Raw genomic sequence first — 104,356 nt, forward strand, 5'->3', positions numbered from 1 at the left:
TTATTGTCGATGACCGATTCACAAAAATGGCTGGTGCTGGCATTGATCGCATTCGGCGGTTGGCTGGTCTATTTATTGTCGCCCGTGTTAATGCCGTTTGTGTTTTCCGCCATTCTTGCCTATTTAGGCGATCCGCTTACCGACAGGCTAGAACAGCGCCGCTTATCCAGGACTCAATCGGTACTGGTGGTATTTTCGGTCATGTCACTGGTATTTGCGCTGGTGTTATTCCTGTTGATACCACAACTTGAAGTCCAGATTACCAACTTCCTGGGCAATTTGCCTGCTTATGCCGAAAAAATAAATGGTGTTGTCTTACCTTGGCTGGAACAGCGTTTTGGCATCACACTCAAGCCTGTCGATATAAACGAACTCATCACTCTCGTTAAAAATCATTGGCAAAAAGCCGGTGGTATCGCCGCTACCACGATGAGTTCGCTTTCGCATTCCGGTGGCATCATCGTTGGTTTTTTGATGAACTTGGTGTTAATTCCCGTCGTTACCTTCTATTTGCTAAGGGATTGGGACATTCTGGTTGCCAAGATTTACGGTCTGTTGCCAAGAAGGATTACGCCCACCACGGTTAAACTTGCTGGCGAAGTTGATACCGTGTTATCGGCATTCCTGCGTGGGCAGTTCTACGTTATGTTAGCGTTAGGCTGCATTTACAGCCTGGGGCTTTGGATAGTCGGACTAGATTTAGCCTTATTAATCGGAATGCTGGCAGGACTGGTCAGCTTCGTACCTTACCTGGGAGCTATCGTTGGCATAGTAGTTGCTTGTACTGCTGCGCTGGTGCAGTTTCACGAATTAACCCAGTTGATGCCTGTCGCCGTGGTATTTTTGATTGGTCAATCGTTGGAAGGCACAGTACTAACACCAAAACTGGTCGGTGACAAAATCGGTTTACATCCTGTTGCGGTGATTTTTTCCGTGATGGCGGGTGGTCAATTATTTGGATTTTTGGGGATTTTGCTCGCCCTGCCTATTGCCTCTATCATTATGGTATTCTTGCGACATGTGCATGATATTTATCGAGATAGTGCATTTTATGGAAAGGGGTGATTGCAATATAACGCAGTAGCCTTCGCTTACGCAGACATATTCACGCTCAACACTGACTTATCGAATCTAAAGAAGTGGATCAAAATCACCCGTTATTCCCTTAAAAAGCACTGATACTTTAGTCTTTTTTACGGTCGTGACTGCTGCCAATTGTTTGTGCGGAATCAACAAACGTTGTCCCAAAGAGATTGTTTGCCGACGTTTAAGCTTATTAATTTCGCGTAAGGCTTCTTCACTCACTCCGTGATTTTCTGCAACCGCTTTTAGCGACTCGCCTTTATCAAGATAATGCACGGGCAGGTAATCTTCCCCTGTCGTTTTGGCTATTTTTGCCTCATTAGCTGTTGATTTTGGCTTAATGCTAATCTCTGCTAATTGCCTCGCTGGGGAAAACCATTGTTGATCTGCATTCGGATTAATCGCCAAAAATGGCATCTGGGTTTTTGACCAAGTAGGCTCAGAAAATAGTGCCAACTCCTCGAAAAAGTGTAATGCGGATTTTTCCTCATCTTTATGCGATTGCGCCATAAAAGCCAAACTCTGGTGTAGCACATTAGCATTGCTGATCGGCATCAACAAACTAAATGATTTGAACTCCGGCAGAGTCGCTTTAAGGTAGGCCGAGTTCAATGTACTAAACTGATCTGGATTAAAATCAGCGAGCTTGGCAACTGTCCGTAAACCCTTGTTTTCTAAATGCTTAATATCGGTTTCATGGTCGATATGCACTTTAATAAAATACGTTTCATTGACGACAGGTCTTAACTTCAAACCGTAAGTACTCGGATTTGAAAATATTCGTGCCAGTGCTAATAATCTTGGTACGTAATCTTGCGTTTCCGCAGGTAAGTCTAGCGACCAATAGTCACCCCCCAAGCCTGCCGCGACATTGCGACTGATTGCCGCATCCACTGTCCCTGGTCCAGCATTGTATGCGGCTAACGCCAATAGCCAATCACCCCGATAATGATCCCGCAAGCCAGACAAAAACCTAACGGCGGCGTGAGTTTCTGCCACCACATCCAATCTGGCATCGTATTCTTCCGTCTGCTGTAGACCGAATTCTCTGCCGGTACTTGGAATAAACTGCCAAATACCCGCCGCCTGAGCGGATGACAGTGCGGTAGGTTGATATGCGCTTTCAACGATAGGTAACAACGCCAAATCCATTGGCAGATTGTACTTGCTCAAGGAATCGACTACGTGAAACAAAAATGGTCTGGCACGTTCAGCAACACGCTGTAAATAATCCCGACCATAGCCATTAACCTGCCTGTCAATTCTGGCATAAGCTGCATTTTGCCGGATGCGACATTCCTCAGCCAACTGCATATAACGGGCTGACAAAAACCGTTTTCTAACCAAAATTATCACCGTACTTTTGTTAAAATCAGCACAACCTTTGATGACTAATTGGGAGTTTTCTGTGTTGACATTGTTTTTACCTATTGATGTTCCTGACATTTGATCGGTTATAACCAATTCTTTATTATCAGGATTTTTATACAACTCAGGATGTAATCCCAAGCGAGTACGGATGCGCTGCACCGATGCCGACTTAAAAAGTCCACTTTTTTTAGCGGAATCTGTTTGGGCAATATTGTTATCAGTATTCTTAAGTTTTCGTCTTAACAGCGAATTTTGGGGTTCTTTAGATGTCAGTTTCAAGCGACCTAATGGGGTGTAATGGCTATCGGGATCAGTGCTACCTGCTAGCTCACCCTTACTATTTTTACGAGGCATCAACACTTGCCTCATCCTGGATTTTTCAGATGAAATGGGTTCACCATTATTACTCGGTTTTTTAGGAATAATAACCGAAGTCAAACGCCCCGTTTTCTCATTGCTTGCGCTATTACCTGATTGTTCTGTGGTAGTTTGATTGATCCGGTTAAGCGCAGCACTTTGTGGTAATTGTGCTAATTGCTCTGAACCATAAGGCTAAGGTTCAGGAATGGGAATTTTTAAACCGTAGCGGATTCTATCCCAAACATCGCCGGAAGCCGCTTTGGACTTGGCTTTTTTTCCTTTGCTTCGACCATGAGACTTATGCCCTTGACGTGAACCGCTTTTGCTGGATTTTGTTCCCGATGAAGCCGCAATCGAATCGTGGCAATTAAATGAAACGGTAAGACCAATAAGTACAATGAGGGTTATCTGTAATAAGCGCATGATTTCCTTTTTTATTCAGCCTTAAGGAAAAGGCTGATTTTAACCACAACATATTAGATTCATCGAAAAATAAGCGATTTGCGTAAAAACCCCAAATAAAATCGACAACTACAACCCAGCAAAATCAAATCGGCTTATCCAAACCGTTTTTTATCCCTTTCTAGCCAATAGTCTGTTGCTAATTTTTGTGCTTGCTCCTGGCTATCCGCTTTACCCAGCAATTTCAGGGCGACCGCCGCCGTACCAATTATCGATGCCTCAGCAAATTCATCCTGGCTTTTGCCTTGCCAAACCAAAGCCAATAGTTGCGGCTCTAAACTCTCTGCTCTGACATGCCGATGCGAAAAAAGTGCCGGCCAAGTTTCATCAATTAATTCACCGTTGTGGACGCTTTGCACCAAGCACTCCATATCGGGATTACGTTCAGTCTCGCCGCCCTCGCCTTTTAGTGCAGCAGCGTGAGGTTGTTGTAACAAGGCGGCAGCTTGTTGATGTACTGATCGGTACGAAGGGTGAAAAATTCCCTGAATGCTATATTGGGCATTGAACGGATTTAACAATTTTACCAAGGTATGCACGGGCGAACGCAAACCTAAAATGGGTCGTAATTCGATTATCTCATGTAGCTTAGGACAGATTTGCTCCAGAGATAAATAACTGAAATATTGCTCTGCAAGCTGTGTTTTGGCTTGTTCAACAGTTGTTGCAACTCCCAATCCGAGATAAGCCAACACATTTTGTGTATATAAGCGACTGCTTGATGGCCCTTGCGAACCGTGCATAAACACTTTGATGCCATTTGCGGCCAATAACAACGCAGAAAGCAAAAACCACGGCAAATGCCGTCTTTTACCTGCATACGTAGCCCAATCCAGATCGACCAACGCGCTATCGCCAGCCAAATGACAAGATTCTCTTGCCGCCAACACAAAACCCGCCAGTTCTTCTGGCGTTTCTTCCTTAACGCGCATTAACATCAAGAAGGCACCCAATTGCACAGGTAACACCTCGTCAGCCAGAATCATCTTCATGGCGTTATAGGCTTCATCCTGTGTCAGCGCTCTTGAACCCTTTTTGCCTTTGCCCAGTATCCTTATCGTTTCTGCAAAAGGATGCTCAGGATGGGGCGTTTGCAGATGGTGTGAGAAGGTCATAAGGTCAGTCGGACATAATGGTCGATTAACAGCGCAGCGAACAGAAGCGTTATATAAATGATCGAAAACCAAAATGTTTTCATAGCAGTTTTAGCATCTTTATTCCGCATCATCAACACGGCAAAGTAGATAAATCCGAACCCTAACAGCAATGCAGAAACCAAATAAATCAGTCCGCTCATCCCCGTCAAATACGGCAATAAGGTGACAACGAGCAACAACACGGCGTAAAGCAATATCTGCAAACGGGTAAATTCCGCTCCATGGGTAACAGGTAGCATGGGAATATTAACCAACGCATATTTTTCTTGCCGTGCAATAGCCAACGGCCAAAAATGCGGTGGTGTCCACACGAAGATAATCAATACCAGCAGCAAAGCATAGGGATGGACTTCGCCGGAAATTGCACACCAACCCAGCAGGGGCGGCGTTGCGCCAAAAGCGCCACCAATGACGATGTTTTGGGGGGTAGCCCGTTTAAGCCAAAGCGTGTAAATAATCGCATAACCGAATAAGGACACAAAAGTGAGGACGGCGGTTAGCATATTGACCTTCAACATCAACACCAGCATCGAAGTCACACCCAATACCGCAGCAAAAGCAATGACATCTGATGATTTCAGATAATGCTGGGGCAAAGGCCGATGAGGATTGAGGATGCCGTCTATTTTTTGGTCGATTAGGTGATTAATTGCCGCCGCCGAAGCCGCCGCCAAGGCAATCCCGACGATGCCGTAAACAACCTTATCCAACGGCGGCATCCCAGGAACCGCCAACAACATGCCCACCACCGCCGTAAACAGCATTTCCGCCACTACGTTGGGTTTGCAGAGTTCTAGGTAGCTTTTCCAGGATGAGGGGATGGTTGTGGTTTGGGTTGTCATTAAACTGGCGTATTGTATCGAGAGTTTTACTGGATAGATACCTTTTCAATAGGAACAAACCAGCTACAAAGTTGAAACAACCTTTTCTTTTTGGCCTTAGAAAAGTTACCCCAAACTTCACCGTGGTAAGGATTATCTTGAAGGTTGGGTTGATTTAAAATGGGATCGTATCCGACTTTGAAGCCTTCTTCTCGAAGTTGGCAGGCAATAAATCGAATTGAGCCTATAAAAGGTGGGTTCGTTACAAAATCTGTAGCAATAAGACCAGCTTCTTCTATTTGGCTCTGTAAATCTACAGATAATCCACCATTGTGTCCCGACGAAGGCTCAAACAGTGAAGAAGAAAGACGATTGCCCTCAATTTTCGGATCAAAAATAACGTGCTGCTTTGATGCCCTTCGAATTATTCCGTCGTTTGGCAGAATTCCTTCATGGTCATGGGGAATGACAACCCCATTCGCATCACGCGGCGGCGGATTCAGCGGCAACTGGCGACTCCGTAATCGCTTTTACCCATTCGGCAACTTTGGAAAAATCATTTTTTAATTGTAATTCTTCACCTTCCGAGTCGTCCTTAACGTGCCAAAACCAAGCATTAACCTTATTTGGCTTTTCAACATGCAACTCTAAATCACCATTTAATGTATGCCACTCGACCTGAAGGTCACCCGAATAACCTGGAACGATTTGCGGGGCTTCAGTGTTCCATTTACATATTTTTTCAAGCATATTTAGAGTAAATAGAACATTTTCTAAGCTTACTGCTATACCTTGATAGCCATCCCATCCGATTTCTAGCCGAATAAGTTCCTCAAGACGCTTAATGGTTTTTTCTTGCCATACGTTATTTTTTTCTGACAGTGTAATTCTTGGGCTTGGCTCAATTTTCTTTGAAGCCTTACTTGGAAATTGGATCGTGTTGGAAGCAATCATTTTAACCTACCCCATTTTTCATGCGCTTTTTCTGTAGTTAGCTCAGAAAATCGACAAACAATTAAATCACGTCCTTTTTTTATGAATTCAATTGCTGAATTAATAGTGTTGCTTTCGGGCGCACCTCGAACTGTAAATGTACACAATATCATACAGTTAGATTCTTTTGTAATTCCTAACGATGTCTCACAAACTAATCGACCAATTGGCTTATTATCATTATTGTTTATAACTTCACTAAAGCGTAAATTGAAATCATCTAACATCATTTTCTCATCGCTAATGAAATTCAGCCAATCTGAAAAGTTTGTAATTCCATTAATACCTACGATATGGTTTATATAGCTTATTTCACATTGGTTAATCTGGAGTTCTTGAGTTTCTAAACTATTAACATAGTTTTGAAATTTATTTAGTTCCCCTTCGAATCGTTGAATCATTGACTCAAACCGAGGATATTGATTAGCTTGGTCGCCGATCTTACGCCAATTGTGCAAAAGCCTATTTTGCTGGAATTGGATTAATTCATCACCATTCTTGTTCAAAAACCAATATCGGCTATGCAATAAACTTCCAACGCCAAAATTTAGGTGATTAATAATTGTACCTTGCGAAGGCAATCCAAAGACTTCGAAAGTTGGTTGAAGCGGCATCTGTTCTTGAACAAGCGGATAGTCCTCACGAAACAGATCCCACACCTTACCAGCCAAAATTTGTTGATAACCGTTGGGTTGACTAAACTGAACGCCTAAAACAACCTCATTTAACGGAGGATTATTGAAGTCTGGTAAATAATCTGGTCTATTTAAGGTATCAGGCACAAGCTATTTCTAGTTAAGAAAAACACAGTAGACAACATTTTACATAAATAGTTGACTTAATTATAGAACTAAACATGTAATTGCTTGATTAAGCAGGGTATACAGTTTCAACAATTCGGTTATGCTATAGCATACAGTGAACCAATGATTATTCAAACAGTCCGAAGCGCTAACATCAATAACAACGAGGGAGTTATGAACGCAAGATTACTTTGTGCGGCAATGTTATGTTTGCCAATATTGTCTGCTAATGCTGAACCTAAAGTCTCTGAACACGTATTAGCTAATGGTTTGAAGGTGCTGGTCAAAGAAGACCACCGCTCACCTGTTGTGGTATCTCAAGTCTGGTATAAAGTCGGCTCAAGCTATGAGCCAGGCGGAATCACTGGCATTTCGCACATGCTGGAACACATGATGTTCAAAGGTACGGATAAACATGCGGTCGGTGAATTCTCGCGAATTATTGCCGAGAACGGCGGTGATGAAAATGCGTTCACAGGCCAGGATTACACCGCTTATTTCCAAACGATGGCAGCCGACAAGTTGGAAGTCAGTATGGAATTGGAAGCGGACCGGATGCGTAACCTGCATTTATTGCCTGAGGAATTGAAAAAAGAACTCCAGGTCGTCACCGAAGAACGCCGTATGCGGACTGAGGATAATCCCCAGGGCAAAATGCAGGAACATTTCAATGCGATGGCGTACAGCAACAGCCCTTACAAGCACCCCGTCATCGGCTGGCCTGCCGATATTGCCAACTATACCGTTCCCGACTTGCAGGAATGGTATCAACGCTGGTACGCACCAAACAATGCCACCTTAGTAGTTGTCGGTGATGTCAAGGCTGAGGATGTTTTTGCGCTGTCGGAAAAATATTTTGCTCCACTCAAGACCAGCGATATCAAGCCACTTAAACCACAAAACGAAATCGAGCAACTCGGCTTACGTAGGATGACGGTGAAAGTCCCGGCTAAACTGCCCTCCATTGTCATGGGTTATAAAGTCCCTGTATTGAAATCGGCTGAACATGAATGGGAAGCCTACGCGCTGGAAGTGTTGGCTGGTGTACTCGACGGAGGTAGCAGCGCTCGCCTAAGTTCAGATTTGGTGCGCGGCAAGCAGATTGCCGTAGCCGCTGGAGCAGGTTATGGACTGACTTCACGCTTGCCGGATTTGTTTGAACTGGAAGCAACACCCGCAGAAGGTAAAACCTTGATGCAAATGGAAACCGCATTAAAGGCGGAAATCACCAAACTACAAAAAACCCTAGTGAGCGATGAAGAACTGCAACGCATTAAAGCGCAAGTTTTAGCCAGTGCGGTTTACGAGCGGGATTCTAACTTCTATCAAGCCATGCAGCTAGGTATGCTAGAAACCGTTGGATTAGGCTGGCAAAAAGCAGATGAATATGTCGCTAAAGTCAATCAGGTGACTGCTGCACAAGTGCAAGAAGTCGCTATTAAATATCTGATAGAAGATCATCTGAATATCGCTTATCTGGAGCCGCAAGCCATCAATAAGACGACTACCGCCAAAAAAGGAGGGGCATAATGAATTTTAAATTAATCGGTTTTATATTACTTATTGTTAGTCAAGCTAGCTTTGCCACCGCAAAAATTGAGCATTGGCAAACATCACAAGGCAGCCGCGTTTACTTCGTCCAAGCTGATGCGTTACCGATGGCCGATATACAAGTTGTTTTCGATGCCGGAAGCGCACGGGATGGTCAGCAATTTGGCTTGTCCGCACTGACTTCCGGCTTACTGGATACTGGCGCGGGACAGTGGAACGCTGACCAAATTGCCCTGCGTTTTGAAAGTGTTGGTGCCAATTTTGGCACAGGTGTTTCCAGCGATACGGCCTCCCTGTCCTTGCGTACACTGACAGAACCTGCTTTATTCGACAAAGCACTAGAGACCATGCATGTCATCCTGACTAAGCCTTTGTTTAAAAAAGCCGATTTTTTACGGGAAAAAAACCGCACCCTAGCCGCAATCAAACAACGGGAAGAATCTCCCGCCGAAGTTGCCAGCTTGGCTTTTTCTGACAAACTATATGGCACTCATCCCTATGCACACCCCGATTCTGGCGTGATGGCAACAGTCAACAATCTTAAAGTATCTGACCTCGCCCAGTTCTACAAAAAATATTATGTGACTAGCAATGCCATCGTCGTTATTGTCGGCAATTTATCCAAACAACAAGCAGAACAAACGGCTGAAAGGCTCCTAACTGGCTTACCCACTGGACAAAAACCAGAACCGCTACCCGATGTGGCAATGCCCACACAAGCCAGCCAGCAGCACATTGAATTTCCTTCAACGCAAACCCATGTCCTTGTTGGTCTTCCTGGCAGCTACCGTAAAGACCCCGACTACTACAACCTATACGTAGGCAATCACATCCTGGGTGGTAGCGGCTTGGTATCCAAGCTGTTTAGTGAAGTGCGCGAAAAACGAGGCTTGGCTTACAGTGCCTCCAGCTCCTTTGCGCCCATGTTAAAACCGGGGCCTTTTACGGTCAGCCTGCAAACCCGCAACGACCAAACCAAACAAGCGGTCGAAGTACTTAACGCAACCTTGAAGGACTTTATCAGCAAAGGTCCCACCCAAACAGAACTGGATGCCGCTAAAAAGAATATCATCGGCGGCTTCCCCATGCGGTTTGATACCAACAAGAAACTCGCCACTTATGTCGCTATGATCGGTTTTTATGATTTGCCCCTGGATTATCTGGACACCTTCAGGCAAAAAGTGGAAGGAATCACTGTGGCTTCCATCACAGATGCCTTCAAACGCCGCGTAAATACCGAGCTATTGCAAACCGTTACCGTAGGCAACTCAGCCACTGCCGTTGCAAAATAAGCTCAGGATAATTGGCGGCGAATGGCGCAGTCGCCAGATCGACTTTTACGATGCCCACGGACTCAGGCCCACCCCAGCCAGGGTTCGGGAAACCCTGTTCAACTGGTTGCAATACGACATCCCCAGTAGCCGTTGCCTGGACTTATACGCTGGAAGCGGCGCGTTAGGGTTTGAAGCCGCCTCACGCGGTGCAAAATCTGTTGTCCAAGTCGAAACCAACCCCGAAGCCTGTCGCGCCTTAAAAGAAAATGCCGTCAAGCTGGCTGCAACACAAATAAAAATCATCCAAAGCGATGTCTTCCGCTATCTTGCAACCGATGCCGAACCCTTCGATATTGTTTTCCTCGATCCGCCTTTTGGAATGGATTTGGCAATACAAACCTGCCACTGGCTAGAAGATAAAGGCTGGTTAAGCCAACAGGCGAAGATTTATGTGGAAGTAGAGAGTAAGCTGAAATTTCTTGATGAATTGCCGGAAAATTGGCAGTTGTTAAAAAGTAAGATGGCAGGGGAAGTGGGCTATCATTTGTTAGAACGAATTGAACCCAATTAATTTGCTAAATTGACTTACACAAAAAAACTGGACAGGGACAAAGCCCCTATCCAGTTTTTCATAATTTAGTTTTTAACAAACTTCAATGCATCATTTTCAACAGTCACCTTGATGACATCCCCTGCCAAAAAATTACCCGCCAGGATTTCTTGTGCCAACGGGTTTTCCAGTTGTTGCTGTATTGCGCGTTTCATCGGCCTTGCCCCGTAGACTGGATCAAAACCTGCCTCACCGAGTAAATCCAAGGCTTCATCGGAAATATCGAAACCTATTTCGCGGTCTTGCAAACGTTTGTGTAAATGTTCGATCTGAATCTTGGAAATCGTCCGAATCTGCGCCCTACCCAGGGGATGAAACACGACCGCCTCATCTATCCGGTTAATAAACTCAGGGCGAAAACGCGTGCCAACGATTTCCATTACCGCTGTTTTCATAGCCTGATAATTGGCTTCAGCCGCTTCTGGTGTCATGCCTCCCTTCACACTCGCACGTTCTTGTGCTTCGCCTGCCAACTCCTGAATCACGTCAGAACCCAGGTTTGAAGTCATGACAATGACGGTATTCCTGAAATCAACAGTCCGGCCTTGACCATCGGTCAATCGCCCATCATCCAGCACCTGCAACAATATGTTGAATACATCAGGATGCGCTTTTTCGATCTCGTCCATCAGGATGACGGAATAAGGCTTGCGCCGAACCAGTTCGGTCAAGTAGCCGCCTTCTTCGTAACCGACGTAGCCGGGAGGTGCGCCAATCAAACGGGCGACCGAATGCTTTTCCATAAATTCTGACATGTCGATACGCACCATAGCGTCGGGCGTATCGAATAGGAACTCCGCCAGCGTTTTACATAATTCGGTTTTACCGACACCAGTTGGCCCCAGGAACAGGAACGAACCATTGGGGCGATTAGGGTCTGATAAGCCTGCCCTTGAGCGGCGGATGGCGTTACTGACCGCTTTCAATGCTTCTTCCTGGCCGACGACCCGTTTACTGAGCGCTGCTTCCATGTGCAACAGTTTTTCCCGCTCACCTTCCAGCATTTTGCTTACGGGGATGCCTGTCCATTTTGAAACGACCTCGGCAATTTCTTCTTCCGTAACCTTATTCCGCAATAAGGTCATCTTTTGGTGTTCGGCAGGCACAGCCGTTTGTAACTGCTTTTCCAGGGCGGGAATAATACCGTACTGCAATTCTGACATACGCGCCAAGTCATTCGCACGACTGGCGGCTTCCAGTTCAGTCCTGGCGTGTTCAAGTTTTTCCTTGATGGATGCCGAACCCTGCAAGGACGCTTTTTCTGCTTTCCAGATTTCTTCCAGGTCAGAATATTCCTTTTCCAGGTCGCTAATGTCTTCTTCCAGCATAACCAAGCGTTTTTTGGAGGCGGCATCGGATTCTTTTTTCAGCGCGACCTGTTCGATCTTCAACTGAATCAAACGCCGATAGAACTTATCCATTTCCTCCGGTTTGGAATCCATTTCCATACGAATACGGCTGGCTGCTTCGTCGATCAAATCAATCGCTTTGTCAGGCAATTGTCGGTCGGCTATATAACGGTAGGATAAAGTTGCTGCCGCCACAATCGCAGGGTCGGTAATATCCACGCCATGATGCACTTCGTATTTTTCTTTCAAGCCACGTAAGATGGCGATGGTGTCTTCTACCGAGGGTTGATCGACCAAGACCTTCTGGAAACGGCGTTCCAAAGCGGCATCTTTTTCGACGTATTTGCGGTATTCATCCAGCGTTGTCGCGCCTACGCAGTGCAGTTCTCCCCGCGCTAGAGCCGGTTTCAACATATTGCCTGCATCCATCGCGCCTTCGGCTTTACCCGCGCCGACCATGGTATGCAGCTCATCAATAAATAAGATGACTTGGCCTTCTTGTTTGGCTAAATCATTTAGCACCGCTTTCAGGCGTTCTTCAAATTCGCCACGAAATTTCGCGCCCGCAATCAATGCCGCCATATCCAACGCCAACACTTGTTTATGCTTCATGCCTTCTGGCACTTCGCCGTTAACAATGCGTTGCGCGAGGCCTTCAACAATCGCGGTTTTACCCACGCCCGGTTCGCCGATTAACACCGGATTATTTTTGGTACGGCGTTGTAAGACTTGAATAGTACGGCGAATTTCGTCATCTCTGCCGATAACGGGATCAAGCTTACCTTGTTCTGCACGCTCGGTAAGATCAACGGTGTATTTTTTTAACGCTTGACGTTGGTCTTCGGCATTAGGGTCATCCACTGCTTGACCGCCACGCATTGCATCAATGACTTGCTCCACGGTTTGTTTAGTGATGCCATGTTTTTTGAATAAATCTTGCAGCGAACCTTTCTCTTCCAGTGCAGCCAACAGGAACAATTCGCTGGAAATGAACTGGTCATTGCGCTTTTGTGCCAGCTTATCGGTCAGGTTAAGCAATCTCCCCAGCCCATTGGAAATCTGCACATCACCGCCCGAACCTGCTACCGTAGCAATCCGCGCCAGTTCCTTAGTCAACTCGCTACGAAATACTGGGACATTAATGCCAATTTGCGACAGCAGTGGCTTGATACTGCCACCTTCTTGATCTAGCAATGCCAACATCAGATGCACAGGTTCGATAAATTGGTGGTCTTTACCCAATGCCAGACTTTGGGCATCGGCTAACGCCGCCTGAAATTTACTGGTCAATTTGTCCATTCGCATGGCTTACCTCTCAAAGAGTAGTTTTGTACTACTACTGACATGGGGGGGATTGGCTGGTTTTCAAGCAGATAGCGTCTGATGTCAGTTATTAGCGATTCTGAAATACGGATTACCCAGCAGGAAAACCAAGTGAAAGGTATTTTTATACACAGCAAAGAGGTAATAGTTAACTTCTTAAGTTGTTCATTTTTATTAATCTATGTCACGACACGATAATTCGGTCAAACTTAATTAATATTACAAACTTGGAGAAAAAAATGAACATGAAAAAATCACTATCCGCGTTTTTTGGATTATTCCTCTTTGCCGCGTTAAGCCAGTCTGCTTTCGCGCTTCAACCCAGCAACACCACTAATTTAGTAGGAACTTGGACTAATGTTAACTCAGCTACCGGTGGCATCGTTAAAGTTGTTGTCACCAATAATGTCCTCACTGGCTTCAGGATCAACACCTTTGGTGCTTGCAGCCCAACACCTTGTAATCATGGTAATATTCTTGCTTCACGGTTTAGCAAGAGTGTATCTTCCACGGTAGCTCAAGGACTGAGTGGTCAATACGATTTCGGTTTCTCTACCATGTTAGTCACTGCCCAACGCGTTTACGACCTAGATGGCGGAACTTTCCTTGAAGTTGAAACCCGCACCAAGTTTGCCGCTGGCGATACACGCAACGACTATACACGAACAGAGTTATTCAGAAAATAATGAGTTAAGTCTATCGCATCACCCGCTTGCGGGTGGTGCTTTCGCTTATTAGGATAAACGGGTATCTATAATGACAAAAAAAAGCTTTTTTATCTGCTTTGTGGCACTAGGATTATCTAGTGCATATTTCATGCTTGATAATGACCAGCCTGATCCAACCGCCCAACACAAAGCTCAGTATCTAACTGATGCTAAAGACTCACAGCTAGATCAACAAAATCCACCTAATACGTTAAAACAAGAACCTTTCACGCACTCACCCTCTAATAATTCGACCAATGACAATCAGCTTTCAATGGCATCGAATGACACCATTAATACCAACGCTATCGTTGAGACCTTAAACCATCTGCTCACCTCAAATGACCTGAATGAATTTTCAGAATCGCAGGCAAAAGCAGTTGAAAGTATCTGTCAAGATCCTAAGCAACTGCTTTCTGATCTGGCCTGCCAAGCTTTGCAACACCGGATTGAACTTGTTAAACAACAAGATGACACAAACAATCGACTTGAACCAGACTGGGTAGCAGTTGAACAAAGCGGCGGTGGTGTTGAACTCGAAGAGCATACGGAAGTGACGACTCTGTCAGAAAGACAGCAAATTACGGGTGAATCGGGGCAACTGGGCGATGATCTGGAAGCATCCCTACAAACCTTGCAAGATAGGGCATTGCTAGATCATTCTGCCAAGGTACGTTTCAAAGCTATTCAGGCAGCCATATTTATGAAGAGCGAAGCACTGGCACCGCTTTTGCGGGATGCCCGTAACGATGAAAGCCCTGTCAATAGAAAACTTGCTGAGGAAGGATTACGGCAATTACGGGAAAGCGCCATAATCGAACCAGATGAGTTCAATAATCAAATGGCGGAGAATGCACTGCCCAATCTTGCACATACTTCGATGGCAGACCAATCAGCACGGTAAAGCGAAATGCATCAGTGTATTTCGCCGAGCGCAACCCAAGCAAAATGGCACTTACGAATTACGCCTTTCTGCGTTATACCAATCCCAAAAAGTTGTTATAGAAACTCCCTCATCCTGACCTTTTCCTTTGGAGAAGGTAACAATCAGAACTTATTGGGATTATTATTAGATTTGGCTTTTACCTAACCAAACTTAAACCCAACAAAAAACCCACCGACAGCACTCACACCTTTGCTGGTAATACGGGTAAGGCGGTCAACCAAAAAACCGCCCGAATCTTTAGCACCTTGGGCTACGGTTTCAGCGGCACTTTGTAGCTGGACATCGCTGATATTGATGACATGGTAGTATTCACCGACGAACATCAGCACAATGGCTGCACCGCCGATAAACAAGGCGACTTTTAGCATCTTTTTGGCAAAGTAGCCGACTGCCGCGCCAATAATAAAAGGCGCACCGACATTTCCTAACAGAAAATCTGAGGACAAGAGGTCTGTCTCTGGTGTTGTTTGAACTGGGGTTTCAGGCATTCTTGATGTTCTCCATTGTTTTGTGGTGCTATCCACTTGCGGGATGGTATCACATCAAGGCTGGTGTGCAATAACATTAGTTCTGCTATATATCAGCAGCTTAACAAGAAATTTAGGTGGCAGTAGATAAAAAAAACGGGCGATTATCGCCCGTTTTTCTAAAAATATACGGCTATTTATTAGCGGCTTTTAGATGTTCCAGGGCGGTTTCAGCGTATTTAGTTGCAACACCTGCATGATCATCCCCTTCTTTGGCGTGTTTAATTGCTTCTTCCAAATCAGTCATGGCATAGTCCATGTGCGATTTTGCTGCACCCTTAGCGACTACTGCACCCGCCATAGCATGTTCCAGAGCGGGTCTGGCATGTTCCAATACCACCGAAGCATGACCAGCCTTACCATGCTCAATTGCTGCGTTGGTATGTTCAATAGCTTGATCCAAATGCGGTTCTGCAAAAGCACTTAAACTCAATAACAACAAAACACTTGCGGATACAATTGTTAACTTTTTCATAATTATCCCCTTTTAGTTGATGAATATCCGCGTTAATACCTGTTTTTTTGCAGCGGCTCTCGTTGACATATCGAGAACCCCAAAAGCTGCATTGGCATCAATACGGTGGTAAAGGTTTTCATGAACATTAAAACAGCAATACGCACAACTAATCTCATTTGGTATTGCTACCGGATTCGACTTGCGAAACGCTATTTTGTTCCTAACCGAACCTACTTCAATTTAACTTATTTTTCAAACGGGACTAATTTTTTTACTACTTAGGTTACAAGAACCCGCCTACGGCTCATCTCCGCCCCATCAAAGAACCCATAATGCCGCGTATTATCTGCCGCCCTACCGTTGTACCGATACTGCGAGCAGCGTTCTTGATTAATGCTTCTGTTACGGTTTGACGTTGGCGGTCACCGCCTGATGCGGCTTTTTTCTCTTTTTTGGCTTCTTGTTCTTCCAGTTTTTCTTGATTTTGCTGCTCGGTCTTCTGTTTGAGCATTTCATAAGCCGATTCTCGATCAATTTCCTCCTCATAACGACCATGAAAAGGCGATCTTTTCATTATTTCTGCCCGTAATTCTTCGCTTATCGGACCGATTTGGGATTCGGGTGGACGAATCAAGATTCGTTCGACTTGAGCAGGGCTGCCATCTTTATTTAGCACGGAAACCAGAGCTTCCCCAGTTTTTAATTCCTGGATCGCAGATTCGGTATCAATAGTGGGATTAGCGCGGAATGTTCCAGCAACACTTTTAACAACTTGCTGATCTTTCGGGGTATAAGCGCGTAAGGCATGTTGTATTTTTAGCCCCAATTGCCCCAATACATCTTCGGGAACATCCAAAGGACTTTGGCTGATAAAGTAAACGCCTACGCCTTTGGAACGAATTAGCCTAACGATTTGCTCGATTTTATTGAGCAGCGATTTAGGTGCTTGGTCGAATAGCAAATGGGCTTCATCAAAAAACAGGACTAATTTGGGGCGATCAGCATCGCCAACTTCAGGCAGGTTTTCAAACAATTCTGCCAGTAGCCATAACAAAAACGTGGCATACAAGCGCGGCGATTTGCTGACCAGATCAGTTGCATCTAATACACTGATAACGCCATTACCAGAAAAATCAGTTTTGAAAAGATCATCAAGCTGTAACGCGGGTTCACCAAAAAAATGTTCTGCGCCTTGTTCCTCCAGTACCAGCAATTGGCGCTGGATTGCGCCCAGGCTGGCGGCAGCTATATTGCCATATTCGGTTTGTAACGCTTTGTCCTGACTACCTACCCAGGTCAATAAGGCGCGTAGGTCTTTTAAATCCAATAACAACAGACCGTTGTCGTCCGCTAACTTAAAACAACTGTACAGTACTCCAGTCTGAGTATCGTTTAATTCCAGCAAATTACTCAGCAGTAGCGGCCCCATATCAGAAATTGTGGCACGTACCGGATGTCCGGTTTTAGCAAAAATATCCCAAAACACCGTAGGTTTGCCGTGTTGCTCGTAATCGCTAATGCCAATCTGCTTGATGCGTTCGGTGATTTTTTCGTGCGATTTTCCTGCGGCTGTAATCCCAGATAAATCACCCTTAATATCAGCAAGGAAAACGGGAACACCAATTTTTGAAAAACCTTCTGCCAGAATTTGCAAAGTAATGGTTTTGCCCGTACCGGTAGCACCAGAAATCATACCGTGCCGGTTACCCATTGCGGCATCCATAAAAACCTTGATACCATTCTGTCCACCAATCAATATTTCCTGCATGGTTGTGTACGCTCGCTTCAATTTTAAACAGGTCAGCATCGTAGCACAGCAAACTCTTGCAAGAAAGCAGCACATCCTCTATAACTATTAGCGACGAAATCATAAATGCGCTTTGAAAGACGGGCATGGCTAGTTGGGGCGAGGTAATGGCAAACCACCATTAACTTCCAGATAACATAGTTAAACTAAATAGGGCTTTCTATTTATGCCACCCCCTAAAGCCTGTTTAAAAACAATGAGGTAATTATCATGACAACCATAGCAGACCCCATCATTGGCACTTGGTACAAGGATGTAGAAAACAATCTGAAGTTTAAGGTCCTTAACATTGAGGAGGAAAATGACTCAATTGAAGTGCAGTACCTGAATGGTGACATCGGCGAATACGATATGGAAAGTTGGTACGGCTCAACTTTCGATTACATCGAAGACCCGGAAGACTGGAGCGCACCTTTCGATGAAATTGAAAGTGACGACCTTGGCTATACCGATACCGATGTACACCGACCCAATCTTGATGATGTTGATATTGAAGACTATCTCGATTAATTAAGGACATATCATGCGTATGAGTGCCAGGGACTTTCTGGATTGGCCGTCCAAGCGGATAACCTTGCTGGCGATGTCTGGCGCGGGCAAGACCACGCTGGCAAACAAGCTGCCCAAGTCGAAATGGTTTCATTATTCCGGTGATTACCGCATTGGCACCAAATACATGGATGAGCCTATCCTCGACAACATCAAGCGTGAGGCGATGCAAGTGCCATTTCTGCGTAACTTGCTATTGAGCGATTCTATTCATATCAGCAATAAGCTTACGGTGGACAACCTTGCTCCAGTGTCCAGCTTCCTCGGCAAACTGGGCAATCCCGACCAGAATGGTTTGTCCTTGCAAGAATTCAAACGTCGTCAAAAACTGCATCACCAAGCCGAAGTCGCAGCGATGAAAGATGTACCCGAATTTATCGAAAAAGCCGAAGACATCTACGGTTACAAACACTTTATCAACGACGCTGGCGGCAGTGTGTGCGAACTGGACGACCAGGAAGCATTAGAGACCCTTGCCCAGCACACGCTTATCATCTACATCAAAATACCGCTTACGTTAGAACAAACCATCATCGAACGTGCCAAAACCGATCCTAAACCGCTGTATTACCGCGAAGATTTTCTTGAAGAAAAATTAGCAGCGTTTATGGCGTTGAAAAAATATTCTTCCTCAGCCAGTATTCCACCCGATGAATTTGTGACCTGGGTGTTTCCTGAACTATTCAAATCAAGAATACCTCGATACCAGGCTATCGCCGATCAATACGGTTACACCGTAGATGCTAATGATGCGGCGCATGTGAAAAATGAAGCTGATTTTATTCATCTTGTTGCTCAGGCATTAAGCAACTAAGTCCTGTCGATCATGCCTTTAGTCGCCCACACAGACTTACCAACCTTCCGTCGTTTACAGGAAGAGGGTGAGGAGATATTGGATCCAATCCGTGCCGCTAACCAGGACATTCGGGAAATGCACATTGGTTTGCTCAACATGATGCCGGATGCGGCTTTGGAAGCGACGGAAAGGCAGTTTCTTAGATTGTTGGGTGCGTGTAACCAGATTGTGCAATTCCACGTTCACCTTTTCACGATAGAAGGCTTGACCAGAAGCACAGAAGCGCAAGCCCATATCGACAAATATTACGAATCGTTCGAGCAAATCAAGCAGGATGGGCTGGATGGTTTGATTATCAGCGGTGCTAACGTCGTCGGAACAAAACTAGCTGAGGAAGATTTTTGGCAACCGCTAACCGAAGTGTTTTCTTGGGCTACGCAAAATGTTACCTCGGTAATTTGCTCCTGCCTTGCTACCCATGCCTTGATCCAGTATAGCTATGGCATAAAACGCACTCCTATCGGCAAGAAGCGTTGGGGCGTATTCGCACATAAAACCTTCAACCGTACGCATCCTTTGGTGGCCGAAATCAACACGCGCTTTGATGTGCCGCATTCTCGTTTTAACGAAATCTTTCAAAACGATATGGAGGCGCACGGCCTTAAAGTGTTGGTCGCCAGCAAAGAGGCAGGGGTACACCTTGCTGTCAGCCCCGATGGTTTCCGTACCGTGTTCTTCCAAGGTCATCCAGAATACGATGACATTAGCCTGCTAAAAGAATACAAACGCGAAGTGCTGCGGTTTTATCACGGTGAATTGGAGGATTACCCGCCTTTTCCAGAAAACTATTTTAACGCCACTGTCCAGCCAGCACTCTTGGCTTATGAACAACACGTCAAACAAGCTAAACAAAACGGCAGCGAACTTGAACCGTTCCCTGAACATCTGATTTTGGAGCATCTCGACAACACTTGGCGCGATACCGCCAAAGCCGTGTTCAATAACTGGCTAGGAAAAATCTACCAACTCACCAATCAAGACCGACGTTTACCGTTTATGGACGGTGTTGATCCCAATAACCCATTGGGTTTATAGAGCAAATATAAATGCACGAAACCTTTTTGCGTCAAGCTCTGCAATTGGCAGCGGATAATGTCGATAGCGGCGAAGGGGGACCTTATGGCGCAGTCATCGTCAAAGACAACCGCATCATTGCCGCTAGTGCCAATAAAGTCACCAGCACCATTGACCCTACTGCACATGCAGAGGTCATGGCGATTAGAGCCGCTTGCAAGCACCTTAATGATTTCCGGCTGACGGGTTGTGTGTTGTACAGCAGTTGCGAACCTTGCCCCATGTGCTTAGGTGCAATCTACTGGGCAAGATTGGATGCTGTGTACTATGCGTGTAATCGTTTTGATGCCGCCGCTGCCAAATTTGATGACAGCTTTATCTACGATGAAATTAATCTACTGCCGCAACATCGACGCATTGCTATGCACCACATTAATCTGCAAGACGCACGGAAACCTTTTGATGTTTGGAATCAGAAGATGGACAAAATACCGTACTGAGATGCAAAACATTCAAACCGTAATTCCCTATAGAAAATAAGATCATGATAAATTCCTTTGAAACGCTCATCTCAACCTTATCAGGCTGGGTCTGGGGACCACCGATGCTGACTTTGCTAGTCGGTACGGGCTTGTATTTGACTATCTTGTTGAAAGGCTTGCAATTTCGTGTTTTGCCCTTGGCGTTCCGAATAATTTTCCATAAAGACCACGGTGAAGACGGCGACATCAGCCATTTTGCGGCTTTGATGACCGCATTGGCGGCCACGGTAGGCATTGGCAATATTGTCGGAGTGGCGACGGCGATCTCGCTCGGCGGCCCTGGGGCGGTGTTCTGGATGTGGATGACCGGCCTGGTGGGAATGGTGACGAAATATTCCGAAGCCGTCCTTGCGGTCAAATACCGCGAAAAAGGCGAACATGGGATGCGTGGTGGTCCTATGTATTACATCAGCAAAGGTGCCGGATTGCCGTGGTTGGGTTGGTTGTTCGCCGTGTTCACTGCCCTGGCAACCTTTGGTATTGGCAATATGACACAAGCCAATGCCACCGCTAAAATTTTCGAGTCCACTTTCCATATCCAGCCCTGGGGCACGGGCGTGGTGTTGATGGTGTTGACGGCATTGGTTATCCTGGGTGGCATTCGTTCCATCGGCAAGTTCACCTCGTTCCTGGTGCCGCTCATGATTGTGGGTTACGTAGGTGCAGCCTTAGTCGTGCTTGCGTTGAATGTATCGGAAATCCCTGAGGCGTTCGCACTTATTTTTCAACATGCCTTTGCACCGATGGCGGCAACAGGTGGTTTTGCTGGTGCCACGATTGCTACCGCCATGCGTTTTGGGATTGCCCGTGGCGTGTTTTCCAACGAATCCGGGTTGGGTTCTGCACCCATTGCAGCGGCAGCGGCACGTACTTATGATCCGGTCAGGCAAGCACTGGTTAGCATGACCCAAACTTTCATAGACACGTTGGTAGTCTGCACCATGACCGCACTCGTCATTTTGACCGCAACACCGTGGACGCAAGGCATTAGCCCAGGACAACTGACCAGTGCCAGTTTCGCAGAAACATTAGGTGTCACAGGCGAAATTATTGTGGCGGTATCCACCTCACTATTTGCTTATTCAACCTTAATCGGCTGGAATTATTACGGCGAAAAAGCCATTGAATACTTGTTAGGATCGCGCTGTATCTTTATTTACCGTATTGCTTTTATTGCGGCTGTGGTTGTCGGGGCAATGATGAATCTGGAATTGGTGTGGAATATTTCCGACCTGATGAACGGGATGATGGCCTTGCCAAATCTCATTGGTCTGTTATTGCTATCTAAAGTCGTTAAAGCGGAAACTGATCGCTATTTTAAATCCTGATTTTTGAATACAGAAATCTAATCAAATTATCGTTCGTCCTAAGTTTATCGAAGGAATAACAGCGCAAAAACAATGCTGTTCCAGTTATTAACAACCGGAACAGCCTTGCTTAGCTCCTATTATCTGCGTGGGAGAGATTTTAAATTATGATTTAGAATGGCAAGCGGGGCAAGGCAATGTCATCTATTTTTCGTTGAGAACAACTTCCAAACCCGACCATTTTCACTACATCGGCAAAATGATCTGAACCCTTGAAACTCGCGTTTTCACGAGATTTTTTGGCTTTTCATCCGCATTTTTTATAGTTATCCCACTTGGAATAACCTAAAATGTCTTGCAGTTCCCACACATCTGCTTTTTTAGGTCTCTGTAGCAAGCTTATGAACGAGTTCTTCAATTAATTGCTTTTCAACGTACCATCCTAAATCTACCATAAAGGAAACCCATGCCACAAATCACCATAGAACATAACCCTAGCGAAGAACGATTGAAAGTATTGGGCGTAGCCAATTGGTCTATATGGGAGAAGGAAGTCTCCGAGTTCCCTATCGACTTTGACGAAACTGAAACTGCTTATATCTTGGAAGGCGAAATTCTTGTGACACCCGAAGGTGGTGAACCTGTAAGAATCTTACCTGGGGATTTAGTTGTTTTTCCCGAAGGTCTAAACAGCCATTGGAAAGTCGTCAAGGCATTGCGTAAGCATTATAGCTACGACTAAGTGGCTTAGTGACAAATCAGTGAAATCCACGCAAAATCAGTGACATGAGTACTCCCAACAAAGTATATTACGCGCCATATTGTTGGGTGTTGCTCTCACCCCTGTACGTTGGTCTTTAACCCCGAGAATATCATGAAAAACACCATCCTGATGATTGCCTGCTGTAGCTTATTTGCCTGCAACCAAGGCTCAACCTCTACTTCCACATCTGAGACGCTCTCGTTATCAAAGTATTCGCGTGAGGATTTATGTTGCTCAGTTACCTTGAACCAGTTAGATGCCACCCGCTGGGAGGCATCAGGTTGTGGCAAGCGCGGGGTTTATAAGCAGCATCGGGATAGCTGGCAGCGGGTAGGCAAGATATTTCCTGGACCCGGTTCGGCAGCAGATAAACTGCCCATTTGTGTCCAGTAACCCAAAAGACTTGCAGGGCTTGGCTTAAATTAATAAGGACTATCGTCTTTGTGCGTTAAAGACCACGCTCCGTTTGCCAATTGTGTCGCTTTCAAATCGTCCTGAGGATATTCCACCGCATCACCTACCGTGCGATCACCCGCTTCAAGGTAAGTAATTAGCTGATTAGTACGATTGATGAGTTGATGGGCAACATCCGATCCTGCCTTAAAACCCATACAATCGCCTGGTTTTAGCACATGCTCATCATTGCCTAACAAAAGCGTTGGCGACCCTTCAAGAATATAGATAAATTCATCCTGCTTGGAATGATGGTGCAATAACGCCGAAATAGCACCCGGTGCGAGTTGGGTTAGATTGACACCAAAATTGGTCAAGCCAAAATGCTCGCCAAGTTTTCGCTTTGCCCGACCTTGCACCAATGCAGCAAACGACTGAGGGTAAATGGTTTTTTGCGCCGGTAATGGAATGGATAGCGCAGGGACAGGGTTTTGTTTCAAGGTTGACTCCTCATCGCATTCTCATGGAATGGCTTTACGTCTCGTTGGGGTTCGTACCTCACCGCCAACCTACAATTGCCCAACATACGGGATGTAAAGGAAGCCTTGGATAAGCTATTCGACGGTCAACGGCTGTGCTTGTGGTACCAGCACAGCCCGCCTAGCTCTGATTGGCAAGCGTAATCGTTGGGATAAAAACATCAAACAGTGCGATTACGCTTTGCTAATCGTGCCTGCGGCCTTACAGACCAAGCTTTTCTCGAATTCCATCTAGTAACATTTGCCTTCCACTCGTATTCCAATCAGTAATATCCTGCTCAATAAATAACCACTTAGCTACTTTCAAAGCTCTTTCTATACGCCACTCTAATTCTGTATCGCCCACTTGATTACATAATTCAGGTGAAACGTTAGCTACATTTTCACAATTAAAAACATTAAGAATTGAACCCCATATCTCGCCTTTAAATTGAGGAATACTATTTGATATAAATAAAAGCTCTTGAGTTAAATCTCTATGCCTTGGGTTTTTATATCTTTTACCATCATCTCTAGGTAACTGTGGTTCACAGTTAACCACAAAATCACAACCTTTATTCTTAAAAGCAGGTCTATGCAAATAGATAACACCACTTTCCGAAAATGTTTCTACGTTATAACGATACCTCTGATAAGAATTGGCACTACCTGATGATTCATCACTCCACTTCATTAGCACTGCTGTACGCTGAGTTTCTCTTGAAGACTCGTCCATTCGCCAATCAATAGTTATTCTTTCTACAGCCATAGTTAACCACCCTTCTTTAAATTACGTCAAGAATGCCTTGCTCAAGCATAGCTAAATTAAAAATATAATCATTGTGATTAAATGTTTCTCGCAATGGTTTAGCAGTTGTAAACCAACCTGCGCCATCTGTAATCCATACAAATTTGAATTGATTATCTAGTTTGTCAAATAAGCTTCTATATTCTCCAGCAGTAGCTTTAAGTTTTGATCCACCACCACCATAAAAATTAGTTTCAAAAATAACCAACTCTTTGCCATTATTCATTATGAAATCATATCTTCTAGATGACTTATCAACGGGGACATTGATTTGCCATTTTTCATAAATCTTAGTAGCGTTAGCTTCTTTTAAGTATTCGTAACCATTTTTATTGCAATGATCTTTAATAAACCAATCAATAATTGCTTCCATTGATTGACCACCACGGTTTTTTCTTCCATTGCTATCAAGACCAGCTTCTACCCCAATCATGTAATCAACAAGATTTTTAATCTTTTGCGAAGTAATCAACGCCTTTAAACCCGACTCTTTGACAAAGGTTAGGTATGTTTCGATATCAGCTTCTGTAGGGATTGAAATTGAAAAGTCATAATCTTCATACACAAATTTTTTATTGGTGTAATCAATCAGTATCTTGAATTTAGTGCTGCTGCTGCCATCTCTAACAACAAGCGAAGGAATAACTTTTGCTAATTTTGGATTTTCTTTAAGTAGATATTTAAACTCATTATCAAAATCCTCTTTGCCAATAAGGTAGTTTAAATTGTTAAGAGCAACTTCAATTTTTTTTGTATTTTGAAATACTTTGTCCCAATTAACAAAGTAATTCCACAATAAAATACTTGGTTTTAGATTTTTAATGAAGTACTCAAAAACCTCATCAGCATTATGACAATTCAGTGTTTGATTATAAAAATCCAGATATCTCATGAAAGTTTAACTTTTAAAATTTGTTATTTAGTTCTTTTATTCTTGGTATTGCTAATTTATCAAGATATTCTATGTTTGAATCAATACCTATAAACCTTAGTCCATTTTTTAATGCAGCTATTCCTGTAGTTGCTGAACCACAAAAAGGATCTAGTATTAAGTCATCTTTTTTTGTTGAAGCGCGAATAATTCTATCCAACAACTCAACTGGTTTTTGAGTAGGATGCTTGCCATGTAATTTTTCATTTCTTGTAGGTGGTTTAATAACCCATACTGATTTCATTTGCTTGCCTTCATTTTCATTACACATTAGATCGTAATTAAAAATATGTTTGGACTTTTCATTTTTTGCAGCCCACAAAATAGTCTCTGTTGAATGAGTAAAATAACGGCAGGATAAATTAGGCGGGGGATTAGGTTTCAGCCATGTAATTTCATTCAACATTTTCATGCCTAGTTGTTGCATCGCAAACCCAATAGAATGAATCACATGATAAGTGCCACTTACCCAAATTGTCCCATCTTTTTTAAGCAATACCTGGCATCTTCTTAACCACTCCAAGTTAAACTGATGATTTAACTCGATCCCCTGAGATTTATCCCAATCACCTTTATTCACAGAAACCATTTTTCCGTTCTTACAGGTGATGCCACCGTTTGATAAAAAATAAGGTGGGTCAGCAAATATCATATCAAAGCAACCTTTAGGGTATTTTTTGATAATGGCATCCATCAACTCTAAACAGTTAGCGTGGTAAAGGTAGACACAATTTTGAGTATCGGTATAGATAAGTCTATTGAATGAAGTTTGGGAGGGGCTGGCAATAATTGATTGAAATAAATCAAACTCATGAGTGTGGATTTTCTCCTCTACTAATGAATACTCAAGCATCGGATTTATGCAAAAACTGCTAAAAGCTCACTGACAGCATTCCTATTCTTGGTATCACTAGAAATGAACCGCTGTACATTGAAGGTTATGATTTTTGCTGGATGATAGACTTCATTGGTGAAAGCTGTGTCATGATTTGATATAACAACAGTAATACCACCTTTTTGTAGTTTCTTTGCGGTATCAGCCAAGGCATTTTGATCATCTAAACTAAAACCACCTTTTGTATAATTTGTAAAACTAGAAGTGGCAGATAAGGGGACATACGGCGGATCGCAATATACAACGTCGCCATACTTAGCTTTTTCCATTGTTGTTAGATAATCCGCCACCTCGAAAACAGCATGTTTTGATATTTCATGGAAATAAAACATTTCTTTTTCTGGTAGTGTTGGTTTTGTATACCTACCAAACGGCACATTAAATTCGCCTTTTGAGTTATATCTACACAAACCATTGAAGCAGTGTCGATTCAAATATACAAACAAAGATGCTTTTCTTCGCAAGTCATTTGTAGCGTTAAATTCTCCCCTTAGCTCGTAAAAAACTGATTCAGTATTATTCTCTGCAACAAACAATCTTTGGCAATAATTTATGAAGCCATTACCTTCTTTTTGAAGGATCTGAAATAAGTTGATTAAATCAGGATTTGAATCTGCAAGCAGATTAGCAGAGTAATCTGTATTTAAAAATACTGCACCTGACCCAACAAATGGCTCAATTAAACGATTACCTTTAGGCAGTGTTGATTTGATTAGCTCAACTAATCGATACTTACCGCCAGCCCATTTTAAAAAAGGTTTCATATCCGCATTCTACACCTTGGCATGTCAAACATCCAAATTCGTGGCATCTAAGGCGTGTTTGACGATGAAGTCACGTCTAGGTTCTACAACATCTCCCATCAGCGTGGTGAATATTTCATCGGCGGCAATGGCATCTTCGATTCTTACTTGCAACAAGCGGCGGTTGTTAGCATCTAGCGTGGTTGCCCAAAGTTGTTCAGGGTTCATTTCTCCTAACCCTTTATATCTTTGAATATATTGACCTTTTTTTGTTTCTTTCATCATCCATTCGAAAGCTTGTTTAAAACTGCCGACTGGGTGCTGTCTTTCGCCCATTTTTAAATACGCGGTCTCGGTAAACAGGTCTGCGGTGTCTTCGGCAAATTTAGACAGTTTTTGGTAATCCTTGCTGTGGAAGAAAGATGCCGTAACGACGAAGACTTTGGTGATGCCATGTTGCTTTTTACTGACCACAATCGTGAAATCGTCGCTGGTTTTATAGTCTAGGGTTATCTCGTATTCGACTTTGTTGTCGTTTTCCGTCAGGCGTTTTTGCAAGCTGGCGACCCATACGGTGAGTCGCTGCTGATCTTGTTTGTGCGCTTCACTTAGGGGTTCTAAATAAGTCAGTTGTTCGATAAATACATCGTCATAACGCCTTGATAAGCGGTTGATGATGCTGACTGCCTGGGTATACGCCAACGCCAATTTTTCCAAGCCTTGCCCTTGTATGGGTGGCGTGGTTTCATCGGTGAACAACTGGGTTTTCTCCAATGCTAGCTGGATAAGATATTCGTTTAACTGGGCATCGTCTTTGACATAATGCTCTTGTTTGCCTTTTTTCACTTTGTACAACGGCGGCTGTGCGATGTAGATGTAGCCTTTTTCAACAATCTCGGGCAACTGACGATAAAAGAAGGTAAGCAACAAAGTCCTGATGTGTGATCCATCAACGTCCGCATCGGTCATGATGATGATGCGGTGATAACGGAGCTTTTCGATATTGTACTCATCCTTGCCAATACCGCAGCCTAGTGCAGTAATTAATGTGCCGACTTCTTCTGAGGATATCATTTTGTCAAAACGGGCTTTTTCGACATTCAGGATTTTACCTTTCAATGGCAAAATAGCCTGGGTACGGCGATCCCGTCCCTGCTTTGCTGAACCTCCTGCTGAATCCCCTTCGACCAGGAACAGTTCTGATAAGGCGGGGTCTTTTTCTTGGCAGTCTGCGAGTTTTCCTGGCAAGCCTGCTATGTCTAATGTGGTTTTTCGGCGCGTCATTTCCCGTGCTTTACGGGCGGCTTCCCGTGCGCGCGCAGCATCTATGATCTTACCTACGATGAGTTTTGCTATCTGTGGCTTTTCCAGCAAGAAATCCTGGAGTTTCTCGTTCATAGTAGATTCAACCAAGGGTTTGACTTCGGAGGAAACTAGCTTATCTTTCGTTTGCGACGAGAACTTTGGGTCTGGCACCTTTACTGAAAGCACGGCGGTCAGTCCTTCCCGTGCATCGTCACCCGTTGTGCTTACCTTTTCTTTCTTTGCTAATCCACTGGATTCTATGTATTGATTGACAGTTCTCGTTAATGCGCCTCTAAAACCAGCTAAATGACTGCCACCATCCCGTTGCGGAATATTGTTGGTGTAACAAAAAACATTTTCCTGGTAGGAATCATTCCACTGCATAGCGACTTCAACAGTTACGCCTTCTTTCTCTGCAATAAAGTAAAAGACATCGGGAAATAATGGGGTTTTGTTTTTATTTAAGTGGCTAACGAAAGCACTGATTCCACCCTCAAATTCAAACACGTCGCGTCTATCCGTATTTTCATCTTCGAGGATGATACGTACACCGGAATTCAGGAAGGAGAGTTCTCGTAAACGTTTGGCGAGAATATCGTAATGAAATTCGATGTTGTTAAATGTTTCCGCACTTGGGGTGAAGTTTATTAATGTGCCTGAGCCTTGTGCTGGACCTACTGCGGCTAAGGGCGCGACAGGATTGCCCATACGGTAGGTTTGCTTGTAAAGCTGGCCGTCTTTGCGAATTTCTAACAGTAGCTCTTCAGATAAAGCATTCACTACTGAAATACCAACACCATGTAGACCGCCTGATACCTTGTAGGCGTTATCATCAAACTTTCCGCCTGCATGCAATACCGTCATAATGACTTCAGCAGCGGACTTCCCCCCTTCTTCGTGCATAATATCCACAGGAATGCCACGACCATCATCAGCAACTGTGACCGACCCGTTTGCATGGAGTATAACTTTGACTTCTTTACAATAACCCGCCAAGGCTTCGTCAATAGAGTTATCGACGACCTCGAACACCATGTGATGCAAGCCTGAACCATCATCGGTATCACCAATGTACATGCCTGGTCGTTTTCGTACGGCATCCAGGCCTTTTAGGACTTGAATATTAGTACTATCGTATTGATCGTTGTCACTCATTTTATTCGTTTCCTCATATTACAAAGATGTTCCATGTGGAACATTAATCGTTCGTATATTTCCGTGTTCCACGTGAAACATTTTATAGTTTTCTATATTACTTAAATCACCAAAATCATCGACTTCCGTAGCTGTAATAAACACCTGACACTGAATCTCACACAGATACTGAATTACTTTTGTTCGGTTATCTTTATCCAGTTCCGCCGCAAAATCATCTATTAAGATGCAGCCAAAGCTATCACGCTCCCTAAACATCAATTCAACCTGAGCCAACTTGAGGCAAATAACCAGCAGCTTTAACTGCCCTCTTGAGACCACATCTTTTGCTAGTGAATTATTGACCAACAAATGAAAATCTCCTCGGTGTGGACCACTATGGGTAAAGCCGTAACGAAGATCTTTTTCTATATCTTCTTTTAGAAGCTGTTCCAGTTGTTTGGTGGCATCCCAACCCGATATTAATCGAATATCAATACCCTTTAAGGTGACGAATCTAGCGATGGTCTTGCTAAGTATCGGCTTTAGGATTTCCAGGTACTGCTGCCTATATTCATTGACTATTGTACCGTAATTACCCAACTCCTTATTCCAAACATAAAGTTGCTTGATTTCTCTCGTTTTAAGTAAGGCGTTTCGTTGTGCCAAGGCTTTTTTATACTTTCGCCACGCGGGTAAAAAGTTCTCTTCATGGTTGAAGATTCCCCAATCCAAAAACTCACGTCGTATTTGTGAGCCTGCATCTAACAATTCAAAACTTTTAGGATGAATGATTTGCAACGGCAATGCGTAGGCTAAATCTGAACGCTTTTGGCTAGGCTGTTGGTTTATGCGAATCTCAATATTTTTTCCATCCATTTGAATGCCCAACTGAAGACTGCCGCTTTTACCCTGTAAAACGTGAGCCGATACAATCAAGTTATCTTGTTCAAAACGAATAACTGATTTTATAGATGAGGAACGAAATGACTTTGCGCGACCTAATAGAAAAATAGCTTCGATCAGTGCGCTTTTACCGCTGGCATTGTTACCGTAAATAAAATTAAGGTCAGGCGACGGGGTAATCGACTGTTCGCTGATATTTCTTACATTATAAATATCCAGCTTTTGCAGACTCATACAAAGCGTTTAGAGTCGCATAGGCATAACGATGAATTTATATTCACATTGGCTAGGTTCATCGATAAAACAACTGCTGGCATTACTTGCGATTGTCAGCACGGCGGTATCGGAATCCAGGTTTGAAACCGCATCCAGCAAATACTGGGCATTAAACGCAATGGATAATTCCTCACCTTGATAATCTATACTGATTTCTTCCTCAGCTTCATCATGTTCTGGATTATGGGTGCTTATTTTCATACTGTTGGAGGTAATATCAAACGTCACACCTTTAAATTTTTCATTAGCCAACACTGCAACACGGGTTAAGGTATCTTTTAACACCAGTTTTGGTATGGCTATAGGCTCGTAAAAAGCTTGTTGAAAAACTTTGCCAAAATCAGGATATTTAGCATCGACCAGCTTGGCTGTAAAAATCAAATGACCAATCGTGATTTTTATATTGTTATTTGAAAACATTACTGTCAGTTCTGTTTCTAAATTATCTAACAAGCGGTAAAGCTCTAAAACACCTTTTCTAGGCAGAATAATCCTCGCCTCGTAACCGGTTTCATGTTCCAGCGTATCTTCAAAAATTGACAAACGATGTCCATCTGAAGCAACTAATTTCATTTTGTTATTGGAAATATTCAGCATAAGTCCGTTTAGGTAATAACGGACATCCTGGTTTGCCATACAAAAAATGGTTTTTTCCAAGGCTTTTTTAAATTTTCCTGCATTAATAGTGAATTGTTTATCCATTTCGGATTCGGCAAATTCGGGATAATGCTCGGCGGGTAAACAGCTTAAGGAAAACTTACTTCGACTCGATACTAACTTAACTTTATCATTTTGCTGATCTAGTTGAATGTCAGCCCCGCTCGGTAGTAAACGGCAAAGATCCAATAATTTTCTGGCAGGCACGGTTATAGATCCCGCTCTAGCATCTGAAATACTGACTTTAGCAACAATCTGGATTTCTAAATCCGTTCCTGTCAAGGTTAAGAAATCATCAGACACAGCCATAAGGACATTTGCCAAGACAGGCATGGTTTGCCGTTTTTCAATAACACCCACGATTTGCTGTAAAGGTGTTAATAAGTTTTCTCTATTAATAATAAATTTCATAATGTTTTATTTTTTAAATTACTACTATTATTAGCGAAGGTTAAAACTGTTGATAAGCAGTTTTAATTATTAAATATCAATAAGTTGACTTGTTAAACAAGCTGTTATTAAAGCCCATTACTTGCTGTGTGCTAATAGGGGATAACCGATGCTGACAAAAATACCTTACTGTTATCCACAACTTATACCTGCTTAGTGTGACAGGGTTCTCAACAGGTTAAAATAGTCTTCAGCAATTTTGCTATCTGCTTCCTTGAGATCATTAACTCGGTTACAGGCATTTATCACCGTAGTATGGTCTCGTCCACCAAAAGAATCACCAATATCTGGAAAACTAAGCGAGGTCAATTCCCTGGCTAACGACATCGCAATTTGTCTCGGTCGGGTAACAGACTGTCTGCGACTTTTGGAAGATAAATCGGCAATACGGATTTTATAATATTCAGCAACGGTTTTTTGAATGTTGTTGATGTCAACGAGCTTATCGCGCATTGAGATCAAATCGTGCAACGCTTCCTTGGTGAAGTCGATTGTGATTTCACGACCCGTGAATTGGGCATTGGCAATAACACGTCTTAACGCACCTTCTAAGTCACGAACGTTAGAGGGAATGCGTTTAGCGATAAATAAAGCCACATCTTGATGCAGATTAACATTCACCATAGCTGCTTTTTTCATCAAGATAGCGGCACGGGTTTCCATATCAGGCGGCTCAATAGTTATCGGCAAACCGCTGCTAAAGCGCGATTTTAACCGCTCGGCAAGATTAGCGATTTCCTTGGGATATTTGTCGGAAGTTAATACAACCTGAAACTTTTTTTCGAGTAAGGTATTGAAAGTATGGAAAAACTCTTCTTGAGAACGTTCTTTTCCAGCAAAAAACTGAATATCGTCAATCAATAAAACATCCAGGTTTCGGTAATAGTCTTTAAAAACGTTGATTGAGTTTTGTTGTAAAGCTTTGACCATGTCTTGCACAAATTTTTCAGAATGCACATACACAATATTTAACGAAGGTTTTCGGAGTAAAACCGCATTGCCTATTGCGTGCATCAAGTGGGTTTTACCCAACCCCGAACTGCCATAAATAAGCAGTGGGTTATATGCTCTGCCGATATTCTCGGAGACTTGAAACGAAGCAGCTTTTGCTAATTGGTTGGATTTGCCTTCAACAAAGTTATCAAAGGTAAAAGCTTTATTGAGATTACTTGGATCGTTTTTTTTTGCATCAGTACGTTTAACTGTTTTTTTTGTAGCAGGTAATGCAGAGACTTTCGAGCCGATTTCCAAAACCAGGTCTAATGATTCATTGGAAAATTCGTTGACAAATTCTTCAATTTTTGAAAAAAACCTTTCCTTGACCCAATCCATCACAAAACGATTTGGAGCCAGTAATTTCAGTTGACCATTGATTTCTACAGCCTGAAGTGGCCTAATCCAGGTATTAAATTCCGAACTGGAAATTTCAATTTCCAGCTTGCTCAAGCAGTTATTCCAAATGGAACTCATTGAAGTCGTTAACTTATTGATTTTATATGTTTGACAGATTCAGCTCGTCGGTTACTATACAGGATAAACGTGCAAGCTCACAGAATTGACATAACCAGGCTTATATCTTATCATCCGTAGGCTTTTTTATCTGTTTTTATTGACCCTTATTTGATCAGGCTTTTGTAATATGAAAAGAACATACCAACCCAGCAAAATTAAACGAGCTAGAACCCATGGTTTTAGAGAAAGAATGGCATCAGTCGGTGGTCGTAGAGTAATAAACGCAAGGCGGGCGAAGGGAAGATCCAGACTGACTGCTGTGTGACGGAGCTAAACTACGGTTTCCCTCCAGGATTAAGATTAAAAAAAGCCGCTGAATTTAAAAATGTTTTTTCCAATCCGGTCAAATCAACAGATCGGTATTTTACGCTTTTAGCCATACAGAGCGATTTTGATAATCCCAGAGTCGGCTTGGCAATTGCCAAAAAAATTATTAGAAAGGCAGTCCACAGAAATGTGATTAAAAGAACTGTCAGGGAAAGCTTTAGGATTCAACAGCATATAATGACTGGCATTGATATTGTCGTCTTGGCACGAAAAGAAGCACTGGGCGTACCACCGGATGTATTAAGACAGTCATTGGAAAAACATTGGCTTAAATTGGTATCGAAATGCGCTTCACGCTCATAGCGATTATAAGATTTTATAAGACCTTTATTAGTCCTGTGCTTGGCAATAATTGTCGGTTTTATCCCAGTTGCTCAACGTATTCCATAGAAGCATTTGAATTGCATGGTGTGCTTAAAGGTTTATACCTGACAGCCAGAAGATTATTGAAATGCCATCCTTTTCATGAAGGTGGCATTGATCCCGTTCCTGAAAAATTTGGTAATAAGAAGTAATATTAAGAATGGAAAATATACGATTTATACTCGTCATCGCTTTTGCAATGATTGTGTTGTTGCTATGGCAAGCCTGGCAAATGGATTACGGCCCCAAGCCAGCTATCGCACAAGTCGAAAGCCCTGCGGTTGCAGATGTTAAAGAAGATCTGCCTGCAACAAGCAATACCACTACTGCACAGGTACAAACCGACGGGCAACCAGTCGCTACTGCACCGTTGGCGGCTGTTTCTGCCACTGATATTATTACAGTAAAGACCGATGTTATTGCCCTTGAAATTGATATGCAAGGTGGCACCATACAAAATCTGGATTTACTGAGTTACCCAGTAGAAAAAGATAATACGGTTGTCAACGCGATGAGGAAACTCGTCGGTTTAGAGGCCGCTGAAAAAAATCGCCAGCCAGTAAGATTGTTTAATAGCAGCCCAGAAAAAATGTTTATCGCGCAAAGCGGCTTGATTGCAGCCAGCGGAAATGCAGCAGCACCCGATCATCACACCATTTACGCTCATCAAGCGAGTAGCTATGCCCTTGCTGACGGACAAGACAGCCTTACCGTTCCACTAACATGGACGGATAACAATGGGTTGGCAATGACCAAAACCTTTGTTTTCAAACGTGGCAGTTACGAAATCACACTCAATCAAAACATCAAAAACAACACCGGAAAAGACTGGTCAGGCAGGCAATACAGTCAATTATTACGGACACCCTTCAATGAAAACACTGGCAACATGCTGACTGCGGGTATGCGGGCCTATGATGGTGGCGTTGTTTATACCGAAAAGGACAAGTACAAAAAGATTAACTTTGACGATATGGTTGATGATAATTTGGATGTCGCCAGCCAAGGCGGATGGGCAGCCATGATTCAGCATTATTTTGCCTCGGCGTGGATTCCACCCGCAGAATCAGAAAATCACTTTTACACCAAACATTTAAAAGATGAACGCTACGTCATCGGCTCGTATTCGCCGCCAGTGACCGTCGCCAACAACACAGAAGCACAGTTCGTATCACGCTTATTTTCAGGACCGAAAATTCAACCTGTTATGGAAAAAGTAGCACCAGGGCTTGAGCTGACCGTCGATTACAGTGTGTTGACCTTCATCGGCAAGCCGATCTACTGGCTGCTCAATAAGATTCATAGTTTTACCAATAACTGGGGATTTGCAATTATTGGCGTGACCATGTGCATTAAATTGTTGATGTTCCCGTTGACCCAAGCCAGCTTCATCTCAATGGCAAGGATGCGAAAAATCCAGCCGCGTCTAAAAGAATTGCAGGAGCGTTTTGCCGACGACAGACCACGGTTTAACAAAGAAATGATGGATATGTACAAAAAGGAAAAGGTCAATCCTTTAGGTGGTTGTTTACCTATCCTGTTTCAAATTCCCGTGTTCATGTCCTTATATTGGGTATTAAGCGAAACCGTTGAATTCCGGCAAGCACCGTTCTTATTGTGGATTCAAGATTTATCCGCAATGGATCCATTTTTGGTGCTGCCAGTAGTCATGGGTATTTCCATGAAAATCCAGCAAGGCCTAAACCCGCCGCCGATTGATCCAGTGCAGGCAAAGATATTAAAAATGTTCCCGCTTGTTTTCACCATATTCTTCCTATTTTTCCCCGCCGGTTTGGTGCTGTACTGGGTGGTTAACAACACCTTATCCATTCTCCAGCAGACCTACATCACCAAAAAAATCAATGCACAAGCCTAGCGCGACTATTGGACATTGAACACATAGACACCATTGCAGCCATAGCGACACCCTCCGGTAACGGAGGTGTCGGTATCATCCGAATTTCAGGTGGATTAGTTACTGAAATCGCAACCAAACTAACAAAAAAAGCCTTAACGCCTAGAACGGCGCAATTCTCAAGCTTTCTCGATCAAGACAATGCCGTTATTGATTCCGGCATAGCCCTCTACTTTCCAGCCCCCGCTTCTTATACTGGCGAAGATGTACTTGAACTCCAGGGTCATGGCGGCTCGGTAGTCCTCAACATGCTACTACGGCATGTATTAGCATTGGGCGCAAGATTAGCCAGGCCAGGGGAATTCACCGAACGCGCTTTCCTCAACAACAAGCTCGATTTGGCTCAAGCCGAAGCCATAGCCGATTTGATAACAAGCAGCACCGAGCAATCCGTACGCTCCGCGCAACGCTCCATGCAAGGCGTGTTTTCCGAGCAGATCAATCTGCTGATTACCGAGCTCACCGAACTTAGAATCTACATTGAAGCGGCGATTGATTTTGTCGATGAAGAAATCGATTTTTTAACCGATGGAGTGGTCGAAAATCGGCTAGTAAGTCTGGTAAAAAGATTAGAAGAAATCCAACAAACCGCCAAACAAGGGCGGTTATTGCGTGATGGCATGACCGTTGTATTGGCGGGAAAACCGAATGCCGGAAAATCCAGCCTACTCAATGCGCTCGCAGGACACGATGCCGCCATCGTTACCGACATAGCCGGCACCACGCGGGACGTGTTGCGCGAACGCATCCAACTCGACGGAATGCCGCTGCACATCATTGACACGGCGGGTTTGAGAGAAAGCTCAAATGCCATAGAGCAAGAAGGTATTCGTCGCGCTCAGGAAGAAATCCGCAAAGCCGACAAAGTACTGTTGCTTATCGACATCAGAGAGACAGAACCCCAAACATTACTGGACGCTATCCCCGAAGACCTGGACATTACAACCGTCTACAACAAAATAGATTTAGTAAATTCCGAGCCGGAAATACAAAACACAGAATCAGGCACACAAATCTACCTATCCATTAAAACTGGCGTAGGCATGGATTTACTCATCCAACACCTGAAACAAAGCGTCGGCTACAACGATACCGCAGAAGACATCTTCATAGCCAGAACCCGCCACCTTGAAGCCCTAAAAAACGGCTACGAACTCATCCAAAACGCCCTGCACCAACTACAAACCACCCAAGCCAGCGAACTCGTAGCAGAAGATTTACGGCAAGCCCAACAGGCTCTTGCTGAAATCACAGGAGAATTTACGTCAGATGACCTTTTGGGGAAAATATTTTCCAGTTTCTGCATTGGTAAATAACCAAGTTAGAAAATATCAAATAACATGGCTATATACAATGCACAGGTTAGGACAAACAGTCTTTATTTCTTTCAAGGTGTTAGCTCATGTAGATTCAGCACTACCTGTGACTTGTACATAGTCATGTCAAATAATTACAAACTTATTTACACCTACGCAGTACTTTGCAAATTATAGGTATGGTGTGAGAAATCCATGAAAAACACAATAAAAAACGCATCAGCAAAAATTGATAAACAGAACGTAGGGTTGATTTACTTACACGGTATTGTTGGCAACCCTTAATGGCACCCAAACGCGGTATTGAATTTCATTATCCAATTCACTAAAGCCGAGGTAGACGACCCAATGGTCGTGGATCGGTTGGGTTCTATTGGGTTATTGATGTTTTAAGTTTAACCACCACTTCACAGTAAAGAGCTATGATAAAATTATGAGATAAATCTACAGTTAGACCATCGAAAAACTTCTTTCAACTTTTGCGACACATCCAAGAATAATGCTTTTGAATAACAAAACTGCCGCCATTTTTCGCAACGAAGTCTTGGCAATGTCCGCTTATAAGGTTGCAGATGCGAGCGGTTTGATTAAGCTGGATGCGATGGAAAACCCTTATAGCTGGCCGGATGACCTTACTCAAAGATGGCTGGAAACATTGAAAACCTGCGAACTAAACCGTTATCCAGATCCAGAGGCAAAGCAACTCACGCAAACGATTAGGGAACAAAATAACATTCCGTCAGTGCTTGATGTGTTGTTGGGCAATGGTTCTGATGAGCTTATCCAGATTCTGCTGATGGCCTTGCCACCTAATGCCAGTGTGTTGTCTGCACAACCCAGCTTCGTGATGTACCAGCAAATCAGCCATTCGCTAGGCTTGAGTTTTATCAATACGCCTTTACTGCCCGATAGCTTCGAGCTAGATTTGCCGTCCATGCTGGCTGCGATTGTGGCACATCAACCCAGCCTTATATTTTTGGCCTATCCCAATAATCCTACTGGCAATCTGTTTAGTGCTGAAGCTATAAATAAAATCATTGCCGCTGCAAATGGTTTGGTCATTGTGGACGAAGCCTACGCGCCTTTCGCCGATGCCAGTTTTATCAATGAACTGACACAGCACGAAAACCTGTTGGTGATGCGAACCGTTTCCAAACTGGGCTTGGCAGGATTACGTCTGGGCTACCTCGTCGGTGCGTCAAGTGTTATTGAACAACTCAATAAAATCCGACTTCCCTACAACATTAATATTCTCACTCAAGCTACCGCCCACTTTGCACTGACTCATCATGCGCTGTTTGACGAGCAAACCCAAAAAATTTGCACAGAACGTACACATGTCTACGACCAACTCAGCAACCTGGATGGCATTACCGTTTATCCCAGTGCCGCAAATTTTATCCTGTTCAAGACACCTAAAGATATGGCAACTGACATTTTCACAGCCATTAAACAACAGGGCGTTTTAATCAAAAATATGAGTCATCAAGGCGGATTATTGGCAGACTGCTTACGTGTCACCATCGGCAAGCCCGAAGAAAATCAGGCTTTTTTGGCTGCCTTAAAAGTCAGCTTGGAAAACTTGGGCAATCCAAATATTCCTGAGAAAACTTAAATTGAGAAGGAGCGCTATCACTTTTATCGGAAAGTGTTAACGCCCCTATATTTGCGTTTATATCTTTATGCTGATGCAGCTTGCTTGCGACGAGCAAATGAACTCAGTCCAGCTATAGCTGATCCGAATAGCCAAAGGGCAGCAGGAACAGGCACCACGGTACCAACATTAATATCAGACAGCCTAGCATAGTCAAAGCCATAGAAATCGTTACTTAGGTTGCGGTTAATATTCACAATAAGCGCACCCGTGCTGTTGATCGAATCAAGAACTGCTTGTTCAAGATTAAATGTACGTAAAGCCGTATTAGGAAATCCGTCATTGAACGCCCAGTTCTGCACAATGCCATTGAAATCCACAGCGACCGCGCCAAAGGTTGAGGCTTGGAAATCAGCCATATCGAACTCCAGATGTCCTGCTGTCCAGCCACTACCTAAGCCCGAAAAGTTGAAGGTAGCTACAGTTCCAGCTTGGGGCCCAAAACCTGGATGAGTAGTGCTATAAGTGTCAGTGAATTGTGCACCGTTGGTTGCAGCCATTTCGGCTGCACTACGACCATCATAGTTTGCGCTAAAGCCATTGAAAGGGTGTGTGGCGTTATTGGCAATACCGATACCGTAACCATCATCGTCTCCAATGGTGAATACCGCCGCTTGAGCATGATTTGAAACTGAGAGAACCACAGTTGCAAAGAATAACAAGGGTAAGATTTTTTTCATTTTATTTCTCCAAGTATAATATTTAATAATCTAAAAAAAGTATTTTGCAACTCAGCCATCTTGGATTATTTCAAAGATCTGTAGCTTTCCGACCCTATTTCGCAACAGGTGTAGCATGGCAGCATTGCTTTGTGCACAAAGTCAATTGCCTTTTATGTAAAATCCCATCAAAAATAATTTTTTACTTCCAACGGATTTTTACATTGGGGGAAAATACCAAAGTATTCAAAACAAATATATACGTACAATTACCTACTATGTTTGGCATAGAAAATGCTGTTAGTTCCCCATTAGCAAACGGTTTCGAATTACATCAACCATATCGAACATACAGTAAGCACTGACAACACCCAATAAAAACAGTTAAAATAGCACCTACGAAGTACCAACAGACAAAACTGGTTAATAACACCACATGCAAACATCCTATAAAACTGACGACCTGAGAATTTGTGAGACCAAAGAAGTCATTGCGCCTGTCCAGGTTCATGATGAAATGCCGCTCAGTGACATTGCCGCGCTAACAACGCTTAAAGCAAGGCATGATATACATAACATTCTAAATGGCAGAGATGACCGCTTGCTGGTTGTGGTAGGGCCGTGTTCAATTCACGACACCCAAGCCGCAAAAGAATATGGCAGTCTGCTAAAAGCAGTTAAAGATGAATTAAAAAAAGATCTGTTGATTGTCATGCGGGTTTATTTTGAGAAGCCACGCACCACGGTGGGTTGGAAAGGACTGATAAACGATCCCGATATAAATTCCAGCTTCAATATCAATAAAGGCTTGCGCGTTGCCAGACAGTTATTGCTGGATTTGAATAATATGGGTATGCCGGCCGCGACGGAATACCTGGATTTAATCACGCCGCAGTACATTTCTGACTTGATTGCCTGGGGCGCGATTGGTGCTAGAACCACAGAAAGCCAAGGACACCGAGAACTGGCTTCGGGCGTATCTTGCCCAATCGGTTTTAAAAATTCCACCGACGGCACCATAAAAATCGCTATTGATGCAATAGGTGCAGCGATGAGTCCGCATCATTTCTTGTCGATGACCAAGGCGGGACATTCGGCGATTTTTTCCACAACGGGTAATGACGATGTACATATCATTTTAAGAGGCGGCAATGGTCAGCCCAATTATGATGCAGTCAGTGTTGAGCAAGTGGCAAAAGGGCTAATAAAAGCCGATCTAAAATCAAATATTATGATCGACTTCAGCCATGCTAACAGTTTAAAGCAATGTCATAGACAACTTATCGTCGGCGAAGATGTCGCTGGGCAAATAGCCGGTGGGGATCGCAGGATTATGGGTACGATGATAGAAAGCCACCTTAAAGCAGGTCGGCAAGAGGTGATTGACGACCAACCCTTAACCTATGGACAAAGCATTACCGATGCCTGCTTGAGCTGGGATGACACCGTGCCACTCCTAAAAAACTTGGCTAAAGCTGTGCAAAAACGCCGGAATTCAAAATTATGATCGTTTATGTCAATGGTGAAAGCCACGAGCTTTCTGGCGATAAGAAAGTAGCCGATATTATCGAAAACATGGGGTTGGCTGGCAAACGGATTGCTGTTGAATTGAATAAAGAAATCTTGCCTTTCGATCAGTACCAAAACCAGTTGCTTCACAATGGCGATCATCTCGAAATTGTCCATGCGATTGGTGGTGGGCAAGACGACACGTTTACCATTGCAGGTATTGCTTACCGTTCACGCTTATTGGTTGGCACGGGCAAATACAAAGATATGGAAGAAACGCGGTTAGCTATAGCAGCCAGTGGCGCAGAAATTGTCACCGTTGCGATACGCCGCAGCAATATCGGGCAAAATCCTGGCGAGCCTAATTTGCTGGATGTTATTCCACCGGATAAATACACCATTTTACCCAACACTGCCGGTTGTTATACTGCTGAAGATGCGGTAAGGACTTGCCGCTTGGCGCGGGAACTGCTCGGCGGACACAAGCTAGTCAAGTTGGAAGTGTTGGCCGACCAGAAGACCCTGTTCCCCGATGTCGCGCAAACCTTTGTTGCCGCCGAATTGCTGGTCAAAGAAGGCTTCGATGTCATGGTGTACACCAACGACGACCCCATTGCCGCCAAACGGCTGGAAGACATCGGCTGTGTTGCAGTAATGCCGCTGGCAGCACCGATTGGCTCCGGCTTAGGCATCCGTAATCCCTACAACATCCTGACCATCGTGGAAAATGCTAATGTTCCAATATTAGTTGATGCTGGCGTTGGTACGGCATCCGATGCGGCTATCGCAATGGAGCTAGGTTGTGCGGGCGTTTTAATGAACACCGCCATTGCCGAAGCCAAAAATCCTATTCTTATGGCTTCTGCTATGAAGAAAGGCATAGAAGCGGGGCGGGAAGCTTTCCTGGCTGGGCGTATGCCACGTAAGCGTTTCGCTTCGGCTTCATCGCCGATTGATGGATTGTTTTTTTAAGTCCGCAATATTTCGTGGATGCGGTTCGTTCCTCACCGCACGAGTTGCCTTAAATTAAGAAATACGGAGTCAAAAAACATGTTTTTTGATTCCTGATAAACAGCGAATGTTGGAGTACAAACTTAGTCGAGTAGGGTGCATTCTATACACCTAAACTAAGGTTAGGTGACATAGCCGATTGAGTAATTATAATATCGCCAATCAAAATTAAGATCTCATGGTGCATAAAATGCACCCTACTTTATGTACTTAATGTCCGAACAATCCCCAACCCGGAAAATCCGCAGCTTTATCCGTCGCCAAGGTCGCATCACCCAAGGACAGGAATTCGCCTTGGAAAATCATTGGGACAACTACTGCCTTGCCCCATATAAGGCATTGGATGTGCGCCAAGTGTTTGGTCGCCACGCGCCGTTGTGTGTTGAAATCGGTTTTGGTAATGGCGAATGTCTGGCTAAGTTAGCCGCCGCAAATCCCGATAAGGACTATATCGGTATTGAGGTACACCGCCCTGGTGTCGGCCATTTGATGATGCAGTTGGAACAGCAAGGTCTGCAAAACGTCAGGGTTTATTGCCACGATGCGATAGAAATATTGACGAATAACCTGCCCGATAACAGTTTATCTGCGGTCCATTTATTTTTTCCCGATCCTTGGCACAAAAGAAAACACCATAAACGCCGTATCGTGCAAGCCAGCTTTTTAAACTTATTGGCAAGTAAATTGCCGCCCGGCGGCTATTTCCATGCCGCAACCGATTGGGAACATTACGCCAAAGCAATGCTGGAAGTATTGTCGGCAGATAACCGATTTACTAATACGAGTCTTACCGACACCTATTGCGAAAGGCCAGCACACCGACCTTTAACAAAATTTGAGCAACGCGGTCTGCGCTTGGGTCACGGTGTTTGGGACTTGATCTTTATACGCAGCTAAGTGTGAGATCAGCCAATAATGAAAAATTATCTACGGTTTTTAGCCGTAGATTAAAGTACGAAGTCCAAACTCACAATTCCTTATGACTGCCATCGCAATACGGCGGGTTTTTGGTTTGTTTGCATTGGCAGATGGCGACCGTTTTGGTTTCGGTCATTTCAAATTTTAGCGGCGTAAAGGCTGTGGTTTTATGCGAACCGTCACAAAAACTGCCGTTTGCGCTGTGTCCACAAGCGCACCAATAATGTGTTCCTAATGCTAATTCGCTAACGTTAGGGTGATTAGCTGCAACTTTGGGTTTGTCCATGGATTTGTCCTCTAAAACTGTTTGCTATAGATTGCTCGGTCATAAATAAATCCGAGCAATAAGGCTTGCATTGTTGCAAGCCTTATCATTATGACGATTTTCTTATGCTGATTTATTAGCAAACAAGCTAGTAAGACCAGCCAAACCGGCTTCCAGTAATTTGTTGTCGCCAGGAACTTCGCCATCTGGGGTCAATTTATCAATGATTTGCGGCAGCAAACTGGTCAAACTGCCAGCTACATCAGCGGTGTTGATGCCAAATTTTTCAGCAAGACCTTGTACAAAGGACGAACCTAGCACAGCTTGGAGTTGTTCTGCGGAAATAGGCAGGTTTTCTCCTTTTCCTACCCAAGAAGCAACCTGGTCAGCTAGTCCGCCTGCGGCAATTTTTTCTACTAAGCCCGATAAGCCACCTGATTGGGGATCACTAAGCATACCTATAACCGATTCAAGTAGGTTATGGTCTGTACCACCGGCTGCTGCTGGAGCGGCACTGCCGGCGACTTGGCTTTTAATTACACCTAAAACTGCGTCTAAAATACCCATGTTGATGTCCTTTTGTTAAGTAGTTGATGGATGTGGTGAGACTGTGTTTTTTCTTACTTCTTAGCACAAAGCATCATACTGCTTTCAGCAATTGCGGTCAAAATTTAGCTGTTCTCCGCTATTGACTATTGCATTATGAAATGCTGCGTAGCATTTTTACTGATTGGGTAGGAAGCTTGACGATGGATTTATCAGCAATTCCTTAAGCAAAAACCAGCCAAATAGGATCACTACAAACTCAGTCCCACTCCAGTATTTTCCACATATTGACTCGGCTACCTTTATCCATATCATTGCCACGGACATCCATTTTGCCGTCGCCATCAGAGTCAATAAAGTAGTAGGGCGGGCCTACATCAGGGATGATTTTAACCATGTAGAGCTTGCCGCCCTGCCGATATTCTTGGATGGTTTTTTTGCCTTTGCGAATAATGGTGATGTCCGGCTCCATTTCTTCCCCGCTTTGCACAGGCAAAGGCGGTTCAGGCACTTCGGGTACGGGATCAAGCGTGGGTGGTTGTTCATCCACCGCGTAAGCAGGTAGTGCAAAAAGGCATAACAATAAAAGACGACGCATGACAGGCTCGATTAAAATAACAACGAAGGCTATCTTATTACATTCTCGTTGATTTATTCGATTAAAAACTAAAGGGAAATTCTAAATAAGCCATCCTTGGCGAATACAGAATTAGAATTTATAGGCGAATAGCACATCATTCCATTACAAAACATAAGCTTATTGTCCATAAGCTTTAACGCCACTGAAGATTGCTTTGCTTAAAATCTTTCTGGGACTGCTGCCGAAATGCCTGATTAAAATTGGATAACATGAATTTACAATAATTAACCACTGCCTCCCAGCCGAAATGGATGCGGCGATGATTATTTCCATACACCGCATTCAAAATATCCTTTTTTGCTTCCAGCCAATCGCGCATTTCATAACCGGGATAAAAATTGCGTTTTTCGGCTTTATAAAAAGCGGCCTCGGCGATCATCACGTTCAAGTTTGCGGACTGAGTGTGAGCCGCCGGAGTTTCTATACCAAAACCAAATTTTATCAGGTTGAATAAATCCATTGGTGAGCTGACTTTTATACCTATCGCTTTAGGTTCGATTTCTGACAGGGTTCCAAACAGCCTATCCCAGATCGAAAATACCGCCCCATAGTTGCTGTCGTGTTCGCACCGCTCAGTCGAGTGATGCACCCTGTGCAGAAAAGGTACAATCATGAAACGTCCCCAAAACCGTTCGTATTTAAAGCTGGTGTTGGTGTGATGGAACATGATGCACAAGGTAACAAGGGTTTCAATCGCCAACACCAGCACTTTGTCGATGCCCAGAATAACAATCAACAAAGCCTTAAGGATGTTAGTGACAAGTATCTCCACAAAATGCAGCCGGAATGCCGTCGATACATTCAAATAAGGATCGTTATGATGCACGCGGTGGAACAGCCATAAAGCATCCACCCGATGACAGGCTTGATGCCAAACATACAACAACAAGTCAACGGCCAAAAAAGCCAAAAGTGCCTTTAATGCAGGGTTAGTCACATAGTTAAGCAGCCCATAGCTTGAATAGCGTTCGGCAATGATGAACAGCGTTGAAACCGAACACACCGACATCAAGATGCTGTTAAAAACAAATAGGCTGATATTGGTTTGATATGACTGGCGCGTTTGTTTTGTTGGACGGTTTATCTTAGGAAAACGTACTTCCAAGTTAGACAAGCCGACAAAGCAGATCATCAGCATGAAAGCCACCAGCTCGCCGGTCAGCTCAACAGGCCATGAAGTAGACCATGCCGAGTTCGATAAAGGCAAAAGTGTGTTTACAATTAATTCATTTAACATTTGTTTATCCTCCAAATCTAACGAGTCATCGTTGATTAAGGTTTAGCTTACCCAAGGTTAATGACATATTGATGACGGCGAGGTTACCTATTTCAAATAGGCTTGTCACCAAGCGTGGGGTATAAAAACCTGACGCTCTCTATAAATGTTGAAGCAGTTAACATGCCAATAATTTAAACGGCGCAGAATTTACAGCTAACATACTGATAATATAAGTATTTTAAGGCTTTTAAGATTGAGAGGGAATGATAATTTACGTTGTTTATTTGGTAAATTTGCTTACCAAAAACAACGCTTGCGCCACAAGGTAGTGCAAAGCTGGTGCTAATCTGCACTTTTTTATCAACAAGCCTTGGTTTCCGCCAAGCACGAACCCCGTCTAAACTTGTATAAAGCAACGGGTGAGCTTAAGATTACTTGCACAATTGCAGTGACCTTTTGATAACAACCAAATCGGAGTAAAAAGATGATTAAGCTTTACCAATTTGCCCGTACCTGGGGCATTCCCAATTTAAGTGTGTTCTGCGTCAAGGTTGAGACCTACTTGCGGATGAATAAGCTGCCCCATGAAATTGTCGAAACACTACCGCTCAAAGGACCACGAGGAAAGCTTCCGTATCTTGAAGACGAGGGAAACAAGCTCTCAGATTCTCGCTTGATTGTGAATTATCTAAAAGAAAAGTATGGTGATACTGACAAGACACTACTTACCCCAGAACAACAAGGCCTTGCCAAGGCGTATCAACGCTTACTGGAAGAGCATCTGTATTGGATAGGCATGGTCACGCGCTGGAATTACACGGAAGAAAACTGGCAAACAAATAAACAGGCGATCTTTGGTGGTTTGCCGCCGATTGCCCACGATCTGGCGGCGGCGACTTATCGCGTAAAAATTAAGTCGCAGATCAAAGGCCACGGCATAGGGCGTTTAACTCACGAGGAAATGTTTGAACTCGGTAAGGAAGATATTGATAGTCTTGCTGATTTTCTCGGCAGCAAAGCTTATTTTATGGGTAAACAGGCAACTAGCCTGGATGCCTGTGCTTATGGTGTTCTCGTCAATACGCTGGGTTGCCCGTTCCCATCGCCGCTGAGAGATCATGCTTTGAGCAAGCAAAACTTGTTGGATTATTGTAAGCGTATGCAGGCAGAGTTTTTCCCTGAGTTACCTTGGGTGGGATGATGGCTGATTGGAAAGTTTGCTCTACCTCAGCACACTAAATCTGAGCCTACTTACGTCCACACCAAACTACTAAGTGCTTATTAAGTAACCCATTATGCTACCTGAGTAACGTCAACCCGCAATATTCGATTATAATCAAAGCGTATTAACCCTTCCCCATTCAATCATCATATGTCCGCAAACTCAGAAAATCATTCCAAGCAACAACTGACCACGCTTGCTCTGGGCGCAATTGGTGTCGTTTTCGGCGATATTGGCACCAGCCCCTTATATGCACTCAAAGAAGTCTTCCACGGTGGTTTGCCGATTGATGAAAACCATGTTTTGGGCGTGTTATCGCTGATTTTTTGGTCATTGACGTTGGTAGTGACCACCAAATACGCCATTTTCATTATGCGTGCCGACAACAAAGGCGAAGGTGGCATCATGGCGTTGATGACGTTGGCGTTGCATGGCTCGCACGACAATCCCAGCAAAATGCATTTTATCGTCACCATCGGCTTGCTCGGTGCGGCGTTGTTTTACGGCGATTGTATTATTACGCCGGCAATTTCCGTACTCAGTGCGGTAGAAGGTTTGCAAGTCGTCGCCCCCCAATTGGAACATTATGTATTGCCCATTACTATTGCGGTATTGAGTGTGTTGTTCATCATCCAAGCCAGAGGGACTGGTGCTGTCGGTAAAATTTTCGCGCCCGTGATGTGCTTCTGGTTTGTTGCGCTGGCGGTCATGGGTGTGGTCAATATTATCCAAGAGCCGAGCGTGTTGATGGCCGTCAACCCTTATTATGCGGTGCATTTGCTGTGGGAACTTGGCTGGCGCGGATTTTTGATTATGGGTGCAGTGGTGCTGGCGATCACTGGCGCTGAGGCGTTGTACGCTGATATGGGGCATTTCGGCCTAATACCGATCCGTTACGCCTGGTTTGGTTTCGTATTTCCGGCACTGTTGATGAACTATTTTGGACAAGGTGCGTTGTTAATTGGGCATCCTGAAGCAATACAAAACCCCTTCTATCTGCTGGCACCAACTTGGGCACTGTATCCGTTACTGATCTTATCGACGTTGGCGACCGTCATCGCCTCGCAAGCGGTGATCTCAGGGGCGTTTTCGATTACACGACAAGCGATTCAATTGGGTTACTGCCCGCGCATGGATATTTTTCATACCTCCGGCGACGAAATGGGGCAAGTGTATGTGCCTGCCGTTAATTGGCTGCTGATGTTTTCCGTATTCGTGCTGGTGTTAAGTTTTCAATCCTCGTCCGCACTTGCTTCTGCTTACGGTATCGCTGTTACCGGCACCATGATTATCGATACCATCCTAGCCTTCATCGTCATGAACGCGCTTTGGAAATGGAAAACAACCGCTAGCGTGATTTTTTTGTCGAGCTTTTTAGTCATCGACGTGCTGTTTTTCTCTTCCAATAGCCTAAAAATTCCGACAGGTGGTTGGTTGCCACTGGCGGTTGCTACGGTGTTGTTCCTGACTATGACAACCTGGATTAAAGGCCGCCAGATGTTAACAGAACGTCAAAACGAAAAGCGCGTATTGTTCGAGGATTTTGAAACAGCATTGCAAAAAAATCCGCCAGCGACAGTACCAGGTACCGCGATTTATTTGACCCGAAGCCTACATGGCGTACCGCAAGTATTCTTACATAACTTTGAACACAACCATGTCCTGCATGAGCAGATCATTGTGCTGACCATCGTCACCAAAGACGAACCTTATGTTGACGAGGCGCATCGGGTTAAAATCCGGTCTTACGGAGAAAATAGGCAGTTTTATCGGGTAAAACTCTATTTTGGTTTTAAACAGCCTCAAGACGTGCGGCGGGCGTTGGAATTATGTATGCAGCAAGGATTGGACACCGATCCGAAAAAAGTATCGTTTTTTGTTGGCAGGGAATTTATCTCGTTCCGCCGTAGCAGCCAGATGCCTGCCTGGCGCAGGCCGTTGTCTCGTTTCTTGTTCCAGAACTCATCCAGCGCGATTGAATTTTTCAAAATTCCGGTGGATCGGGTTATTGAGCTTGGTATCCGTGTTGAATTGTAATAGCAGTGGAGACACGGCGTGGTGGTCATCTATTAGAGTTGCCGTTTGCACGGTTCACCATCGCCATCCATTTTAGTGCCTTTACAAACTCAACCGCACCCCAATCCAGCCGCCACGGGGTGCGCCTGGGGATACAAATCGTCCATCATTAAATCCTGGCAACACTTCGTTTGCTACCCCAAAAACCCCGAATGAGTTGTAGTGGGTATCAAAGATATTATCCAGCTTGCCAAATAAGGTGAAGTTCTCCGTGACCTTGTATTCCGCCGTCGCATTAAATAGCCAGTACCCAGACAATTTAGGTGTAAGATTGGCTTCATCGCCCCTGAATACCTTATTCCCGCTATAAGTGCCATTTATCCCCAGTGACAATTTTTTCCAAAGATCAACGCCGATAGAAGCCTTAAAAATATGTTCAGGAATGCCGGGAATTCTGTCGCCATTACCTACAATGGCGCGAATAGGATCACCATTGGCATCCACGGCAGTGGGATGCTGTATATCGAAGCTATCTTGAAACCGCGCATTTAAGTAGGTGTAGTTGGTCGAAAAATGCCAGTCGTCAATACTGCTCAACAACTGCGGAAAATTTGCTGTTGCACCTGTTTCGATCCCGTAACGGCGAGTTTGCCCGACATTACTAAAGAAGCCCTCGGACACACTGTCGCCACCGCGATTAAAAATAATATCGGCATGGTTGATGGTATGAAAGAACCCCAGATTCCATTTTAAATCGCCGTCATGTGGAATAAAGCGGTTTAGGTCGCCCCTAACGCCAGTCTCCCAGGTTTTGGCCACCACTTGTTGCAAAGGTGGGTCGGCAACAAATGCATTCGGCAAACGACAAGGCGCTTCAGGATCCGCGCAGCTTAATTCCATGGGTGTTGGTATGCGTGAGGATTCGCTGTAGCTGCCATAGACATTCAAATTATCCAAGGCTTGGTAAGTCAACCCTGCCGATGGATTTAACCTTTCATACGTATGCGAGCCATTTAGATTTTTTTCAGGATCGTTAATATACTGATCCTCCATATTGATATGGCTGTAGTTATAACGTCCTCCGATAGTTGCTGTGAGCTTATCGGTAATTGAAAAACTATCGGTCAAAAATACCCCTACAGTAGACGTATTGGTGTGTAAGCGAACTTTGGATTCATCCACAAAAATACCACTGCCTACCGTGCCCCTGTCATCGGTCAGCCTTGCCAGTTCGGTATCGGAGGCAAAATGCACATTGGCGTTGTCGTAACTGACACCGACGACTAAATTATTCTGATGTTTAAATAAATCCTGGTTGAAGGTCGCTTGCAAAGTGCCGCCACGGCTACGCATTTGAGTGGCGCTGGTGTTATTGGTTGCGCCTGGATCATCATTGTTAGCCAGTACCTCATCCGCCCTGACCAGTTGATTGTCAATACTGATAACATTGCCACCGTCTTCATCACACATCAGGGAATTTGGATCATTTTCATTGCACGCTTCAAAATCGCTGTCATCGCCATTGAAGGTCTTGATTCGATTTTGGCGAAAATAAGCATTACCGCTCAGTTGAATGTCATTGGTAAGATCATAATTACCTTCCAACTCGGAGAAAAACATTCGGGTCACGGTTTGGTCGGGATGGGTAAAAACTGCTTTTCGGTCTATAGCTTGCAATTGCACCGGCGCTGCGCCGTTGCCTCTTAATCGGTTGTCATTGCCGCCCAGTGTTAAATCGAAAGAACCTTTATCGCCGCGCCAGCTTAACGTGCCAAAGGCTTGGTCGGCCTTGCTGGGTGAGAAAGGTCGCCAGCCGTTTTCCTCAAAGTGATGCAAATCCAGGAAATAACCCCACGTGCCATTGTTCCAGCCCGTGGTCAGTTCCTCAGAATGCCTGTCCCAAGAACCGCCATAAGCTTCAATTTGATGGTGTGGCGCAGAAAAACCGGTTTTGGTTTTGATGGAAATGGAACCACCCAGGCTGTTCAAGCCGTAAACCGGATTGGAACCAGGATATAAAGCCATGCTGTCAATTGCGCCCTGCGGAATTAAATCCCAGTTGACACTATCCCCGAACGGTTCGTTAAATCGGACACCGTTCACGTAGGTCGATAAACCCTGTGGCAAACCCAACAAGGGCGAGGCCACAAAGCCGCGATAATAAATATCCGGCTGCAGGGGGTTGTTTTGTGCCTCGTTGACGCTCACGCTGCCCAGATAACGGTTGATATAATCGGACAGGGAAATCGTCTGCGCTTTTTTAAGTTGGTCGGCATTCACCGTTTGTACATTCGCGGGGATTTTTTCGGCAGACAAATTACTGCCCTGCAACGGCGTTACACCGATAACCTCAACCGCTTCCAACTCAATCGCAGTCTGTTCTTCCGCTAACACAATGCCGTTAAATGCAATAAGGCATAATGCAGGAAAAAATTTATTCTTGTTCGTCTTCATAACCTGTCAAAACAGCAAAATTAAAGCAGTCTAGCCAAAAGGAAAGCACATAACCAGTTATCCGGCAAAAAAGGAAAAATTCCTACATGTAACGAATGTTTGTCATCACTTTTTGATGATAGTAGGCATCAAAAATATATCTTGCTGTCTGCTTGATTAATTTTTTGACCTCTGCGCTTGGGGCTGTAGAATGCAATGTACCGTTTCGTGGAGTAGTCAATATGGCAAAATTGTCATTACAAGAGCAATTGTTAAAATCCGGATTGGTCGGTTCTGGGCAGGCAAAAGCCGTAAAATCGGAAAAACATAAGCAAGCAAAGCAACAGCAGCACAATAAGACAGCGGTTACCGATGATTTAAAACAACAGGCTCAAAAAGTACGGCTAGAACAAGCCGAAAAAGACCGCGAACTTAATCAACAGCGCAAGCAGGAAGAAGAGCGTAAACAACTTGCCGCGCAAGTTAAGCAGCTGATTGAGCAAAACCGGTTACCCAAAGATAAGGCACTTGCCGATCAGCTCGATGAAGGCTTGGCTTATCACTTTACCGATAACAACAAGGTAAAGACTTTGTACGTATCAAAAATCCAACGCGTACAGATTACCCAAGGACAATTAGCGATTGTACGATTAGGCAAGCAATATGAAATAGTCTCCGCCGAAGTCGCTGGTAAAATCAAATTACGTGATGAAACCAGTGTTATCGTATTTAATATGTTGAATCAACAGCTTGCTGAACAAGAAGACCCCTATGCAGCTTACCAAGTACCTGATGATTTGACTTGGTAGTTTTGCAAACAGCTACTCTTTTCCCACATCATTAGCGAACGGAAACCGGATTTCAGGTAATGTTGAAGGTGAGTGGATTCCTATAACAACTTTTGGGGACTGGTATTATTTCCCGCTGCTTTCTTTTTTAATAAGCTCATTCATTACATCAGTCATTTTTTCTTGAGATCCCGCCAAAGTTCCATTGGTTCTGTATTTGCCGTTAACGATTATTGCCGGAACGCCAGTTATACCGTACTTTGCAGCAAGAGCTGGTGCTTGGCGCATTTTTGAATCAATGATGAAAGAGTTATAAGTCTCACGGAAATCCGCATCTTTAACGCCGTGGGCGGCAAAGAATTTGGCTAATTCATCTTCTGTTTCAAGGGTTTGCTTTTTCTCTTGGATGGCATCAAAAAAATCGGCATGGACTGCATCAACAACGCCTAAAGCTTCAGCAACAAAATAAGCTTTAGCATGTTTGCCCCATTGCTCATTAAATACCGCAGGTATACGGATGAAATCGACATTTTTCGGCTTTGTTTTTAACCATGCCGCTAATGAAGGCTCAAAACTGTAGCAATGCGGACAGCCGTACCAGAAAAATTCTATAACCTCAATTTTGTCTGGATTGGAGGTCGGTTGTGCAGGAGATATGGTTTCGTAGGTTAATTTTTCTTCTGCACTTAGCAGTGCTGAGAAGGAACAGAAAAACACTAATACTGCAATTCCAGCAAATTTCTTCATCATCGGTTTTGTCTCCAAATGGTCAATTTATATGTCACAGTATAAGTTCAACTTAATGAATAGGAAATGAACCTGCTCATAATTCAGCTTAAATACTAACGCTTATTTCATGGTCGAAATGTGATAGGAAACAGCCTTGATTTCCTCATCACTCATTTTCTTTGCAATCATCACCATCATGTTATCAGGATTATTGCTACGCGCACCGGTCTTAAAATCGGTTAGGGTTTTTATCAAATAATCGGAATGTTGTGACCGTAATGCGGGGAATGCAGCGGGTTTATTACCTTCGCCAGCAGGACCGTGACAGGCGATACAAGCCGATACTTCGCTGGTAAGATTGCCGTTTCGGTACAGATTACTTCCGACAACCAACAAGTTTTTCAGGGTTTCTTTAGCTTTATTTTCATCGACTACTTCGTCAGCATTATCATCTGGCGGTAACGTAGGCGCAGGATTTACTGAAATACTTTGTGCTGAATAATAAGCCGCAATATCAAGCATATCCGCATCGCTTAAAGCCATTGCCATGGGTGCCATCACGGGGTCGTTACGGTTTCCGTCCTTAAATGCGTGTAATTGGTTGAGCAAGTAGGATGAATGCTGCTGTGCAAGTTTAGGGAACGTAGGTATCGCACTATTGCCATTTTCGCCATGACAACCGCCGCAAGAACTTGCTTTACTCTTTCCTGCCGCACTATTACCTGCGGCAACTGTATCTTCAGCATGTAAAATAGGTGCGGTGCAGGATAATGCCAGTGCAAATGTCGGTGTCAATAAAAGTGCCAACCAGTTTTTCTTCATCAGGTTCCCCTTCGGAATCGTGTTATGTGTGTGGTAGCCTTAATGCGCGAGGCCGTTAACCAACTTAAATTTTACCTTATTTACCACAGCGAAGCGAGACAGCGATGAATCCAGTTTATCATCAAGCAAAATTTATGAATAGTTCGCCCAGTCTCAAAGATACTCCGCCGGATGTGGGTAAGGAAATCGCTTTTGCTGGGCGCTCAAATGCTGGTAAATCCAGCGCAATAAACACCTTAACGCGACAAAATTCCCTGGCACGGACGAGCAAAACCCCAGGCCGGACGCAAATGCTGAATTTTTTTGAAATCAATGAAAATCAGCGCTTTGTTGATCTACCTGGTTACGGTTATGCCAAAGTACCCGTCGATGTGAAACAAAAATGGCATCAGCTAATGGAAATATATCTCACTAAGCGCAAATCCTTGTGTGCCATTATTTTGGTGATGGATGTGCGGCATCCCTTAACCGAATTCGATTGGCAAATGATCGAATGGTGTCAACATACCGGCTTGGCGTTACACATTTTGCTGACCAAGGCGGATAAATTGACTTTTGGTGCGGCTAAAAACACCTTGTTGCAAGTTCAACGCGAGCTTAAAGACATTAACATCCCGTTAACAGCGCAGTTATTTTCCGCTTTGAAAAAAACCGGGATTGATGAGGTGCATCAGGCGTTGGATGAGTTGTTTAGTATCAATTATATAGCTAATTCTGAAGATTAGAAAAACGGTAATAAAAACAGTCATTGACCCCACGTTTCGTAGGGAAATATCGCCAAATACGCTTTGTGTTTCGCCTCGTCGGAATGGTATGAAATTCGTTCTCACGCTGGAGCGTGGAAACAATGAAAAGGTATTGACAGATTGGAGAATGGGGTCTACAAGTCGTCGAAACAGAATCTATAGCGCACTGAACGATAGTTTACTGCTGGCTCTACAAACTTCATAACAGAGGTGATGACAATGATGAAATTAGTGATGGAGGCAGTAATGCTGATCGTAATAGTTTCAGGGATGGTGTTTATGACGAAGGTGAGCGCAAATGAGAATAGTTCTGATGACACTTTACCTGACAAATCCGACGATGACCTAGATAGCGATGATTCTTAGCGCAGATTAGGATCTGATGCGATAAAAACTTGTAGCAACTCAATATCAGCCTCGATTGACCGCAACAGACATTCCCAGCTATACAGATGGATAAGCCCTACTCCCAAGCCTGCGAAAACAATAAAGCAGCTATTTTGGCGGTCATTCGGGAGATATTTAGTGAACCAACAACTGTTTGGGAAATTGGCAGCGGTACGGGGCAACATGCGTGTTATTTTGCCAGCGAACTATCGCATCTTATTTGGCAACCAACAGATGTGATCGCAAATCTCCCAGGCATTAACGCATGGCGAGATGAGGCGCAATTAGCTAACCTTAGCGAGCCGTTAGCTCTTGATGTTACCCGTCCAATTTGGCCTTGCGACGGCGTGGATGCAGTTTTTACCGCGAATACCTTGCACATCATGAATTGGCAAAATGTTGAAATCCTATTTGAACGATTTCAAACTTATCTAAACCCATCTGCAACGGTTTGCATTTATGGGCCATTTAACTACAACGGCAAATACACCAGCGACAGCAATGCCAATTTCGACCAGTGGTTGAAAAGCCGTGATCCTTTGAGTGGCATCCGAGATTTTGAAGCGGTGATGGCTTTAGCTGAACACACTGGGCTTAGGTTATTGAAAGATAATGCTATGCCAGCGAATAATCGGCTGCTGGTTTTGCAAAAGTCAGCCAACACATTCGCATGAACAATTTTTGTAACTATCCAGGCCTGTAGGGTGCGTTGCACGCACCAGGTGCATGAAATGCACCCTACTTCTGCTGAACATTAAATATCGCCGCTTTCCAACATCGGCATCACCCAATACTGTAACCCCGCACCAGCAAAATCTTCCTGTAACCGCTTAAGCAAAAGCCTAGCCCCATCTTCATCGACATGGATCTGAAAACAAATTTGTTTCTGGCGACCACTGACTTGTTCAGCCAGCGATAGCCCTTTGTTTTCATGATGATGCACGTTGACGGGAAAGCTGTTGAAGCCGTGTTCGGATTCCAATGTCAACAGGCAATCGACCAGCATTTCCTCTAGGCTTGAAGGCGCGTTGATTATAACCAAACAGTCTTTGTTCATTATGCAACCACCTTGGCTAGGCCAAACCGTTTAAACAGGATAGGCAATAAAAATAAGGTAAGAAAAGTAGAAGACACTAATCCGCCAATGACTACGATTGCCAAAGGCCGTTGAATTTCCGAGCCTGGGCCGGTGGCAAATAGCAAGGGGATTAAGCCGAATGCGGCGATACTGGCAGTCATCATGACCGGGCGTAATCGCCTTGTAGAACCCAGGACAACCACTTTAGCAATGTCCATACCTGTTACCAAAAGCTGGTTGAAATAGCTGACCATCATCACGCCATTCAACACGGCAATCCCTAACAGCGCGATAAAACCAACCGAGGCAGGTACGGACAGGTATTCGCCCGACAACCACAAGGCAAAAACACCACCGACCATCGCTAAAGGAATGTTGGAAAGCACCAATAGCGCTTGTCGCATCGAACCAAAAGTTGAAAACAACAACAGAAAAATCAACCCCAGTGCAACCGGAATAACCAACGACAACGTAGCTGCCGCACGTTGCTGGTTTTCGAATTGACCACCGAATGCAACGGTATAACCCGTGGGCAGTTTGACTTTTTCGGCGACGGCTTGCTTGGCTTCTTCCACAAAACCGACCAAATCCCGTCCTTCGACATTGCTGCGAATGACGGTAAACCGCTGTCCATGTTCCCGCCCTATGGAAACCACACCTTCCACCTTTTTCAAATGGGCGATTGCAGTGATAGGCACATGGCTGCCATTAGGCAAGGTGATTTGCAGGTTATCAAAACTGGCTATGGTGCTGTTGCCACGTACGATTAGGGGCGTACGCTTAATGCCTTCCTGCACTACGCCCAGTTGCAGCCCTTCAATTTGCGCCCGTAACAGGTTTTCGATGCTATCACCATCCAAGCCAAGACGACCTGCCGCTGACCTATCTATAGTCACTTGCAGGAATTGCATACCGCTGTTTTGTTTGACGAATACGTCACTTGAGCCTTGGATATGCTTCAATATCTCGACGATTTCATTGGCTTTCTCTTCCAGTACGGCAAGATCAGCGCCGAATAATTTAACCGCTAAATCGCCCCTTGTACCCGTCAACATCTCGGAAACCCGCATTTCTATAGGCTGGGTAAAGCCGAAGGAAATTCCTGGCATTTGTTCCATGACAGCGCGAATTTTTTCAATTAACGCTTCTTTTGAAGAAACTTGCCATTCGGCTTTGGGTTTAAGCACCAAAAATGTGTCGGTTTCATTAAGCCCCATCGGGTCCAACCCCAACTCATCAGAACCTACCCGTGCAACAACCGTGGTGATTTCTGGAATTTCCCTTAGCAGCATTTTTTGTATCTGCCCATCCAAAGCAACCGATTGTTCCAAGGTAATCGACGGTAATTTTTCGACCTGAACAATGATATCGCCTTCGTCCATCGTTGGCATAAAGGTGCTACCGATCTGGGTAAAGACTAAAGCGGTCACAACCAACAATCCACCTGCAATGAAGTAGAGCTTTTTGCTGTTCTCAAGACACCAAAGTAGGGCAGGTTGGTAAAGACCCAGTAACTTACGCGGCAACCACGGTTCCTCGTGTGTGACTTCCTTGAGCAAAAACGAAGCCAGCACGGGAATCACGCTTAACGATAAAATTAGGGATCCGCCCAGCGCATACACAATCGTTAACGCTACAGGGGTAAACAACTTACCTTCCAAGCCTTGCAAGGTCAGCAAAGGCAGAAACACGATGATGATAATCAAAATACCTGAAGTCACCGGCACCGCCACTTCCCGCGTGGCGCGGTAGATGACATGCAAACGCGGCAAGCGCTCGGCTTTTTCCTTATGTGCCAAATGGGTAATAATATTTTCGACCACGACCACCGCCGCATCGACCAGCATACCAATCGCTATCGCCAAGCCACCGAGGCTCATCAAGTTTGCTGACATGCCGGTAAACTTCATCAGTATAAATGTCACCATCGCCGCCATCGGTAATGCTAAGGCGACGGTAAGAGCAGCCCGCAGGTTACCCAAAAACAAGATCAGCAGGATAACCACCAGCACGATGGCTTCCATGAGTGCATGGAATACGGTATCGACCGCCTTATCCACGAGGTCGCCACGATTATAAAAAACCTTGACCTTTACGCCTTCAGGAAAACCTGGGGTGATTTCTGCCAATTTTTCCTCGATACCGACGATAGTCTGCCGAGCATTTGCGCCACGAAGACTCAACACCAAACCTGTGACCGCTTCACCTTTGCCGTCTTTACTGACCGCACCGTAACGGGTCAAAGCACCGATGGAAACATCGGCCACATCGCCGACGGTAATCGACATGCCCTGATTGCTATCGACCACGATGGCTTTGACATCTTCCAAGGTTTTAATGCGGCCTTCGGCGCGGACGATCAACGCTTCTTCGCCCTCGGTCATGCGCCCTGCGCCATCATTACGGTTATTGGTTTGTAACGCACTAATTAACTTGTCCATGTTAATCCCACGCGCTGCCAAACGTGCATTATCTGGCATCACGACAAAGCTTCTGACCGTACCACCCAATGAATTCACATCGGCAACACCTGGAACAGTCCTAAGAGCAGGTCGGATAACCCAGTCCAACAAATCACGCTTTTCCATGAGGCTTAAACCAGCACCTTCAATGGAAAACATGAACATTTCCCCCAACGGCGTGGTCATCGGTGCAATACCACCGCTCACGCCAGACGGTAAATCGCCCCATAAGGTATTCAAGCGTTCGGCAATCTGCTGACGCGCCCAAAAAATATCGGTGCCTTCTTCAAAATCAACGGTGATGTCAGTCAACGCATATTTGGCGATAGAACGCAGCATGGTTTGGTGCGAAATGCCCAGCAAATCAACTTCGATCGGCGCAGTAATCCTGGCCTCAACCTCTTCCGGCGTCATGCCGGGTGCTTTGACGATAATTTTTACCTGTGTGGGCGAAACTTCAGGGAACGCGTCGATAGGGATATTTTTGAACGCATAATAACCTCCTCCTGCCAGTAGAAATACAGCTAACAGGATGAGTATGCGCTGACTGAGCGCAAAACGTATTAGCCCCGCCATTATTCACCACTCCCTAAACCCAACCAATTTGCTTTGAGCGCAACCGCGTTATTCATGGCGATTTCCTCGTTTCCAGAAAAATTGCCAGTAACGACCGAACCGTCTGATTGTTTACCCAATATGGTGACCGGACTAATCTTGAAACCGCCTTTATCCCTGATGAAAACGTAAGTTTTGCCGTCATTGTGGGCAATAGCAGCATCGGGTAGCAGATAGGTTTCAGCGTCGCTGGTTTGGAGATGTTGGATTGTTACTTTTTGTCCGATACGGACTGATGACGGGTTATCCCTGATGACAGCCCTGGACAGGATCGTTTGGTTTTCTGGATTGACACTTTGTCCCAACACCTTAATTTCGGCCTCAACCAACGTGTTTTCCACCTGCACTTTATCGCCGATTTTTATGTCGTCGATGTAATCTTGAGGAATGTTGATTTCCAGCCAAAGCTCATCAAGGTTGGCTACGCGATACAGCGGTGACATGGGATCTACATGCGTACCGGAAACCGCCATGCGTTCAATCACCCTGCCAGTTATCGGTGATCTTATACTGATCTGGCTGACCAAACGACCTGTGCTATCTAGCTGTTTGACATCAGCAGCCGTCAATCCGGCAAGTTGCAGCAATTGTTTTGCCTCATTTGCTTCTATCATCGCCGCGTTATACAAGCTAAACGCTTCTTGTTCGCTCCTCCCAGAAATGACACCTTCTTTAAGTAATTTTTTATCCCGGTTATAGGTAGCGGAAGCCAGTTTCAAAGCGCCAACGGTTTTCAGATAATTTCCTTGCAAAGTCAGCAAATCAGGGCTGTTAATTAGCCCTAAAACCTCGCCTTTTTCGACCTTATCGCCTACCGAAGCATTCATTTTGATGACTAATCCTGCTTGCGAAGTGCTGACAATAAATTCATGGGCAGGAGGAACGACTACTTTCGCCGGCGCTGTGAATAACGGAATATGACTGGCAGGTGCTAACTTGCTAAGTTTTATGCCAATATTATCAAACTGTTGCTGTGTTAGCTGGATGAAATTACCCTCTGCCCAGGAAATAGGGCTAATGCCAAACAACCCTAATGTTGTAAGCAACAGCAAACTTTTAAACTTATTCATGGCAACACTCCTACTGCCTGGTTATAGAGCGCAATATCGCGTTCCAACATGATTGCCCGTTCTTTTGCACTCAAAACCGCTTGTTGCGTCCTGGATTGTGTTTTCAACAGATCCATCAAATTAATCTCTCCGACGGAAAAACTCAGCTGCATCATGCCCAAATGTTCTTCAGCAACCCGCTTCAGTTCATTGGCAATTTCAAGCTCTGCCTCATTGACTTCCAGATTGTGTTCCGCCTCATGGTGGGCAAGTTCCAAATCCCTGTAAAACTGTTCGCGGTCGGCTATTAATCGGTTAAGCTCGACATTAAGTGCTGCAATTTGCGGCTGTAGGTGTTCTGAACCGCCAAAAGGAATGTTTACGCCTATGTTGAAGCTCTCGGTGTCATTGGTGCGTGGATCCTTGTTACTGCCTCGATCACTATTGACCCCGACTGTTAGATTGGTTTGTCCTGAACCCACCAATTTGAGCGCCTTTATTTCTGATTGTTTACGTTCGATCTGGCTGTTGATAGCCACGAAGGCCGGGTGGCTAAACTCAATTTTCTTTAAATTAACCAGCTTTTCCTGGTACGCAGCTGGAACTTTGGTGAGCTGGGTAATACTTGCATACCGTTTGCGGGCGTGCATAAGTTCGGCTTCAGCTTGCGTGAGAATTGAGAGTTTCTGCAAAAGTTCGGATTGTGCGAGCAAAACATCAGCCCTGGGAAGATCGCCCAATTCAACCCGTCGTTCCACTTTGGACAACAACTGCTCAAAGACATTTATTTCCGCACGGGCTTGCTCGTAGCGGACTTGTTGTAATTCCATATCCCAGAGCGCACCCCTTACCAATCCAGCAATACGTAACTTAGTTGCCACAGATTGCAAGTCGGCGCTGTTTTCAGCCTTGATGCCGCGTTCTCTCTCAGCATCGCGCTGACCCAAATTCCATAATGGCACTTGCACCGTCGCGTCGATATAGTGCAACGTTCCGCTGGTCGCTTCTTGAAAGCGTAGACCTGCTTGGGATGCACCTGCCGTCCAGCTTTCCCCGCGTTGCTTAATAGCCGTCGCCTCTTCTTCCAGGGATTTCAACCAGGCCATATCAGGAAATTTTTCCATAGTCAGTTCAACAACTTTGGCTAAGGTCAGCGAGTTATCGACTTCTATGGGGTCATTATGGGCAACAGTGGGCTTAGGTTGTTCTGCAACTGCAACAGTTGCGAACAGCAAAAACACGACCAAAGCCCTTGTACAAAGTTTTATAGCAAACATAGGCAAGCTCAATGCGGGAAACCGCTTATTTTTAAACGAAAAGCAAAATGTCCTATTCAGGACTAAATAAAGCGTAGCTTATTGAGGGGGAGGTGCGCGTGGGGATAGTGTGGAAAGGTGTCTTCGGAAACTGAATGACTGCCGTTGCGGCGAAAAGTTGTTGTCGCTTTCGGGCAACGCGGCTATCTGGAATTGATGGGATGGCAGCAAGGCAAAGAAATGATCTGCGCTCTCGACGAAAAGATCCTGCGGATTTTTGATTCCTGCATCAACTACAATCAGCAAGCCCTCGGAATCCCAAGCGACATTGACATTCTGAATAACAGGGGCATCTTGGTTTGTACGGTATGACTCAAGGCCTGGTATATGGAAACCCTGATTGAAATTTTTATCGCCCGTATGTGCATGAACCAATGGCGCAAACAATTGCAGCATTGCCAACATGATAATAAGGGATTTACGGAGAACGAGTACCATGGATAAATGGTATTCTATATATTGATAATTAACAACTTGAAACTTTTACCCATCTCCCCCATCTTAGTGTTGCTCGATTTAACTTTGAGGAAATTATGAAAATCCAAACTGGCATACTCTTTAGCGCGTTACTTTCACTGTTTTTGGTTTTTGCTGGCTTAAACGACGCAGAAGCCAGACGTTTCGGAGGCGGCAGCTCGTTCGGTGGCAGGTCATCCTACAGCGCACCTTACCAACGCTCGGCAGCCCCAACGCGGTCAGCCACTCAACAACAAGCAGGCAAACAATCGCCAGCAGCGGCGCGTCCAAGCTGGGCTAATCGTGGGCTGATGGGCATGTTGGGCGGTTTGGCTATCGGCGGTTTATTAGGCTCGATGTTTATGGGCGGCGGCTTTCATGGCCTTAACTTTATGGATATGCTGGTTTTTGGCGGCATTGCGTTTTTCCTCTACAGAATGTTTGCGGCACGTAAGGCATCTGCACAACAACCTATCTTTGGTCAAACTAGCGGCAGAAGCACTCATGATAGTTATCAAGATAAGTCTTCCAGCTACCAACAACACCCTGACCCATCGGCACAAAACAGCTCGACAGGCTTTAATACTGACATATTGTTTGATAAAAACAAAAAATCGGCTGAATTGTCAGACCAAAGCGTTCAACAAGATGCAGGTTTCAACACTTACGTCATACCCGCAGGTTTTGATGAACAAGGTTTCCTGGCTGGCGCAAAAATCGCTTACAAAAACTTGCAGAAAGCCTGGGATGAGCGCGATTTGGCTGAAATCAGAGGTTTAACCACCGATAAAGTTTTCGCCGAAATACAAGACCAAATCAACGCATCAACCGAAGAAAACCACACTGACATCCTGAAATTAGAAGCCGAAATACTGGAAGTGCGCGAAATCGGCAACGAAATCGAAGCCGTCGTCCTATTCGACACCGTCATGCGCGAAGACCGCGAAGCCCAAGCCGGACAAGTGCGGGAAGTTTGGCATTTTGTTAAGCCCAATAATCCTAAGCAAACCAAGTGGTTGCTGGATGGGATACAGCAGTTGGCGGATTAAACGGTCACTCTTGAAAAGTAAACCAGACGGGCAACAAGCCGTCTGACCTAGGAGAACGATAAAGTTGAGAAGTACGGAGTCAAAAAACCTGTTTTTTGATTCCAAACAGCGAATGGCGAAGTGCAAACCTAGGTTTGTACTCCAGGTGAAAGGGATCTCAACGCTTATAACGGCAGTGACGTTGCGGCGTGGGAATGACCGCTAGGGACAGTGTTCATTCCCACGCCAGTGGGAACTATAAAGCCTGGCTTTAGGGCAAAAAAGCTCCAATTAAGGGTTTTTTTTCGTTAAATTTATTACTTCACCCTATGCAATGTACCAGTAAATACAGAATCGTGGCTACAATAGAAACGAAGATCTGTACTACAAATATTGTCGGAAAATACTACCGTTTGGTAATTGTATCTCACTTCCATGCTCATTTTATCAGCGGATAATACACCAAATACTTTTACAAGTACGTCACCACAAGTTCCCCTAGTATTGTCATTTTGAGGTTTACAACCTAGTGCGCTCATCTATTGCAAGTTGCATCAGGATATATATTCCAATCATTGCAATCTATTTCCTGAGTAGTACCGATCCCTCTAGTAGTGATTTGGTGTGTTATATATAATCCAATGGCACACAACTGGACAATAACCTTAATGCACAACTATCAAAAAGAATTTATTGCATACGCACTGGACTGCGGCGTACTGAAATTCGGTGAATTTCAGTTAAAATCAGGTCGAATTAGCCCGTATTTTTTCAACACAGGACTGTTTAACACCGGTGCAAAATTGAACAAGTTGGGCGAGTTCTATGCCCAGGCACTCATACAGTCGGATGTAAAGCCCGATATTATGTACGGGCCAGCCTATAAAGGCATTCCATTGGTGACTGCAACTGCTATTGCCTACTCACAAATAACAGCTTGCGACATTCCTTTTGCATTTAATCGCAAAGAAGCAAAAGATCACGGTGAAGGCGGTGATTTAGTGGGTTCCAGCTTACAAGGCAGAGTGTTAATAGTTGATGATGTCATAACTGCCGGTACCTCAGTTAGAGAATCCGTCGATATTATTTTACGGGCGGGTGCTGTGCCAGCAGGTGTTTTGATCGCGTTGGACAGGCAGGAAAAGGCGCAAAACCGACTTTCTGCTATTCAGGAAGTAACGGAATGCTTTAAAATTCCTGTGCTAGCGATTATTACACTGGAAAATATTATCGACTACATTGAAACCCATGCGGGTAGCCAATTGGACGCAATACTTCAGTATCGAAAGCAGTATGGCGTTTAATGTTAAACAATTATCAAAAATAAGCTTACTAAAACTTACAGTTCCACGGATATAGTCTACAATTAGCGGGAAATAATATAGCTGATAATTTGACTATCCTTACTTATAAAACCATGTCAGAAACCAAGGGCTTGCCATGAGTAATATGGAATTTAAAGAGCAAATGCACGAGTACTCGCTATGGCGAGCAAAGTTGATACAGGGTATAGAAATGTATCATCAGTGGCGTATACGCTACGATGTGAACGATCCCCACAGTAACAACACCATTCTGAATGTGCTTAGTGGTCTGCAACAAGACCGTATCACACTAGCTTTCGTTGCAGAATTTTCGCGCGGTAAAAGCGAACTTATTAATGCTTTGTTTTTTGCTGAAACAGGTCTTAGGCTGTTGCCGTCTTCGCCTGGGCGTACGACCATGTCGCCAACTGAACTCTTTCACGATGTAGAAGGCGGTGACTATATCCGCTTGTTAGAAATTGAAAGTCGGCTTGAAGATATTTCTATGGCGGAGTTTAAAAATACGCCCGAAAGATGGAAACAAATTGATTTAGATTTTAACTCTCCCGCGCAAATGCAGGAAGCTTTCAAAGCTTTGGTAGCCACAAAAATGGTTGACCGTGATCTTGCTGATAAGCTGGGCTTATGGAATGAACGTGAGGCCGCCGAGCAGGGTATTATCAATCCAGAAAAAGTGGAGGTTCCTTGCTGGCGGCATGCCATCATCAGCTTCCCCCATCCGCTATTAAAAGAAGGCTTAACCATCCTCGATACCCCTGGTTTGAATGCCTTAGGAGCAGAACCTGAGCTGACCTTAAGTATGTTACCCAGCGCTCAAGCCATCGTGTTTGTCATTGCCGCAGATACGGGTGTTACCAAAAGTGATATGGATATGTGGCGTAACCACGTATGTCATGCCCGTGGTGGTAGCAAGCGCGGTTTGGCTGTGGTAATGAACAAAATCGATTCTATGTGGGATGATTTGTCAGGTGATACGGGTTATCAAGCATCGATCCAGTCACAAGTTAAAACCTCCGCAACCACCTTAAAAATTGAAGAAGGGGCGATTTTTCCCGTATCTGCTAAGCAAGCGTTGCTTGCCAAAGTTAAAAAAGATAAAGCCTTGCTGGAAAGAAGCAGGATTTCGTTATTAGAGACTTATCTAGCGGAGGATATCGTCAAACAACGGCGCAATATCCTGATGGAAACCGTTACCAGAGACATTGGCTTTTTGGTCAATGAATCATTAAGTTTAACGGAATCGTCACTGGCAAACGGAATCTCACAACTTGAGGAATTCAAGAAAATTGACTTCCAAAATCAGGATATGACGGGTAAGTTGATGGCGGAAACCCGTGATCGGCAAAATCTGTATATGTCCAACATTGAAAACTTCCAGGCCAGTCGCCGCGTATTTAATGTTCAGGCTAAGATGCTGATTGATTCTTTCTCCAAGGAAAGAATTGATGCTATCATCAAAAATACCAAGCATGATATGTCGAAAAGCCTGACGACTTACGGCATGAAACAAAGTATCCGCAAATTGTTTGATGATTTGCGTGATTTGCTCCAAGATTCGGTCGATATTACCAACGAAACCCGCCGTTTAGTAAAAGCGATACACAAAAAATTCCATGATGAATATGGCTTTAAAGAGATAGAGCCTCAGCTATTTTCGATTAAACAATACCAGTTTGAGCTAGAACAAGTGTTCGCGGAAGGCGAAACTTTCCGAGTCAGCGCCAAGACGACAATGACTGAGCAAAGTGTTGTAATCAACAGGCTATATAGCACCTTGATTGCAAAGGCTAGGAACATACTCAGGCAGGCACATGCTGATGCAGGGGCTTGGAGCAATGGTGTATTGACACCATTAATGCACCAAATTAAAGACCACAAGAAACAAATCGAAAATCGTTTACAAATGCTGAAGAAGATGAACGAATCTAAAGGTACGGTAGCCGAAAATATTGCCGCGCTTGAAGCAGAGATTGAGCCGCTTAAGAAGCAAAGAAGTGAATTGATGATGATGATTAAGGGAATGCAGATTAACGATAGTTAGTTGTTGGTTAATTGAAAGTGCTTAATCAAGGGTGATATAAGCGCAATTGAAAGACCTCAATTTTTTTAAAGCCGAGTTAGTTTTCGGAAAGCGGTTAAAAACTCAGCGTTGCATTCACTTGTTAGCTTATCCACCTTGATTTAGTGCGTCCTGACAGATATAATCCTCGGACTAATGTATTTGGAGGTTTTGTGGCAGCTAGAGGTTCATCTACTGTCGCTAAAATCCTGGGTTATCAAATATTGATAATCGCGGTAGTTAGCTTAGGTTTTGGTGTTGGAGGTTGGCAAAAAGCCTTCTCAGCAACCATAGGCGGGTTCACAGCCTTCGTTCCAAACCTGTATTTTGCGCTACGCGTAGCTGGATCGGCGGAGCAAGACGCGAGAAAGATTTTACGGTCTTTTTACGTGGGTGAATCAGTAAAGCTGTTGCTGACAGTGGCGCTGTTCATGTTGATTTTTCAAATCCCAAACATTGAAATTTTACCGTTGATGGCAGGTTATGTCGCTGCCTTATCGGTTTTTTGGTTTGCGCTCTTATTGCAGTGAATTTAAAGGGCTGCGTTGAGTTTAATTAAGATGCAGTGAATTTAATCAGGCTGCGCTGAATATTTTTTGAGAGGAACAATGGCTACCGAAGCTCACGCCGCAGAAGGTGCAACCGGTTATATCATCCATCACTTGACCCCACTAAGCGTGGGTGAGGGATTTTGGACATTACACCTGGACACCCTGTTTTTTTCGGCTGTATTAGGTGGGCTATTTGTTTGGTTCTTCAAGAAAGCGGCAGAAAATGCCACGACCGAAGTTCCTGGCCTTGTGCAAAATTTCGTCGAAATGATGGTCGAATTCGTTGATACCCAAGTCAAAGACAGCTTTCATGGGCATAGCAAACTGATTGCACCGCTCGCCCTGACCATTTTTTGCTGGGTTTTTCTGTTCAACTTCATGGATTTGTTCCCTATAGACCTGTTGCCAGCTATTGGTTCGGTTATGGGCATCCCATATTTGCGCGTAGTGCCAAGTACCGATTTAAACGCAACTTTCGCCTTATCCATATCAGTATTCTGCCTGATTATTTTTTACAATTTGAAAATCAAAGGCTTGTGGAATTTTTCCAAGGAATTGTTGTTTCACCCATTTAACCACTGGTTGTTGATCCCTTTTAACCTACTGCTTAACTTTGTCGAATATCTGGCGAAGCCGATTTCACTTGCACTTCGGTTATTTGGTAACCTGTATGCAGGTGAATTGATATTTATGTTGATTGCTTTATTGCCTGCGTATCTCCAGCCTGTATTGAGCTTACCTTGGGCCATATTTCATATATTAATTATCACGTTGCAGGCCTTTATCTTCATGGTATTGACGATTGTCTACCTGAGTATGGCGCACGAAGAAGCCCATTAACTATTTATAACTTACTTTTAATTACACTACGTTTGGAGTTGTCATGGAAATTGCTAAATTAATCGCCGATGTACAAGGTATGACTGCGATTGCTGTCGGTCTGGTTTTGGGTATGGGCGCGTTGGGAACCGCTATCGGCTTTGGTCTATTGGGCGGAAAATTCCTAGAAGGCGCGGCACGTCAACCAGAAATGGTACCGATGTTACAGGTCAAAATGTTCATCGTTGCTGGTCTGCTGGATGCGGTAACTATGATCGGTGTTGGTTTGGCACTGTTCTTCACCTTTGCGAACCCATTCTTGTCAGCGGTACAGGCTGCTGCTGTGGGCTAAGATTTTTTAATAACAGTCACGCGAGGAACAGTTCATGAGTATCAATATTACTCTGATTGGTCAGATCATTACGTTTGCGCTCCTTGTTTGGTTTGTAATGGAGTATGTCTGGCCGGTATTATTTACCGCTTTAGAAGAACGTAAAAAGAAGATTGCTGATGGTTTGGCAGCGGCTGAAAAAGGTCACGAAGATATGCTGTTGGCGGAACAAAAAGCCAAAGGGCTTTTAAAAACCGCTAAAGACCAATCATCTGATATTGTAAGTTTGGCACAAAGGCAAGCTAACGAGATCGTTGAAGAATCCAAAAACACTGCCAAAAAAGAAGGCGACCGCTTGATTCTTGCAGCAAAAGCGCAGATAGATCAAGAAGTACAACACAGTAAGGAAACCTTACGTAAAGAAGTTGCAGCCTTGGCCGTTGCCGCAGCAGAACAAATTTTGGTTGCGGAAATCGACAAAACCAAACACCAAGAGATTGTGAATAAAATCTCAAATAGGTTATAAGAAGGTTAAAACATGAGTGAATTGGCGACCTTAGCGAGACCCTATGCTTCTGCAGTATTTAAGCGAGCCAAGGAAACCGTCTCCGCTGCAAAGTGGTCCGAAAACTTGGCCTTTCTGTCAGCAGTTATTGGCAGCAAAGAAATATCGGTGTTGGTCAATAATCCGAAAGTCAAGAAAGACAGGCTTACCGAGCTGTTACTTGATGTTAGCAAAGGACAAATCGACAACGAAGGTGTCAATTTCCTGCAATTGTTAGTACAAAATAATAGACTGGCTTTATTGCCTGACATCGCCAAACTTTTTGAAGAACAAAAGGCCGAAGATGAAGGTTATATTGCCGTCGAAGTGTTAACCGCTTTCGATTTTACCAAAGAGTCGCAACAAAAGTTTGCTGAAACCTTGGAAAAAACATTAAGCAAAAAAGTTCACATGAATGTGACCTTGGATAAATCATTAATAGGCGGTGTCCTGGTGCGTGCTGGCGACCGTGTTATTGATGGTTCCGTTAGGGGTCAACTCCAAAATTTGCAAAAGGCTCTACTGTAAGAGTGAGAAATAGAACATGCAATTAAATCCATCTGAAATCAGTGATCTGATAAAAAAGAAGATCGAAAACTTCGATCTTAGCGCAGAATCCCACACCGAAGGCACTGTTGTCAGTGTGACCGATGGTATCGTGAGAATTCATGGTCTGTCCCAAGCCATGCAGGGCGAAATGCTGGAGTTTCCAGGCAATGCCTTCGGTATGGCGCTTAACCTGGAAAGGGATTCCGTCGGTGCGGTCGTCCTGGGTGCTTATCAGCACATTTCAGAAGGCGATACCGTCAAATGCACAGGCAAAATTTTAGAAGTTCCCATTGGACGGGCATTATTAGGTCGCGTTGTTGATGCTTTGGGTAATCCCATAGATGGTAAAGGCGCTATCGCCACCACTGAAACTGCACCTATAGAAAAAATTGCCCCTGGCGTAATTGCCCGGCAATCAGTAGACCAGCCAGTTCAGACAGGATTGAAATCAATTGATGCGATGATCCCAATTGGTAGAGGCCAGCGCGAATTGATTATCGGTGACCGCCAAACTGGAAAAACTGCTATTGCTATTGATGCCATCATTAACCAAAAAGGTACAGGCATTAAATGTATCTACGTGGCTATTGGTCAAAAACGTTCATCCATTGCAAACGTGGTACGCAAGCTAGAAGAACATGGCGCAATGGAACATACCATTGTTGTCGTGGCTTCTGCTTCCGAATCTGCTGCATTGCAGTTTATTGCGCCTTACACGGGTTGCTCAATGGGCGAATACTTCAGGGATTGCGGCGAAGACGCACTCATTATTTACGATGATTTGACCAAACAAGCCTGGGCTTATCGTCAAGTATCATTACTGCTCCGCCGTCCGCCAGGCCGTGAAGCGTATCCAGGTGACGTATTTTATTTGCACTCCCGTTTGCTGGAACGGGCTTCCCGCATCAACGCCGCAGAAGTTGAAAAACTGACGGGCGGAAAAGTGAAAGGAAAGACCGGATCGCTCACTGCTTTACCCATCATCGAAACCCAAGGTGGTGACGTGTCGGCTTTCGTACCTACCAACGTGATTTCAATTACGGACGGACAGATCTTCCTGGAAAGCAACCTGTTTAACTCAGGTATTCGTCCCGCCGTAAATGCTGGCTTATCAGTTTCCCGTGTCGGTGGTGCTGCACAAACCAAGATTATCAAAAAACTGGGCGGTGGAACGCGTCTGGATTTGGCGCAATACCGTGAGTTAGCGGCATTCGCGCAATTTGCATCTGACTTGGATGAAAGCACACGCAAACAGATTGAGCGCGGTCAACGCGTCACTGAATTGATGAAGCAAAACCAGTATTCACCTATGTCGGTTGCCCAAATGGCAGTATCACTATTTGCCGCCAACGAAGGCTTTTTGGATGCCGTGGAAGTCAACAAAGTCCTAGCCTTTGAAGCATCACTATTGTCTTACATGAAATCAGAACATGCCGCCTTGATGGACACCATCAATACGACGGGCGATTTTTCAGATGATATTAAGCAAGGCATGAAGACCGCTATTGAATCTTTCGTTAAAACGCACAGTTGGTAACAAGGGTTTCTAATGGCTGTTGGTAAAGAAATACGAAGTAAGATCGCCAGTATTAAAAATACGCAAAAAATCACGCGTGCCATGGAAATGGTTGCGGCCAGTAAAATGCGTAAAACCAAAGACAGGATGCAAGCGACGCGGCCTTATTCAAAAAGAATTGGTCAGATTATCAAGCATTTGGCACATGCCAATCCTGAATATAAGCACGGCTTTCTCGTTCAACGTGAAATTAAGCGTGTGGGAATTATCGTCGTTAGCTCGGACAGGGGTTTGTGCGGTGGGCTGAATGCAAACCTCTTCAGAAAAGCCTTGACCTACTTAATAGGGTGGGAAAAAGCTGGGATCGAAGTCGATGTCTGCACCATAGGCACAAAAGCGTCCGGTTTCTTTGGCAACTTGAAAACCCATTTGGTTGGGCAAGTCGTCAAGCTGGGTGATGCGCCGCACTTGAATGATATTGTCGGTATTATCAAGATCATGTTAGATGCTTATGCCGAAGGTCGTATCGACGAGCTATATGTCGTTAATAACGAATTCGTCAACACCATGACGCAGCAACCAACCGTCAATAGAATGTTACCTGTTGTTGCCGATGAAATCGAAGAAACCTTGGGTGGACACTGGGATTATATTTATGAACCAGATGCCAAAGAAGTCCTCGACCATTTGCTGACCAGATATATAGAATCCATCGTTTACCAAGGGTTAGTAGAAAATAATGCCTGTGAGCAAGCGGCACGAATGGTGGCGATGAAGAGTGCTTCCGATAATGCCGGAAATCTTATCAAAGAATTGCAACTGATTTACAACAAGGCACGGCAAGCCGCTATCACTCAGGAAATTTCAGAAATCGTGGCCGGTGCGGCAGCGGTTTAGAGCATTAAGCTAAGCGAATTATTATTTAAGAGGATAACTCAATGAGTTTGGGTAAAGTCGTTCAGATCATAGGTGCGGTTGTTGACGTGGAGTTTTCACGCGAAGATATGCCTAAGGTTTATGATGCGTTAAACGTAGAAGGTAAAGACTTGGTGCTGGAAGTCCAGCAACAATTAGGTGATGGTGTCGTAAGGACTATCGCTATGGGTAGTACAGACGGCTTAAGCCGTGGACTGTCCGTAAGCAACACCAAAGCGCCGATTGCCGTGCCAGTGGGTAAAGAAACCTTAGGACGTATCATGAACGTGTTGGGTCAACCGATAGACGAAAAAGGCCCGATTGGCGAAAAAGTCAAATGGGGCATACATCGGGAAGCACCGAGTTATGCTGACCAAGCGGCAGCCAATGAATTGCTGGAAACCGGAATCAAGGTTATCGACTTAGTTTGCCCTTTCACTAAAGGCGGTAAAGTCGGCTTGTTCGGTGGTGCCGGTGTAGGCAAAACCGTCAACATGATGGAGCTTATCCGTAATATAGCTATCGAACACAGCGGTTATTCCGTGTTTGCGGGTGTCGGTGAACGTACTCGTGAAGGGAATGACTTCTACCACGAAATGACCGACTCCAACGTAATCGACAAAGTATCGCTGGTTTACGGACAGATGAACGAGCCACCTGGAAACAGACTACGTGTCGCATTGACCGGTTTGACAATGGCGGAATATTTCCGTGACGAAGGCCGTGACGTGTTGTTCTTCGTGGACAATATTTACCGTTATACACTGGCAGGAACGGAAGTATCTGCGTTATTAGGCCGTATGCCTTCTGCGGTAGGTTATCAACCGACACTTGCGGAAGAAATGGGGGTGTTGCAAGAACGTATTACTTCAACCAAGACAGGATCTATCACATCAATCCAAGCGGTTTACGTACCAGCCGACGATTTGACCGACCCTTCGCCAGCAACAACATTCGCGCATTTGGATGCGACCGTGGTATTGTCCCGACAAATCGCTGAGTTAGGTATTTACCCCGCGATTGATCCTTTAGATTCTACCAGCCGTCAGTTAGATCCACTGGTCATTGGTCAAGAGCATTATGATGTTGCCCGTAAAGTGCAAGGCATTTTGCAACGGTATAAAGAGCTTCGCGATATTATTGCTATTCTTGGTATGGATGAGCTTTCCGAAGAGGATAAGTTAACTGTATCCAGGGCGCGTAAAATGCAACGATTCTTGTCGCAACCGTTCTTTGTTGCTGAAGTGTTTACCGGATCGCCAGGAAAGTATGTTTCCTTGAAAGATACCATCGCAGGATTTAAAGGTATTATTGATGGGGAATATGATGCTATTCCTGAGCAAGCGTTTTACATGGTCGGCACGATAGAAGAAGTGCTGGAAAAAGCCAAGAACATGAAATAAGCTGACGCACCACAGAGAAAATTATGGTCATGACCGTACATGTAGACATCGTTAGTGCAGAAAAGGAAATCTTTTCTGGCTTAGCGGAAATGGTATTTGCACCTGCTGAACTGGGCGAAGTCGGTATTTCGCCTCGGCACGCGCCGTTTATCACCCGTTTAAAACCCGGCGAAGTGCGCGTTAAAGTCAGCGAAACAGAAAGTTACCCTTTCTACGTTTCCGGTGGAATGCTGGAAGTGCAGCCGCATTTAGTGACTGTGTTGGCGGATACGGCAATTCGGGCAAAAGACATAGATGAAGCCGCCGCCATCGAAGCGAAAATAAGAGCAGAAGAAGCCTTGGCAGACAAGTCCGGTAAAATAGATTACGTAACCGCTCAAGCGAAATTGGCGGAGGCTATCATGCAATTAAGGACATTGGACAGACTAAGAAAGCGCGGGGGTTAAACGTTATTTCTCACCACGTCAAAATGAACATTAGCCCGTTAGTATGGAATATACTGACGGGCTTTTTTGTTTATGAAAAGCTATTATTATGGCCTCTTGCGTTCAAAAGTTTTCAACCATCAGCTTTTAGGTATTAGAAATGAAATTAACGACAATCATTCTGGCCGCTGGCAAAGGCACACGAATGTGCTCGGAAACCCCCAAAATCCTGCACAAAATAGCCGACCGCTCACTATTGGAGCATGTTTACGATATGAGTAAACAATTGCCCGACAATAAGATCAAGATTGTTTATGGTCATGGCGGTGAATTGGTCAGGGAAAGCCTAAATCAGCTAGAAGCCACTTGGATAGAGCAAAAACAACAGCTTGGTACAGGTCACGCGGTACAGCAAGTCGCCGACCAGATCGGTGATACTGATACTGTATTGATACTGTATGGAGACGTACCTTTACTAAAATTGACTACCGTACAGGCGTTATTGGCAAACGTGAGTGACGAATCGCTAGGCTTACTCACCGTCCAGCTTACTGATCCTAAAGGTTACGGCAGGATAGTGCGGAACACATCAGGGCAAGTACAAAAAATTGTCGAAGAAAAAGATACCAGCGATAACGAAAAATTAATAAAAGAAGTTAATACTGGCATTATGGCTATGAAAGGTAGCAAATTAAAATCATGGTTGAGCCAGATCAAAACTAACAATGCTCAAGGTGAGTATTACTTGACGGATATTATCGAAATGGCTGTGGGTCAAAATATTAGCGTAATTACCAATCAGCCAAGTACCGAAGATGAAGTTATGGGTGTTAATAACCGGATGCAACTTAGCCATTTGGAACGGGTTTACCAAAAAGAGCAAGCCGAAAGCTTAATGGAGCAAGGCGTAACCTTGCGTGATCCAGCACGGTTTGATTTGAGAGGTAGTCTTCAGTCATTAGGTCAAGATATAGAAATAGACATCAATGTGATATTGGAAGGAAAAAATACCCTAGGAAGCAACGTCACCATAGGTGCAAATACGCGGATCAAAAATTCCGTTATCGGTGACTATGTAGAAATTCTTGATAATTGTGTGATTGAAGATGCGGTCATCGGTGCAGGTAGCCGCATTGGACCATTCGCTCGATTGCGCCCTGAAACCGTTTTGGGTACAAACGTTCACATCGGCAACTTTGTGGAAATAAAAAAGTCAGAGGTGGCAGAAAAAAGCAAAATCAACCATTTAAGCTATATCGGTGACACCACCGTGGGCAGCAATGTCAATATTGGTGCAGGGACGATTACCTGCAACTATGACGGAGCCAACAAATTCAGGACGGTGATTGAAGACGGTGCGTTTATCGGCTCGGACACGCAATTGGTTGCACCCGTTACGGTTGGCAAAAATGCCACGATAGGCGCAGGTTCAACCATCACTAAAGACAGCCCTGAAAATCAACTGACCTTGAGCAGGTCAAAGCAGGTTTCGATTTCAGGCTGGCAACGACCTATAAAGAAGGAAAAATAATATGTGTGGAATCGTCGGCGGCATCGCGCAAAGAAACATAGTCCCTATATTACTGGAGGGGCTTAAGCGGCTCGAATATCGTGGTTATGATTCGGCAGGTTTAGCCGTTATCCATAACAACGAGATCTACCGCAAGCGGGAGCTGGGCAAAGTCAAAGGTTTGGAGGCTCTGTTGCAAGCCGAGCCAATCTCAGGACATATCGGGATTGCACACACCCGCTGGGCGACGCATGGTGTACCCAGCACCCAAAATGCTCATCCCCATATCTGCCGGAACAAGGTGATGGTCGTGCATAACGGCATCATCGAAAATCACGAACAGCTAAGAAGCCAGCAACTTGAAGACGGCTATGAGTTCACCTCGCAAACCGATACCGAAGTTATCGTCCACCAAATATTTGATGCGCTTGAGACTTCAGATGGTTTTGTCGAAGCCGTCAAACTATCCTTAGCCAAACTGGAAGGTGCGTATGCCTTGGGCATCCTATGCACAGATTATCCCGATACCTTGATAGCGTGCAGGAAAGGCAGCCCTTTGGTGATTGGTGTTGGTATCGGCGAACACTTCATTGCCTCGGATGTCGCGGCCTTATTGCCAGTCACGCAACGGTTTATTTTCCTGGAGGATGGCGATATTGCCGTCATCGGCATTAACGACCTGGTTATCTATGATAAGGCTGACAATATCGTCACCCGCCCCATCAAGGAAAGCCAACTGACTGCCGAAGCCGCCGAAAAGGGCGAATATCGGCACTATATGTTGAAAGAAATTTATGAGCAGCCCTTTGCAATATCACAAACCCTGGAAGGCCGTTTCATCAACAACCGCTTGCAGGAAAATGCCTTTGGGTTTAATGCCCCGACCATATTTGACAATACCAAAGCCATCTTGATCCTCGCTTGCGGCACCAGCTACCACGCCGGTCTAGTTGCCCGTTACTGGCTAGAAGAACTCGCTCGTGTTCCTTGCAGCATTGAAGTCGCTAGTGAATTCCGTTACCGAAATCCGGTACTCGCGCCCGATACCTTGGTGGTTACTATTTCCCAGTCGGGTGAAACCGCCGATACCCTGGCGGCATTGCAGGAAGCCAAAAAACTGGGTGCCAAGCACTCTCTCACCATCTGCAATGTGCCGGAAAGCTCGCTCATCAGGGAATCCGACCTGGTGATGATGACTCGCGCAGGTCCAGAAATCGGTGTCGCCTCAACGAAAGCCTTCACCACCCAACTCGTCACTTTAATGTTATTGGTTATAGCGATGGGGAGACGGTTTCAGTTAGGCGAAGCGATGGAAAAAAAATTGACTTCGGAATTGTTCACCTTGCCCGGAAAAATTGAAAAAGTATTGCGACTCGATGGTCAAATTAAAGTCTTATCGGAACAATTCGCGGACAAACAACATGCCTTATTTCTAGGTAGAGGTACACATTATCCGATTGCGATGGAAGGTGCCTTAAAGCTCAAGGAAATCTCCTACATACATGCCGAGGCTTATCCGGCGGGTGAACTGAAACACGGGCCATTGGCACTCATTGATGCCGACATGCCCGTCATCACCGTAGCCCCAAACAACAGCTTATTAGAAAAACTGAAATCCAATATGCAGGAAGTCAGCGCACGCGGCGGACAGCTCATCGTATTCATGGACGAAACCCTGTCTTCGTCCCCAGATAGCAATGTCCAAATCTTGAAAATTCCGCAGGTGGACAATGAAATATCGCCGATTGTTTACACCGTGCCGTTGCAGCTACTCTCCTACCACGTCGCCGTTATTAAAGGTACAGACGTAGACCAGCCCAGAAATTTAGCAAAATCGGTGACTGTAGAATAGGCGTTATGATAAAAATATCACCTGCTGTCAGCAAGTAATAAAGTTTCATACTAAGTAATAAAGTTGCATACTGAAACCACTTAAGCTAGACTGCCTTAACGCGACTAGCTGGGTGGTTTTTTATGTCTGTAAAAAACACGGTAACTTAGAACAAAGGCAAACCAAGTGGCTCAAGGAGGGCCGGGGTTCCGGTCACGGAAGTTCTTATCTTCCTTGGATCACTGTCAGGGATGTCGCATCTCTCGGGCGTTCGCACAGGGTCTTCGGTCACAAATCCCGGCGACACATCATTTATTGTCCGATCTCGAGTTAGCGATATTCCTTGTGCTGGAATGGCACAATTCCACCACGGACATCAGAGAGCAATTCCCCCTGAAACTTGATGAAACCCTGATTTTAGCCAAGCAAGCGGGGATCAAACATCCGGGCATTCATGGTATTAACCAGACCATGAGCACTGATTTTCTTGTTAATACCCAAGATTCAACAATTCCCAAGTTTGCCATCCAAGCCAAATATGCCGGTGACCTGCAAGACTCAAGAACACTCGAAAAGCTGGAACTTGAAAGACGTTATTGGAAAAGCAAGTCTATACCCTGGTTCATTCTCACCGAAATAGACATCCCAAAGGTCGTTTTTGAAAATATAAACTGGCTTTATCCCGCCCAACGTGAAGCCATTGATGAATATGTCCTGATTGATCGGTTGGATTTTTATAACAAGCAGTTCATTGGTAATCAAAATCAGACCATTATCGAGTTGACCCGAAAACTTGATACCGCCTATGAGATGGAAGCGGGAGAGTGTTTGTTAGAGCTTCGGCAATTGATGGCGCACCGTTATTTTACATTCAACATTTTCATACCCTTCAGAAAGCTAACTGCTTCGGATTTAACTGTTAACGACATTTCTTTAATCAAAGAGACAAAACGTGTTTCAAATCAATGAAGTTGTCGAGTTTGACGGCGAATTGTTAAGGATTCTGGCTGCTTATCCCGAAGAAGTTGTATGGATCCCGGTATTAAAGGATGGTGTTTTCCCTGCAATTGTTGCCAATAATGAACTTTCTGCCGCCATCGAAAACGGGTTATTAGCCAGGAAGCCTGATCCCTTTGAATACCTTGCCTATGAGGTCGCAAAAGAAGGGACAATAAATAAGAAAAAAATTGAGCAGAATTACCAATTAATTAAACCCATTATTTATGATGACCAATGTTTCTTGCCCAAAGTCCGTTCAGCACGGATTGCCAAGGTAATCGAAGAATATTCCACAACAAAACAGACTGTCTACCGATTGCTAAGGCGATATTGGCAACGTGGCCAGACGGTGAATGCCTTATTGCCCGATTACAAAAACTCAGGGGGCAAAGGAAAACCCAGGAATGCCAAAGATAAAAAATTGGGCAGGCCGAGAATCAATAAGCCCGGCATTGGGGCTGTTATTGATGCAAATATTGCCCGATTATTCAGGATAGCGATTGAAAAACACATGCTAACTGAAAAGGGAAATTCCCTGCAATATGTCCATCGCCAATTTACTGCAATCTATGAGGCTTACTATCCTCAGATTCCAGAAGAAGAAAAACCTTCATTCTGGCAATTGGAGCATTTTTATAAACGTGAGTACCATCAAGTAGCAACGATCAAAAAGCGCTCATCAAAAATTGAATATCAGAAAGATATTCGGCCATTATTCGGAACAGTGAATGCCAGTGTTCTGGAGCCTGGTTCACGGTTTGAAATCGATGCGACGATTGCAGATATTTATCTGGTATCAAACAGTGAACGCCAGAATATTGTCGGTCGCCCCGTCGTTTATATGGTAATTGACGTGTTCAGTAGAATGGTAGCCGGGGTTTATGTTGGTATGGAAAACCCTTCTTATGCCACAGCAATGCTGGCGCTAATTAACGCATTGACCGATAAAGTAAATTTTTGCAAGGCATACGGGCTGGAAATATCTTTCGAGGATTGGCCGGTAGCCGGATTGCCGGACGCTATCCTGGCTGACCGAGGTGAACTGATCGGTCACCAGATCGAGTCATTGGAACGAACATTTTCGGTACGGATAGAAAATATCCCGCCCTACCGGGGCGATGCCAAAGGGGTGGTAGAACGGTATTTTAGAACCGTTCAGGCCGTATTCAAGCCTCATGCGCCGGGTGTAGTAACTGAGACTATAATAAAAAAACGGGGGGGAAAGGATTATCGGCTTGATGCCAAATTGACGATTGATGCGTTTACGGGAATTATCTTGAATGCCGTTCTTTTCCATAACTGTCACCATACCTTAGAAGACTATGACCGTGAAATTGATATGCCGACTGATTTGCCCATGACACCACTGTCATTATGGAATTGGGGGCTACAAAACCGGACTGGGAAATTACGCTCCGCTTCAGAAGACGCAGTAACCGTGGCGTTATTGCCTCGGATCAAAGCTACGTTATTTATGTCAAAATTTATCGCACCACTGAACAGGCTTAAATGTGTTTGAAACCGTTCGGGCTGAGCTTGTCGAAGCAAATTGCCTTTCGACAAGCTCAAGGCGAACTGAATTTAAAATTTCATAAGTCTGAATCAATAAATCTGCTTGTTATAGTAAAGACGTTTACTGCGGACTATTTCCTCAATTTATTCAACTAATCAGCATGTAGCTCTTTATGCCCTCTCCAAAGGGAGAGGGTTAGGATGTACCCGCAAGGCATAAAAGGGAAGACCAAAAAAGGAAAAGGTATATTTATTCTCTCATCCTAACCTTCTTCCGGTGGCAAAAGGGACATGACACTACATGCTCAAGAACCATATTTATTTTTGCTTGGCGGCAAGAAGTGCTTACCAAGCTGGTTGCGGCAATGCTGAATTCCCCTGCTAATATGCTTTTCCACCGTGCTTTCCGAGATCCCCAAATGAGTGCCGACTTCCAGGTAACTCAATCCGTGCAGCCGATTTAGTATGAACACATCTCGCGTCCTGGGCGACAATTCCAATAAAGTTTCCTGCAACAATTTTAACCATTCGGCTTTTGACACGCCCTGTTCCGGTGATGCAGTCAGGGGGGCATCAGCATTAGGGTTATGCCGCTCCAGATGGCGTTCGATCACCTTTTGATGCCGGACGTAATCCACCGCCAGGTTCGCCGCTGTCCTGAACAAAAAGCGGCGGGGATGGTCGATCACGCTCTCCCTAGTAGCCCGAACCAAGATGGCGAACGATTCATGGGCAATGTCTTCGGCGGTGTCGGGACAATGGAGTTTACGGGTGAGAAAGCCCAACAAATCATGTTGGCAGTCGGCATATAAAACGGAAATATCGGCGTTCATGGCAAGGCATACAAATTTGCTACTAATTCAGTATAAAAAGCAAATTTCATGCCATTTTAATTGTTCAGTTAAATCATTATCTTATATTTTTATTTTTTGAAAAGTGTGTGATATGACACAGTTGGTGTGTGAAATGACCTATTTTTTGTTAACAAGCGGAAAATCCGAACCAAAATCCGATAAATTTGCCCGTCAGCAGTTTGACATCCCCAGCGGTCATTTGACCCCGAAGGTCTTTACGCTCTTTCTCAACCGCTTCATTTGCCATTTTTACAACATGAAACTTATCGATACCCACTGGGCACAACTGACAATCACAGCATGGGGTAACACAGCAGTAATGGCATTTCGGTAAGACCGCCACATGATCATAGTGACCTACTTGGCTTGTACCCTTTGGGTATTTTCTTCAACGCTTTGAATCGGTATAGGTAATTGATGACCGTTTGCTTTTTGCGGCTGCTAATCAAGTCTGCAATCGTGTTTTCGCTAATGTTGGTGAACACCAGCCGCACAACCGGTTGAGATGGACTTTATCAATCCACAGTATCTCAGGCGATTCAAACAGACATTTCTTCTCCAGCTTTTCAATGTAACTGCCAACAATCTTCCTGGCCGTGCCTTCCGTTACCCCGATCTCATTTATAACCTAAAGGTCATAAATGTCCTTGGGGTATCGGCAACACTGGTGAAAGTCCTGTCCAGCGCATTGTGTAAATTGCGGTCACCCGATTGCCAAAAATAAAATGAGCGCAGAATCTTCGAGTAGCTTGTGGTCATCAGTAACTAAAACCAAAATGCCCATCAATGTTTTTGCATTAGCCATGATGGCATGTGCAGCAGTGTTAGGGGTCAGTTCGACAAGCGTAGATAATACCTTCGCATTAAAAGCATTTACATATTCCTTACACATTTTTCTTGCCGTTTCAGGAATGTTTTTTGCAACTATTCTTTTTTGTAGAAAAGGTCTCTATCATCCTGATGATTTGGTGGTTGCAAAACGTGCCGGGGTTGATGATCTTGGCAATGATAATCCTGTCGTCGCTGCGGTTATTATTTGCTTGATAGTTTTGGCATATGGCAGTTATCAAATATATTCAGTCAACTAATGATTCATTTTGAAAGGTTCTTTGTTACCTGACGAATGTCAGCTAAGCGGAATTAAACAGAAAAGCTGAGTCTGGGTGACTGTCTTAAATGGGTCGAGATGAGTTGATCAACTACCGTAAATTCAGCTTTTTTGCAGTGTCTGGCTTATTTTAATTGTAATTATACGTCATTGACGTATAATATTGAGCATGGTCATCTTTGAAACATCAATATTTACAAAGAAAATTATTGCCCTATTGAATGACGAAGAATATCGGAGCCTTCAAAACATTTTGGTTGAAAGACCAGATTCTGGGGATATTATTCAAGGCAGCAGCGGCATACGCAAAATACGATGGGGTACCAGCGGACGCGGAAAGCGAGGCGGGGCACGGGTAATTTATTATTGGGCAACCCAGCATGACCAAATATTCATGCTTTACGCTTACGCAAAAAATGAGCGTGATGATTTAACGAAAGACCAGTTGTCAGTTCTAAGAACAGTTGTTTTCGCGGAGTTTGAAGATGAAAAATGAGCATTTCAATGAATTAATAACCAGCATTCAAGAGGCTGGAAAAATCAGGCGAGGTGAAATAGCAGCCTCCCGTACATACGATTTTCCAGCGCCTGATATTAAGGCAATCCGCGAAGGGATCGGTTTCTCTCAATCAAAGTTTGCCACACTGATAGGCGTCAATATTAGAACCCTTCAGAATTGGGAGCAAGGCCATCGCCATCCTACTGGTCCAGCTAAGGTTTTGTTAAAACTGGTGCAGGCTGATCCTAAGTCAGTTGTGAAAAATCTAAACTTGAATCACGCATAGCAATCCCCCATTTTTTTAGAAACACTTACTTGACGGTCTGCTTTGAGCAAAGATAAAAAAATCCTTCGGCGACTGTTTTGGGTCGAAAGTAACGAAAAGCCCAAAATTTAGAATGACTGCTTTTGAGTTCCATATTTTTTTACAATTTAGTATGAAACTTTAATATATGCTCATCGACACTATTCAGTGTGTTGAAATGAAAAGCTAATTTGAATTAATTTAACCCAAACATATTGACGCATGAGCAAAACCCTCTACTTTATTCGCCACGGTGAAAGTGTCTCCAATGCTGGCGGCGTGACGATGGAACACGGTTCAATCCCCTTGTCGGAAAAAGGCAGGAACCAGGCACAGATCGTGGCCGAAACGCTAGATATTACAACATCCCAGGTGTTGGTTTCTGATTTAATCCGCACCCAACAAACTGCACAGACATTTTGCGACAAGCACCGCGTCAGTTATCAGGTAAACCCGCTACTAAACGAAGTCCATGCCATTTCCCACGAACTGATTGACGGTATGACTGGCGAACAACGTCGCCCAATTGCACAGGCTTATTGGATGGAAGGCGATGTCAACAAGCGGATGGGAGAGCATGCGGACTCTTTTAAAGAGTTCCGCGAACGAGTGGATGGTTTTATCGACGAAATGGCAGAGTTACCGGACAATACCGTTGTTTTTGGCCACGGCATTTGGTTTGGGTTATTGGTGTGGCGTTTAATGGGATTTGAAGCCCACGAAAGACAAGGCATGATTGCGTTCAGGCGTTTCCAGGGCGGGTTGCCACTCTTGAACGGCATGGTTTATAGCCTACAATCCATTAATGGTGAGCAGTGGGGTGTACAAGTTCATCAAGAGCTATTGCGACGATTAACAGAAGCAGAGATTTAACGGCGGCTTAAGTATCATATAAGTGTCTGTAAATTATAGACTTATGCGCTAGCTATATAATTTAGTATGATACTATATTACTTGAATACTGAAGCCTCTACAGGCAACCCCCCATTTCAGTATGATACTTTATTATTATAATCTTGATTATAATAACGGTAGAATGAGGGTTTCGAGTCATCTCAGTATGCAACTTTATTACTCACTGACACTTTTTGTAGGCAAGTAATAAAGTTTCATACCAATCAAGTAGGCGGTGAACACAGTGAACCGCATCAATCGAGAAACACGAACGATGCGGTTCTTATCACCATCCAACCGGACTTATTAGAACTGGCTCTCGCAAGGATCGCCGTCCATTTTAGTTCCTGGACAATTATCAAGATAAAATTTTGCCTCATCATAAGATTTCATTTCAGTACACCATATTTTACCTTGGCATGTAAACGTCTCGGTATGTTCAATCGACCCCATCTCAAATGCAGGCGTTTTAACTTGGTCAATGAAACGCTTTTCTTTTGAAATCTTGTTATAAACAAAGATTACCAACCCAAAAAAAATTAGAATGGGCAATAACTTAAGGCTATTTTTAGGCTTATTGACTCTCGGATTATTATGCTTATGAGGTCTTTCTTTAAGTGTGGGTGGATGAACTTTTTTACCTTGTTTTTCGAGGGAGGATAACGCTAGAGACTGACTGACACCTTCAATAATCGCGTTAATAGCGTGCTACTTACCCTTTGGATCAATACTGGTTTCATAAAGAATTATGTCTCCAATAATAGGTTTGCGATTGCTTTTTATTGCCGAAAAATGGATAAAAAGGTCATTTTTTCCATTTTCTGGATTGATGAAACCAAAACCTTTTTCATCAATCCAGCGTACTAATTTGCCTTTCTCAATTGCCATACGCTATGGAGCTTACAGATTGCCGGTATCTTCTGGGGGCATAGGGGCAGAAATAGCAGGAAGGTCGTCGTGTTTGGTTTTTTTGACTTCTTGTAGCAATTCGCCACGGTGTTTTTCCAGGACTAATAGCTCAATATCGCGGCGGAGGTAGTTGTCGAGTTGTTGGGTGGCGGTGAAGCGTTTTTCGTGTTCTTGAATTTGCATTTCCAGCTCCATGTCTTTTAAACGTGCTTCGTGCAGCATTTTTTCCATTAGCAGGCGTTCGTGTACTATTTGTTCTTCATTCTGATTGATGTCGAGCAAGGCTAGTTTTGCGGTATTTTCCAGTTGTTTAAGGCGTTTTTCCTGGTCTATTTTTTCAATCCGTAAGCGTTCGTGGATGCCGTTCCAAGCTTCCTGATTTTTCTCAAAGTCGGCAATTTCGGCGGCAAGCTGGAGTTCCTTGAGTTGTTGCTGATGGATAAGGCGTTCTTGCTGTAGTTGTTGTTCGATTTCAAGTTGTTTGGTTTGTATTTCTAATTGTGCTTTTGCGGTGGCTTCTTGCGCCATCCGCTTCAGATTTTGTTCGTGATAAACCTGCTCTCTATGCACACGTTCTTCGATGAGGAATTGCTCATTCAATTGCCGTTCCTGCTCTTCCAAACGGCGTTTCAGGTTAAACGCGGCTTGCTCTTGTTCAATGCGGTGCAGGGATTGTTCCTGATTGTACTGATCGATCAAGCGTTGTTGGCGTTCCAGACGTTGCTGCTCAAGCATGAGTTCTTGCCGCAAGCGTTCCTTGTTTTGATGCTCTTGGGTTTCAAAGTTTTTTCGCAATATTTTCAGATAAATGTCGTCATGGGCAAAGCGACTGTCCAGCTTGCTGGGATCTTTTATCTCAGAAAAAGTCGTGAGCATTTCACATAAGGTACGACATTGGACGTTTTGCAGTGTCAATGTTTCGTTGATGTGCATTTCAATACGACGTTCTACCGTAGCCAAACCTTGTTCCACCCAATCGCCATTTGCCAGTTTATGCAGCTCCTGATCGACAGCATCCTTCACTAGCCCTTCACAGCGGGATTTGACATTTTGGTTGATATTGGGAAGGGCTTCTAAGTTGGTTTGGGCATACTTAATAGTTGCTTGAAACCGGATGGTGAGCATTGCGTCAATGACGCAAAAATCGCCGTACAGCTTGATTTGACTGTTAAATCGCCATTCATCAACGGGCAGATGGTAGGTTTTGTGGTAAAAGCGCGAGATAAAATCAGGTGGTCGCTGGTAGGTTTTTTGGAAGGAGCCGAAGCTCGAAATGACGATTTGCCGTCCACCGTCAAAGCCCGGATCCCAGGTTTGGCTGAGGGCATCGCTTTCTGCGCTGATTTCCGCTAACCATTGCTCCAAAAGCGATTTTTCTGGTGCTGACTGTGCTTTATTCATGTCTTAACCATTGCGTACATTATGTTCTGCAAGTGCTTGGGCGCGTTTGATTTTTTGCAATTTATCACCCATTTTTTCGGCGATTAAGGGATAAAGATTAGGTGCGAATTCAACGCGCCGATCATCTACCTTACGCAAAAAACCACGGCTTAACAGCAGACCGACGGCAAACATTCGCGGCCAATCGACATAATGCCGGGCGCGTTCGATGTCGGTTTTTTCGATGATGATTTCTACGGCATCATTTTCGTTAATGCGAAATTCGCTAAATTGCTTTAGGCATTCAAAGACCAGTTCTTCCTCTCGTTCAGTCAATGGCCCTGGTGCTGAGAACTCAAGTCGATAAGAAAGCAATACGGTAAAAAAGTCTACCATTCCTGCGATAATCAAGGGAAATAAGGTAAATTTTGGCAGATTGTTAACCGAAGGTTTGACCGTTTCGGTAAACTGGGAATAGGTCATCAGGATGGGCGCAGAAGGCAAATTGCTGCGGAATTTGGCGGCTAACTGGTTAAATTCCAGTTGTACTTTATGCAAACCTTGAGAAACTTCTTGATAGGCTTGCTCACTGTGATTTAGGTCACTGTCCAGCTTATTCAGGCTAATCTGGAGTGTGGCGGTGGACTGGTCAACGAGGGCGAACTGTTGCTCAAGTTGCGCTAATTGCGCCTTTTTGTCTTGATAAATCGAGTTAATATGCTTCCAAACCGGCCCTTCACCCACTTGATCGCGGTATTGGGGCGGAATTTCAGGATGAGTGCCAAAATACGCTTGAGACATTTCCTTAGACAGCTTTTCCAGCTCTTGTTTTTGTTGCGCTAAAACACTGCTTTTTACTACAACCTGTTGTTTTAAATAATCATCGACCTGATTCCCCACTTCATTGATCCGTTCGATGCGGATACTGCCGTGTTCTGATATTTCGTAGAATTTGAAGTAAGAAAACGCCATCGAAGCGACAAAAGCAATGATTAACGAAGCCAGCACGCTGCAATAACGCAGTCGGTTGGCTTTGAGGTGAATGCCCGCAAGTTCAAATGAACAAATAACGATAATGGATTGAATTGCAACGGTAATAATCAGCGCTATCCAGGGCGTAATAAAGTAGGACATACCATAAAATGTGGTAAATCCTGATGCCAGACTGAGCAGCAGCACAATGGGGATAGACCATATTCGCAGCAAACTGACAAATAGAGTTTGGATAATATTGATCAATCGGCCAATACCGCCACTTTTTAGCTGTGTGATGAGTCGATTTTCCATCGCGTGTTGTTATATTTATTATTAAGCGATCTTATAAATCAGGTAGTTGTGCAAATCTAGTTAGAATTTACGTTTAAAAACCAGACTCGAAGTTTAGGCGATACACCGATCAAATGCAAACACCTTGTCGATGTTATGCAAAGCTATTACAGAACAATAAGTTAGCTTATCTGGATTTAAAATGGGTAAAGTGCATTGGATTATGCACTGAGAATTAGCTTTTTTGATGGTTTAACTACTTTAAATCGAAGGTATTTAGGTCGTGTAAAACCGTTTTTGGGTAGGTTTTCCCCCGTTTGCATCAAAATTAAACGGGGAAAGTTTTAGCTAGTTTTTGAGCAATCCCTTTGTCTACGGTTGCTCTTGCCTTCTATTTTGCTTGCCCTTTTGTCTAGGTTGCACGGGTTGTTGCCCCATACGTTCATTCATAACGCCGAAATTTGAATTTCCTCCATTATTTTGGCGAGTTTGGGCAGGCTGTTGTGGTCGGTTATTTTGACCTTGCCGACCACCTCTGTTTGGTTGTTGATTGAAGTCATTCCCATGATTGTTAGTTATAGGCTGTTGCCTATATTGTTGATTATTTTTACCTTTCCATTCGCCTTTGTTAGGACGATCTACTCTACGTGGCTGTGGGTTTTGCCAAGTCTGATGATGGTCGGGCATAGGTCGAGCCCTATGCTGCGGCTGATTGTTGCCGTTTTGCCAGCCGCCCCCGTTATGAGGGTGGTTATCGTGATGCCTATAAGCAGGCGGTGGATAATTTCGGGGCTGAGGACGGTTGTAATTATTATTGTTTCGATAGTAACCATTATTGGCAGGAAAGCGGCTATATGGTCTGCCATAGCCACCATATCCTGATTGGGCTGGATACTGAGGGTAATTATTGTTCTGATAATTGCCATAGCCGGGAGAATAAGAGCCAGGGTAATTAGCACCAGAACTATAAGAATCATTATCTGGATAGTTGTTGTAATTATTTGGATAATTAGCACAAGCAGACAGCGACATCACTAAAGCCGCTAAAACGATTTTTTTAGTCAATGTGTTCATGGCTTGCTCCCGTGATAGAAATATTGGCTACAGGATACCAACAAGAGACTGAATGCTAGATGAATCAAAAAAGTTATTTTTTAGAAATACCGCCCGTTCAAAAGAAAATGGGTGGCTATGCTTGCGAGATAACCCAAGCCGATTGCTGGAGTCCATTTAAAATGGCTGGTAAACGTATACACACCCTTGGCTTGCCCCATTAAACCGACACCAGCTGCAGAACCCACAGCTAACATACTGCCGCCAACGCCAGTGGTCAGCGTTACTAATAACCATTGTCCTTGGGAAATATCCGGTGCCATTGTTAATACAGCCAGCATGATAGTGCCGTTATCGACAAACGCAGAAGCAAACCCGACTAAGATGTTGGCGACTGAAGGGTCAAGCCCGACATACAAAACCTCGGATGCTAAACCCAGATAACCGATAAAGCTCAATCCACCGACAGCGACCATTACGCCGTAGAAAAACAATAAAGTATCCCATTCCAAGTTAGCCACTTTATTAAACACATCAAAGGGTTGGTCAATTAGGGCATCCCTGGTTTGTGTGCGGTGCATGCTCTTCATGGGCGCGAAATAGTCGATGTAGGTTTTCTTCTCCCCTTGTGAATTCTTGGCGGCAGTGACTGCCAAATCGTAGTTTTGTTTAGCTAACAGTGTTTCTTTCTGCTGATTGTCTTCATGGGTCGCTGGGATTTTTTGTAGGTAATAGCTGAAAAACTTTAAGTAAGTCAGTCCCAGCATCATGCCTGCTGCGGGTGGCAGGCTCAGGAAATTCTCGAAACAAGCTGACGTTATAATGGTTAATGCAAATAAACCGATGATAACCCAGCCGCCTCTTTTCATGGGTTCTGACTCGAGAACCGCTTCTGGACGTTTCTTAGGAACAAAGTGATGCATAATGATAGCCGGTACGACCAGATTGACTAATGCGGGAATAAACAGCGAGAAGAAATCGACAAAGGGCACCACGCCTTTTTGCCAGACCAATAACGTCGTAATGTCGCCAAAAGGACTGAACGACCCACCCGCATTAGTGGCTACGACGACGTTAACACACGCTAGCGTGACAAAACGTGGGCTGTCCTTGCCCAGTGCCACAATAACTGAACCCATCAGCAATGCGGTCGTTAGATTGTTACAGACCGAGGATATAAAAAATGCCAGGAAGCCAGTAATCCAGAATAGTTGGCGATAGGTGAAATTTTTACTTAGCAGCCAAACCCGCAGCCTTTCAAACACGCTCCGGTCTTCCATAGCATTCAGGTAAGTCATCGACACCATGATGAACAAAAACAGTTCGGCATAGCCTATCAAGTTTGTGCGAAAGGCTATCCCCGCTTGTTCACTCATGCCGTTATTAGCATAAACGGAGGCAATGAACACCCAGATAAGGCTAGCTGCAAATACCATAGGTTTAGATTTCCGCAGGTCGGTAACTTCCTCCATCATGGCGAGAATGTAAGCAACGGTAAACAAAACTAATGCCAGATAACCCGCCCAGCTCTGGGTCAAATCCATAGGCTGCACTAAGCTTGCACTGGCTGCTTCTGCCGCGCTTGTTAACGAGGGTAAAAGTAGGGCGATTAACGCGAGTCCTGCTTTTTGGGAGAATAATATTTTTTGTAAACTGATTAACATTTAAGTGTCTTAGTTAAAGGTGGATTTTAGGCTAACTAAAGTAAAAATTTGTGATGCTTCCTTATCTTACCGAACTTATCTTATCAATTTGGCATCATTTCCCCAACATGCAATAAAATTTTTCCCAGTCAAACGATTCGCCGGGATCAGTTTTGCGACCAGGGGCGATGTCACTGTGTCCAGTAATCCATTCGGTAGATAAGCTGGGGTAAGTGTTCAGTAGAGTCTTAACGACAGCGGCAAGTTCAAGGTATTGCGCGTCGGTATAAGGCACAGTTTCAGTGCCTTCCAGTTCTATGCCGATAGAAAAATCATTGCAACGCTCGCGCCCTTCATAGCTAGATTGCCCTGCGTGCCAAGCACGTTTGTCAAAGGGTACGTATTGCAAAATCTCGCCAGTTCGTTTGATGACCAAATGCGATGAAACCGTAAGCTGATGAATTTCCTTAAAATACGGGTGGTCATCAGGATTAAGTTGATTGCAAAATAACTTATCTATGCAGGTATTGTCGAATTCACCTGGCGGAAGACTGATGCAGTGGATGACGAGCAAGGAAATATCGTCCGCGTTAGGGCGGTCATCGAAGTTGGGGGAAGGAATTTGCTTGGCTTCATTAAGCCAATGTTGGTAAATACGCATATTATATTAAGACGAAAGCTTCAAGGCGAAAGGTAAAAAGGCGGGTGCAGTTCTGCGCCTTGTGCCTAAATCATTTTACCTGCGATTGCTTACCAACTGCCCAAAAATAAAGAAAATCCGGCTTGTTTGCCAATTTCTAATGTTTCCGTTGTGTGGTAGCATTCTTTCATTGCAATTAATTCTCGCACATTACGACTTGTGAACAATATCAATCTCAACGAACGCATTATCTTTGCACTGGATGTGCCTAATCCTGATGAAGCAAAACAATGGGTTAGAAAGCTAGACGGCGACATCAAATTTTTTAAGGTTGGGCTGGAACTGTTTTTGTCCGGTTGGTGGGACATCGTCGATTTCATCATCGACCGTGGCAATCAAGTCATGCTCGATCTGAAATTTTTTGATATTCCAGAAACCGTGCATCTTGCTATTCAGCAGGTAAAAGATCGCGGTGTAAGCCTTACCACCATCCACGGCAATGATGCAATCATCAAAGCTGCACTTACTGACCGTGGCAATGTCAAAGTGCTGGCCGTAACGGTATTGACCAGCTTTGATGAGTCTGACATGCGGCAAATGGGGATGACAGGTTCGGTTGAGGATTTGGTGCTAATTCGTGCCAAAAAAGCCTTTGCGCTAGGTTGTGATGGCGTGGTGTCTTCCGCGTTAGAAGCCAAGCCGATACGTGATGGGCTGGGCAACGATTTTTTTATCGTCACGCCTGGGATACGTCCAGAATCCAGCGTGAAAGGCGAAGATGACCAAAAACGCATTGCCACCGCACGTAATGCCATTATTAATGGTGCAAACCATGTGGTTATAGGCAGGCCAATAAGGACAGCGGAAGACCCGATCAGTACGATCAAAAAGCTCCAGGATGAAATAGCAGAAGGGCTTGCTAGTCGTTAGCCGCACTCTATTTGGACAGTGACGGTTAAGAGGATCTGAAAAAAATCCCCTTCAATTTCCCAGAAGGGCATAACGGTTAAATAATTTTACAGTGGAAGGTGTTTCCGTGAAAAAATCCTTACATCAAAACCTAATCAGAGTGGCTTTGCTGACAATATTGGTCGGTTGCGCAAGCGATCCTGCCCCCGATTACAGTGCTTACCCTAATGCAAGCAACTACCCGCAGGCCACTGCCCCCAAGCCGTACACGCCAGCCAAACCTATTCAGCCGTACAATCCCTACAAACCCAAAGTGCCGTCGTATGGATCTAGTACTGATTATGGTCAATCCTATGGTGATTCTTACGGCACATCAGGTAGTTATGCCAATTCTCCATCAGTAAGAAGTTTCATTCAGCACATGGTAAATAGGCATGGGTTTTCGGAATCCTATCTGGAAGGCTTATTCGCACAAGCTAATCGGTTGGATTCGGTTGTTAAACTGGAAGGTCCTTCATCCAGCAATTCCGGTCCAGCGCGACCTGGCAGTTGGTCGCGTTATCGCGGTAAGTTCCTCACCGAGCAACACATCAGAAACGGTGCGGAATTCTGGCACAATAATGCCGATGCCATCAGCAAAGCCAGCACCACTTATGGCGTTGATCCCGAATATATCGTCGGCATTATCGGCGTAGAGACCTATTTTGGTAAAAACATTGGCAAAACCTGCGTGTTTGATGCCTTATCTACCTTGTCTTTCCATACTTATCGGCGTTCCAAATACTTTCAGTCGGAATTGGAAAACTTCCTGCTCATGACCCGCGAAGAAGGCTACAACCCGCGCCAACCTGTTGGTTCGTGGGCAGGTGCGATGGGTTTGGGGCAATTTATGCCCAGCAGTTTCCGTAGGCTTGCTGTCGATTTTGACCGTAACGGACAACGCGATTTATGGCATCCTGATGATGCCATCGGCAGCGTCGCACATTATTTTTCTAAAAGTGGCTGGGATTACAAAAGCCCAGTCACACAACCCGCCAGTGATTCCTACGGCGCGTCCGTCATCGAATTAAGCACTTACGAAGGTATGGAGTACTGGCGCGTCCACCCCAATTTCAAAGTCATCAAACGCTACAACAACAGCAACAAGTATGCGATGGCCGTGCATCAATTGGCACAGGCGATTAAAAATCGTTATCAGTATTCGCAGGTGGGGGCGAATTAAGTAGCTGCGTACGGCAGGAAATTTGGGTAGTGGGTTAAACCTGTGACTTGATAGTGGGCGGAGTGACAAACCTAGGTTTGTCACTCCAAAATACACGCGACTCACCGATATGAAGCCGATAAGTTCATCAAAAAATACAGGTTTAACACACTACCGAAATTTGTAAGGCGGGTATCGACCTGCGTGCTGATAACTGCATAGATATTTACATGATTAAGTTTCGCAACAAAAAATATAAATCAAGAGAGATTTATTTAAGTGAGTTTTATGAAGTATTGATCTCAACTACCTCATTAAACGATGCATTAATGAATGAAGTCGGTAGTAATTATGTTTCTGAAGAAGCTATGCACATTGATGAATTAATTTATTACTTTGTCGAGGAAAATCAAATTGATTTACCTGAAGATGAATTAAGAACTTTATTATTAACCGAAGTTATATGATTCGATATCAATTATTTCCTAGATCACAAGGTATAACCCCAAATATCAAGGAAGTAATTGATTGTTTTTGCGAGGTTAATCAAAAAATAGATTCCGAATTTAAAAATCTTTCAAGCAACGATGTTTTGAAGGAGCTTAAAAGTCCTCTTGTTAAAATAGGTTTTAAAGTAGAAGTAAGTAAATCAAAGATTGATAAAATAAATGTTCCTGTTCTTTTTGGATTTGATAATAAAATTGATAAAGCGTTTAATGCTGATGCTTTGAGTGGAGACGGTAAAATTGTTATTGAAGTTGAGGCGGGAAGAGCAACTGAAAACAATCAATTTTTAAAAGATATTTTTCAGGCTTGCATGATGTTTGAAGTTGAATATTTAATAATAGCCGTAAGAAATACATACAGGGGACACCCCGATTTTGAAATTGTTCATACTTTTTTGGAAACGCTTTATATCTCAAATCGACTTCATTTGCCGTTAAAAGGCATTCTATTAATTGGATACTAAATTGTATTTTGCAACTCATAAACTGGGTGTTCCTTCTTATGAATACCATGATCTCCTAACAAAAATCCATGGGGCTATAGCCCTACTTGATCCAAATGGGACGAATCAAACAATAACTCAAGCTATGTCGATTGTTTATGAGGGTTTTAAACGGCATGAAGCTAACCTTCAATTTTCAGCCAATGATTTGTTAATATTTTCGGAAGACGAATTAGAAAACTAACCAAGGGTGCATGAAATGCACCAAACAAACTGGATTTGGCAGCCGAGTAGGGTACGCATCGCGTACCTTTTTCGGAGCTTAGTTAATTCGGAACATTTTGATAATGGTACGCGATGCGTACCCTACGTAGATCTCAAATTCATAAGGAAAACTTGTGGCATCAAAATTCACCCCCCTAAAAGACCACGACACCCCTATCAAGGTATTATTTACCGGCTATTTGATTACCGTTGGCATTGGCTACATGTTCGCACTGATCCAGATATTGCTGACTCACGGTATGGCGGACGGTAAGTTCGGCTTGTCGGTGGACGATATTGTTTACAGCTATTACGGCAATCGTTCCGGTACGGTATTGGAACAGAAACTGAACGGCTCGATGAAGGACAATGCTTCGGAACAGCAGCGGTTTGACATCATCCAGTGGGACAGGGACGGGGCTGATATTGATGATTATAAAGCTGACGGCATCGAAAAGATTATTCAAGAGCGTTGTGTGATGTGCCACAACAAGGACGCTTCCGGTCTGCCTAACTTCAACGATTTTGAACAGTTGAAAAAATATACCGCCCAGGATGAAGGAGCTACACTGGCTTCGCTGACCCGTGGTTCGCACATCCACATGTTCGGCATCAGTTTTATTTTTATGTTTGTGGGCATTATTTTCAGTTTTTCGGAGACGACCAGCGTTAAATACAAATGTATTGCCGTCGGTATGCCTTATGTTTTTTTGGTCACGGATATTTTATCCTGGTGGCTGACTAAGTTTTTCCCGATGTTTGCCTGGTTGGTGATTTTTGCGGGGATGGGCATGGGCGTGTCGTTTATCTTTATGTGGGTGACTTCCATCATGGAAATGTGGTTGTTTAAGCCGGTTTATGTGGATGGTATTTGGGTGCATTATCAGCGCATAAAAAACGACATGGCTGGGGGCGGTTTCGAGCAAAAAATGGGTAAATTGATGTCGATTACGCGTCGCATGTTGCTTGAGCTAAAGCGCATAACGCTTATTTTCGTGGAAAAAATTAGCACAAAATCAGACACTAAATGACCACAGCAATCATCCTTGATATCAGTGCTTATCTTCAAGAAGACATCGGCACAGGTGATATTACCGCCGCCATCATTCCTGAAATCTTACAAGCAGAAGCCGCTGTGATGACGCGAGAGCCGATGGTGTTGTGTGGTCAGGCATGGTTTGCTGCGGTGTTTAAATATTTGAACACTGATGTTGCAATCCATTGGTTAGTGCAGGAAGGCGACATCAGCAATGCAGGTGTGAGCTTATGTACGCTCAAAGGTCCAGCCAGGGCTTTGTTGACGGGCGAGCGCACCGCACTAAATCTGCTACAAACTTTGTCTGCGACCGCAACCGTGGCAAGGCAATATGCCGATGCCGTTGCCGGAACAGGTTGCAAAGTGCTAGACACCCGCAAAACCATCCCAGGGTTACGAAACGCGCAAAAGTATGCCGTCGCCTGTGGCGGTTGTTATAACCATCGAATAGGCTTGTATGACGGTGTGTTAATCAAGGAAAATCATATTATTGCCGCAGGCTCTATCGCAAATGCTGTGTCGTTAGCACGGCAGCAATCATCGGTTCCGGTGGAAGTGGAGGTTGAATCGTTGCAGGAATTCCAACAAGCAATTGCCGCAAAACCTGACCGTATCATGCTCGATAATTTTAGCTTGGACGATATGAGGACGGCGGTCGCCATGAACACTAATGAAATTGAACTGGAAGCATCCGGCAATATCACGTTGGAAAATATCCGTACCATTGCGGAAACAGGCGTTGATTACATTTCCATCGGCGCGTTGACCAAGAATATCAAGGCGATTGACTTAAGTATGCGGGTTAATCTGGTGAATTAACATGATCGAAAATGCCAACTTATTGTTCAATAAAATAACCCACGGCGTGTACGTTATCGCTGTTGCCAATGGTAAAGAGCAAAATGCGTTCACTGCCGCGTGGGTGATGCAGGTTTCCTTCGCGCCGCCGATGCTTGCGTTCAGCATCAACCCAGAACATTATTCGTATACCTTGCTAAAGGCTAGTGGCGTGTGTACCGTCAATGTCCTGGGGCTAGACCAGCTTGCGATTGCGGCACATTTTGGGCAATCAGGCGTTAAGGAGAAAATGACCACTTATCGCTGGCAAACTGGATCAACGAATGCACCAGTATTGGCTGATAGCTTGGCGTATTTTGATTGTAAACTCAGCCATTTTTCCGATGCGGGTGACCATAAAATTGCCGTGTGTGAAGTGATAGCTACGGTGGAGCTGAATTCAGGTTGGCCGTTGCTGTATAGCCAAACGGGGAATATGGATGGGAGTAGCGAGCTTTACAAGCGTTAAATTTTCCGGTCTCAACCCATCCCATCAAACAATTGATGGTCAATCAAATCGCACAAGCAATGCGTAATCAGTACGTGGACTTCGTGGGTACGAATTGCCGAACTGGACGTAACCCGTAGTTCCAAATCCCGTTCTGTTAATAACGCTGAAATGCTATCACTTCTATCGCCGGTCAGCGCGATGATGGTGATGTCTTTGCTACGTGCCACCTTAATGGCTTTGGCAATATTGCCGGAATGGTTGCCGTCAGTATATGTCACTAACACATCGCCGTTTTGACCTAACGAACGGATAGGTTTGGCGAACACGTCCTCATAACTGTGGTCATTGGCGATAGCGGTCATCGCTGTCATGTCGGCCGTTAGTGCAATTGCAGGTAACGACGGGCGGTCGCGTTCAAACTGGTTGAGCAGGGCGGATGACAATAATTGAGTGCAAGCAGCGGAACGACCATTGCCGCAGGTTAAAATTTTCCGGTCATTCAATAACGCCGCCACCATGCGTTGTGAAGCTAATTCGATTAACTCGCACAGCTCACCTAACGCATCCTGCTTGGTTTGGATGCTGTCGGTAAATTGGTTGATGATGCGGTTTTGTAAGCTCATGAATTAGGTATGGTGGTCAAAAAGCGTTCTTTATCCAGTTAATATCGCCATTGCCGGAGATAGCAACAACATCAAAACGCAGTGGGCTATCAGCACGTAATGTCGATAAATAATGCTGCGTGGCGGCGATTATTTTGGCTTGTTTGCTGGCTGTAACGCTTTCAAGCGCACTGCCGTAAACGTTAGATTTGCGGTAGCGTACTTCAACAATGACTAATGATTGCCGGTCACGCATTATCAAATCCAACTCGCCTTGTTTGCAGCGGTAATTGCGGCAAACTGGCTGCAAGCCTTTGTTAATCAAAAAAGTATGAGCTTGGTCTTCCGCGCTTTCTCCACGCAGTAAGTGTGCCGCTTTCTGTTTTATCTTAAGTAACACGCTATTGCAAAGCTGGAGTCGTTCCCCCAGTCGGCTTGCCAGCACCGCTATAATCGACTTCAGAAGGGCTATGGGTAAAACCGATAAGCTCCGGTTGCCCCATCGCAAATTTCGCACAGACCAGATTCCTTTTGATGCGGTTATCGCTATCTAGGGATAGCTTGCCTGTCGCGCCGGAATAGGGCGTTGTGCTTAAGGTCGTTAATTTTCCGGCAAGATGGTAGGCATCAATGCCCATAGCGACTAAGCGTATGTAAGATATGGGAAATTGGTTGATAACATTGCTTAACGACATCATGCTGAGTTCGCCGCTGTACGCGCCGTTAAACAGCCAAGGCATATCGCAAAAAGTGATCCCGTTAAGTGGCGTATCGTTCATTGAATCTGGTATACCTGAGTAAATAGCGGGTAAGGCGTAAACTTGCAGGTTTCCGTTTTGGTGGATAATCGAGTTAATTGCGCGGCCTTCCTTGCTGTATGCGCTTAAAAACAGGGCAACTGTATGTTCTTCTTTTTTTGGCGTAGTTTGGGCAGTCGGGGTAGTAGCCTGTTGCACAGGTTTTAATTCATTAACTCCAATCAGGTCTTTCATAACAATTGCTAAATCTGACTTAGCTGGATCGTAAGTCTGCTTATTCATGATGATACCACCAAGACTTTGCCAATCACCAGTAATATAAGCCGAAACACGTTTACCTTGGTCGTTTTTTGGCATCAGCAACAGGGCTTTTTTGTGGCCGTCCAAGGCGGCTTTTTTGGTGATCTCGGCAGCATCATCTATCGGGCTTAATGCAAACTGATAAAGATTTTGTTTGCTCAGGTTAGGCACATGGTTGAGTGCGAGTACCGGAACAGCCAAAGTTGTTTTAGCAAGGCTTAAGATATTTTCTTTATTCAACGGGCCGATCACCAGCTTTGCGCCTTCCTTAACTGCTTTTTGGTACAGATCAGCAGTTTTGCCTTTTTCGGTGTCGTAGAAATGCAAGGCTGGTTTAGCGCCACGGCTATTATCGCGGCTATGTGCCTCTATAAAGCCAGCCTTAATTGCCTTGGCAGGATCTAAAAACGGACCGGATTCTGGTAATAGTATGGCAATCGAACTGGGGGTTTCGCCATATTCATCGGGTAAAGTTGCCAGTTCGTTCGGTAAAGTTTTTACCGATGCCAAATAAATGTTTGCGGGATGCTCTGGATTAGCAGACCGCCAGCCCACCAACGCGGAATTAAAATTAGCCGGATTCTGATTTCTTGAAGCCAGAATTTTAGCAACGGACATCCATTCAGGCAGGTTAGCTGTTTGGGCTTTCTGGTTTTGTACGACGGATTCTGGCAATAAGCCCAAAGTTTCGAGAATCACGCCTTGATTCTTTTTGCGTTCATCCGGCTTGGTCAAAAAAGTATCCAGGGCAATCCTGGCTTTGGCACTTTCCAAAAGATTTCCCGTCAAGGAATAAGCAAAGGCTTCGGATTGGTAGAGCTTGATTTTATCGTTGATGCCCAGTTGCCCAGTTGCCCAGTTTCCGTGATAGCTAGCTTGCTGATTGCCTGTTCTGCTTCGCCAAAACTGAGCAGGATTTGAGCAGATAACAGATTAAATTGCGCTTGCTGTTGCAGCGTCAGTTCAGCCGCATTGATTAAATCAGCCTGCTGCTTGGCGGCATTGCCTTTACCGCTTTGAATTAAGGACTCAATAGACCGTAAACGGGTGTTATTTTGTTCGATTGCCCAGTCCGAAGGCTGTTCTTGGTACAATCCATAGTTATCGGGCAGTTTTACGCAGCCATACAACAGCAGCACACAGAAAAGTGGAATGATTGGGCAGTAACGGCTCATAGGTCTTACCTTTGTGTGAAACATCAATTCAAATCAGGGATTAAATGTCAAACCAATACGGCAAATTATACGTGGTCGCGACACCAATAGGTAATTTAGCAGACATCAGCTTCAGGGCGATAGAAACCTTAAAACAGGTGGACTTGATTGCCGCCGAAGATACCCGCCACGTCAAATTATTGCTAAACCATTATGGCATTAGCAATAAGGTTATGTCATTCCATCAACACAATGAAGAAAAAGCAGCCGAAAGTTTGCTGGAAAAACTACGTGACGGACTGTCCATAGCCCTGGTTTCTGATGCTGGAACACCGCTGTTGAGCGATCCCGGAATGCCGTTGGTACGCAGGGTTAAAGATGTGGGCTTAGACGTTGTGCCTATTCCCGGAGCTTGTGCCTTGATTGCTGCCTTATCGGCTGCTGGCTTGCCGGTCACGCAATTCTCATTTGAAGGCTTTTTGCCGCGCACCTCATCGGCTCGTAAGGCATTTTTCACCGAAAAACTGACCGCAACGACGACCTGGGTATTCTACGAATCCTGCCACCGAATCTTGGCGGCATTACAAGACATGGCAGCCATCCTGCCACCAGACCGGCAAATCGTAATTGCCAGGGAATTGACCAAACTGCACGAAACCATCGTCAAAATCACCCTGGCTAATGCGCTGGAGCTGGTCACGCAAGACGACAATATGCGTAAAGGCGAATTTGTGGTGATTATAGAAGGTGCAGCCAAAGCCAGCAAAGAAGATAATGGCCTCAGCCCAGAACAGTTGAATATACTTGCCGTGCTAATGCGCGAATGCACCACCAAAACCGCCGTTGAAATGGCAGTAGAAATCACCGGAGCCAGAAAAAAACTGCTTTACCAGGCGGCATTGGATTTGGAGAAAGCGGGAAGCACGTAGTTTCCTGATACCAAAGTTAATAACGATGAATGAAGACAGGGGACACCAAGTATTTTTCTGTAATATGTCTTTTTCAACGCCCATCACCCCGTTACGGTATAATTTGCGCCAGAAAGAGTCGGCTGGGCAGTCGCTGTCCTATCGCAAGATAGGATGGAGGAAAGTCCGGGCTCCATTGGGCAGGGTGCCAGGTAACGCCTGGGAGGTGTGAACCTACGGAAAGTGCCACAGAAAATATACCGCCCAGCCCTTGTAAAAGGAACTGGGTAAGGGTGAAAAGGTGCGGTAAGAGCGCACCGCGCAACTGGTAACAGGGGCGGCATGGTAAACCCCACCCGGAGCAAGATCAAATAGAGGAATATACGCGTGGCCCGCGCGGTTCCTGGGTAGATTGCTTGAGCTGCAAGGTGACTTGCAGCCTAGATGAATGGCTGCTCTCGACAGAACCCGGCTTATAGGCCGACTTTTTCTACTATTATAAATCCGCAGCAAATCGACCGTATGAAGTGCAATTTAATACGGGAAATCGAAGCTATGAAAGCCTAGATTCCGCAAACTCCACCCTGATTTTTACCGAATTTCACTCAAGCTGCCTTACCAAACGAAAACCCACATCATGCGTACGGGTTGTTGGTAAAGCACTAAAACGCACGGCTGAACGCAGGTTGGTGGCTTTGCCAATATAACTGCCGCCGCGATAAACACGGTATTTGCCTGTCTCTGGCCCAGAAGGGTTATTTGCTGGGCTGCTGCTGTAATACGTGCCATCGTACCAATCTTGCACCCATTCCCACACGTTGCCGTGCATGTCGTATAAGCCCCAGTCGTTGGGCTGTTTCTGAGCCACTTCATGAGGCGTACCCTTGTAACCCAAGTTGCCAAACCAGGCATAATTCGCCAGGGAACCTGGATTGTCGCCATAGCTATAATCGTCATCGCTACCGGCTCTTGCTGCATACTCCCATTCTGCTTCAGTCGGCAACCGGAAGAATGTACCGCCGTCTTTAGCATTCAGCTTCTGGAGAAATTCCTGAATGTCGTTCCAGCTCACCCTGTCCACCGGCTTGTCTTCGACCTTGCTCTTGCTGGGGTTACTGCCCATAACATCTTGCCATTGTTTTTGCGTCACCTCAGTTTCGCCCATGTAGAAAGACTTTTCTATACACACGCGATGGCTAGGTGTTTCGCCAACAGTCCTGTCGGTTGGTGGGTCGTCATTGCCCATTTGAAAACAGCCGGATTGAATAAAAATAAACTTAATCCCCGCGAAATTCTTACTGTCTACTGCGTTTGCTGAAGATAAACAAAAAAGGCTCGCAAATAGGGTGATAAGAATAGGGCTTAGGGTTTTATGCTTAGTTTTCATAATACGTATCCTTATCGTTGAATGAATTAGGGTGATAATGGTTTTGTTATGTTAAGACAAATAACGCAGCACATCTTGTTTTTTAATGATGTAGTTAATCAAATATAAGTAATGCGACTAGTTTTAGACACGGTTAATTCTCTACCTTTTTTATTAAGATTGTCCACTTTTTGTATAATTGAGCTATTGTAAAATGGCAGGATTAAGCACTTGCTAACATCCACCATTCAAAGGGTTGACGGGTTGTGAAAAAAGACATGTTTGTCAATGTGTTAGATATTAATTTTGTGGGCGTAGCCAATAAGCTCGATCAGGTCATCAGGCAAACGTTGATAAGTTATCTAAATCCAGTCTGCGACCTTAGCTGAATAGCCCTTAAGCCAACATGTCCCAAAATAAGCCGTTTAAAATCTTTTTTAGTGCAGGCGAGTCGTCTGGCGATCAACATGCTGCCAGCATGTTTATGGAACTAAAAAAGCATCAACCCGATATTAAAGGCATTGGCATGGGTGGTGTAAAAATGGAGCAAGCAGGTATCGACATCCGTTATAACTCATCTGCTATCGCGGTAATTGGTGTGATTGAGGTTATCAAGCATTTTGGAGAAATTCTCCGCACGTTAAAAGCTATGCGAAAGCTTTTACTGGCAGAGCGCCCCGGCTTGCTGGTTTGTGTGGATTATAAGGAGTTTAACTTCAAATTGGCGCGTTTTGCCAAGCAGAATGGTATCAAAGTCTTGTTTTATGTCAGTCCACAGGTTTGGGCGTGGCGACCTGGCCGTGTAAAAAAATACGGGGCAGTCATCGACATGATGGCGGTAATCTTCCCTTTTGAAGTGCCTTATTACGAAGCTGAACGTGTGCCGGTACGTTATGTGGGACATCCTTCTGTGGATAAAGTCCATCCTCAACGCAGCAAAGATGAGGATATACAGCTATTTGGCTTGAGTACAGCAAAGATCGTTGTAGGCATTTTGCCGGGCAGTCGCAGGAATGAAATAGATCGCATGTTACCCGTGATGTTAGCCGCTGCTCATGAACTGCAAACTAAATTTCCTGGCATTCACTTTCTATTACCGCAAGCCGATTCAATCCCCGATACGCTGCTGGCCGAGCATTTAAGATCAACAAGGTTAATGATAACCACCATCAAACATAAGCCCTACGATGTCATCCAGTGCTGTGATGCCATCATGACCACATCAGGTACTGCAAGCCTGGAGATTGCGTTATTAGGTGTGCCTATGGTCATTGCCTACAAACTAGCACCGTTAACGTATTGGTTGGGGAGAGTGTTGGTAAAAATACCTTATATCGGTTTGCCGAATATTATTTTGGGTAAATTGGCAGTTAAGGAACTGATTCAGCATGAAGCCAGTGCTGAAAATCTGGTAGCAGAAATAAGTAAGATACTGACAAACAAGCCTTATGCAGAACAAATACATGAAGATCTACATCAGGTAAAGCAACGACTCGGTAAGGGCGGGGGATCTAAAATTATAGCTTTGTTGGCTTTGAAGATGCTTGCGAGTTAAGATAAATAAGCCATATAACCATTTGATTTATTATAGTTTACGATAAAAATACGCGCTTTTTACCTAGAAAGTAGACATGTTATTTAAAAGGAAAGACGGTTAAAATTTAAAAAATATTTGTTCTATACTTGTTTTGTTTTAGTTCTTGTGCTAATTTTATAACAAAACAAATAGAGATCAAAATGAAATTCACATTAACCCGCAAACAGCAAGAAGTCTTCGATTTTTTAAGTCAAAATCAAGACAGTTTCAGGCATCCGCCGACGCTAGAAGAGCTTTGTGTCAGCATTGGCGTGAAATCTCGTGGTTCATTACATGCACATATCAAAGCCTTAATAGAGGCCAAGCTGATTGAAGCACCCGAACGTAAACAACGCGGTATCCGATTAACAGAATACGCCAAACAATTAATCAGCGGGTCGGATGGTGGCTCAGATAATCTGGGCAGTTTGCCGTTTGTGGGATATATCGCAGCAGGACGACCAATAGAAGCGGTAGAAACTATCTCTTATATGGCCATCCCCGACCAGCTCAAAACTCAAAAACCTTGTTATGTCTTGAAAATCAAGGGCGATTCTATGATTGAACAGGGCATTTTCGATGGCGACTGGGTGATTATTGAGCAACGCAGCTATGCCCGTAATGGCGAAATTGTGGTGGCTTTAGTCAATAAATCCGAAGCGACATTGAAATTCATCGAGCAGTACCCGCACGAAACCTTACTCATCCCCGCCAATGCCAAAATGGAAGCCATGCGCTACTCGCCACATCAGGTGGAAATTCAAGGTGTATTGGTAGGGCAAATGCGTAGCTATTCCAATCATTAATTAGGAGCAATCTCATGTTAAATAAAAATGTACACATGCGTGACCAAGTGACTAACCGTATCGAAATGATTATGCAGGAAGGTCGATTTTCCTTGATGCACCAATTGGAAGAGTTCTCTATTGCTGTATTGTTGGTGGCGGTTTTTCTGGTTGGTGTTGGTTTTTGAATGGATTATATTCAAACTGAAAGGGAAAATCATGAAGGCTGTTTGTCTCAAGAGTACTGGTTGTATGTTTTGAGTTTAAAAGTAGATAGGGTTGCTTTATAAATAAATACTCTTATAGTGGTGCGACTTCAAACACACGAGTATTTAATGCAACATTTTCGTCTTTCTTTTTTTATTTCAGCTCTTTGTCTAGCTACTGCTTTTTGGTGGGGCGGCATGATAGGCGTGTTTATCGCCGTGATTCTTGGAGTTCTTGAGATTAGCTTATCGTTTGATAATGCGGTTGTGAATGCGTCCGTTTTAAAGCGGATGAGTGCACGATGGCAGCAGTATTTTCTAACCTGGGGTATTTTGATTGCCGTTTTCGGTATGCGCTTGGTGTTCCCGGTACTGATTGTTTCGGTTGCCACTAGCCTTGATTTTATCAGCGTTACTCAAATGGCATTAGAAGATCCAGCGACGTATTCGCAGCATCTTAATAATGTCCATGTCCAGATTTCAGCGTTCGGTGGCATGTTTTTGTTGATGGTGTTTTTCAAATTTATTCTGGATGACGCTAAAGAACTGCATTGGTTAGGTAGGATAGAGGAGCGTGTGTCTGCCTTGGGCAAGCTCAAAGCCATTGAAATCATTCTGGCATTGGGTTTGTTACTGATAATACAGAAATGGTTGCCACCAGAAATTCGCTTAGAAGCTTTAGTGGCAGGCATTTCAGGGTTAATCTTATTTGTGATCGTTGATAGTTTTGCCGCATTATTTGAAAATCAGGAGCAAGGAGATCAGGTTTCTGGTGTCGTAAAACAAGCGGGAATAATGAGTTTTATTTATCTTGAAGTGCTGGATGCCTCATTCTCATTCGACGGTGTTATTGGCGCGTTTGCGATTACGCAAGATGTCATCATCATCATGCTTGGTCTTGCAATAGGTGCCATGTTCGTCAGAAGCCTGACAGTCTACTTGGTAAACAGGGGAACCTTGGATGATTACGTATTTTTAGAACATGGCGCACACTATGCCATAGGTGTATTGGCGGGGATTATGCTGGTCAGTATGCGCTATCACATCAGTGAGGTAGTAACAGGTTTGGTAGGAGCGATCTTGATCGCGTTATCGATATTTTCCTCTATACGTTACAATAAAAAAAATGCCTGAGATAAACGGCATGTTCAATGTTGTATAGTCTTTCATCCCGCTAGATTTTGGAAATTGTGGTTATGCTAATAACTACTTTGGCTATTGCGAACGCTTTTCATGATTGATTGTTTGGATAAATCGGCATTGCAAAGCATTTCCCCCATTGACAACCCCGAATAATTCTGTAGAATAGTTGGACTAAGTGCAGCGAAAGTAAATTGTTGTACGCTCTTTAACAAGCAGACCAAAATAATGAGTGTGGGTACATGTGTTGGCATTCTGTGTCTAGAGACACAGGTTGACACAAGGTACTCCGTTAATTCAAACGACGGGATATTTCGTTGACCAAAAAAGATTAGGTGTCCTATCTTAAAAGGGACACACATGCAATTAAACTGAAGAGTTTGATCATGGCTCAGATTGAACGCTGGCGGTATGCTTAACACATGC

General features: G+C 44.4%; 107 protein-coding genes, 1 other RNA gene and 1 riboswitch. Of the genes, 62 read left to right on the forward strand and 46 right to left on the reverse strand.

Annotated elements, in window-relative coordinates; translation table 11 throughout:
- Positions 1–9: 9 nt before the first annotated feature.
- Positions 10–1,065: an AI-2E family transporter gene (locus tag AC1YY3_RS00575; RefSeq protein ID WP_481823684.1), complete on the forward strand. Its 1,056-nt coding sequence runs from the start codon at positions 10–12 to the stop codon at positions 1,063–1,065.
- Positions 1,066–1,131: 66 nt separating this feature from the next.
- On the opposite strand, the gene AC1YY3_RS00580 is transcribed toward AC1YY3_RS00575, so the two are convergent.
- The 7 genes from AC1YY3_RS00580 to AC1YY3_RS00610 all read right to left on the reverse strand — a co-directional run bounded on the left by AC1YY3_RS00580 (position 1,132) and on the right by AC1YY3_RS00610 (position 7,029).
- Positions 1,132–2,808: a lytic transglycosylase gene (locus AC1YY3_RS00580; protein WP_481823683.1), complete on the reverse strand. Its 1,677-nt coding sequence runs from the start codon at positions 2,806–2,808 to the stop codon at positions 1,132–1,134.
- 198 nt (positions 2,809–3,006) lie between these two features.
- Positions 3,007–3,237 carry a hypothetical protein gene (locus tag AC1YY3_RS00585; RefSeq protein ID WP_481823682.1) on the reverse strand — a complete coding sequence of 77 codons (231 nt, stop codon included), beginning with the start codon at positions 3,235–3,237 and terminating at the stop codon, positions 3,007–3,009.
- Positions 3,238–3,371: 134 nt separating this feature from the next.
- The gene (locus AC1YY3_RS00590; protein ID WP_481823681.1) at positions 3,372–4,391 is read right to left on the reverse strand and encodes a glycosyl transferase family protein; all 1,020 of its coding nucleotides are present in this window, start codon (positions 4,389–4,391) and stop codon (positions 3,372–3,374) included.
- Positions 4,388–5,275 (reverse strand): heme o synthase, encoded by an 888-nt coding sequence (cyoE, locus tag AC1YY3_RS00595; protein WP_481823680.1) that lies wholly within the window; start codon positions 5,273–5,275, stop codon positions 4,388–4,390. Before cyoE ends, AC1YY3_RS00590 begins: the two co-directional genes overlap by 4 nt.
- A 26-nt stretch (positions 5,276–5,301) precedes the next feature.
- Complete coding sequence (locus AC1YY3_RS00600) at positions 5,302–5,763, reverse strand: hypothetical protein (RefSeq protein ID WP_481823679.1); 462 nt, start codon at positions 5,761–5,763, stop codon at positions 5,302–5,304.
- Complete coding sequence (locus AC1YY3_RS00605) at positions 5,738–6,208, reverse strand: hypothetical protein (RefSeq protein WP_481823678.1); 471 nt, start codon at positions 6,206–6,208, stop codon at positions 5,738–5,740. Before AC1YY3_RS00605 ends, AC1YY3_RS00600 begins: the two co-directional genes overlap by 26 nt.
- Entirely contained in the window at positions 6,205–7,029 is an 825-nt protein-coding gene (locus AC1YY3_RS00610; RefSeq protein WP_481823677.1) for a TIGR04255 family protein, read from the reverse strand. Before AC1YY3_RS00610 ends, AC1YY3_RS00605 begins: the two co-directional genes overlap by 4 nt.
- Positions 7,030–7,224: 195 nt before the next feature.
- On the opposite strand from AC1YY3_RS00610, the gene AC1YY3_RS00615 reads away from it, so the two are divergent.
- Genes AC1YY3_RS00615 through rsmD form a run of 3 tightly spaced genes read left to right on the forward strand, consistent with a single transcriptional unit; the run spans position 7,225 to position 10,446 of the window.
- Positions 7,225–8,580 (forward strand): M16 family metallopeptidase, encoded by a 1,356-nt coding sequence (locus AC1YY3_RS00615; protein WP_481823676.1) that lies wholly within the window; start codon positions 7,225–7,227, stop codon positions 8,578–8,580.
- A complete protein-coding gene (locus tag AC1YY3_RS00620; protein WP_481823675.1) occupies positions 8,580–9,893 on the forward strand; it encodes a M16 family metallopeptidase in 1,314 nt (437 codons plus the stop codon). Before AC1YY3_RS00615 ends, AC1YY3_RS00620 begins: the two co-directional genes overlap by 1 nt.
- Positions 9,883–10,446 carry a 16S rRNA (guanine(966)-N(2))-methyltransferase RsmD gene (rsmD, locus tag AC1YY3_RS00625; protein ID WP_481823674.1) on the forward strand — a complete coding sequence of 188 codons (564 nt, stop codon included), beginning with the start codon at positions 9,883–9,885 and terminating at the stop codon, positions 10,444–10,446. Before AC1YY3_RS00620 ends, rsmD begins: the two co-directional genes overlap by 11 nt.
- A gap of 65 nt (positions 10,447–10,511) precedes the next feature.
- Here rsmD and clpB read toward each other — a convergent pair whose 3' ends face one another.
- Positions 10,512–13,139 (reverse strand): ATP-dependent chaperone ClpB, encoded by a 2,628-nt coding sequence (clpB, locus tag AC1YY3_RS00630; protein ID WP_481823673.1) that lies wholly within the window; start codon positions 13,137–13,139, stop codon positions 10,512–10,514.
- Positions 13,140–13,396: 257 nt separating this feature from the next.
- Here clpB and AC1YY3_RS00635 point away from each other — a divergent pair, with 257 nt between their 5' ends.
- Entirely contained in the window at positions 13,397–13,843 is a 447-nt protein-coding gene (locus tag AC1YY3_RS00635) for a hypothetical protein (RefSeq protein WP_481823672.1), read from the forward strand.
- A gap of 70 nt (positions 13,844–13,913) precedes the next feature.
- Positions 13,914–14,768 carry a HEAT repeat domain-containing protein gene (locus AC1YY3_RS00640; RefSeq protein ID WP_482194234.1) on the forward strand — a complete coding sequence of 285 codons (855 nt, stop codon included), beginning with the start codon at positions 13,914–13,916 and terminating at the stop codon, positions 14,766–14,768.
- Positions 14,769–14,950: 182 nt separating this feature from the next.
- Here the strand turns inward: AC1YY3_RS00640 and AC1YY3_RS00645 are convergent, their stop codons facing one another.
- The 3 genes from AC1YY3_RS00645 to AC1YY3_RS00655 form a co-directional block, all read right to left on the reverse strand.
- Positions 14,951–15,298 carry an FUN14 domain-containing protein gene (locus AC1YY3_RS00645; protein ID WP_481823670.1) on the reverse strand — a complete coding sequence of 116 codons (348 nt, stop codon included), beginning with the start codon at positions 15,296–15,298 and terminating at the stop codon, positions 14,951–14,953.
- A 172-nt stretch (positions 15,299–15,470) separates the two neighbouring features.
- Positions 15,471–15,812, reverse strand: coding sequence for a small metal-binding protein SmbP (gene smbP / locus AC1YY3_RS00650; protein WP_481823669.1), 342 nt, complete (start codon positions 15,810–15,812; stop codon positions 15,471–15,473).
- Positions 15,813–16,098: 286 nt separating this feature from the next.
- Positions 16,099–17,562 (reverse strand): helicase HerA-like domain-containing protein, encoded by a 1,464-nt coding sequence (locus AC1YY3_RS00655; protein WP_481823725.1) that lies wholly within the window; start codon positions 17,560–17,562, stop codon positions 16,099–16,101.
- A gap of 249 nt (positions 17,563–17,811) precedes the next feature.
- Between AC1YY3_RS00655 and AC1YY3_RS00660 the strand changes: the two genes are divergently transcribed.
- The 7 genes from AC1YY3_RS00660 (at position 17,812) to AC1YY3_RS00690 (ending at position 23,025) form a co-directional block, all read left to right on the forward strand.
- Complete coding sequence (locus AC1YY3_RS00660) at positions 17,812–18,111, forward strand: DUF6763 family protein (RefSeq protein ID WP_482194235.1); 300 nt, start codon at positions 17,812–17,814, stop codon at positions 18,109–18,111.
- 13 nt (positions 18,112–18,124) lie between these two features.
- Positions 18,125–18,964: an ATPase gene (locus tag AC1YY3_RS00665; protein WP_481823667.1), complete on the forward strand. Its 840-nt coding sequence runs from the start codon at positions 18,125–18,127 to the stop codon at positions 18,962–18,964.
- A 12-nt stretch (positions 18,965–18,976) separates the two neighbouring features.
- The gene (gene metA / locus AC1YY3_RS00670; RefSeq protein ID WP_481823666.1) at positions 18,977–20,041 is read left to right on the forward strand and encodes a homoserine O-succinyltransferase MetA; all 1,065 of its coding nucleotides are present in this window, start codon (positions 18,977–18,979) and stop codon (positions 20,039–20,041) included.
- An 11-nt stretch (positions 20,042–20,052) separates the two neighbouring features.
- The gene (locus AC1YY3_RS00675) at positions 20,053–20,520 is read left to right on the forward strand and encodes a nucleoside deaminase (protein WP_481823665.1); all 468 of its coding nucleotides are present in this window, start codon (positions 20,053–20,055) and stop codon (positions 20,518–20,520) included.
- 44 nt (positions 20,521–20,564) lie between these two features.
- The gene (locus tag AC1YY3_RS00680; RefSeq protein WP_481823664.1) at positions 20,565–21,890 is read left to right on the forward strand and encodes an alanine/glycine:cation symporter family protein; all 1,326 of its coding nucleotides are present in this window, start codon (positions 20,565–20,567) and stop codon (positions 21,888–21,890) included.
- 445 nt (positions 21,891–22,335) lie between these two features.
- Positions 22,336–22,611: a cupin domain-containing protein gene (locus AC1YY3_RS00685; protein ID WP_481823663.1), complete on the forward strand. Its 276-nt coding sequence runs from the start codon at positions 22,336–22,338 to the stop codon at positions 22,609–22,611.
- 132 nt (positions 22,612–22,743) lie between these two features.
- A complete protein-coding gene (locus tag AC1YY3_RS00690) occupies positions 22,744–23,025 on the forward strand; it encodes a hypothetical protein (protein ID WP_481823662.1) in 282 nt (93 codons plus the stop codon).
- Positions 23,026–23,054: 29 nt separating this feature from the next.
- On the opposite strand, the gene AC1YY3_RS00695 is transcribed toward AC1YY3_RS00690, so the two are convergent.
- From AC1YY3_RS00695 to dnaA, 9 genes are all read right to left on the reverse strand, one after another.
- Complete coding sequence (locus AC1YY3_RS00695; protein ID WP_481823661.1) at positions 23,055–23,525, reverse strand: cupin domain-containing protein; 471 nt, start codon at positions 23,523–23,525, stop codon at positions 23,055–23,057.
- Positions 23,526–23,766: 241 nt separating this feature from the next.
- Positions 23,767–24,312 carry a hypothetical protein gene (locus AC1YY3_RS00700; RefSeq protein ID WP_481823660.1) on the reverse strand — a complete coding sequence of 182 codons (546 nt, stop codon included), beginning with the start codon at positions 24,310–24,312 and terminating at the stop codon, positions 23,767–23,769.
- A gap of 16 nt (positions 24,313–24,328) precedes the next feature.
- The gene (locus tag AC1YY3_RS00705) at positions 24,329–25,243 is read right to left on the reverse strand and encodes a type II restriction endonuclease (RefSeq protein WP_482194236.1); all 915 of its coding nucleotides are present in this window, start codon (positions 25,241–25,243) and stop codon (positions 24,329–24,331) included.
- A 13-nt stretch (positions 25,244–25,256) separates the two neighbouring features.
- Positions 25,257–26,135, reverse strand: coding sequence for a DNA-methyltransferase (locus tag AC1YY3_RS00710; protein WP_481823658.1), 879 nt, complete (start codon positions 26,133–26,135; stop codon positions 25,257–25,259).
- Between the two features lie 5 nt (positions 26,136–26,140).
- Positions 26,141–26,941 (reverse strand): Dam family site-specific DNA-(adenine-N6)-methyltransferase, encoded by an 801-nt coding sequence (locus tag AC1YY3_RS00715; protein ID WP_481823657.1) that lies wholly within the window; start codon positions 26,939–26,941, stop codon positions 26,141–26,143.
- A gap of 24 nt (positions 26,942–26,965) precedes the next feature.
- Complete coding sequence (gene gyrB, locus AC1YY3_RS00720; RefSeq protein ID WP_482194237.1) at positions 26,966–29,380, reverse strand: DNA topoisomerase (ATP-hydrolyzing) subunit B; 2,415 nt, start codon at positions 29,378–29,380, stop codon at positions 26,966–26,968.
- An 18-nt stretch (positions 29,381–29,398) separates the two neighbouring features.
- Positions 29,399–30,499: a DNA replication/repair protein RecF gene (gene recF, locus AC1YY3_RS00725; RefSeq protein ID WP_481823791.1), complete on the reverse strand. Its 1,101-nt coding sequence runs from the start codon at positions 30,497–30,499 to the stop codon at positions 29,399–29,401.
- A gap of 9 nt (positions 30,500–30,508) precedes the next feature.
- On the reverse strand, positions 30,509–31,609 hold the full coding sequence (gene dnaN / locus AC1YY3_RS00730) for a DNA polymerase III subunit beta (RefSeq protein ID WP_481823792.1): 1,101 nt from the start codon (positions 31,607–31,609) through the stop codon (positions 30,509–30,511).
- A gap of 192 nt (positions 31,610–31,801) precedes the next feature.
- Complete coding sequence (dnaA, locus tag AC1YY3_RS00735; protein WP_481823793.1) at positions 31,802–33,118, reverse strand: chromosomal replication initiator protein DnaA; 1,317 nt, start codon at positions 33,116–33,118, stop codon at positions 31,802–31,804.
- Between the two features lie 169 nt (positions 33,119–33,287).
- Here dnaA and rpmH point away from each other — a divergent pair, with 169 nt between their 5' ends.
- From rpmH to hisC, 6 genes are all read left to right on the forward strand, one after another.
- Entirely contained in the window at positions 33,288–33,425 is a 138-nt protein-coding gene (rpmH, locus tag AC1YY3_RS00740; protein ID WP_349025623.1) for a 50S ribosomal protein L34, read from the forward strand.
- Complete coding sequence (rnpA, locus tag AC1YY3_RS00745) at positions 33,422–33,790, forward strand: ribonuclease P protein component (protein WP_481823794.1); 369 nt, start codon at positions 33,422–33,424, stop codon at positions 33,788–33,790. Before rpmH ends, rnpA begins: the two co-directional genes overlap by 4 nt.
- A gap of 35 nt (positions 33,791–33,825) precedes the next feature.
- Positions 33,826–34,002: a membrane protein insertion efficiency factor YidD gene (yidD, locus tag AC1YY3_RS00750; protein ID WP_481823795.1), complete on the forward strand. Its 177-nt coding sequence runs from the start codon at positions 33,826–33,828 to the stop codon at positions 34,000–34,002.
- Between the two features lie 8 nt (positions 34,003–34,010).
- Positions 34,011–35,726, forward strand: coding sequence for a membrane protein insertase YidC (gene yidC / locus AC1YY3_RS00755; protein WP_481823796.1), 1,716 nt, complete (start codon positions 34,011–34,013; stop codon positions 35,724–35,726).
- Between the two features lie 8 nt (positions 35,727–35,734).
- On the forward strand, positions 35,735–37,081 hold the full coding sequence (gene mnmE / locus AC1YY3_RS00760) for a tRNA uridine-5-carboxymethylaminomethyl(34) synthesis GTPase MnmE (RefSeq protein ID WP_481823797.1): 1,347 nt from the start codon (positions 35,735–35,737) through the stop codon (positions 37,079–37,081).
- Positions 37,082–37,580: 499 nt separating this feature from the next.
- Entirely contained in the window at positions 37,581–38,696 is a 1,116-nt protein-coding gene (gene hisC, locus AC1YY3_RS00765; RefSeq protein WP_481823798.1) for a histidinol-phosphate transaminase, read from the forward strand.
- Positions 38,697–38,761: 65 nt separating this feature from the next.
- Here hisC and AC1YY3_RS00770 read toward each other — a convergent pair whose 3' ends face one another.
- On the reverse strand, positions 38,762–39,415 hold the full coding sequence (locus AC1YY3_RS00770) for a VPLPA-CTERM sorting domain-containing protein (RefSeq protein ID WP_481823799.1): 654 nt from the start codon (positions 39,413–39,415) through the stop codon (positions 38,762–38,764).
- A gap of 42 nt (positions 39,416–39,457) precedes the next feature.
- Positions 39,458–39,540: riboswitch (cyclic di-GMP riboswitch) on the reverse strand.
- Between the two features lie 290 nt (positions 39,541–39,830).
- Between AC1YY3_RS00770 and AC1YY3_RS00775 the strand changes: the two genes are divergently transcribed.
- From AC1YY3_RS00775 to trmB, 3 genes are all read left to right on the forward strand, one after another.
- Complete coding sequence (locus AC1YY3_RS00775) at positions 39,831–40,901, forward strand: 3-deoxy-7-phosphoheptulonate synthase (RefSeq protein ID WP_481823800.1); 1,071 nt, start codon at positions 39,831–39,833, stop codon at positions 40,899–40,901.
- On the forward strand, positions 40,898–41,875 hold the full coding sequence (gene thiS / locus AC1YY3_RS00780; RefSeq protein WP_481823801.1) for a sulfur carrier protein ThiS: 978 nt from the start codon (positions 40,898–40,900) through the stop codon (positions 41,873–41,875). Before AC1YY3_RS00775 ends, thiS begins: the two co-directional genes overlap by 4 nt.
- A 252-nt stretch (positions 41,876–42,127) precedes the next feature.
- Positions 42,128–42,811 carry a tRNA (guanosine(46)-N7)-methyltransferase TrmB gene (gene trmB, locus AC1YY3_RS00785; protein ID WP_481823802.1) on the forward strand — a complete coding sequence of 228 codons (684 nt, stop codon included), beginning with the start codon at positions 42,128–42,130 and terminating at the stop codon, positions 42,809–42,811.
- A gap of 70 nt (positions 42,812–42,881) precedes the next feature.
- On the opposite strand, the gene AC1YY3_RS00790 is transcribed toward trmB, so the two are convergent.
- From AC1YY3_RS00790 to AC1YY3_RS00805, 4 genes are all read right to left on the reverse strand, one after another.
- The gene (locus AC1YY3_RS00790; protein WP_481823803.1) at positions 42,882–43,118 is read right to left on the reverse strand and encodes a CDGSH iron-sulfur domain-containing protein; all 237 of its coding nucleotides are present in this window, start codon (positions 43,116–43,118) and stop codon (positions 42,882–42,884) included.
- 102 nt (positions 43,119–43,220) lie between these two features.
- The gene (locus AC1YY3_RS00795) at positions 43,221–43,664 is read right to left on the reverse strand and encodes a YidB family protein (protein ID WP_481823804.1); all 444 of its coding nucleotides are present in this window, start codon (positions 43,662–43,664) and stop codon (positions 43,221–43,223) included.
- Positions 43,665–43,902: 238 nt separating this feature from the next.
- A complete protein-coding gene (locus AC1YY3_RS00800; protein WP_481823805.1) occupies positions 43,903–44,241 on the reverse strand; it encodes a DUF2782 domain-containing protein in 339 nt (112 codons plus the stop codon).
- A 175-nt stretch (positions 44,242–44,416) separates the two neighbouring features.
- Entirely contained in the window at positions 44,417–45,520 is a 1,104-nt protein-coding gene (locus AC1YY3_RS00805; RefSeq protein WP_481823806.1) for a sterol desaturase family protein, read from the reverse strand.
- A 466-nt stretch (positions 45,521–45,986) separates the two neighbouring features.
- Here AC1YY3_RS00805 and AC1YY3_RS00810 point away from each other — a divergent pair, with 466 nt between their 5' ends.
- Both AC1YY3_RS00810 and AC1YY3_RS00815 read left to right on the forward strand, forming a co-directional pair.
- A complete protein-coding gene (locus AC1YY3_RS00810) occupies positions 45,987–46,703 on the forward strand; it encodes a glutathione S-transferase family protein (protein WP_481823807.1) in 717 nt (238 codons plus the stop codon).
- Positions 46,704–46,874: 171 nt separating this feature from the next.
- Entirely contained in the window at positions 46,875–48,761 is a 1,887-nt protein-coding gene (locus AC1YY3_RS00815; RefSeq protein WP_481823808.1) for a potassium transporter Kup, read from the forward strand.
- A gap of 81 nt (positions 48,762–48,842) precedes the next feature.
- Here AC1YY3_RS00815 and AC1YY3_RS00820 read toward each other — a convergent pair whose 3' ends face one another.
- Complete coding sequence (locus AC1YY3_RS00820; RefSeq protein ID WP_481823809.1) at positions 48,843–51,194, reverse strand: TonB-dependent receptor; 2,352 nt, start codon at positions 51,192–51,194, stop codon at positions 48,843–48,845.
- A gap of 221 nt (positions 51,195–51,415) precedes the next feature.
- Between AC1YY3_RS00820 and AC1YY3_RS00825 the strand changes: the two genes are divergently transcribed.
- The gene (locus tag AC1YY3_RS00825) at positions 51,416–51,982 is read left to right on the forward strand and encodes a DUF2058 domain-containing protein (RefSeq protein ID WP_481823810.1); all 567 of its coding nucleotides are present in this window, start codon (positions 51,416–51,418) and stop codon (positions 51,980–51,982) included.
- A 105-nt stretch (positions 51,983–52,087) separates the two neighbouring features.
- Here AC1YY3_RS00825 and AC1YY3_RS00830 read toward each other — a convergent pair whose 3' ends face one another.
- On the reverse strand, positions 52,088–52,711 hold the full coding sequence (locus AC1YY3_RS00830; protein ID WP_481823811.1) for a thiol:disulfide interchange protein DsbA/DsbL: 624 nt from the start codon (positions 52,709–52,711) through the stop codon (positions 52,088–52,090).
- A 99-nt stretch (positions 52,712–52,810) separates the two neighbouring features.
- A complete protein-coding gene (locus AC1YY3_RS00835; protein ID WP_481823812.1) occupies positions 52,811–53,512 on the reverse strand; it encodes a c-type cytochrome in 702 nt (233 codons plus the stop codon).
- A gap of 104 nt (positions 53,513–53,616) precedes the next feature.
- On the opposite strand from AC1YY3_RS00835, the gene yihA reads away from it, so the two are divergent.
- The gene (gene yihA / locus AC1YY3_RS00840; RefSeq protein ID WP_481823813.1) at positions 53,617–54,237 is read left to right on the forward strand and encodes a ribosome biogenesis GTP-binding protein YihA/YsxC; all 621 of its coding nucleotides are present in this window, start codon (positions 53,617–53,619) and stop codon (positions 54,235–54,237) included.
- Between the two features lie 473 nt (positions 54,238–54,710).
- Positions 54,711–55,319: a DUF938 domain-containing protein gene (locus AC1YY3_RS00845; RefSeq protein ID WP_481823814.1), complete on the forward strand. Its 609-nt coding sequence runs from the start codon at positions 54,711–54,713 to the stop codon at positions 55,317–55,319.
- 80 nt (positions 55,320–55,399) lie between these two features.
- On the opposite strand, the gene AC1YY3_RS00850 is transcribed toward AC1YY3_RS00845, so the two are convergent.
- From AC1YY3_RS00850 to AC1YY3_RS00870, 5 genes are all read right to left on the reverse strand, one after another.
- Positions 55,400–55,702: a DUF3240 family protein gene (locus tag AC1YY3_RS00850; RefSeq protein WP_481823815.1), complete on the reverse strand. Its 303-nt coding sequence runs from the start codon at positions 55,700–55,702 to the stop codon at positions 55,400–55,402.
- Positions 55,702–58,761, reverse strand: a complete 3,060-nt coding sequence (locus AC1YY3_RS00855) for an efflux RND transporter permease subunit (protein ID WP_481823816.1) — start codon at positions 58,759–58,761, stop codon at positions 55,702–55,704. The genes AC1YY3_RS00850 and AC1YY3_RS00855 overlap by 1 nt, the downstream gene beginning before the upstream one ends.
- Positions 58,761–59,870, reverse strand: coding sequence for an efflux RND transporter periplasmic adaptor subunit (locus AC1YY3_RS00860; protein ID WP_481823817.1), 1,110 nt, complete (start codon positions 59,868–59,870; stop codon positions 58,761–58,763). The genes AC1YY3_RS00855 and AC1YY3_RS00860 overlap by 1 nt, the downstream gene beginning before the upstream one ends.
- A complete protein-coding gene (locus AC1YY3_RS00865; RefSeq protein ID WP_481823818.1) occupies positions 59,867–61,126 on the reverse strand; it encodes a TolC family protein in 1,260 nt (419 codons plus the stop codon). Before AC1YY3_RS00865 ends, AC1YY3_RS00860 begins: the two co-directional genes overlap by 4 nt.
- A gap of 78 nt (positions 61,127–61,204) precedes the next feature.
- A complete protein-coding gene (locus AC1YY3_RS00870) occupies positions 61,205–61,603 on the reverse strand; it encodes a hypothetical protein (protein ID WP_482194238.1) in 399 nt (132 codons plus the stop codon).
- Positions 61,604–61,698: 95 nt separating this feature from the next.
- On the opposite strand from AC1YY3_RS00870, the gene AC1YY3_RS00875 reads away from it, so the two are divergent.
- From AC1YY3_RS00875 to AC1YY3_RS00950, 16 genes are all read left to right on the forward strand, one after another.
- Positions 61,699–62,670: a Tim44 domain-containing protein gene (locus AC1YY3_RS00875; RefSeq protein ID WP_481823820.1), complete on the forward strand. Its 972-nt coding sequence runs from the start codon at positions 61,699–61,701 to the stop codon at positions 62,668–62,670.
- 647 nt (positions 62,671–63,317) lie between these two features.
- Positions 63,318–63,953, forward strand: coding sequence for an orotate phosphoribosyltransferase (gene pyrE, locus AC1YY3_RS00880; RefSeq protein WP_481823821.1), 636 nt, complete (start codon positions 63,318–63,320; stop codon positions 63,951–63,953).
- Between the two features lie 136 nt (positions 63,954–64,089).
- Complete coding sequence (locus tag AC1YY3_RS00885) at positions 64,090–66,015, forward strand: dynamin family protein (protein WP_481823822.1); 1,926 nt, start codon at positions 64,090–64,092, stop codon at positions 66,013–66,015.
- 191 nt (positions 66,016–66,206) lie between these two features.
- Positions 66,207–66,563, forward strand: a complete 357-nt coding sequence (locus AC1YY3_RS00890) for an ATP synthase subunit I (RefSeq protein ID WP_481823823.1) — start codon at positions 66,207–66,209, stop codon at positions 66,561–66,563.
- A 78-nt stretch (positions 66,564–66,641) separates the two neighbouring features.
- Positions 66,642–67,424, forward strand: a complete 783-nt coding sequence (atpB, locus tag AC1YY3_RS00895) for a F0F1 ATP synthase subunit A (RefSeq protein ID WP_349020005.1) — start codon at positions 66,642–66,644, stop codon at positions 67,422–67,424.
- Between the two features lie 43 nt (positions 67,425–67,467).
- The gene (gene atpE, locus AC1YY3_RS00900) at positions 67,468–67,755 is read left to right on the forward strand and encodes a F0F1 ATP synthase subunit C (protein ID WP_481823824.1); all 288 of its coding nucleotides are present in this window, start codon (positions 67,468–67,470) and stop codon (positions 67,753–67,755) included.
- 34 nt (positions 67,756–67,789) lie between these two features.
- A complete protein-coding gene (locus AC1YY3_RS00905) occupies positions 67,790–68,260 on the forward strand; it encodes a F0F1 ATP synthase subunit B (protein WP_481823825.1) in 471 nt (156 codons plus the stop codon).
- 12 nt (positions 68,261–68,272) lie between these two features.
- Entirely contained in the window at positions 68,273–68,806 is a 534-nt protein-coding gene (locus AC1YY3_RS00910; RefSeq protein WP_481823826.1) for a F0F1 ATP synthase subunit delta, read from the forward strand.
- 16 nt (positions 68,807–68,822) lie between these two features.
- A complete protein-coding gene (gene atpA / locus AC1YY3_RS00915) occupies positions 68,823–70,364 on the forward strand; it encodes a F0F1 ATP synthase subunit alpha (protein ID WP_481823827.1) in 1,542 nt (513 codons plus the stop codon).
- Between the two features lie 12 nt (positions 70,365–70,376).
- Positions 70,377–71,240: a F0F1 ATP synthase subunit gamma gene (atpG, locus tag AC1YY3_RS00920; protein ID WP_481823828.1), complete on the forward strand. Its 864-nt coding sequence runs from the start codon at positions 70,377–70,379 to the stop codon at positions 71,238–71,240.
- A gap of 41 nt (positions 71,241–71,281) precedes the next feature.
- Positions 71,282–72,661, forward strand: coding sequence for a F0F1 ATP synthase subunit beta (atpD, locus tag AC1YY3_RS00925; protein ID WP_349025195.1), 1,380 nt, complete (start codon positions 71,282–71,284; stop codon positions 72,659–72,661).
- 23 nt (positions 72,662–72,684) lie between these two features.
- Entirely contained in the window at positions 72,685–73,107 is a 423-nt protein-coding gene (locus AC1YY3_RS00930) for a F0F1 ATP synthase subunit epsilon (protein ID WP_481823829.1), read from the forward strand.
- 139 nt (positions 73,108–73,246) lie between these two features.
- A complete protein-coding gene (glmU, locus tag AC1YY3_RS00935; protein WP_481823830.1) occupies positions 73,247–74,617 on the forward strand; it encodes a bifunctional UDP-N-acetylglucosamine diphosphorylase/glucosamine-1-phosphate N-acetyltransferase GlmU in 1,371 nt (456 codons plus the stop codon).
- Position 74,618: 1 nt separating this feature from the next.
- Positions 74,619–76,448, forward strand: coding sequence for a glutamine--fructose-6-phosphate transaminase (isomerizing) (gene glmS / locus AC1YY3_RS00940; RefSeq protein WP_481823831.1), 1,830 nt, complete (start codon positions 74,619–74,621; stop codon positions 76,446–76,448).
- 165 nt (positions 76,449–76,613) lie between these two features.
- Entirely contained in the window at positions 76,614–77,396 is a 783-nt protein-coding gene (locus AC1YY3_RS00945; RefSeq protein ID WP_482194239.1) for a TnsA endonuclease N-terminal domain-containing protein, read from the forward strand.
- Complete coding sequence (locus AC1YY3_RS00950) at positions 77,380–78,945, forward strand: transposase (RefSeq protein ID WP_481823833.1); 1,566 nt, start codon at positions 77,380–77,382, stop codon at positions 78,943–78,945. The genes AC1YY3_RS00945 and AC1YY3_RS00950 overlap by 17 nt, the downstream gene beginning before the upstream one ends.
- A gap of 298 nt (positions 78,946–79,243) precedes the next feature.
- Here the strand turns inward: AC1YY3_RS00950 and AC1YY3_RS00955 are convergent, their stop codons facing one another.
- Both AC1YY3_RS00955 and AC1YY3_RS00960 read right to left on the reverse strand, forming a co-directional pair.
- Positions 79,244–79,771 carry an RNA polymerase sigma factor gene (locus AC1YY3_RS00955; protein ID WP_481823834.1) on the reverse strand — a complete coding sequence of 176 codons (528 nt, stop codon included), beginning with the start codon at positions 79,769–79,771 and terminating at the stop codon, positions 79,244–79,246.
- A 148-nt stretch (positions 79,772–79,919) separates the two neighbouring features.
- Positions 79,920–80,135, reverse strand: coding sequence for a transposase (locus tag AC1YY3_RS00960; RefSeq protein WP_481823835.1), 216 nt, complete (start codon positions 80,133–80,135; stop codon positions 79,920–79,922).
- 433 nt (positions 80,136–80,568) lie between these two features.
- Between AC1YY3_RS00960 and AC1YY3_RS00965 the strand changes: the two genes are divergently transcribed.
- From AC1YY3_RS00965 to AC1YY3_RS00980, 4 genes are all read left to right on the forward strand, one after another.
- Positions 80,569–80,880, forward strand: coding sequence for a hypothetical protein (locus AC1YY3_RS00965; protein WP_482194240.1), 312 nt, complete (start codon positions 80,569–80,571; stop codon positions 80,878–80,880).
- Between the two features lie 189 nt (positions 80,881–81,069).
- Entirely contained in the window at positions 81,070–81,396 is a 327-nt protein-coding gene (locus AC1YY3_RS00970) for a type II toxin-antitoxin system RelE/ParE family toxin (RefSeq protein ID WP_481823848.1), read from the forward strand.
- The gene (gene nadS, locus AC1YY3_RS00975; RefSeq protein WP_481823837.1) at positions 81,386–81,685 is read left to right on the forward strand and encodes a NadS family protein; all 300 of its coding nucleotides are present in this window, start codon (positions 81,386–81,388) and stop codon (positions 81,683–81,685) included. The genes AC1YY3_RS00970 and nadS overlap by 11 nt, the downstream gene beginning before the upstream one ends.
- Positions 81,686–81,925: 240 nt before the next feature.
- Positions 81,926–82,576: a histidine phosphatase family protein gene (locus AC1YY3_RS00980; RefSeq protein ID WP_481823838.1), complete on the forward strand. Its 651-nt coding sequence runs from the start codon at positions 81,926–81,928 to the stop codon at positions 82,574–82,576.
- Positions 82,577–83,305: 729 nt separating this feature from the next.
- Here AC1YY3_RS00980 and AC1YY3_RS00985 read toward each other — a convergent pair.
- From AC1YY3_RS00985 to ampD, 6 genes are all read right to left on the reverse strand, one after another.
- Positions 83,306–83,485 carry a cold shock domain-containing protein gene (locus AC1YY3_RS00985; RefSeq protein ID WP_481823839.1) on the reverse strand — a complete coding sequence of 60 codons (180 nt, stop codon included), beginning with the start codon at positions 83,483–83,485 and terminating at the stop codon, positions 83,306–83,308.
- 12 nt (positions 83,486–83,497) lie between these two features.
- Positions 83,498–84,907: a hypothetical protein gene (locus AC1YY3_RS00990; RefSeq protein WP_481823840.1), complete on the reverse strand. Its 1,410-nt coding sequence runs from the start codon at positions 84,905–84,907 to the stop codon at positions 83,498–83,500.
- 3 nt (positions 84,908–84,910) lie between these two features.
- Positions 84,911–86,173 (reverse strand): hypothetical protein, encoded by a 1,263-nt coding sequence (locus tag AC1YY3_RS00995; protein ID WP_481823841.1) that lies wholly within the window; start codon positions 86,171–86,173, stop codon positions 84,911–84,913.
- 351 nt (positions 86,174–86,524) lie between these two features.
- Positions 86,525–87,226, reverse strand: a complete 702-nt coding sequence (locus AC1YY3_RS01000; protein ID WP_481823842.1) for a hypothetical protein — start codon at positions 87,224–87,226, stop codon at positions 86,525–86,527.
- 80 nt (positions 87,227–87,306) lie between these two features.
- Positions 87,307–88,869: a sodium:proton antiporter NhaD gene (nhaD, locus tag AC1YY3_RS01005; RefSeq protein ID WP_481823843.1), complete on the reverse strand. Its 1,563-nt coding sequence runs from the start codon at positions 88,867–88,869 to the stop codon at positions 87,307–87,309.
- Between the two features lie 94 nt (positions 88,870–88,963).
- Positions 88,964–89,509: a 1,6-anhydro-N-acetylmuramyl-L-alanine amidase AmpD gene (ampD, locus tag AC1YY3_RS01010; protein ID WP_481823844.1), complete on the reverse strand. Its 546-nt coding sequence runs from the start codon at positions 89,507–89,509 to the stop codon at positions 88,964–88,966.
- Positions 89,510–89,707: 198 nt separating this feature from the next.
- Between ampD and pyrF the strand changes: the two genes are divergently transcribed.
- From pyrF to AC1YY3_RS01050, 8 genes are all read left to right on the forward strand, one after another.
- Entirely contained in the window at positions 89,708–90,418 is a 711-nt protein-coding gene (gene pyrF, locus AC1YY3_RS01015; protein ID WP_481823845.1) for an orotidine-5'-phosphate decarboxylase, read from the forward strand.
- Positions 90,419–90,524: 106 nt separating this feature from the next.
- Positions 90,525–91,619 (forward strand): lytic murein transglycosylase, encoded by a 1,095-nt coding sequence (locus AC1YY3_RS01020; RefSeq protein WP_481823846.1) that lies wholly within the window; start codon positions 90,525–90,527, stop codon positions 91,617–91,619.
- 209 nt (positions 91,620–91,828) lie between these two features.
- Positions 91,829–92,065, forward strand: coding sequence for a hypothetical protein (locus tag AC1YY3_RS01025; protein ID WP_481823847.1), 237 nt, complete (start codon positions 91,829–91,831; stop codon positions 92,063–92,065).
- On the forward strand, positions 92,062–92,568 hold the full coding sequence (locus AC1YY3_RS01030) for a hypothetical protein (RefSeq protein WP_482194241.1): 507 nt from the start codon (positions 92,062–92,064) through the stop codon (positions 92,566–92,568). Before AC1YY3_RS01025 ends, AC1YY3_RS01030 begins: the two co-directional genes overlap by 4 nt.
- Entirely contained in the window at positions 92,558–92,791 is a 234-nt protein-coding gene (locus AC1YY3_RS01035; RefSeq protein WP_481825064.1) for a hypothetical protein, read from the forward strand. Before AC1YY3_RS01030 ends, AC1YY3_RS01035 begins: the two co-directional genes overlap by 11 nt.
- A 154-nt stretch (positions 92,792–92,945) precedes the next feature.
- Entirely contained in the window at positions 92,946–93,842 is an 897-nt protein-coding gene (locus AC1YY3_RS01040; RefSeq protein ID WP_481825063.1) for a hypothetical protein, read from the forward strand.
- Positions 93,839–94,666, forward strand: coding sequence for a carboxylating nicotinate-nucleotide diphosphorylase (gene nadC, locus AC1YY3_RS01045; protein ID WP_481825062.1), 828 nt, complete (start codon positions 93,839–93,841; stop codon positions 94,664–94,666). The genes AC1YY3_RS01040 and nadC overlap by 4 nt, the downstream gene beginning before the upstream one ends.
- 1 nt (position 94,667) lies before the next feature.
- A complete protein-coding gene (locus tag AC1YY3_RS01050) occupies positions 94,668–95,153 on the forward strand; it encodes a flavin reductase family protein (protein WP_481825061.1) in 486 nt (161 codons plus the stop codon).
- 11 nt (positions 95,154–95,164) lie between these two features.
- Here the strand turns inward: AC1YY3_RS01050 and AC1YY3_RS01055 are convergent, their stop codons facing one another.
- Genes AC1YY3_RS01055 through AC1YY3_RS01070 form a run of 4 tightly spaced genes read right to left on the reverse strand, consistent with a single transcriptional unit; the run spans position 95,165 to position 97,970 of the window.
- A complete protein-coding gene (locus tag AC1YY3_RS01055) occupies positions 95,165–95,758 on the reverse strand; it encodes an SIS domain-containing protein (RefSeq protein ID WP_481825060.1) in 594 nt (197 codons plus the stop codon).
- 16 nt (positions 95,759–95,774) lie between these two features.
- Positions 95,775–96,137 (reverse strand): YraN family protein, encoded by a 363-nt coding sequence (locus tag AC1YY3_RS01060; protein ID WP_481825059.1) that lies wholly within the window; start codon positions 96,135–96,137, stop codon positions 95,775–95,777.
- A gap of 1 nt (position 96,138) precedes the next feature.
- Positions 96,139–97,584: a penicillin-binding protein activator gene (locus AC1YY3_RS01065; protein WP_482194242.1), complete on the reverse strand. Its 1,446-nt coding sequence runs from the start codon at positions 97,582–97,584 to the stop codon at positions 96,139–96,141.
- Entirely contained in the window at positions 97,581–97,970 is a 390-nt protein-coding gene (locus tag AC1YY3_RS01070; RefSeq protein WP_481825058.1) for a hypothetical protein, read from the reverse strand. The genes AC1YY3_RS01065 and AC1YY3_RS01070 overlap by 4 nt, the downstream gene beginning before the upstream one ends.
- Positions 97,971–98,014: 44 nt before the next feature.
- Between AC1YY3_RS01070 and rsmI the strand changes: the two genes are divergently transcribed.
- Both rsmI and rnpB read left to right on the forward strand, forming a co-directional pair.
- The gene (gene rsmI / locus AC1YY3_RS01075) at positions 98,015–98,878 is read left to right on the forward strand and encodes a 16S rRNA (cytidine(1402)-2'-O)-methyltransferase (protein WP_481825057.1); all 864 of its coding nucleotides are present in this window, start codon (positions 98,015–98,017) and stop codon (positions 98,876–98,878) included.
- A gap of 114 nt (positions 98,879–98,992) precedes the next feature.
- Positions 98,993–99,349: RNase P RNA component class A (gene rnpB, locus AC1YY3_RS01080), an RNA gene on the forward strand.
- Between the two features lie 109 nt (positions 99,350–99,458).
- Here the strand turns inward: rnpB and AC1YY3_RS01085 are convergent.
- On the reverse strand, positions 99,459–100,244 hold the full coding sequence (locus AC1YY3_RS01085; protein WP_481825056.1) for a formylglycine-generating enzyme family protein: 786 nt from the start codon (positions 100,242–100,244) through the stop codon (positions 99,459–99,461).
- 245 nt (positions 100,245–100,489) lie between these two features.
- Between AC1YY3_RS01085 and AC1YY3_RS01090 the strand changes: the two genes are divergently transcribed.
- The 5 genes from AC1YY3_RS01090 to AC1YY3_RS01110 all read left to right on the forward strand — a co-directional run bounded on the left by AC1YY3_RS01090 (position 100,490) and on the right by AC1YY3_RS01110 (position 103,924).
- Complete coding sequence (locus tag AC1YY3_RS01090) at positions 100,490–100,612, forward strand: hypothetical protein (RefSeq protein WP_482194243.1); 123 nt, start codon at positions 100,490–100,492, stop codon at positions 100,610–100,612.
- 17 nt (positions 100,613–100,629) lie between these two features.
- Positions 100,630–101,778, forward strand: a complete 1,149-nt coding sequence (lpxB, locus tag AC1YY3_RS01095; RefSeq protein WP_481825055.1) for a lipid-A-disaccharide synthase — start codon at positions 100,630–100,632, stop codon at positions 101,776–101,778.
- Between the two features lie 182 nt (positions 101,779–101,960).
- Positions 101,961–102,605 carry a transcriptional repressor LexA gene (gene lexA / locus AC1YY3_RS01100; protein WP_481825054.1) on the forward strand — a complete coding sequence of 215 codons (645 nt, stop codon included), beginning with the start codon at positions 101,961–101,963 and terminating at the stop codon, positions 102,603–102,605.
- Positions 102,606–102,619: 14 nt separating this feature from the next.
- The gene (locus tag AC1YY3_RS01105) at positions 102,620–102,772 is read left to right on the forward strand and encodes a hypothetical protein (protein WP_481825053.1); all 153 of its coding nucleotides are present in this window, start codon (positions 102,620–102,622) and stop codon (positions 102,770–102,772) included.
- Positions 102,773–102,919: 147 nt separating this feature from the next.
- Positions 102,920–103,924 (forward strand): DUF475 domain-containing protein, encoded by a 1,005-nt coding sequence (locus tag AC1YY3_RS01110; RefSeq protein ID WP_481825052.1) that lies wholly within the window; start codon positions 102,920–102,922, stop codon positions 103,922–103,924.
- The last annotated feature ends 432 nt before the right edge of the window (positions 103,925–104,356 follow it).

Source organism: Methyloglobulus sp., from assembly GCF_964779595.1.

Excerpts from the sequence above, each read along its gene's own strand:
- AC1YY3_RS01025 (WP_481823847.1), top strand. The coding sequence starts at position 91,829 with ATGATTAAGTTTCGCAACAAAAAATATAAATCAAGAGAGATTTATTTA.
- yidC (WP_481823796.1), top strand. The coding sequence starts at position 34,011 with ATGGAAAATATACGATTTATACTCGTCATCGCTTTTGCAATGATTGTG.
- AC1YY3_RS00910 (WP_481823826.1), top strand. The coding sequence starts at position 68,273 with ATGAGTGAATTGGCGACCTTAGCGAGACCCTATGCTTCTGCAGTATTT.
- AC1YY3_RS00970 (WP_481823848.1), top strand. The coding sequence starts at position 81,070 with ATGGTCATCTTTGAAACATCAATATTTACAAAGAAAATTATTGCCCTA.
- AC1YY3_RS00845 (WP_481823814.1), top strand. The coding sequence starts at position 54,711 with ATGGATAAGCCCTACTCCCAAGCCTGCGAAAACAATAAAGCAGCTATT.
- ampD (WP_481823844.1), bottom strand. The coding sequence starts at position 89,509 with ATGCGTATTTACCAACATTGGCTTAATGAAGCCAAGCAAATTCCTTCC.
- AC1YY3_RS00700 (WP_481823660.1), bottom strand. The coding sequence starts at position 24,312 with ATGGCTGTAGAAAGAATAACTATTGATTGGCGAATGGACGAGTCTTCA.
- AC1YY3_RS00885 (WP_481823822.1), top strand. The coding sequence starts at position 64,090 with ATGAGTAATATGGAATTTAAAGAGCAAATGCACGAGTACTCGCTATGG.
- AC1YY3_RS00635 (WP_481823672.1), top strand. The coding sequence starts at position 13,397 with ATGAACATGAAAAAATCACTATCCGCGTTTTTTGGATTATTCCTCTTT.
- AC1YY3_RS00830 (WP_481823811.1), bottom strand. The coding sequence starts at position 52,711 with ATGATGAAGAAATTTGCTGGAATTGCAGTATTAGTGTTTTTCTGTTCC.
- nhaD (WP_481823843.1), bottom strand. The coding sequence starts at position 88,869 with ATGTTAATCAGTTTACAAAAAATATTATTCTCCCAAAAAGCAGGACTC.
- AC1YY3_RS00965 (WP_482194240.1), top strand. The coding sequence starts at position 80,569 with ATGCCCATCAATGTTTTTGCATTAGCCATGATGGCATGTGCAGCAGTG.
- AC1YY3_RS00820 (WP_481823809.1), bottom strand. The coding sequence starts at position 51,194 with ATGAAGACGAACAAGAATAAATTTTTTCCTGCATTATGCCTTATTGCA.
- AC1YY3_RS00990 (WP_481823840.1), bottom strand. The coding sequence starts at position 84,907 with ATGAATAAAGCACAGTCAGCACCAGAAAAATCGCTTTTGGAGCAATGG.
- AC1YY3_RS00620 (WP_481823675.1), top strand. The coding sequence starts at position 8,580 with ATGAATTTTAAATTAATCGGTTTTATATTACTTATTGTTAGTCAAGCT.
- glmU (WP_481823830.1), top strand. The coding sequence starts at position 73,247 with ATGAAATTAACGACAATCATTCTGGCCGCTGGCAAAGGCACACGAATG.
- AC1YY3_RS00875 (WP_481823820.1), top strand. The coding sequence starts at position 61,699 with ATGAAAATCCAAACTGGCATACTCTTTAGCGCGTTACTTTCACTGTTT.
- AC1YY3_RS00815 (WP_481823808.1), top strand. The coding sequence starts at position 46,875 with ATGTCCGCAAACTCAGAAAATCATTCCAAGCAACAACTGACCACGCTT.
- pyrE (WP_481823821.1), top strand. The coding sequence starts at position 63,318 with ATGCACAACTATCAAAAAGAATTTATTGCATACGCACTGGACTGCGGC.
- AC1YY3_RS00660 (WP_482194235.1), top strand. The coding sequence starts at position 17,812 with ATGACAACCATAGCAGACCCCATCATTGGCACTTGGTACAAGGATGTA.
- cyoE (WP_481823680.1), bottom strand. The coding sequence starts at position 5,275 with ATGACAACCCAAACCACAACCATCCCCTCATCCTGGAAAAGCTACCTA.
- AC1YY3_RS00705 (WP_482194236.1), bottom strand. The coding sequence starts at position 25,243 with ATGAGATATCTGGATTTTTATAATCAAACACTGAATTGTCATAATGCT.
- AC1YY3_RS01055 (WP_481825060.1), bottom strand. The coding sequence starts at position 95,758 with ATGAGCTTACAAAACCGCATCATCAACCAATTTACCGACAGCATCCAA.
- AC1YY3_RS00835 (WP_481823812.1), bottom strand. The coding sequence starts at position 53,512 with ATGAAGAAAAACTGGTTGGCACTTTTATTGACACCGACATTTGCACTG.
- clpB (WP_481823673.1), bottom strand. The coding sequence starts at position 13,139 with ATGCGAATGGACAAATTGACCAGTAAATTTCAGGCGGCGTTAGCCGAT.
- nadC (WP_481825062.1), top strand. The coding sequence starts at position 93,839 with ATGACCACAGCAATCATCCTTGATATCAGTGCTTATCTTCAAGAAGAC.
- AC1YY3_RS00710 (WP_481823658.1), bottom strand. The coding sequence starts at position 26,135 with ATGCTTGAGTATTCATTAGTAGAGGAGAAAATCCACACTCATGAGTTT.
- AC1YY3_RS00955 (WP_481823834.1), bottom strand. The coding sequence starts at position 79,771 with ATGAACGCCGATATTTCCGTTTTATATGCCGACTGCCAACATGATTTG.
- lpxB (WP_481825055.1), top strand. The coding sequence starts at position 100,630 with ATGTCCCAAAATAAGCCGTTTAAAATCTTTTTTAGTGCAGGCGAGTCG.
- AC1YY3_RS00690 (WP_481823662.1), top strand. The coding sequence starts at position 22,744 with ATGAAAAACACCATCCTGATGATTGCCTGCTGTAGCTTATTTGCCTGC.
- AC1YY3_RS00645 (WP_481823670.1), bottom strand. The coding sequence starts at position 15,298 with ATGCCTGAAACCCCAGTTCAAACAACACCAGAGACAGACCTCTTGTCC.
- AC1YY3_RS00825 (WP_481823810.1), top strand. The coding sequence starts at position 51,416 with ATGGCAAAATTGTCATTACAAGAGCAATTGTTAAAATCCGGATTGGTC.
- thiS (WP_481823801.1), top strand. The coding sequence starts at position 40,898 with ATGATCGTTTATGTCAATGGTGAAAGCCACGAGCTTTCTGGCGATAAG.
- AC1YY3_RS00870 (WP_482194238.1), bottom strand. The coding sequence starts at position 61,603 with ATGGTACTCGTTCTCCGTAAATCCCTTATTATCATGTTGGCAATGCTG.
- nadS (WP_481823837.1), top strand. The coding sequence starts at position 81,386 with ATGAAAAATGAGCATTTCAATGAATTAATAACCAGCATTCAAGAGGCT.
- AC1YY3_RS01000 (WP_481823842.1), bottom strand. The coding sequence starts at position 87,226 with ATGAACACATTGACTAAAAAAATCGTTTTAGCGGCTTTAGTGATGTCG.
- AC1YY3_RS00590 (WP_481823681.1), bottom strand. The coding sequence starts at position 4,391 with ATGACCTTCTCACACCATCTGCAAACGCCCCATCCTGAGCATCCTTTT.
- AC1YY3_RS00805 (WP_481823806.1), bottom strand. The coding sequence starts at position 45,520 with ATGTTAAATGAATTAATTGTAAACACACTTTTGCCTTTATCGAACTCG.
- atpB (WP_349020005.1), top strand. The coding sequence starts at position 66,642 with ATGGCTACCGAAGCTCACGCCGCAGAAGGTGCAACCGGTTATATCATC.
- AC1YY3_RS00930 (WP_481823829.1), top strand. The coding sequence starts at position 72,685 with ATGGTCATGACCGTACATGTAGACATCGTTAGTGCAGAAAAGGAAATC.
- AC1YY3_RS00585 (WP_481823682.1), bottom strand. The coding sequence starts at position 3,237 with ATGCGCTTATTACAGATAACCCTCATTGTACTTATTGGTCTTACCGTT.
- AC1YY3_RS00865 (WP_481823818.1), bottom strand. The coding sequence starts at position 61,126 with ATGTTTGCTATAAAACTTTGTACAAGGGCTTTGGTCGTGTTTTTGCTG.
- AC1YY3_RS00850 (WP_481823815.1), bottom strand. The coding sequence starts at position 55,702 with ATGAACAAAGACTGTTTGGTTATAATCAACGCGCCTTCAAGCCTAGAG.
- AC1YY3_RS01070 (WP_481825058.1), bottom strand. The coding sequence starts at position 97,970 with ATGAGCCGTTACTGCCCAATCATTCCACTTTTCTGTGTGCTGCTGTTG.
- AC1YY3_RS00980 (WP_481823838.1), top strand. The coding sequence starts at position 81,926 with ATGAGCAAAACCCTCTACTTTATTCGCCACGGTGAAAGTGTCTCCAAT.
- rpmH (WP_349025623.1), top strand. The coding sequence starts at position 33,288 with ATGAAAAGAACATACCAACCCAGCAAAATTAAACGAGCTAGAACCCAT.
- dnaN (WP_481823792.1), bottom strand. The coding sequence starts at position 31,609 with ATGAAATTTATTATTAATAGAGAAAACTTATTAACACCTTTACAGCAA.
- atpD (WP_349025195.1), top strand. The coding sequence starts at position 71,282 with ATGAGTTTGGGTAAAGTCGTTCAGATCATAGGTGCGGTTGTTGACGTG.
- atpA (WP_481823827.1), top strand. The coding sequence starts at position 68,823 with ATGCAATTAAATCCATCTGAAATCAGTGATCTGATAAAAAAGAAGATC.
- gyrB (WP_482194237.1), bottom strand. The coding sequence starts at position 29,380 with ATGAGTGACAACGATCAATACGATAGTACTAATATTCAAGTCCTAAAA.
- recF (WP_481823791.1), bottom strand. The coding sequence starts at position 30,499 with ATGAGTCTGCAAAAGCTGGATATTTATAATGTAAGAAATATCAGCGAA.
- hisC (WP_481823798.1), top strand. The coding sequence starts at position 37,581 with ATGCTTTTGAATAACAAAACTGCCGCCATTTTTCGCAACGAAGTCTTG.
- AC1YY3_RS00675 (WP_481823665.1), top strand. The coding sequence starts at position 20,053 with ATGCACGAAACCTTTTTGCGTCAAGCTCTGCAATTGGCAGCGGATAAT.
- AC1YY3_RS00985 (WP_481823839.1), bottom strand. The coding sequence starts at position 83,485 with ATGGCAATTGAGAAAGGCAAATTAGTACGCTGGATTGATGAAAAAGGT.
- AC1YY3_RS00665 (WP_481823667.1), top strand. The coding sequence starts at position 18,125 with ATGCGTATGAGTGCCAGGGACTTTCTGGATTGGCCGTCCAAGCGGATA.
- AC1YY3_RS00855 (WP_481823816.1), bottom strand. The coding sequence starts at position 58,761 with ATGGCGGGGCTAATACGTTTTGCGCTCAGTCAGCGCATACTCATCCTG.
- AC1YY3_RS00615 (WP_481823676.1), top strand. The coding sequence starts at position 7,225 with ATGAACGCAAGATTACTTTGTGCGGCAATGTTATGTTTGCCAATATTG.
- glmS (WP_481823831.1), top strand. The coding sequence starts at position 74,619 with ATGTGTGGAATCGTCGGCGGCATCGCGCAAAGAAACATAGTCCCTATA.
- atpG (WP_481823828.1), top strand. The coding sequence starts at position 70,377 with ATGGCTGTTGGTAAAGAAATACGAAGTAAGATCGCCAGTATTAAAAAT.
- trmB (WP_481823802.1), top strand. The coding sequence starts at position 42,128 with ATGTCCGAACAATCCCCAACCCGGAAAATCCGCAGCTTTATCCGTCGC.
- smbP (WP_481823669.1), bottom strand. The coding sequence starts at position 15,812 with ATGAAAAAGTTAACAATTGTATCCGCAAGTGTTTTGTTGTTATTGAGT.
- atpE (WP_481823824.1), top strand. The coding sequence starts at position 67,468 with ATGGAAATTGCTAAATTAATCGCCGATGTACAAGGTATGACTGCGATT.
- AC1YY3_RS00795 (WP_481823804.1), bottom strand. The coding sequence starts at position 43,664 with ATGGGTATTTTAGACGCAGTTTTAGGTGTAATTAAAAGCCAAGTCGCC.
- yihA (WP_481823813.1), top strand. The coding sequence starts at position 53,617 with ATGAATCCAGTTTATCATCAAGCAAAATTTATGAATAGTTCGCCCAGT.
- AC1YY3_RS00715 (WP_481823657.1), bottom strand. The coding sequence starts at position 26,941 with ATGAAACCTTTTTTAAAATGGGCTGGCGGTAAGTATCGATTAGTTGAG.
- AC1YY3_RS00640 (WP_482194234.1), top strand. The coding sequence starts at position 13,914 with ATGACAAAAAAAAGCTTTTTTATCTGCTTTGTGGCACTAGGATTATCT.
- AC1YY3_RS00995 (WP_481823841.1), bottom strand. The coding sequence starts at position 86,173 with ATGGAAAATCGACTCATCACACAGCTAAAAAGTGGCGGTATTGGCCGA.
- lexA (WP_481825054.1), top strand. The coding sequence starts at position 101,961 with ATGAAATTCACATTAACCCGCAAACAGCAAGAAGTCTTCGATTTTTTA.
- dnaA (WP_481823793.1), bottom strand. The coding sequence starts at position 33,118 with ATGAGTTCCATTTGGAATAACTGCTTGAGCAAGCTGGAAATTGAAATT.
- AC1YY3_RS00575 (WP_481823684.1), top strand. The coding sequence starts at position 10 with ATGACCGATTCACAAAAATGGCTGGTGCTGGCATTGATCGCATTCGGC.
- AC1YY3_RS00685 (WP_481823663.1), top strand. The coding sequence starts at position 22,336 with ATGCCACAAATCACCATAGAACATAACCCTAGCGAAGAACGATTGAAA.
- AC1YY3_RS00655 (WP_481823725.1), bottom strand. The coding sequence starts at position 17,562 with ATGCAGGAAATATTGATTGGTGGACAGAATGGTATCAAGGTTTTTATG.
- AC1YY3_RS00810 (WP_481823807.1), top strand. The coding sequence starts at position 45,987 with ATGATTAAGCTTTACCAATTTGCCCGTACCTGGGGCATTCCCAATTTA.
- AC1YY3_RS01110 (WP_481825052.1), top strand. The coding sequence starts at position 102,920 with ATGCAACATTTTCGTCTTTCTTTTTTTATTTCAGCTCTTTGTCTAGCT.
- AC1YY3_RS00860 (WP_481823817.1), bottom strand. The coding sequence starts at position 59,870 with ATGAATAAGTTTAAAAGTTTGCTGTTGCTTACAACATTAGGGTTGTTT.
- AC1YY3_RS00680 (WP_481823664.1), top strand. The coding sequence starts at position 20,565 with ATGATAAATTCCTTTGAAACGCTCATCTCAACCTTATCAGGCTGGGTC.
- AC1YY3_RS01085 (WP_481825056.1), bottom strand. The coding sequence starts at position 100,244 with ATGAAAACTAAGCATAAAACCCTAAGCCCTATTCTTATCACCCTATTT.
- AC1YY3_RS00580 (WP_481823683.1), bottom strand. The coding sequence starts at position 2,808 with ATGCCTCGTAAAAATAGTAAGGGTGAGCTAGCAGGTAGCACTGATCCC.
- metA (WP_481823666.1), top strand. The coding sequence starts at position 18,977 with ATGCCTTTAGTCGCCCACACAGACTTACCAACCTTCCGTCGTTTACAG.
- AC1YY3_RS00770 (WP_481823799.1), bottom strand. The coding sequence starts at position 39,415 with ATGAAAAAAATCTTACCCTTGTTATTCTTTGCAACTGTGGTTCTCTCA.
- AC1YY3_RS00800 (WP_481823805.1), bottom strand. The coding sequence starts at position 44,241 with ATGCGTCGTCTTTTATTGTTATGCCTTTTTGCACTACCTGCTTACGCG.
- AC1YY3_RS00775 (WP_481823800.1), top strand. The coding sequence starts at position 39,831 with ATGCAAACATCCTATAAAACTGACGACCTGAGAATTTGTGAGACCAAA.
- AC1YY3_RS01050 (WP_481825061.1), top strand. The coding sequence starts at position 94,668 with ATGATCGAAAATGCCAACTTATTGTTCAATAAAATAACCCACGGCGTG.
- AC1YY3_RS00790 (WP_481823803.1), bottom strand. The coding sequence starts at position 43,118 with ATGGACAAACCCAAAGTTGCAGCTAATCACCCTAACGTTAGCGAATTA.
- AC1YY3_RS01030 (WP_482194241.1), top strand. The coding sequence starts at position 92,062 with ATGATTCGATATCAATTATTTCCTAGATCACAAGGTATAACCCCAAAT.
- AC1YY3_RS01105 (WP_481825053.1), top strand. The coding sequence starts at position 102,620 with ATGTTAAATAAAAATGTACACATGCGTGACCAAGTGACTAACCGTATC.
- AC1YY3_RS00605 (WP_481823678.1), bottom strand. The coding sequence starts at position 6,208 with ATGATTGCTTCCAACACGATCCAATTTCCAAGTAAGGCTTCAAAGAAA.
- rsmI (WP_481825057.1), top strand. The coding sequence starts at position 98,015 with ATGTCAAACCAATACGGCAAATTATACGTGGTCGCGACACCAATAGGT.
- AC1YY3_RS00905 (WP_481823825.1), top strand. The coding sequence starts at position 67,790 with ATGAGTATCAATATTACTCTGATTGGTCAGATCATTACGTTTGCGCTC.